This is a genomic window from Aeromonas sp. ASNIH5 (genome assembly GCF_002902865.1).
GTDB classification, from domain to species: Bacteria; Pseudomonadota; Gammaproteobacteria; order Enterobacterales; family Aeromonadaceae; genus Aeromonas; species Aeromonas caviae.
In genome coordinates this window covers 3,400,001-3,514,587 of record NZ_CP026122.1, presented here as the reverse complement: position 1 = coordinate 3,514,587, position 114,587 = coordinate 3,400,001, and the positions used below count along the sequence as shown (strand labels likewise).

Annotated in this window: 99 protein-coding genes, 1 tRNA gene, 2 rRNA genes and 3 pseudogenes (1 of these 105 cut by a window edge); 38 read left to right on the top strand and 67 right to left on the bottom strand. The window is 63.0% G+C overall.

Annotated elements, in window-relative coordinates:
* The first annotated feature begins 11 nt into the window (after window positions 1–11).
* On the top strand, window positions 12–680 hold the full coding sequence (locus tag C2U30_RS16485; protein WP_042864554.1) for a response regulator transcription factor: 669 nt from the start codon (window positions 12–14) through the stop codon (window positions 678–680).
* A complete protein-coding gene (locus C2U30_RS16480; RefSeq protein WP_103244128.1) occupies window positions 677–1,933 on the top strand; it encodes a sensor histidine kinase in 1,257 nt (418 codons plus the stop codon). Before C2U30_RS16485 ends, C2U30_RS16480 begins: the two co-directional genes overlap by 4 nt.
* 154 nt (window positions 1,934–2,087) lie before the next feature.
* Here the strand turns inward: C2U30_RS16480 and rimK are convergent, their stop codons facing one another.
* The 3 genes from rimK to metH all read right to left on the bottom strand — a co-directional run bounded on the left by rimK (window position 2,088) and on the right by metH (window position 8,018).
* Window positions 2,088–2,984, bottom strand: coding sequence for a 30S ribosomal protein S6--L-glutamate ligase (rimK, locus tag C2U30_RS16475; RefSeq protein ID WP_010672657.1), 897 nt, complete (start codon window positions 2,982–2,984; stop codon window positions 2,088–2,090).
* Between the two features lie 203 nt (window positions 2,985–3,187).
* Window positions 3,188–4,255, bottom strand: a complete 1,068-nt coding sequence (locus tag C2U30_RS16470) for a Gfo/Idh/MocA family oxidoreductase (RefSeq protein WP_103244127.1) — start codon at window positions 4,253–4,255, stop codon at window positions 3,188–3,190.
* A 67-nt stretch (window positions 4,256–4,322) separates the two neighbouring features.
* The gene (gene metH / locus C2U30_RS16465; protein ID WP_103244126.1) at window positions 4,323–8,018 is read right to left on the bottom strand and encodes a methionine synthase; all 3,696 of its coding nucleotides are present in this window, start codon (window positions 8,016–8,018) and stop codon (window positions 4,323–4,325) included.
* Window positions 8,019–8,222: 204 nt separating this feature from the next.
* Here metH and C2U30_RS16460 point away from each other — a divergent pair, with 204 nt between their 5' ends.
* Together C2U30_RS16460 and C2U30_RS16455 are read left to right on the top strand one after the other, a co-directional pair.
* Window positions 8,223–9,500, top strand: coding sequence for a cation:proton antiporter (locus C2U30_RS16460; protein ID WP_042880492.1), 1,278 nt, complete (start codon window positions 8,223–8,225; stop codon window positions 9,498–9,500).
* A 471-nt stretch (window positions 9,501–9,971) separates the two neighbouring features.
* A complete protein-coding gene (locus C2U30_RS16455) occupies window positions 9,972–10,148 on the top strand; it encodes a hypothetical protein (protein WP_010672653.1) in 177 nt (58 codons plus the stop codon).
* Between the two features lie 101 nt (window positions 10,149–10,249).
* Here C2U30_RS16455 and C2U30_RS16450 read toward each other — a convergent pair whose 3' ends face one another.
* Window positions 10,250–10,771, bottom strand: coding sequence for a GNAT family N-acetyltransferase (locus C2U30_RS16450; protein WP_010672652.1), 522 nt, complete (start codon window positions 10,769–10,771; stop codon window positions 10,250–10,252).
* 140 nt (window positions 10,772–10,911) lie between these two features.
* Between C2U30_RS16450 and C2U30_RS16445 the strand changes: the two genes are divergently transcribed.
* Window positions 10,912–11,175, top strand: coding sequence for a hypothetical protein (locus tag C2U30_RS16445; protein WP_039040440.1), 264 nt, complete (start codon window positions 10,912–10,914; stop codon window positions 11,173–11,175).
* A 74-nt stretch (window positions 11,176–11,249) separates the two neighbouring features.
* Window positions 11,250–12,104: a KPN_02809 family neutral zinc metallopeptidase gene (ypfJ, locus tag C2U30_RS16440; RefSeq protein ID WP_042015333.1), complete on the top strand. Its 855-nt coding sequence runs from the start codon at window positions 11,250–11,252 to the stop codon at window positions 12,102–12,104.
* Window positions 12,105–12,164: 60 nt separating this feature from the next.
* Here the strand turns inward: ypfJ and C2U30_RS16435 are convergent, their stop codons facing one another.
* Complete coding sequence (locus tag C2U30_RS16435) at window positions 12,165–12,644, bottom strand: HAD family acid phosphatase (RefSeq protein WP_199767286.1); 480 nt, start codon at window positions 12,642–12,644, stop codon at window positions 12,165–12,167.
* A 164-nt stretch (window positions 12,645–12,808) separates the two neighbouring features.
* On the opposite strand from C2U30_RS16435, the gene C2U30_RS16430 reads away from it, so the two are divergent.
* Genes C2U30_RS16430 through C2U30_RS16410 form a run of 5 tightly spaced genes read left to right on the top strand, consistent with a single transcriptional unit; the run spans window position 12,809 to window position 19,305 of the window.
* Window positions 12,809–14,029 carry a PAS domain-containing protein gene (locus C2U30_RS16430; protein ID WP_103244124.1) on the top strand — a complete coding sequence of 407 codons (1,221 nt, stop codon included), beginning with the start codon at window positions 12,809–12,811 and terminating at the stop codon, window positions 14,027–14,029.
* A 17-nt stretch (window positions 14,030–14,046) separates the two neighbouring features.
* Window positions 14,047–14,421: an anti-anti-sigma regulatory factor gene (locus tag C2U30_RS16425; RefSeq protein ID WP_043154645.1), complete on the top strand. Its 375-nt coding sequence runs from the start codon at window positions 14,047–14,049 to the stop codon at window positions 14,419–14,421.
* 6 nt (window positions 14,422–14,427) lie between these two features.
* Window positions 14,428–15,498: an ATP-binding SpoIIE family protein phosphatase gene (locus C2U30_RS16420; protein WP_103244123.1), complete on the top strand. Its 1,071-nt coding sequence runs from the start codon at window positions 14,428–14,430 to the stop codon at window positions 15,496–15,498.
* Window positions 15,499–18,165 (top strand): response regulator, encoded by a 2,667-nt coding sequence (locus C2U30_RS16415; protein WP_103244122.1) that lies wholly within the window; start codon window positions 15,499–15,501, stop codon window positions 18,163–18,165. It abuts the gene before it with no gap.
* 9 nt (window positions 18,166–18,174) lie between these two features.
* Window positions 18,175–19,305: an HD-GYP domain-containing protein gene (locus C2U30_RS16410; RefSeq protein ID WP_043154351.1), complete on the top strand. Its 1,131-nt coding sequence runs from the start codon at window positions 18,175–18,177 to the stop codon at window positions 19,303–19,305.
* On the opposite strand, the gene C2U30_RS16405 is transcribed toward C2U30_RS16410, so the two are convergent.
* Window positions 19,302–19,976, bottom strand: a complete 675-nt coding sequence (locus tag C2U30_RS16405) for an ATP-binding protein (RefSeq protein WP_103244121.1) — start codon at window positions 19,974–19,976, stop codon at window positions 19,302–19,304. The two genes, C2U30_RS16410 and C2U30_RS16405, sit on opposite strands and share 4 nt — an antisense overlap.
* 154 nt (window positions 19,977–20,130) lie before the next feature.
* Here C2U30_RS16405 and C2U30_RS16400 point away from each other — a divergent pair, with 154 nt between their 5' ends.
* From C2U30_RS16400 to C2U30_RS16370, 7 genes are all read left to right on the top strand, one after another.
* A complete protein-coding gene (locus C2U30_RS16400; RefSeq protein WP_039040437.1) occupies window positions 20,131–21,447 on the top strand; it encodes an MFS transporter in 1,317 nt (438 codons plus the stop codon).
* A gap of 120 nt (window positions 21,448–21,567) precedes the next feature.
* Window positions 21,568–22,290 (top strand): MarC family NAAT transporter, encoded by a 723-nt coding sequence (locus C2U30_RS16395; RefSeq protein WP_043154359.1) that lies wholly within the window; start codon window positions 21,568–21,570, stop codon window positions 22,288–22,290.
* Between the two features lie 159 nt (window positions 22,291–22,449).
* Complete coding sequence (locus tag C2U30_RS16390; RefSeq protein ID WP_041212219.1) at window positions 22,450–22,653, top strand: hypothetical protein; 204 nt, start codon at window positions 22,450–22,452, stop codon at window positions 22,651–22,653.
* A 266-nt stretch (window positions 22,654–22,919) separates the two neighbouring features.
* Window positions 22,920–23,816 carry an N-acetylmuramic acid 6-phosphate etherase gene (murQ, locus tag C2U30_RS16385; RefSeq protein WP_103244120.1) on the top strand — a complete coding sequence of 299 codons (897 nt, stop codon included), beginning with the start codon at window positions 22,920–22,922 and terminating at the stop codon, window positions 23,814–23,816.
* A gap of 98 nt (window positions 23,817–23,914) precedes the next feature.
* Window positions 23,915–25,369: a PTS N-acetylmuramic acid transporter subunit IIBC gene (murP, locus tag C2U30_RS16380; RefSeq protein ID WP_103244119.1), complete on the top strand. Its 1,455-nt coding sequence runs from the start codon at window positions 23,915–23,917 to the stop codon at window positions 25,367–25,369.
* Between the two features lie 102 nt (window positions 25,370–25,471).
* On the top strand, window positions 25,472–26,545 hold the full coding sequence (locus C2U30_RS16375) for a porin (protein WP_103244118.1): 1,074 nt from the start codon (window positions 25,472–25,474) through the stop codon (window positions 26,543–26,545).
* Window positions 26,546–26,594: 49 nt separating this feature from the next.
* A complete protein-coding gene (locus tag C2U30_RS16370) occupies window positions 26,595–27,200 on the top strand; it encodes a DUF2057 domain-containing protein (protein ID WP_103244117.1) in 606 nt (201 codons plus the stop codon).
* Between the two features lie 87 nt (window positions 27,201–27,287).
* On the opposite strand, the gene C2U30_RS16365 is transcribed toward C2U30_RS16370, so the two are convergent.
* The 27 genes from C2U30_RS16365 to C2U30_RS16235 form a co-directional block, all read right to left on the bottom strand.
* Window positions 27,288–28,148: an SIS domain-containing protein gene (locus tag C2U30_RS16365; protein ID WP_103244116.1), complete on the bottom strand. Its 861-nt coding sequence runs from the start codon at window positions 28,146–28,148 to the stop codon at window positions 27,288–27,290.
* 32 nt (window positions 28,149–28,180) lie between these two features.
* Complete coding sequence (gene tldD, locus C2U30_RS16360; RefSeq protein WP_041212218.1) at window positions 28,181–29,629, bottom strand: metalloprotease TldD; 1,449 nt, start codon at window positions 29,627–29,629, stop codon at window positions 28,181–28,183.
* Between the two features lie 57 nt (window positions 29,630–29,686).
* Window positions 29,687–30,493, bottom strand: coding sequence for a carbon-nitrogen hydrolase family protein (locus C2U30_RS16355; protein WP_043154366.1), 807 nt, complete (start codon window positions 30,491–30,493; stop codon window positions 29,687–29,689).
* A gap of 185 nt (window positions 30,494–30,678) precedes the next feature.
* Window positions 30,679–34,578, bottom strand: a complete 3,900-nt coding sequence (locus C2U30_RS16350) for a YhdP family protein (protein WP_199767285.1) — start codon at window positions 34,576–34,578, stop codon at window positions 30,679–30,681.
* The gene (gene rng / locus C2U30_RS16345; protein WP_039040432.1) at window positions 34,579–36,048 is read right to left on the bottom strand and encodes a ribonuclease G; all 1,470 of its coding nucleotides are present in this window, start codon (window positions 36,046–36,048) and stop codon (window positions 34,579–34,581) included.
* Between the two features lie 79 nt (window positions 36,049–36,127).
* On the bottom strand, window positions 36,128–36,715 hold the full coding sequence (locus C2U30_RS16340; protein WP_103244115.1) for a Maf family protein: 588 nt from the start codon (window positions 36,713–36,715) through the stop codon (window positions 36,128–36,130).
* Window positions 36,716–36,767: 52 nt separating this feature from the next.
* Window positions 36,768–37,253, bottom strand: coding sequence for a rod shape-determining protein MreD (mreD, locus tag C2U30_RS16335; protein WP_010672635.1), 486 nt, complete (start codon window positions 37,251–37,253; stop codon window positions 36,768–36,770).
* Complete coding sequence (gene mreC, locus C2U30_RS16330) at window positions 37,253–38,161, bottom strand: rod shape-determining protein MreC (protein ID WP_029313545.1); 909 nt, start codon at window positions 38,159–38,161, stop codon at window positions 37,253–37,255. Before mreC ends, mreD begins: the two co-directional genes overlap by 1 nt.
* A gap of 41 nt (window positions 38,162–38,202) precedes the next feature.
* Window positions 38,203–39,243: a rod shape-determining protein gene (locus C2U30_RS16325; RefSeq protein WP_005308111.1), complete on the bottom strand. Its 1,041-nt coding sequence runs from the start codon at window positions 39,241–39,243 to the stop codon at window positions 38,203–38,205.
* Between the two features lie 216 nt (window positions 39,244–39,459).
* Entirely contained in the window at window positions 39,460–43,032 is a 3,573-nt protein-coding gene (locus C2U30_RS16320; protein ID WP_103244114.1) for a DUF6701 domain-containing protein, read from the bottom strand.
* A gap of 25 nt (window positions 43,033–43,057) precedes the next feature.
* A complete protein-coding gene (locus C2U30_RS16315) occupies window positions 43,058–43,519 on the bottom strand; it encodes an MSHA biogenesis protein MshP (protein ID WP_233720945.1) in 462 nt (153 codons plus the stop codon).
* Entirely contained in the window at window positions 43,509–44,354 is an 846-nt protein-coding gene (locus tag C2U30_RS16310; RefSeq protein ID WP_103244113.1) for a PilW family protein, read from the bottom strand. The genes C2U30_RS16315 and C2U30_RS16310 overlap by 11 nt, the downstream gene beginning before the upstream one ends.
* Entirely contained in the window at window positions 44,354–44,926 is a 573-nt protein-coding gene (locus tag C2U30_RS16305; RefSeq protein ID WP_045522944.1) for a prepilin-type N-terminal cleavage/methylation domain-containing protein, read from the bottom strand. Before C2U30_RS16305 ends, C2U30_RS16310 begins: the two co-directional genes overlap by 1 nt.
* On the bottom strand, window positions 44,913–45,383 hold the full coding sequence (locus tag C2U30_RS16300) for a pilus assembly FimT family protein (protein ID WP_045522946.1): 471 nt from the start codon (window positions 45,381–45,383) through the stop codon (window positions 44,913–44,915). The genes C2U30_RS16305 and C2U30_RS16300 overlap by 14 nt, the downstream gene beginning before the upstream one ends.
* A gap of 60 nt (window positions 45,384–45,443) precedes the next feature.
* Window positions 45,444–45,911 carry a prepilin-type N-terminal cleavage/methylation domain-containing protein gene (locus C2U30_RS23105; RefSeq protein WP_045522947.1) on the bottom strand — a complete coding sequence of 156 codons (468 nt, stop codon included), beginning with the start codon at window positions 45,909–45,911 and terminating at the stop codon, window positions 45,444–45,446.
* A 19-nt stretch (window positions 45,912–45,930) separates the two neighbouring features.
* Window positions 45,931–46,590, bottom strand: a complete 660-nt coding sequence (locus tag C2U30_RS16290) for a type II secretion system protein (RefSeq protein WP_041214308.1) — start codon at window positions 46,588–46,590, stop codon at window positions 45,931–45,933.
* 76 nt (window positions 46,591–46,666) lie between these two features.
* Entirely contained in the window at window positions 46,667–47,125 is a 459-nt protein-coding gene (locus tag C2U30_RS16285) for a hypothetical protein (protein WP_103244112.1), read from the bottom strand.
* A gap of 128 nt (window positions 47,126–47,253) precedes the next feature.
* The gene (locus C2U30_RS16280) at window positions 47,254–48,474 is read right to left on the bottom strand and encodes a type II secretion system F family protein (protein ID WP_043154386.1); all 1,221 of its coding nucleotides are present in this window, start codon (window positions 48,472–48,474) and stop codon (window positions 47,254–47,256) included.
* A gap of 47 nt (window positions 48,475–48,521) precedes the next feature.
* Window positions 48,522–50,234: an MSHA fimbrial ATPase MshE gene (gene mshE, locus C2U30_RS16275; protein ID WP_103244111.1), complete on the bottom strand. Its 1,713-nt coding sequence runs from the start codon at window positions 50,232–50,234 to the stop codon at window positions 48,522–48,524.
* 74 nt (window positions 50,235–50,308) lie between these two features.
* On the bottom strand, window positions 50,309–51,445 hold the full coding sequence (locus C2U30_RS16270) for a tetratricopeptide repeat protein (protein ID WP_103244110.1): 1,137 nt from the start codon (window positions 51,443–51,445) through the stop codon (window positions 50,309–50,311).
* Complete coding sequence (locus tag C2U30_RS16265) at window positions 51,442–52,332, bottom strand: ExeA family protein (RefSeq protein WP_010672622.1); 891 nt, start codon at window positions 52,330–52,332, stop codon at window positions 51,442–51,444. Before C2U30_RS16265 ends, C2U30_RS16270 begins: the two co-directional genes overlap by 4 nt.
* 151 nt (window positions 52,333–52,483) lie before the next feature.
* The gene (gene mshL / locus C2U30_RS16260) at window positions 52,484–54,112 is read right to left on the bottom strand and encodes a pilus (MSHA type) biogenesis protein MshL (protein ID WP_103244109.1); all 1,629 of its coding nucleotides are present in this window, start codon (window positions 54,110–54,112) and stop codon (window positions 52,484–52,486) included.
* Between the two features lie 4 nt (window positions 54,113–54,116).
* Entirely contained in the window at window positions 54,117–55,538 is a 1,422-nt protein-coding gene (locus C2U30_RS16255; RefSeq protein ID WP_032495448.1) for an IS66-like element ISKpn15 family transposase, read from the bottom strand.
* A gap of 234 nt (window positions 55,539–55,772) precedes the next feature.
* The gene (locus C2U30_RS16250) at window positions 55,773–56,102 is read right to left on the bottom strand and encodes a SctD/MshK family protein (protein WP_199767382.1); all 330 of its coding nucleotides are present in this window, start codon (window positions 56,100–56,102) and stop codon (window positions 55,773–55,775) included.
* A gap of 28 nt (window positions 56,103–56,130) precedes the next feature.
* Window positions 56,131–56,778, bottom strand: a complete 648-nt coding sequence (locus C2U30_RS16245; protein WP_043154397.1) for an MSHA biogenesis protein MshJ — start codon at window positions 56,776–56,778, stop codon at window positions 56,131–56,133.
* Window positions 56,778–57,371 (bottom strand): PilN domain-containing protein, encoded by a 594-nt coding sequence (locus tag C2U30_RS16240; protein WP_043154401.1) that lies wholly within the window; start codon window positions 57,369–57,371, stop codon window positions 56,778–56,780. Before C2U30_RS16240 ends, C2U30_RS16245 begins: the two co-directional genes overlap by 1 nt.
* Entirely contained in the window at window positions 57,371–58,234 is an 864-nt protein-coding gene (locus C2U30_RS16235) for a hypothetical protein (protein WP_043154403.1), read from the bottom strand. Before C2U30_RS16235 ends, C2U30_RS16240 begins: the two co-directional genes overlap by 1 nt.
* A 120-nt stretch (window positions 58,235–58,354) precedes the next feature.
* Here C2U30_RS16235 and C2U30_RS16230 point away from each other — a divergent pair, with 120 nt between their 5' ends.
* On the top strand, window positions 58,355–59,269 hold the full coding sequence (locus tag C2U30_RS16230) for a 1-aminocyclopropane-1-carboxylate deaminase/D-cysteine desulfhydrase (protein WP_050485207.1): 915 nt from the start codon (window positions 58,355–58,357) through the stop codon (window positions 59,267–59,269).
* Here the strand turns inward: C2U30_RS16230 and C2U30_RS16225 are convergent.
* A complete protein-coding gene (locus C2U30_RS16225; protein ID WP_043154407.1) occupies window positions 59,266–61,185 on the bottom strand; it encodes an EAL domain-containing protein in 1,920 nt (639 codons plus the stop codon). The genes C2U30_RS16230 and C2U30_RS16225 overlap by 4 nt on opposite strands.
* 513 nt (window positions 61,186–61,698) lie before the next feature.
* Between C2U30_RS16225 and C2U30_RS16220 the strand changes: the two genes are divergently transcribed.
* The 3 genes and pseudogenes from C2U30_RS16220 (at window position 61,699) to C2U30_RS16215 (ending at window position 64,482) form a co-directional block, all read left to right on the top strand.
* A complete protein-coding gene (locus C2U30_RS16220; protein ID WP_103244108.1) occupies window positions 61,699–63,234 on the top strand; it encodes an EAL domain-containing protein in 1,536 nt (511 codons plus the stop codon).
* A gap of 151 nt (window positions 63,235–63,385) precedes the next feature.
* A pseudogene (locus C2U30_RS23100) lies at window positions 63,386–63,900 on the top strand (calcium:proton antiporter); the annotation flags it as partial.
* A complete protein-coding gene (locus C2U30_RS16215; protein WP_442752132.1) occupies window positions 63,898–64,482 on the top strand; it encodes a calcium:proton antiporter in 585 nt (194 codons plus the stop codon). The pseudogene C2U30_RS23100 and the gene C2U30_RS16215, both read left to right, overlap by 3 nt.
* 194 nt (window positions 64,483–64,676) lie before the next feature.
* Here the strand turns inward: C2U30_RS16215 and hutH are convergent, their stop codons facing one another.
* From hutH to hutI, 4 genes are read right to left on the bottom strand one after another with little or no spacing between them, the layout of a single operon-like run.
* Window positions 64,677–66,209 carry a histidine ammonia-lyase gene (gene hutH / locus C2U30_RS16210; RefSeq protein ID WP_103244107.1) on the bottom strand — a complete coding sequence of 511 codons (1,533 nt, stop codon included), beginning with the start codon at window positions 66,207–66,209 and terminating at the stop codon, window positions 64,677–64,679.
* 1 nt (window position 66,210) lies between these two features.
* Window positions 66,211–67,914 carry a urocanate hydratase gene (hutU, locus tag C2U30_RS16205; protein WP_103244106.1) on the bottom strand — a complete coding sequence of 568 codons (1,704 nt, stop codon included), beginning with the start codon at window positions 67,912–67,914 and terminating at the stop codon, window positions 66,211–66,213.
* A 45-nt stretch (window positions 67,915–67,959) separates the two neighbouring features.
* Window positions 67,960–68,898 (bottom strand): formimidoylglutamase, encoded by a 939-nt coding sequence (gene hutG / locus C2U30_RS16200; protein WP_103244105.1) that lies wholly within the window; start codon window positions 68,896–68,898, stop codon window positions 67,960–67,962.
* Entirely contained in the window at window positions 68,891–70,126 is a 1,236-nt protein-coding gene (gene hutI, locus C2U30_RS16195; protein ID WP_164882615.1) for an imidazolonepropionase, read from the bottom strand. Before hutI ends, hutG begins: the two co-directional genes overlap by 8 nt.
* Before the next feature lie 209 nt (window positions 70,127–70,335).
* Between hutI and C2U30_RS16190 the strand changes: the two genes are divergently transcribed.
* Complete coding sequence (locus C2U30_RS16190) at window positions 70,336–71,673, top strand: IS4-like element ISAeme15 family transposase (protein WP_041205253.1); 1,338 nt, start codon at window positions 70,336–70,338, stop codon at window positions 71,671–71,673.
* A gap of 51 nt (window positions 71,674–71,724) precedes the next feature.
* Here the strand turns inward: C2U30_RS16190 and hutC are convergent, their stop codons facing one another.
* From hutC to ftsY, 6 genes are all read right to left on the bottom strand, one after another.
* Window positions 71,725–72,429 (bottom strand): histidine utilization repressor, encoded by a 705-nt coding sequence (gene hutC, locus C2U30_RS16185; protein WP_041212197.1) that lies wholly within the window; start codon window positions 72,427–72,429, stop codon window positions 71,725–71,727.
* A 10-nt stretch (window positions 72,430–72,439) separates the two neighbouring features.
* Entirely contained in the window at window positions 72,440–73,099 is a 660-nt protein-coding gene (can, locus tag C2U30_RS16180) for a carbonate dehydratase (protein ID WP_010672606.1), read from the bottom strand.
* Window positions 73,100–73,226: 127 nt separating this feature from the next.
* Entirely contained in the window at window positions 73,227–74,081 is an 855-nt protein-coding gene (rpoH, locus tag C2U30_RS16175; protein ID WP_029313526.1) for an RNA polymerase sigma factor RpoH, read from the bottom strand.
* A 452-nt stretch (window positions 74,082–74,533) separates the two neighbouring features.
* Window positions 74,534–75,487 (bottom strand): permease-like cell division protein FtsX, encoded by a 954-nt coding sequence (ftsX, locus tag C2U30_RS16170; RefSeq protein ID WP_069785479.1) that lies wholly within the window; start codon window positions 75,485–75,487, stop codon window positions 74,534–74,536.
* Entirely contained in the window at window positions 75,487–76,155 is a 669-nt protein-coding gene (gene ftsE / locus C2U30_RS16165; protein WP_103244103.1) for a cell division ATP-binding protein FtsE, read from the bottom strand. Before ftsE ends, ftsX begins: the two co-directional genes overlap by 1 nt.
* A 222-nt stretch (window positions 76,156–76,377) precedes the next feature.
* Entirely contained in the window at window positions 76,378–78,156 is a 1,779-nt protein-coding gene (gene ftsY / locus C2U30_RS16160) for a signal recognition particle-docking protein FtsY (RefSeq protein WP_103244102.1), read from the bottom strand.
* 110 nt (window positions 78,157–78,266) lie between these two features.
* On the opposite strand from ftsY, the gene rsmD reads away from it, so the two are divergent.
* The gene (gene rsmD, locus C2U30_RS16155; protein ID WP_103244101.1) at window positions 78,267–78,896 is read left to right on the top strand and encodes a 16S rRNA (guanine(966)-N(2))-methyltransferase RsmD; all 630 of its coding nucleotides are present in this window, start codon (window positions 78,267–78,269) and stop codon (window positions 78,894–78,896) included.
* Window positions 78,897–79,004: 108 nt separating this feature from the next.
* The gene (locus tag C2U30_RS16150) at window positions 79,005–79,319 is read left to right on the top strand and encodes a DUF1145 domain-containing protein (RefSeq protein ID WP_103244100.1); all 315 of its coding nucleotides are present in this window, start codon (window positions 79,005–79,007) and stop codon (window positions 79,317–79,319) included.
* A gap of 33 nt (window positions 79,320–79,352) precedes the next feature.
* On the opposite strand, the gene C2U30_RS16145 is transcribed toward C2U30_RS16150, so the two are convergent.
* The gene (locus C2U30_RS16145; RefSeq protein ID WP_041212194.1) at window positions 79,353–79,718 is read right to left on the bottom strand and encodes a YijD family membrane protein; all 366 of its coding nucleotides are present in this window, start codon (window positions 79,716–79,718) and stop codon (window positions 79,353–79,355) included.
* A 19-nt stretch (window positions 79,719–79,737) separates the two neighbouring features.
* On the bottom strand, window positions 79,738–80,358 hold the full coding sequence (gene fabR, locus C2U30_RS16140) for an HTH-type transcriptional repressor FabR (RefSeq protein WP_010672598.1): 621 nt from the start codon (window positions 80,356–80,358) through the stop codon (window positions 79,738–79,740).
* A 149-nt stretch (window positions 80,359–80,507) separates the two neighbouring features.
* Here fabR and C2U30_RS16135 point away from each other — a divergent pair, with 149 nt between their 5' ends.
* Both C2U30_RS16135 and C2U30_RS16130 read left to right on the top strand, forming a co-directional pair.
* A complete protein-coding gene (locus C2U30_RS16135; RefSeq protein ID WP_103244099.1) occupies window positions 80,508–81,626 on the top strand; it encodes a fatty acid desaturase in 1,119 nt (372 codons plus the stop codon).
* Between the two features lie 174 nt (window positions 81,627–81,800).
* Window positions 81,801–83,003, top strand: coding sequence for an ISL3-like element ISAeme19 family transposase (locus tag C2U30_RS16130; RefSeq protein ID WP_076611394.1), 1,203 nt, complete (start codon window positions 81,801–81,803; stop codon window positions 83,001–83,003).
* Window positions 83,004–83,406: 403 nt separating this feature from the next.
* Here C2U30_RS16130 and C2U30_RS16125 read toward each other — a convergent pair whose 3' ends face one another.
* A complete protein-coding gene (locus C2U30_RS16125; RefSeq protein WP_103244098.1) occupies window positions 83,407–84,660 on the bottom strand; it encodes a phospholipase D-like domain-containing protein in 1,254 nt (417 codons plus the stop codon).
* Window positions 84,661–84,732: 72 nt separating this feature from the next.
* Here C2U30_RS16125 and C2U30_RS22805 point away from each other — a divergent pair, with 72 nt between their 5' ends.
* Window positions 84,733–84,897 carry a hypothetical protein gene (locus C2U30_RS22805; protein ID WP_158656233.1) on the top strand — a complete coding sequence of 55 codons (165 nt, stop codon included), beginning with the start codon at window positions 84,733–84,735 and terminating at the stop codon, window positions 84,895–84,897.
* A gap of 5 nt (window positions 84,898–84,902) precedes the next feature.
* On the opposite strand, the gene C2U30_RS16120 is transcribed toward C2U30_RS22805, so the two are convergent.
* The 3 genes from C2U30_RS16120 to tatA all read right to left on the bottom strand — a co-directional run bounded on the left by C2U30_RS16120 (window position 84,903) and on the right by tatA (window position 87,018).
* On the bottom strand, window positions 84,903–86,324 hold the full coding sequence (locus C2U30_RS16120) for a lytic transglycosylase F (protein ID WP_103244097.1): 1,422 nt from the start codon (window positions 86,322–86,324) through the stop codon (window positions 84,903–84,905).
* Window positions 86,325–86,540: 216 nt separating this feature from the next.
* Window positions 86,541–86,843, bottom strand: coding sequence for a YfcZ/YiiS family protein (locus C2U30_RS16115; protein WP_010672593.1), 303 nt, complete (start codon window positions 86,841–86,843; stop codon window positions 86,541–86,543).
* 10 nt (window positions 86,844–86,853) lie between these two features.
* Entirely contained in the window at window positions 86,854–87,018 is a 165-nt protein-coding gene (tatA, locus tag C2U30_RS16110) for a twin-arginine translocase TatA/TatE family subunit (protein WP_010672592.1), read from the bottom strand.
* Window positions 87,019–87,310: 292 nt separating this feature from the next.
* Between tatA and C2U30_RS16105 the strand changes: the two genes are divergently transcribed.
* Window positions 87,311–88,288, top strand: a complete 978-nt coding sequence (locus tag C2U30_RS16105) for a LysR substrate-binding domain-containing protein (protein ID WP_103244096.1) — start codon at window positions 87,311–87,313, stop codon at window positions 88,286–88,288.
* Between the two features lie 60 nt (window positions 88,289–88,348).
* On the opposite strand, the gene C2U30_RS16100 is transcribed toward C2U30_RS16105, so the two are convergent.
* Entirely contained in the window at window positions 88,349–88,948 is a 600-nt protein-coding gene (locus C2U30_RS16100) for a YhgN family NAAT transporter (RefSeq protein ID WP_010672590.1), read from the bottom strand.
* Window positions 88,949–89,049: 101 nt separating this feature from the next.
* A complete protein-coding gene (locus tag C2U30_RS16095; RefSeq protein ID WP_039040405.1) occupies window positions 89,050–89,295 on the bottom strand; it encodes a YecH family metal-binding protein in 246 nt (81 codons plus the stop codon).
* A gap of 208 nt (window positions 89,296–89,503) precedes the next feature.
* Here C2U30_RS16095 and C2U30_RS16090 point away from each other — a divergent pair, with 208 nt between their 5' ends.
* Complete coding sequence (locus tag C2U30_RS16090) at window positions 89,504–90,787, top strand: dicarboxylate/amino acid:cation symporter (protein ID WP_039040404.1); 1,284 nt, start codon at window positions 89,504–89,506, stop codon at window positions 90,785–90,787.
* A 15-nt stretch (window positions 90,788–90,802) separates the two neighbouring features.
* Here the strand turns inward: C2U30_RS16090 and C2U30_RS16085 are convergent, their stop codons facing one another.
* From C2U30_RS16085 to C2U30_RS16080, 3 genes are read right to left on the bottom strand one after another with little or no spacing between them, the layout of a single operon-like run.
* Window positions 90,803–91,117 (bottom strand): putative signal transducing protein, encoded by a 315-nt coding sequence (locus C2U30_RS16085; RefSeq protein ID WP_010672587.1) that lies wholly within the window; start codon window positions 91,115–91,117, stop codon window positions 90,803–90,805.
* Entirely contained in the window at window positions 91,101–91,667 is a 567-nt protein-coding gene (locus C2U30_RS22665; protein WP_158654919.1) for a hypothetical protein, read from the bottom strand. The genes C2U30_RS16085 and C2U30_RS22665 overlap by 17 nt, the downstream gene beginning before the upstream one ends.
* A gap of 26 nt (window positions 91,668–91,693) precedes the next feature.
* Window positions 91,694–92,596 carry a LysR family transcriptional regulator gene (locus C2U30_RS16080; RefSeq protein ID WP_010672586.1) on the bottom strand — a complete coding sequence of 301 codons (903 nt, stop codon included), beginning with the start codon at window positions 92,594–92,596 and terminating at the stop codon, window positions 91,694–91,696.
* Between the two features lie 97 nt (window positions 92,597–92,693).
* On the opposite strand from C2U30_RS16080, the gene C2U30_RS16075 reads away from it, so the two are divergent.
* Both C2U30_RS16075 and C2U30_RS16070 read left to right on the top strand, forming a co-directional pair.
* Window positions 92,694–93,746 (top strand): HlyD family secretion protein, encoded by a 1,053-nt coding sequence (locus tag C2U30_RS16075; RefSeq protein ID WP_010672585.1) that lies wholly within the window; start codon window positions 92,694–92,696, stop codon window positions 93,744–93,746.
* Window positions 93,746–95,299 (top strand): DHA2 family efflux MFS transporter permease subunit, encoded by a 1,554-nt coding sequence (locus C2U30_RS16070; protein WP_010672584.1) that lies wholly within the window; start codon window positions 93,746–93,748, stop codon window positions 95,297–95,299. The genes C2U30_RS16075 and C2U30_RS16070 overlap by 1 nt, the downstream gene beginning before the upstream one ends.
* Window positions 95,300–95,359: 60 nt before the next feature.
* Here C2U30_RS16070 and C2U30_RS16065 read toward each other — a convergent pair whose 3' ends face one another.
* Entirely contained in the window at window positions 95,360–95,986 is a 627-nt protein-coding gene (locus C2U30_RS16065; protein WP_039040401.1) for a lysoplasmalogenase, read from the bottom strand.
* 172 nt (window positions 95,987–96,158) lie between these two features.
* Between C2U30_RS16065 and C2U30_RS16060 the strand changes: the two genes are divergently transcribed.
* Complete coding sequence (locus C2U30_RS16060; protein WP_005332188.1) at window positions 96,159–96,317, top strand: hypothetical protein; 159 nt, start codon at window positions 96,159–96,161, stop codon at window positions 96,315–96,317.
* An 88-nt stretch (window positions 96,318–96,405) separates the two neighbouring features.
* On the opposite strand, the gene C2U30_RS16055 is transcribed toward C2U30_RS16060, so the two are convergent.
* From C2U30_RS16055 to C2U30_RS16030, 6 genes are all read right to left on the bottom strand, one after another.
* Window positions 96,406–98,970 (bottom strand): TRAP transporter permease, encoded by a 2,565-nt coding sequence (locus C2U30_RS16055; RefSeq protein WP_103244095.1) that lies wholly within the window; start codon window positions 98,968–98,970, stop codon window positions 96,406–96,408.
* An 87-nt stretch (window positions 98,971–99,057) separates the two neighbouring features.
* A complete protein-coding gene (locus C2U30_RS16050; RefSeq protein ID WP_029313514.1) occupies window positions 99,058–100,029 on the bottom strand; it encodes a TAXI family TRAP transporter solute-binding subunit in 972 nt (323 codons plus the stop codon).
* Window positions 100,030–100,576: 547 nt separating this feature from the next.
* On the bottom strand, window positions 100,577–102,742 hold the full coding sequence (locus C2U30_RS16045) for a S9 family peptidase (RefSeq protein WP_103244094.1): 2,166 nt from the start codon (window positions 102,740–102,742) through the stop codon (window positions 100,577–100,579).
* A gap of 288 nt (window positions 102,743–103,030) precedes the next feature.
* Entirely contained in the window at window positions 103,031–103,462 is a 432-nt protein-coding gene (locus C2U30_RS16040) for a DUF411 domain-containing protein (protein ID WP_010672577.1), read from the bottom strand.
* A 45-nt stretch (window positions 103,463–103,507) separates the two neighbouring features.
* Entirely contained in the window at window positions 103,508–103,831 is a 324-nt protein-coding gene (locus tag C2U30_RS16035) for a hypothetical protein (protein ID WP_103244093.1), read from the bottom strand.
* Between the two features lie 76 nt (window positions 103,832–103,907).
* The gene (locus tag C2U30_RS16030) at window positions 103,908–104,630 is read right to left on the bottom strand and encodes an SDR family oxidoreductase (RefSeq protein WP_103244092.1); all 723 of its coding nucleotides are present in this window, start codon (window positions 104,628–104,630) and stop codon (window positions 103,908–103,910) included.
* 140 nt (window positions 104,631–104,770) lie between these two features.
* Between C2U30_RS16030 and C2U30_RS16025 the strand changes: the two genes are divergently transcribed.
* The 5 genes from C2U30_RS16025 (at window position 104,771) to C2U30_RS16005 (ending at window position 109,854) form a co-directional block, all read left to right on the top strand.
* On the top strand, window positions 104,771–105,613 hold the full coding sequence (locus tag C2U30_RS16025; RefSeq protein WP_103244091.1) for a LysR family transcriptional regulator: 843 nt from the start codon (window positions 104,771–104,773) through the stop codon (window positions 105,611–105,613).
* Window positions 105,614–105,672: 59 nt separating this feature from the next.
* Complete coding sequence (locus tag C2U30_RS16020) at window positions 105,673–106,272, top strand: NAD(P)H-dependent oxidoreductase (RefSeq protein ID WP_103244090.1); 600 nt, start codon at window positions 105,673–105,675, stop codon at window positions 106,270–106,272.
* A 70-nt stretch (window positions 106,273–106,342) separates the two neighbouring features.
* Window positions 106,343–108,199: a monovalent cation:proton antiporter-2 (CPA2) family protein gene (locus C2U30_RS16015; protein WP_103244089.1), complete on the top strand. Its 1,857-nt coding sequence runs from the start codon at window positions 106,343–106,345 to the stop codon at window positions 108,197–108,199.
* On the top strand, window positions 108,196–108,582 hold the full coding sequence (locus C2U30_RS16010; protein WP_039040394.1) for a SirB2 family protein: 387 nt from the start codon (window positions 108,196–108,198) through the stop codon (window positions 108,580–108,582). The genes C2U30_RS16015 and C2U30_RS16010 overlap by 4 nt, the downstream gene beginning before the upstream one ends.
* Before the next feature lie 285 nt (window positions 108,583–108,867).
* Window positions 108,868–109,854 carry a helix-turn-helix transcriptional regulator gene (locus C2U30_RS16005; protein ID WP_029313511.1) on the top strand — a complete coding sequence of 329 codons (987 nt, stop codon included), beginning with the start codon at window positions 108,868–108,870 and terminating at the stop codon, window positions 109,852–109,854.
* Between the two features lie 1,155 nt (window positions 109,855–111,009).
* On the opposite strand, the pseudogene C2U30_RS15995 reads toward C2U30_RS16005, so the two are convergent.
* The 5 genes and pseudogenes from C2U30_RS15995 to C2U30_RS15975 all read right to left on the bottom strand — a co-directional run.
* Window positions 111,010–112,174 (bottom strand): annotated as a pseudogene (locus C2U30_RS15995) (IS3 family transposase).
* Between the two features lie 167 nt (window positions 112,175–112,341).
* Window positions 112,342–112,503, bottom strand: a pseudogene (locus C2U30_RS15990) (ThiF family adenylyltransferase); the annotation flags it as partial.
* 147 nt (window positions 112,504–112,650) lie between these two features.
* Window positions 112,651–112,727, bottom strand: a tRNA-Asp gene (locus C2U30_RS15985).
* A gap of 98 nt (window positions 112,728–112,825) precedes the next feature.
* Window positions 112,826–112,940, bottom strand: a 5S ribosomal RNA gene (gene rrf, locus C2U30_RS15980).
* Window positions 112,941–113,023: 83 nt separating this feature from the next.
* A 23S ribosomal RNA gene (locus tag C2U30_RS15975) occupies window positions 113,024–114,587 on the bottom strand (it continues 1,325 nt past the right edge of the window).

The window sequence follows — 114,587 nt, the reverse complement described above, 5'->3', positions numbered from 1 at the left end:
GAGATCAGAGCATGAAAATACTGGTGGTGGAAGACAGTCCCCAGGTGGCGGAGACCATCATGGACTATCTGGCGCTGGCCGGGCACAGGGTGGATTGCGCCTATCATGGCCAGGCCGCGCTGCAACTGCTGGCCCAGGAGCGCTTCGACGTCATCATCATGGACGTCATGATGCCGCGCCTCGACGGCCTGCGTACCGTGGAGCGGCTGCGTGCGGACGGCATCGCGACCCCGGTGCTCTTTCTCACCGCCCGTGACAGCCTGGAGGACAAGCTGGCAGGCTTTCGGGCGGGGGGCGACGACTATCTGGTCAAGCCGTTCGCCATGGAGGAGCTGGAGGTGCGCCTGGAGGCCCTCAGCCTGCGTGGCCCCAGAGGGGACATGGGCGTCCTCGGCTTTGGCGATCTGACGGTGGATCCCGCCAGCGGCCGCGCCACCCGCGCCGGGGTGGAGCTCAAGCTCGGCAAGATCCCGTTCCAAATCCTCACCCTGCTGGTGAAGCGCGCGCCCCAGCTGGTGACGCGCCAGGAGGTGCTCGACACCGTCTGGGGCGACGAGGAGCCCGACTCCGACGCACTGCGCAGCCACATCTATGCCCTGCGCAATGTCCTCGACAAGCCCTTCCCCACCCCCATGCTGGAGACCCTGCACGGCCAGGGCTACCGGCTGGTGACCCCATGACGAACCCGACGCCGCCCCTTGCCTCCGGCCTGCCGAGCCTGCGCCGGCGCCTGGTGCTGGCGCTGGGAGGGGCCGGTCTGCTGCTGCTGGTGATCCTGAGCCTGCTGATGGTGGTGGCCGAGAACAAGATGGAGGAGCTGAGCCTGCGCCACTGGCTGGAGGCGGAGGCAACCCGCTATGACGACGACTGGTTGCGCCTCGGGATGGCGGCCCCCGCCCCCAGCCCCCGCCAGTTCTCCAGCTACTGGACAGAGGCGGGCCGCCTGCCCGCCTGGCTCAAGGCCTACCAGAGCCCAGGCTTCTTCGAGCATCAGCTGGGCCGGGAGGACAAGCACTTCCTGGTACGCGCCCACCCCTCGGGTCAGGGGCTGCTCTATCTGGTGTTCAACGACGATGCGGACGACTACCTCGACCCTTACGAAGCCAAGCTGCATCTGGTGACCCGCCTCATCGGCCTGGCCCTGCTGCTGGGGAGCCTCGCCTTCGGCATCTGGCTGGTGCGTCACATCACCAGGCCGCTGGAGCGGCTGCGCCAGCGGGTCGCCCACCTCACCCCGGATCAGGGGGACTTCGTGCCCGATGCCCCCTGGCAGGAGCTGCGAGAGATAGAGCAGGCGCTGCTGGCGGGCAAGCACGAGGTAGCCGCCGTGTTTGCCCGTGAACAGGAGTTCAGCCGCTTTGCCAGCCACGAGCTGCGCACCCCCAACATGGTGATCCAGGGATCCGCGGCCCTGCTCGGCAAGGTGAATGACCTGCCCGCCCCGGCAGCCCGCGCCGTCAGCCGCATCCGCGCCGCCGCCGACGAGATGGCCCTGCTCACCGAAACCTTCCTGCTGCTGGGACGCAAGGAGGCCGTGGAGCGCCCGCCCCAGCAGGTGGCGCCGCTCATTCGCCGGGAACTGACCCGCCTCGCCCCCCTGCTGCAACGGGAGACGCTGGACATTCGCCTGCAACTGGACGAGGAGAGCGAGGTGAAGGCCCCCCTCTCCCTGCTCGCCATCGCCCTCGGCAACCTCTTGAAAAACGCCCTGAGCTACGCCGAGGGGCACATCGAGATCACCCTGCATGAGCAGCTGCTCACCATCAGCAACCCCACCGCCGCCGCGCCGGATCAGATCCTCGGCTACGGCTGCGGTCTCACCATCATCCAGCGCATCTGCGAGAAGCTGGGCTGGCAGATTGAGACCCACCTGGTGGATGGGGTCTTCAGCGCCCGGCTGGTGATGATCCCCGGCGCCCCCGGGGCGGTATAACCCCCTCATCCCCGGCCCTTCTCTCCGGCTGTTCAACACAGTGGGAGAAGGGAGACACTTCCCGGCAAGCCCGCAGCCTTCCAGCCCACCCTCCAGATAGCAACAAGGCGCCCGAGGGCGCCCTGTGTTTACCTGTCTGACACTCGTTTGGGGCTCATTCCGCCGGCTTGTGCTTGCGGCTCGCCTTGAGCTCGAGGAACTCGATGATCTTGCCCGCCACGTCCTTGCCGGAGGCAGCTTCCACCCCCTGCAGGCCGGGGGAGGAGTTCACCTCCAGCACCAGCGGGCCGCGGGCGCTACGCAGAATATCCACCCCGGCCACGTCCAGCCCCATGATCTTGGCGGCCTGCACGGCGGTGGCACGCTCTTCCGGCGTGATCTTGATGGCTTCGGCGGTGCCGCCCCGGTGCAGGTTGGAGCGAAACTCCCCCGGCTGGGCCTGGCGGCGCATGGCGGCCACCACCTTGCCGTTGACCACCAGGCAGCGGATATCGGCGCCGTTGGCCTCGCGGATGTACTCCTGCACCAGGATGTTGTTGTTGGTCTGGATAAAGGCCTCGATGACGCTCTCGGCGGCCTTCTGGGTCTCGCACAGCACCACGCCAATCCCCTGGGTGCCCTCCAACAGCTTCACCACCAGGGGGGCGCCCCCCACCATGGTGATGAGATCCGGTACGTCGTGGGTGCTGTGGGCATAGCCGGTCACCGGCAGGCCGATGCCATGGCGGGAGAGCAGCTGCATGGCACGCAGCTTGTCCCGGGAACGAGAGATGGCCACCGAGCTGTTGAGGGCCATGGTGCTCATCATCTCGAACTGGCGCAGCACGGCGGTGCCATAGAAGGTGATGCTGGCACCGATGCGCGGGATCACGGCGTCATAGCTCTCCAGCTCCCGTCCTTCGTAATGGATGGAGGGGCTGTGGGAGGCGATGTTCATGTAGCAGCGCAGGGTGTCGAGCACCTCGACCTGGTGCCCACGGGCCCGGGCCACCTCGACCAGACGGCGGGTGGAGTAGTTGTTGGGCTCACGGGATAAAATGGCAATATTCATGGAAATGGCAGACCTGATAATCGGACTGGAGAGTATAAGGTGCCATGAACGACTGGCAACGCCAATCCTTTCCCCTCACCATGCGCGGTTCTGCAAGAACGGGCAAAACCCGAGAGTGCCGCACTCAAGACGGACCAAAGCCAGAGAGCGTTCTGCAAGACAGCGCCAGCCACCAGCCCTCATGCCGGATGGCGCCAGCGACGTCAATGGGGGCCGCGCAGCCCTTGCTGCAACTCAAGCAGCAGGGCGACCTCCTGCAAACGGCGCGCCGTGGTGCCGGCCCAGCCTCCCAAAGGCACGGGGGCCAGCAGGGTCTGGGCGATGCAGTGGCGATAGAGGGGCCCCTCATGTTGCCAGCCCCGCATCCCGTCGACGTCGTGATGGTGCAGCCACTCCAGGTTGCCGCGGCGAAGCAGTTCGATGCGCCGCCCGCCCTTAAGGTGCAGGCAAAGCCCCTTCTTCTCCACCCCGGGACCTGCATACTTGTCGAGCCAGAGGGTCAGGGGCACCCCTGCCGCCTCGCCACGCAGGCAGGCTCGCCCCTCGGCGCTCTCCAGATCCCCGCGCCGGATGGGCTGCCCCAGCCGGTCGCAGACGCCCTCCGCGATCAGGTGCAGGCGGTCGTCCCCACCCAGGGCCACCAGCAGTTCCCGGATCATCGCCAGCAGATGGGTGCCGATGTCGAGGATGACACCGTCCGGGTGGCGCAACAGCCGCCGATCCGGCTCGCCGGTGGCGAAGTTGAGGGCATAGGGATGCCCCGCCTCGTCCAGGCCGCAGGGTTCCAGCAAAAAGCCCTCCACCGCGCTGATATCGGCGAGGGTGGCCAGTCCGACCCCGGCGCAGCCTGGTTCCCGAGGCTGCCAGCCTTCATCCAGTTTGCCGCTCAGCAGCAACTGCTGGACGGCATTGCGGGCCATCCAGTGATCCAGCGCCAGCACCCTGGCCGCGACCTCGGGGTCCGCCAGCAGGGCGTGCAGGCGATCGTGCTGGGCCAGGGTGGCCACCACGGGTTTCTCCACCAGGATGAGGGGAATGGCGCTGGCCAGTGCCTGTTCCAGCACGGGCAGATGCAGCAGGGAAGGCGTGGCGATCACCAGCCGATCCAGGGGTTCGGCCAGCAGGGCTTCCAGGGTCGGGGCAGACATGACGCCGGGCAGGGTGATGGCGGGATCAAAACCCCATATCTCGGTATTTTCCGCCAGGGCGGCAAGTGCAGGCAGATAGGCTGTCTGCACCACGGCCCCCAGACCGACAAATCCAATCTTCATGGCAACCTCGATATGGCGTGCGTACCCGGCGCCTGCCCCGCACCGCGTGAGGCGGGGCAGACGGGGATCAATGCAGGTTGGGCCCCAGCCAGCGTTCGGCCTCTGCCAGGGTCATCCCCTTGCGCATGGCATAGTCTTCCACCTGATCCTGCTGGATCTGGGCCACGGCGAAATACTTGCTCTCGGGGTGGGAGAAGTACCAGCCCGACACCGCTGCCCCCGGCCACATGGCGTAGGACTCGGTGAGCTGCATGCCGATGGCCTGCTCCACGTCCAGCAGCTCCCAGATGCTCCCCTTCTCGGTGTGCTCCGGGCAGGCCGGGTAGCCCGGCGCCGGACGTATCCCCTGGTAATTTTCGCGAATCAGTTCCTCGTTGCTGAGCGCCTCGTCCGGGGCATAGCCCCAGTGCACTTTGCGCACCTGCTCGTGGAGGTATTCGGCAAAGGCCTCGGCGAGGCGATCGCACACCGCCTGGATGAGAATGGCGTTGTAGTCGTCGTGGTCCGCCTTGTAGGCCTTGGCGATGGCCTCCTCGCCGATGCCGCCGGTCACCGCGAAGGCACCGATCCAGTCGGGCTTGCCGCTCTCTTTCGGCGCCACATAGTCCGCCAGACAGTAGTTGGGGAAGCCCTGCTTCTCGCTCTGCTGGCGCAGGTGGTGCAGCACCTTGCGCACCTGGGTGCGGGTCTCGTCGGTGTAGACCTCGATGCTGTCCCCCACGGCGTTGGCGGGGAACAGGCCGACGATGCCGGCGCAGCGCACGCTCTGATCCTTCTCCAGCTGGTCCAGCATGGCGTTGGCGTCGGCGTAGAGGCGCGTCGCCTCCTCCCCCACGACTTCATCCTCCAGAATGCGGGGGAACTTGCCCGCCAGCTCCCAGCTGAGGAAAAACGGCGTCCAGTCGATGTAGGGGCGCAGCACCGAGATGGGCACGTTTTCGAACTTCTGTACGCCGGGCTCCCGGGGCGCCGGGGGCTCATAGCCCACCCAGTCCAGCTGATGGCGGTTGGCCCGGGCATGGGCCAGGCTGACCGGCTTGGAGCGCGGCTGCTTGCGGGCATGCTGATCCCGGGCAATCTCGTACTCCTTGTCGATGCGGGCGACGAAGGCGGGCTTGAGCTCCGGGCTCAGCAGGCTCTGGGCCACCCCCACGGCGCGGGAGGCGTTGGAGACATAGACCACGGGCTCGGAGTAGTTCTGCTCTATCTTCACCGCGGTGTGGGCCTTGGAAGTGGTGGCACCGCCGATGAGCAGCGGCAGCTTGAACCCCTGACGCTCCATCTCCTTTGCTACGTGCACCATCTCGTCCAGGGACGGAGTGATGAGGCCCGACAGGCCGATGATGTCGGCGTTCACTTCCCGGGCCGTCTTGAGGATGGTCTCGCAGGAGACCATGACCCCGAGATCCACGATCTCGAAGTTGTTGCACTGGAGCACCACCCCGACGATGTTCTTGCCGATGTCGTGCACGTCGCCCTTGACGGTGGCCAGCACGATTTTGCCGTTGCTGGAGCCGCCGGACTTCTCCGCCTCGATGTAAGGCTGCAGGTAGGCCACCGCCCGCTTCATCACCCGGGCCGACTTCACCACCTGGGGCAGGAACATCTTGCCGGCGCCGAACAGATCGCCCACCACGTTCATGCCGTCCATCAGCGGCCCCTCGATGACGTGCAGCGGCTTCTCGGCCTGGGCGCGTGCCTCCTCGGTATCCTCCTCGATGAAATCAGTGATCCCCTTGACCAGGGCGTGTTCGAGCCGCTTGCCCACCGGCCAGCTGCGCCACTCCTGATCCCGCGGATCCTCCGCCTGGGCACCCGCGCCGCGATACTTCTCTGCGATGGCCAGCAGCGCCTCGGTGGCGTTGTCGTTGAGGTTCAGCACCACCGCCTCGACCTTCTCTTTGAGCTCGGCCGGGATGTCTTCGTAGATGGCAAGCTGGCCCGCGTTGACGATCCCCATGTCCATGCCGTTCCTGATGGCGTGGTAGAGGAAGACAGCGTGGATGGCTTCGCGCACCGGCTCGTTGCCCCTAAACGAGAAGGAGACGTTGGAGACGCCGCCGGAGATCATGGCGTGGGGCAGGTGCTCCTTGATGTCCTTCACCGCCTCGATGAAGTCCACCGCGTAGTTGTTGTGCTCGTCGATGCCGGTCGCCACCGCGAAGATGTTGGGGTCGAAGATGATGTCTTCCGGCGGGAAGCCGACGCGGTCCACCAGAATGCGGTAGGCGCGCTGGCAGATCTCGAACTTGCGGGCCCGGGTGTCGGCCTGGCCCACCTCGTCGAACGCCATGACGATGACGGCGGCGCCGTAGCGGCGCAGCAGTTTCGCCTGCTCGATGAATTTGTCCTCCCCCTCCTTCATGGAGATGGAGTTGACCACCGGCTTGCCCTGCACGCACTTGAGGCCCGCCTCCAGCACCTCCCACTTGGAGGAGTCGATCATCACCGGCACCCGGGCGATGTCCGGTTCCCCGGCGATGAGGTTCAGGAAGCGCACCATGGCCGCCTCGGCATCCAGCATCCCCTCATCCATGTTGATGTCGATGATCTGGGCGCCGCTCTCTACCTGCTGCTTGGCGACGTCGAGGGCCTCGTCGTAGAGCCCCTCCTTGATCAGCCGCTTGAATTTGGCCGAACCGGTGACATTGGTGCGCTCCCCCACGTTCACGAACATGGATTCGGGGGTGATGATGAGGGGCTCGAGGCCCGACAGGCGGCAGGCTACCGGCAGATCCGGCAGGACGCGCGGCTTGATGCCCGCCACGGCGTCCGCCATGGCGCGAATATGGGTCGGGGTGGTGCCGCAGCAGCCGCCGACCAGATTGAGAAAGCCGCTTTGGGCCCACTCGCGGATATGCTCGGCCATCTCGACAGCATCGAGGTCGTACTCGCCAAACGCGTTGGGCAGGCCCGCGTTGGGGTGGGCGCTGACATGGGTCTCGCTGATGCGCGACAGCTCCTCCACGTACTGGCGCAGCTCATCCGGCCCCAGCGCGCAGTTGAGACCGAAGGAGACCGGTTTGACGTGGCGCAGCGAATGGTAGAAGGCCTCGGTGGTCTGGCCCGAGAGAGTACGACCGGAGGCGTCCGTGATGGTGCCGGAGATCATCACCGGCAGGCTGTAACCCAGCTCCTCGAACACCAGGTCCACCGCGAAGGCGGCCGCCTTGGCGTTGAGGGTGTCGAAGATGGTCTCGATCAGGATGATGTCGGCACCGCCCTCGATCAGGGCGTGGGTCGATTCGGTGTAGGCGGCCACCAGCTCGTCATAGGTGACGTTGCGCTTGCCCGGATCGTTCACGTCCGGCGAGATGGAGGCGGTACGGTTGGTGGGGCCCAGAACCCCTGCCACAAAGCGCGGTTTCGCCGGGTCCTTGGCGGTCCACTCGTCCGCCACGGCGCGGGCCAGGCGGGCCGCCTCCCGGTTTATCTCGGCCGAGAGCGCTTCCATCTCGTAGTCCGCCATGGCGATGCGGGTGGCGTTGAAGGTGTTGGTCTCGAGGATGTCGGCCCCGGCGGCACAATACTGGTCGTGGATCTCGCGAATGACGGCGGGACGGCTCAACACCAGCAGGTCGTTGTTGCCCTTGATGTCGGTATGCCAGTCGGCAAACCGCTCCCCCCGATAGTCCGCCTCACCGAGTTTGTAACCCTGGATCATGGTGCCCATGGCCCCGTCGATGATCAGGATCCGCTCCTTGAGACAGGCTTCCAGCCTGGCTGTGACATCCGCTTTCTTGTTCGACTCTCTGCTCGACACCGCTCGTACCCCTTACATCCATGCAACTGCGTGATGCCCATCCTAGCAGCAATCAAATTAAATGGAAATCTAGCCGTCTATCTGTCCGTGATGACGATTAAATATAACCATAAATAGGTAATGAGCATGATCTAACCCGGGAGTACCCTATGCCCGTCCTCAAGAGGGATACGTGCTTGCTGTTTACCAAAGAGAAAAATAACTATGAGCGTCTACTACACACTCTGCTTCCTGGCAGCGTTGGCGATCTTCATCGCCTTTGCCAACCAGTATGTTGTGAAGATCCAGACCACCATCGCCATCACTGCGGGCTCCATGCTGATCTCCGCGCTGCTGGTGCTGTTTGGCAAACTGGGTTGGTTCAATCTGGAGCCTCTCGCCATCAAGACCATGGAGAGCATCGACTTCCAGAACTTCCTGTTGAAGGGGATCCTGGGCTTCCTGCTGTTCGCCGGCGGCCTTGGCATCAACCTCAAGGCGCTGCGTAGCCAGAAGTGGGAAATCACCATTCTGGCCATAGCCGCCACCCTGCTCTCCACCTTCCTCATCGGCTACGGCTTCTGGTTCATCGCCAAGCTGCTGGGTTGGGACCTGCCGCTGGTCTACTGCATGTTGTTCGGTGCCCTGATCTCCCCCACTGACCCGATTGCCGTACTGGCCATCGTCAAGAAGATGAAGGCGCCACCCCAGATCGCCATCCAGATCGAGGGGGAATCCCTGTTCAACGACGGTGTTGGCCTCGTCATCTTCGCCACCGTGTTTGCCGTGGCCTTTGGCGGCGTGGAGCCCACCTTCGGCAGCGTGGCCGGTCTGTTCCTGCATGAGGCTCTCGGCGGCATCCTGTTCGGGGCCGTGCTGGGTCTCATCGCCCACGTGATGATCAGCGCCACCGACGACGGCTCCCTGGAGCTGCTGCTGACCCTCTGCATCCCGACCGCGGGCTTCGCCTTCGCCAACATGATCGGCGTCTCCGGCGCCCTGGCCATGGTGGTGACCGGCATCATGATCGGCAACTGGACCCGTCATTCCGGCTTCTCCGAGCAGAGCCAGCACCACCTGGATCACTTCTGGGAGTTGATGGATCAGTTCCTCAACGCCCTGCTGTTCCTGCTGATCGGTCTGGCACTGGTGCTGCTGGATCTGGCCTGGCGCGACTGGATCCTGCTGGTCATCGCGGTACCGCTCTGCCTGGCCGCCCGCTTCATCAGCGTCTCCCTGCCCTATGTGGCGTTCCGCAAGTTCCGCAGCTACAACACCTTCTCGGTGCGCATCCTCACCTGGGGCGGCCTGCGTGGCGGCCTGGCCATGGCCATGGCCCTGGCACTGCCATCCGGTGTCATGATGATCCCGGAGCACAACGTCGATCTGCGCCAGGTGATCCTGGTGATGACCTACTCGGTGGTGATGTTCTCCATCGTGGTACAGGGTATGACCATTACCCCCATGATCACCGCCGCCAAGAAGGCCTGTGGCGACGCCTGAGCCCGTCCCTGACCGGCAATGAAAAGGGCTCCCTCGGGAGCCCTTTTGCCGTCCCCGTGGCAGTGAAAAACAGGGAATGACTGGGTGAACGCACAATTAGTGTTTGCTTTTTACACATTTCGAGGAGAGAATGCGCGCCGGCTAGTTAATCAGCCCTGATTATGTTCGCAATGCTTCACCTCACGATGAATCCTGCCAGTACCCGCATAACCTTCTTCTGATTTACTCGCCTTGAGAACCGTTCAGGCTGTCTGCCTGCGTTGCCCGGCTCTCACGGTGCAGACCCGATCTGCCCACTCCCAAGTAGCATCATGCATCCGCGTGGTCCTTGGCGCCTTCCTTGAAAGTGCAGACGCCCCTGAACCGGGCTGGGTATTCCTGCGCGCTCGTCCGCCATCGTGCTGACCGCGCCCATTGACCTGACATTTGCCAATACAAGGAGCAAACACTTAATTTATATAGAGAAATACCATGATGAAACACGTACAGATCCGCAAACCCCTGCGTCGCAGCAAACCCATCAACCTGCCCGTGCAAGAGCACGACGACGATGCGTTCCTGATCCAGTTCAGCACCCGCTTCAGCGGCGGCTTCGCCATCTCCTGTGATGGCATCGCCGGCGAGTTCTCCATCGAAGAGCTCAACTGATCCTGCCTGCCCAGGCAGCGCCCGATGCAGACAGGCCGCAACTCACGGCGGCCTCCTTGCCTGACGTCATAGTCTGCATGGCCCCACCACCCGAGCGATGACTAGACCCCGCAAGTCTCCTTGTCAGGCGCCTCCAGCAGCAGGCACTCCTCCTCGCCAGCTCCCAGCCTGACCCGTTTGCCCTGACTCAGCCCCAGCTTGGCGAGTAGCCGGACCGAGCGCTCATTGCCCGGGGTGACGATGGCGACCACCCGCTCGATGCCGAGCCGTTCACGGCCATCTGCCATGGCCGCCCGCGCGGCTTCGATGGCATAGCCCTGGCCGCGCCAGGCGGGCAGGAAGGCATAGCCGATGTCTTCACAGGGCAGGGTATCGCGCTTGATCAGACCGCAGATGCCGAGCCTGGCTCCGTCTTCCCGCCGCACCACCAGATAGAGTCCGTGACCGTGGCGGGCATAACTGACCGCAGGCCCCTGCTGGATGTAGTTTTCGGCATCCGCCAGGGTACGCACCCCGCGATCGCCGATGTAGCGGTGAAAATCACCATCGTTGAGCAGTTCGAGAATGAAGGGGGCATCGACTATGGTCAGTTCGCGCAGTTCCAGGCGCTCGGAGAGGATCATGACATGGGCTCGTTCGGCAGAGAGAGTGTCCAAGACTGCTCCCGCCCCGCTTCCTTGGCAAGACCCGGACGATATTTTCGCCCCCGGGAGCCGCGTCCCCGCTATACTGCCCACCCCATGGAACAGGCAGGAGAACGGCCATGACCGATACCCCCGAATTTTTTGATGAAGAGACACTGCTGGAGATGGTGGAGAATCAGCTCGCCGACGGCCATCCCCTCCAGGTGAAAGCCACCCTGATGCGCCTGGTGATGAAGGGCACCCCGCGGGAAGAGGCGCTGCAATACATCGCCTGCGCCCTGGGTGCCGAGCTCATGGCCATGGAAGCCGAACAGGGCCCCTTCAACCTCGTCCGTTACGGCGAGTTTCTCGACAGCCTGCCCGAGATGCCCTGGGCCGAATGACCCGGGCCGATTAGGCAAGCCCCGGCGCCAGCCATTATCATTACTGCCACCACCAATGACGGGAGTATGGGGATATGCGCTGGCAAGATCGCCGTGAGAGCAACAATGTGGAAGACCGACGCCAGCAAGGCGGCGGCAACGGGGGCGGCGGCCTGCCCATCGGTGGCAAGGGGCGCCTGATCCTGCTGGTGGTGGTCATGGTGGCGGGGTACTACGGCGTGGACCTCGGCCCCCTGCTGCAGGATCCGGCCCCGCAGAGCCAGCCCCAGCGTCAGAACTCGTCCCAGGCTGCAAACGATCCCCTCGCCCGCTTCACCTCGGTGATGCTCGCCTCCACGGAGGACGCCTGGGGCGAGATGTTCCAGCAAAGTGGCAACCACTATCAGGCCCCCAGACTGGTGCTCTATCGCGGTGCGACCCGCACCGGCTGCGGCCAGGGGCAGTCGGTGATGGGGCCCTTCTACTGTCCGGCCGACAGCACCGTCTACATCGATCTCTCCTTCTATCAGGACATGCGCGACAAGCTGGGGGCCGACGGCGACTTCGCCCAGGGCTATGTGATCGCCCACGAGGTGGGCCACCACGTGCAGAACCTGCTCGGTATCTCCACCAAGGTGCGCCAGCAGCAACAGGGGCTGAGCCAGGTTGCCCAGAACCGGTTGTCGGTCAAGCTCGAACTGCAGGCGGACTGCTTCGCCGGGGTCTGGGGCCACTACATGGAAAAAGAGCAGGTGCTGGAGCGTGGCGATCTGGAAGAGGCGCTCAATGCCGCCCAGGCCATCGGCGACGACAGGTTGCAGCAGCAAGGTCAGGGCCGGGTCGTTCCCGACAGCTTCACCCACGGCACCTCGGCCCAGCGCCTCGCCTGGTTCAAACGCGGTTTTGACAGCGGCAAGCCCGCCAGTTGCGACACCTTCGCCGCCCGCTAGACGCCCAAAAGAAGGGCCGGAACCTGACAGGATCCGGCCCTTTTGCCATGCATGGGAACCTCAGTACAGGGAGTTGACGATCACCTCCTCCTCCCATGCGCCAGCCAGCGGCAGGGGCAAGTAGGTGGAGTTGGCCGAACGGCCGGTGACGAAGTAGATGTGATCGCCGCGCGGGAAGTGCATGGCGATGAGCGCCTTGCCCACCTCTTTCGGCACGCTGAACGCGTCCCAGCCGTTGCTCATCTTCTCCCAGAAGGCCGGATTCTTCAGGCAGCTCTCACCATTGGGGGAGAACGCCTTCTTGCCGCGATAGCACCCCGGGCTGGAGAAGAACAGGGTGTCATCGATGTCGAAACCCACCGCCATCGGCGGCAGCCCATCCAGGCTCCTGGCAATCTGCATCACCGACACCCAGTGAAGGGGGGCCTGCTGGGCCAGACTCACCGCAATGACACCGGCGGGGCTGGTCGGGATTTCAACTGCCACGGCGGGCAGGGTCAGGCTGGCGGCAACCAGGGCAAAGCGGGGCGATAAGGACATTAGTCCCGATATAAGGTGTTCATGACGAACTCCCCAGGCCCAAGACCCATCCGCCAGCAGGCTCTTTCGGCACTTCTTGTCCCCCGCTCTCGCCCCGGTGGGCTATAACTGCTGTACGCCTTCTAATGGCATTCAAATCAATTGCACCATTTACCGGAGATGCCATGGACGTGCACACCGCAGCTGCCCATTCGAATACTGTCACTCCCGCTTCATCCCAGGCCAGACTGGAGGCCGTCGACCAGCTGATGGCCCGGCTCGAGATCGCGCCAGACGGATTGATTCTGGATGCCAACCCCCGCTTTCTCGCCATCATGGGATACCAGCTGGCCGAGCTCAAGGGTCAGCACTACAGCATGCTGTTCCCCGCGGAGGCAGCAGAATCCGCCGACGAGGCCGCCCGTTGGCAGGCGCTGCGAACGGGGCAGGCACAGGAGGGAGAGTTTCGCCGCCGGGATCGGCAGGGGCGGGACATATGGCTGCGAGGCAGTTGCAGCCCCCTGCTGGACGAACAGGGCGCGCTGGTTCAGGTCATCGAATACACCATGGACCTGACCGAACAGAAGCAGCTGAACGCCAACTTCGAGGGGCAGCTCAACGCCCTGAGCCGGGTCATGGGCAAGGTGGAGTTTTCACTGGATGGCATCATCCTCGATGCCAATGCCCGCTTCCTGGAGACAGTGGGCTATCAGCTGGAAGAGCTGAAGGGCCAGCACCACCGGCTGCTGGTCGATCCCGACTACGCCCAGTCGGCCGACTATCGCACCTTCTGGGAAACCCTGCGCCGCGGTGAATTCCTGGCGGGAGAGTTCTGCCGAATCGGCAAACAGGGTGAAGAGATCTGGATCCAGGGCTCCTACAACCCGGTGCTGGATCTCACCGGCAAGCCCAGCAAGATCGTCAAGTTTGCCACCGACATCACAGCCCAAGTAGAACAGCATCACCAGCTCAAGCGCGCCATGGAGGAGGCGGAAGAGGCCGCCAGGGTGCGCGAGGAGCTGCACAAGTCGCTGCAGGAGATGTCGACCCCGGTCACCCCCATCTGGGACGGGATCCTGCTGCTGCCGCTGGTGGGGATCATCGATTCCATGCGTACCGCCGACGTGATGAACAAATCGCTCACCAAGATTGCCGAGACCCGGGCCCGGGTCTTCGTACTGGACATCGCCGGAGTCGCCACCGTGGATACCGGCGTCGCCAACCAGCTGATCAAGATCACCAAGGCGACCCAGTTCATGGGGTGCGAGGCCATCATCTCCGGCGTCTCGCCGGCCATCGCCCGCACCATGGTGGAGCTGGGGGTCTCTGTCGGCGACATCCGCACCACGGCGACCCTGCGGGATGCCTTCGAGATCGCCCTCAAGCGGGTCGGATCCACCCTCTAGGCCTCCAGGAGAGATGCATGCTGCTCAACAATGATCTGGGCATCGCCGACGTGGCCGACTGCATCGTGGTCAGCATGCGCCCCGACCTCGGTGACGAGGGCATGCAGCAACTGATGCAGGCCCTCTCCCAGCGGCTGATGCTGGGCCGCCAGCACGCGGTACTGCTCGACTTCTCCGGGGTCATGCTGCTCGATCACCACGAATTCAGGCAGGTACGCAAACTGGCCGAGGTGTGCCGCCTGCTCGGTGCCGTCTGCCTGCTGGTTGGGCTCAATGCAGGGATCGCCGCCTTCCTGGCGCTGGCCGATGCCGAGCCCGGGCCGCTGCGCTGCTTTCTCGACATGGACGATGCCTTCGCCCATGTTCGCAGGACGCTCAAGGATGAGGAGTAGCGCATCATGCAGTTGGAACAGTGCCTTCAAGAAGCCAGCTACCCGCTGCGCCACGACATCGACCTGCACCTGACGGTGATGGCGGTACGCCGCCTCCCCTTCATCGCCAACCTGTCCGAGGTGGACCGTGCCATGCTCTCCACCGTGGTCTCCGAGCTTGGCAGCAACATCCTGAAATACGCCGAGCGGGGGGAGATCACCCTCACCCTCCACCATCCCAGCGGGCGTCCCTGCATCGACATCGTCGCCCGCGATCAGGGACCCGGCATTGGGGACGTGCATCAGGCCATGCAGGATCACTACAGCACCTCGGGCACCCTGGGACTAGGCCTGCCCGGCGTGCGCCGCATGATGTCTGAACTCACTATCAGTACCCCGCCGGAAGGGGGAACTCTGGTGCAGGCCCGCAAGTGGCTGGGCGCGGCGCCCCTGGTATCCAGACCAATCCCTCCTCTCGCCTGCACAGGCCAGCTGCACGCCGGCCTGCAGCTGACATGGGCCAGCGAGAACCGCCCCTGCTATCCGGAACGGGTCTCCGGTGATCTGGCCTTCATCCGACCGGGGCCGGAGGGGGTATCGCTGATCCTGATCGACGTGAGCGGCCACGGTGCCTCGGCCAACAAGCTGGTACAGGTGCTGGAGGCTGCGCTGCAGCAAACCCACGAGCAGGAACCGGCCCGCCTGTTGCAACTGCTGCACCAGCACTGCATCGGTACCCGGGGCGCCGCCGCCGGCGTGGCCCTGGTCAACGGCGAACGGGGTGAGCTGAGCTATGCCGGCATCGGCAATACCCGCATCTGCCTGCGCGGCCACGAACCCTGGCGCGGCATCTCCCGCGATGGGGTGCTGGGAGAGCGCTTCCCCACCCCCTTGCTGCAGCGCCAGCCACTCGTCGCGGGGGACGTGGTGATGCTCTATTCGGACGGTATCAGCGAATCCCTCAACCTGCGCGACGGAGCACTGGATCTGGCTGCCGAGCCCGCCCAGCTGGCACGCCAGGTGATCGCCCACAGTGGCCGCAGCACCGACGATGCCAGCTGCATCGTGCTGCGTGTGCTGGCAGGAAAGGAGGACTAGATGCGGCAACTGATCGGGGAAACCCTGCTGTCAGGCCCGGCGGCGGCACTCACCGCCCGGCGCAAGGTGATCCAGGTACTCACCTGCCTCGACGGAACTCCCACCTTCGTGGCACCGCTGGCGGGCGCCACCTCCGAGCTGGTACGCCAGCTGGTGGCGAACACGGAGCCGCTGCAACTGCAGTTGTGGCTGGAGCCTAGCACACAGGAGTTGTGGCTCTCGCTCTCGGCTGACGCCCCCATCCCCCCCGAGCCGGACGGCCGCCAATCATGTGGCATCCGATTGGTCGCGCACGCGGACAACGCCATCGCCCTGGTCTACCGCCTGCCCCGCGGGCCCGATGAACTGCTGCTGCAACAGATGCAGCAGCAGTTCGCAGAACCGACCCGGGACGAGCTGTTTGCGGTGATGCAGGCCAAGAACCAGGAGCTGGAAGTGGCCTATGAGCTGGCGGAGGGCGCAACCCGGGCCAAGAGCGATTTTCTCGCCAACATGAGCCACGAGATCCGCACCCCCATGAACGCCATCCTCGGCATGTCCCATCTCGCCCTGCAGACCCGGCTCGATCCGCAGCAGTTCGACTATGTCAGCAAGATCCAGCGTTCGGCCCAGCATCTGCTCGGCATCATCAACGACATCCTCGACTTCTCCAAGATCGAGGCCGGCAAGCTGGATCTGGAGCGGATCGAATTCGATCTCGACCATGTACTGGAGAATCTGGCCACCCTGGTGGGCGAAAAGGCGGAAGCCAAGGGCATAGAGTTGCTGTTCGAGGTCGATCACCAGCTCGACACCCTGCTCTATGGCGATCCCCTTCGCCTCGGCCAGATCCTGATCAACTACGCCAACAACGCGGTCAAGTTCACCGAGCAGGGGGAGATCCTGGTCAAGGTCAGCTGCCTGGAGAAACAACCCCAGGAGGTGTTGCTGCACTGCTCGGTACAGGACACCGGGATCGGCATGAGCCAGGAGCAGCAGCAGCGGCTGTTCCAGTCATTCCAGCAGGCGGACAGCTCCACCACCCGCAAGTACGGCGGCACCGGCCTCGGCCTCGCCATTTCCCGCAAACTGGCCGAGCTGATGGGCGGCGAGGTGGGGGTACAGAGCGAACCAGGCCAGGGCAGCACCTTCTGGTTTACCGCCCGACTCGGTAGGGGCAGGCGCAGATCCCGCTATCTGCCGAGCCTGGATCTGCGCGGGCGCCGCATGCTGGTGGCCGACGACAGTGCCAGCGCCCGCACCATCATGGCCGCCCTGCTGCGCAGCATGAGCTTTGTGGTGGACACCGCCGAGTCGGGCCAGCAGGCACTACAGATGATCGCCGGCGCCGAGCAGGAGGGACAGCCTTACGAAGTGGTATTGCTGGACTGGCACATGCCGGGGCTGGATGGCATCGAGACCGGTCGCCGCCTCATCGCCCGCAGCATGGGCCCGCGTCCCTATCGGGTCATGGTGACCGGCTACGGACGGGAAGAGGTCTTTCGCCAGGCCGATGCCGCCGGCTTTGATCGGGTGCTGGTCAAGCCCGTATGCGCCTCCGTGCTGTTCGATACCGTCATCGGCCTGTTTGGCCAGCAAACCAGTTCACTCACCTTCAAACCACCGCAGGTGGCCCATCGCTACCGCTTCGACGGACTCAGGATCCTGCTGGCGGAAGACAACGAGCTCAATCAGCAAGTCGCGCTGGAGCTGCTGCGGGCGGTCGGTGCCGATGTCAGCATCGCCGGCAATGGTGCCATCGCGCTGGAGATGGTGGCCCAGACCCACTACGACCTGATCCTGATGGACATGCAGATGCCGGTGATGGATGGCCTGGCCGCCACCCGGCTGTTGCGCGAGCGGGAAGACATCGGGCAACACACCCCGATCCTGGCGATGACGGCCAACGTCATGGCCGGTGACCGCGAACGCTGCCTCGCTGCCGGGATGGACGATCACATTGCCAAGCCCATCGACCCCGACAGGCTGTATGCGGCCCTGCAGCGCTGGGCAACCTCCTTCAGCCGCGAGGTCAACAGCACGCTCACGGCCTCACACGCATCACCCGCCACCGCCTTGCTGCCACAGTTGCAGGCGATCGGGCTCAACGCCGAGCCAGCCCTGCAACGATTGATGCACAACTGGGAGTGGTATCGGGATCTGCTGCAACGTTTCGCCCGCCAGGGGAGTCAGCCGATGGAAACCCTGCTGGCCGCCCTGCAGGCGAATGACCGGGAAGAAGCGCATCGACAGGCCCATACCCTCAAGGGCATAGCCGCAACGCTGGGGGCCGGGTCGCTGCAGGATGTCTCGGCCCGGCTGGAGAGCGCCCTCGCCCGGGGAGACGATGCCACCAGCCTGCTGCCGCTGGCCGAGCTGGGGCTGCAACAGCAGCAGCAACTGGCCGCCAGCCTGCTGACACTGCTGCCGGCCCCTGCCACCCCCGGCTTGCCGGAGGCTACCCCCGCCGAGCTGGCCCCCCTGCTGCACCAGCTGACCGGGCTGCTGCTGGAAGACGATGCGGAAGCCTTCATCCTGTTCCAGCGCAATCAGGCCAGGCTCGCTCCCCTGCTGGGCGAGGCAGCACCGGCCATGCACGATGCCATGACCCGTTTTCGCTTCGCCGATGCCCTGGCATATCTGCAACAAGTCCGGGCCCTCAGACCCGATCTGTTCAACCAAGAGTGAGGCGCCATCATGCTCAACTTGCTGGATCCCGATACCAAACCCACCCTGCTGGTGGTCGATGACACACCGGAGAACCTCTCCCTGCTCAGCGCCCTGCTCAGCCCCCACTACCGGGTCAAGGTCGCCATCAGCGGCCAGCGGGCGCTGGAGATCCTCTCGGCCGGCACCCGGGTGGATCTGATCCTGCTCGACGTGGTGATGCCCCAGATGGACGGCTATCAGGTGATGCAGGCGCTGCAGGAGATGCCGCAGGTGCGGGAGATCCCGGTGATCTTCCTGACCGCCAAGGTGGAGGAGAGTGCGGAGGCGCACGGCCTGGCGCTGGGGGCCGTCGACTACATCCACAAGCCGATCACCCCCGCCATCGTGCTGGCCCGGGTCAGAAACCACCTGGAGCTGAAAGCGGCGCGGGATCTGCTGCACGACCAGAACGCCTTTCTGGAGCAGGAGGTGGAGCGGCGCACCCGGGAGAACGAACTGATCCAGAACATCACCATCCACTCCCTCGCCTCTCTTGCCGAAACCCGCGACAACGAGACCGGCAACCATATCCTGCGCACCCAGCACTATGTGCGGCTGCTGGCGGAGACCCTCTGCGAGCATGCCCGCTTTCGTGCAGAGCTGACCCCCAAGACCATCGATCTGCTGTTCAAATCGGCCCCGCTGCACGACATCGGCAAGGTCGGCGTGCCAGACCGGATCCTGCTCAAGCCTGGCAAGCTGGATGCGGACGAGTTTGCCCAGATGAAGCACCACTCCATTCTCGGCAAGGAGGCCATCGTCCATGCCGAGGAGGCGCTGGGGGTAGAGGTGGAATTTCTGCGACTGGCCAAGGAGATCGCCTGCTACCACCACGAAAAGTGGGACGGCACCGGCTATCCCTATGGCCTGCACGGTGACGAGATCCCGCTCTCGGCCCGCTTGATGGCGCTGGCCGATGTGTACGACGCCCTCATCAGCAAGCGCTGCTACAAGGCTGCCATGTCCCACCAGGAGGTGGTGCCGATCATACTGGCGGGACGAGGCAATCACTTCGACCCCGACATCACGGACGCCTTTGCCCGCATCCACCAGCAGTTCCACGAGATCGCCCTGCGTTACAACGACGACAAGGGCGAGCGGGAGTCCAATCGCGACTAGGCGGTGGCGGGCAGCAGATCGGTGAAGACGAAGCCGTCCCGCAGCACCGTCTCCCCCACCCGGATGGGCAAGGGATGCAGGAACATGGGGCCGTCCCAGGCCAGGGTGTGAAATTCCCCGTTCTCGCCGCAGGGATCCACCCCGGCGGGCAGGGCAGCCAGCAAGGCCGGACCGAATTCATGACCACCTAACCCGGCGTCCAGCTTGCCCGGATCCAGGGTGCAGACCCTGGCCTTGAGCCCGGCGTCGATCATCGCCTGCGCCAGCTCGGTCGTGTCGCTGCCCCAGAGCGGGAAGAGCGGCGTGATGCCGGTCCCCGCCAGTTGCCGCTCCCGATAGGCGCGCACATCCTCAAGAAAGAGATCCCCGAACGCCATGTGGTGAATGCCCTTGGCCTGCACATCGGCGATGAAGCCCGTCATGATGCGCCCATACTCCTCATTGCTGCAGGGCCAGGGCAGGTCGATGGTGGTCAGCGGCAAGCCCACGCACTCAGCCTGTGCCAGCAGCAACTGCTTGCGCACCCCGTGCATGGCCACCCGCTCGAACGCCTGGTTGAGGGTGGTGAACAGCCCCACCACCTCGATGGCCGGATCCTGGCGCAGGCGATGCAAGGCCCAGGCGCTGTCTTTTCCGCTGCTCCAGGAGAGCAGTACCTTTTTCTTCGTCATGATCTCTCCAGCTACTTGCCGCACCGTGCTGCAAGACAGTGTTGCGAATTGTGCGATTTACATTGCGGGACACAAAAGCATACCCTCGTGGGTGAGCGTATCCCCGCAGCACACCGGGGAGAATAACTAAAAAAACGATGGGAAACATAAGGATATGAGTAAAGTCAGCACATCGCACGACCACGGTCGCCCCCTCAATCGACAGGATTACAAAACCCTGAGCCTGGCGGCGCTGGGCGGCGCCCTCGAATTCTACGACTTCATCATCTTCGTCTTCTTCGCCGTGGTCATCGGCGAGCTCTTCTTCCCGGCCGACATTCCCGAGTGGCTGCGCCAGTTCCAGACCTTCGGCATCTTCGCCGCCGGCTACCTGGCTCGTCCCCTGGGGGGCATCATCATGGCCCACTTTGGCGATCTCATCGGCCGCAAGCGGATGTTCACCCTCAGCATCATCCTGATGGCCTTGCCGACCTTGCTGATCGGCCTGCTGCCCACCTACGCCGTGCTCGGCATCGCCGCCCCCCTGCTGTTGCTGCTGCTGCGGATCCTGCAAGGGGCCGCCATCGGCGGGGAGGTCCCCGGTGCCTGGGTCTTCGTGGCCGAACACGTGCCCGCCCGCCGGGTCGGTGTCGCCTGCGGCACCCTCACCGCGGGGCTGACCGCCGGCATCCTGCTCGGCTCCCTGGTGGCGACCGCCATCAACCGTGGCATGAGCCCGGGGGATGTGAGCGACTGGGGCTGGCGTCTGGCCTTCGTGCTCGGCGGCGTGTTCGGCATCGTCGCCATGTACCTGCGCCGCTGGCTGCACGAGACCCCGGTCTTCGCCGAGATGCAGGCCAACAAGTCCCTGGCCGAGGAGCTGCCCCTCAAGACGGTGCTGCGTGAACACAAGGGCAGCGTCGTCGTTTCCATGCTGCTGACCTGGCTGCTCTCCGCCGGCATAGTAGTGGTGATCCTGATGACCCCGACCTATCTGCAGAAGGTGCACGGCATCAGCCCGGCCGATGCCCTGACCGCCAACTCCCTGGCCATCGTCGCCCTCACCCTGGGCTGCATCGTCTATGGTCGCCTGATCGATGCCATCGGCAGCGGTCCTACCTTCATCCTGGGCTCCCTGCTGCTGGCCGGCGCCACTTATACCTTCTACCACAGCCTGGCGGCCGGCACGGATCAGCTGGTGCCCCTCTACATGCTGGCGGGCTTTGCGGTGGGGATCGTCGGCGCCGTGCCCTACGTCATGGTCAATGCCTTCCCGCCGGTGGTGCGCTTCTCCGGGCTGTCGTTCTCCTACAACGTGGCCTACGCCATCTTCGGCGGCCTCACCCCCATGCTGGTCACCCTCTGGATGAAGGAGGACGTGCTGGCCCCCTCCCACTATGTGGTCAGCCTGGCCGCCCTCGGTTTCGTGCTCGGCATCTGGCTCTGGCTGCGCCAGCGCGGCCAACGCCAGGCCACCCCGCAGGCCGCCTGATCCTTCCCAAGCAAGCCCCGCACTGTCGGGGCTTGTTCTTTGCGGATATCATCGACCGGGTGGCGGTCCGCTGCGGACCTGCCAGCTCACCCCAATCCGTCCACCTGCCCGAGGTCCACTATGTTCTTCCAGGTCATCTTTCTCGCCTTGCTGGCCCTGCTGCCCATGGTCAACCCGCCCACCACGGCCACCCTGCTGCTGGGGCTGAGCAAGGGCATGTCCCGCGAGCACATTCGCCGCCAGATCAACATGGCCGCCCTCTATCTGTTCGCCACCCTGTGCGTCAGCTTCTTCATCGGATCCTCCATCCTGGATCTGTTCGGGATCTCCATTCCCGGCCTGCGCCTGGCCGGTGGCCTCATCATCGCCTTCATCGGCTTTCGCATGCTGTTCCCCTCGCCAAACCAGTCTGCCGGGGTCGAGGCCAACCAGAATATCGCCTTCGTGCCCCTGACCATGCCCAGCATGTGCGGACCCGGCACCATGGCGCTGGTGATCAGCGGCGCGGCCCAGATCGCCGAGCTGCCGGCCGAGGCCGATCGCGTCGTCATCTATGCCGCCATGGTCACCGCCTTCGCCCTGATGAGCCTGATCAGCTGGGGTGTGCTCAAGCTGGCAGATCCCGTGTGCAAGATCCTGGGTGCCACCGGCATCGACGCCATGACACGCATCATGGGTTTCCTGCTGGTGTGCATGGGTATGCAGTTCTGCATCAACGGTGTCAAGGAGGTGGCGCAGGATCCCGTCTTCCATGGTCAGGTGATGGAACAACCCGCTGCCGCCTTGCCGTCCCATGCCGGATCCACCGCCCTCGATCATCTCGCCGTGCCGCGCCAGCCCTGATTGAAAACGGTGTCATTTTTCGTGCAAATCCCTCCTGATCTTGCGCCTGATCATATTGCCTTCATCTTGATGGGGTAGTCTGGTTTTTGTACAGGCAGGGTTCAGGAGGTTGCCGCTAGCGTGGCATGTGCTGACCCCATCACTTGAGGAGATATGCAAATGGAAAAGATGCTGACCGAGATTGGAAGCTACAGCCTGTTTCATGAGTATCTGAACGTGGTCGGTGCCGCCAGCCCCGCGCTGACCCGGATCAAGACAGGATGGGAGTTCAAGCGAAAGGATCGCCTGCTCGCCCAGATAAGGGTGGATGACCACGGCCACGCCCGCTTCTTCATCGACGCCCGCGCCATTTCGGTCAACTGACCCGAGCCCTTTCCCAGCCCCGGCGCCTGCCGGGGCTTTTTATTGGCTCTCCTTCAGCCTCTCCCCCCTCTAGTGCCATCGGCATCACCCCGGTCCCACCCAACCCTCTCCGTGCAGGAATTTTCACAGCTAATAATTAGAAATTAATGGAATAATTAATTATGCGACATTGATCTCATCATCGAAATCAAAAATCGATGATCATGTTCATCATCGAGAGGGATGTTTTACGCCGGGAGTGGCGATGACCTTAAGCAGAGGAAACGATGACCATTGACCTATCAAGCATGATTACCGAGACCCGCAACCCGGCCAGCGTCGAAATCGACCAGCTGTCGACCCTGGAGATGCTGCGCGTCATCAATCAGGAGGATCAGCAGGTGGCGCTGGCGGTGGGCCAACTGCTGCCCGAAATCGCCCGGGCGGTCGATGCCATCGCGGCAGCCTTTGGCAAGGGTGGGCGCCTGGTCTATATCGGCGCCGGCACCTCGGGCCGGCTCGGCATCCTGGATGCCAGTGAATGCCCGCCCACCTATGGCGTCTCTGCCGAGCAGGTGATAGGCCTGATTGCTGGCGGCCACAAGGCCATCTTGCAGGCGGTCGAGAACGCCGAGGATGACGCAGAGCTGGGTGCCCGGGATCTGAAGAACATCCAGTTCTGCGCCAACGATGTGCTGGTGGGCATCGCCGCCAGCGGCAGAACCCCCTACGTACTGGGCGCCATGGCCCACGCCAGCGCGGTGGGTGCCACGGTCTGCAGCATCAGCTGCAACCCCGGCAGCCCGCTGGCCCGGGCCGCCGACATCAGCATGGTGGCGGTGGTCGGCCCCGAGATCGTCACCGGCTCCTCCCGCATGAAGGCGGGCACGGCGCAGAAGCTCATCCTCAACATGCTCTCTACCGGCGCCATGATCCGCACCGGCAAGGTCTACGGCAACCTGATGGTGGACGTGGAAGCCACCAACGCCAAGCTGGTAGAGCGGCAAAAACGCATCGTGATGGAGGCCACCGACTGCGAGCGCGCCGTGGCGGAGCGGGCGCTGGCGCAGGCGGACAACCACTGCAAGACCGCCATCGTGATGATCCTGGCTGGACTCACGGCCGACGAAGCCCGCACCCGTCTGCAGAGCAGCAACGGCTTCATCAGCCAATGCACCCACTGATCGGCCAACCGCACATTGGCCAGGCCAGGGATGACCATCACATAACGAGAACGGGGTGCCAGGCACCCTGCTGACACCACAGACTGACTGGGTTCTTTATGGCAAAAATAACTGACACCATGATCGGCCAGATCATCCAGGCCATCGGCGGCCGGGACAACATCACCCACTGCGGCCACTGCATGACCCGATTGAGACTGAGCCTGGCGGACAGCCTGCATGCGGATCGCGATACCATCAAGGGCATCGCCGGCGTCATGGGGGTGATTGAGAGCGACAACCAGTTCCAGATCGTGCTGGGGCCGGGCAAGGCTCAGACCGCCTGCGAGCTGATGAACGGCATGCTGAGCGCAGGACTGGGGGCGCTGGAGGCTCCGGCTGCGGCCCCCACCGAGCTTGGCGACATCGCCTCGGCCAACAAGCAGGCACTCAAGCAGAAACAGAGCAGTGCGGCCCACCGCTTTCTGGCCAAGTTTGCCACCATTTTTACACCACTGATCCCCGGCTTTATCGCCGCGGGGCTGCTGCTCGGCTTTGCCACCCTGATCGAACAGACCCTGCTGCAGGACGGCGCAGCTACCGGCGGCATGCTGGTGGAGCTGGTCGGTTACATGAAACTGTTCAGCAAGGGATTGTTCAGCTTCCTCAGCATTCTCATCGGCTACAACGCCCAGAAAGCGTTCGGCGGCTCCGGGGTCAACGGTGCCATTCTGGCCTCCCTGTTTGTGATGGGCTATGACCCCCAAGCCACCAGCGGCATCTACTCAGGCATCACCGATTTCTTCGGCCACCACATTGATCCCCGTGGCAACATCATCGGGGTGCTGATCGCCTGCATCATCGGCGCCTCGGTGGAACGCCAGGTGCGTCGCTTCATGCCGGACAGCCTCGACATGATACTCACCTCCTGCATCACCCTGCTGATCATGGGGGCCGTCACCTTCGTCCTGATCATGCCCCTGGGGGTGCAGCTCTACAACGGCATGTCCTGGCTCTTCATCCACCTCAACGGCAACCCGTTCGGTACCGCCATCCTGGCCGGTCTGTTCCTCATCTCGGTGATGTTCGGCATTCACCAGGGGTTCGTGCCCGTTTACTTCGCACTGATGGATGCCCAGGGCTTCAACTCCCTGTTCCCCATCCTCGCGCTGGCAGGGGCCGGCCAGGTCGGCGCCGCCCTGGCGCTTTACAGTCGCGCAGCCAAGGACTCCCTGCTGCGCACCCAGGTCAAGGGCACCATCATCCCCGGCCTGCTCGGGGTCGGTGAGCCGCTCATCTACGGCGTCACCTTGCCGCGGGTCAAACCCTTCATCACCGCCTGCTGCGGCGGATCGCTGGGGGGGTTCGTGGTCGGTCTCATCTCCTGGATGGGCCTGCCGGTCGGCCTCAACACCGTGTTCGGCCCCTCCGGCATCGTCGCGCTGCCGCTGATGACCTCGGCCCAGGGGATCTTCCCCGGCATGATGGTCTATGGCCTCGGTCTGGCGGTTGCCTACTTCGGCGGTTACCTCTTCACCCTGCTCTTCGGCTGCAAGAACGTCGATCTGAGCTAACCCTCTCCCCTCTATCCAGCTGGCTATCTGGCCCCGAGCAATCGGGGTCACGGCTTCACTCACCCCGGCTCTGGCACAAGAGCCCACACAGGAAAGACAACAATGAAACAGTCCATGCTTGCCCTGGCCATTCCTGCCCTGTTTGCCGCCGGTACGGCGCAGGCCGCCGTCATCTACCAGGCCGATGACGGCTCCAACGTCGATCTCTACGGTCGCATCGGCTTCAACGTCTCGGACAAGAAAAACGGCAACAGCCAGGGGGACTTCGACGGTCGCATCGGCTTTACCGCCCGCCAGACCGTCAACGAGCAGGTGGCCGTGATCGGCATGGCCCAGTATCAGGTCAATGCCGCCGAATACGCCAACAACGTGCAGAAGAACAGCAGCGACCTCACCGCCCGTTACGTCTGGGCCGGGCTCGATGGCGGCCTGTGGGGCAAGGTGACCGGTGGCCGGGTCTCCTCCGGACTCATCATGTTCACCGACATCGGCGACGTGTTTGCCGCCTCCGACGTCGCCATGGCGCGCCAGGCCAGCAAAGTGGACTCCACCGCGGTACAGGTGTTCCGTCAGGACGGCACCCTGCAATACCAGAACACCCTCGGTAATCTGGACTTGTCGCTGGCCTACATCCTCGGCAACGGCACCTCGGATCTCGACTACGGCTACAACGGCGCCCTGCGCTACACCTTCGATCTCGGTGCGGCGGGCAAGCTGGCACCAGTCATCGCCTACCAGCAGAGCAAGGCGGCCCAGACCGGTGCCAGCAAGGTGGATCCCGACGCCGACCAGTACCGCTTCAGCGGCATCGGCGCCCGCTACACCCTGGGTTCGCTGATGCTGGGCGCCCTCTACGCGAAGGATCAGGTGAGCTATCGCAACGGCCGGGCAGAAAGTGAAGACAAGGTATGGGAACTGACCGCCGTCTACGACATCAGCCAGAAGTGGGCAACCCGCGCCGGCTACCGCCACCTCGACAACGACGGGGGGGACGGCATGAGCCTGCGCGACACCACCCTGGAGCTGCAGTACAAGCTCACTCCGCGCTCTTCCCTCTACAGCGCCTACGTGTTCCGTGATGGCGAGGATGGTCTGGCTGACAACACCATCACCAGCTTTGGCGGCAGCAGCAACAGCGAGAGCTTCTATCACCTCGGCCTGCGCTACGAGTTCTGATCCCCTGCCGGCCAGTCGGCCGGCTTTTTGCTTTCTGCTGGAGCACCCCATGATCCGCTTCCCACTGCTCACCACCCTGCTGCTGTTGCTGGCCTTGCCGACCCAGGCCGCCCGGCTGGAGCTGGCAGACACCCTCGTCCTGCTGGCCTCATCCCGGGGCAAGACCTCTCCCTTCGAGCGCGCCCTCACGCTGCCCGCCGGTGAAACCCGGCTGCTGGTACGCTTCGACAGCCCGCTCGATCCCGGCTCCACCAACGAGAGCCAGGGGCGCGTCCGCTCCGCCCCGCAGCTGCTGACCCTGACCCTGCCCGCCAGCGGCACCCTGAAACTGACCACTCCGCCGCTGGCCGACTCCCGGGCCATTCGCCACTTTGCCACCCACCCCAACCTGCGGCTTGAGACCCCCGAGGGTAGCCACCCCCTGTCGGCAACCACCCTCCCCCGCAGCCAGGACAGTCTGCTGACCGACTATCAGGCGCTGCTGGCCCGTTACGACGGGTCAGCCAGCGCAGCCACCGCCCTGCCAGCCGTCACGCCCGTGCTGCCCGCAGCCACCCCGGGCGCCGTGCCCGTCGACCCCGAACTGCAACGGCGCTACCTCGCCGCCGACGAGGCCCAGCGCAAGGCCTTCCTGCGCTGGGCCCTTGCCCTCTGAGCCGGCACTGGCCCATAAAAAAACCACCCGCAGGCGGGTGGTTTTTCTCTCTCGGCAGGTCTCGGCGTCTGTTGCAGCCGGGCCGCTTCACTCCTTGTTGAGTCGGTCGATAGCGCCACGGGTGCCGTCGATCAGCGCCCAGGCCTCGTCACGGCGCTGCACCAGGCCGAGGAACAGGATGTCGGTGATGGTGTTCTGGGCGGTACGCGACGAGATGGAGGAGATGCGCAGCTCGTTCTCGTCGGCCACTGTGTCCAGCACCATGTCGGCCATCTGCCGCAGAGGGGTGTTGCGAAACGAGGTGACCGCGATCAGGGTGGCGCCGTTGCGCTTGGCCAGCTCGGCAGCCGCCAGCACATCCCGGCTGGCGCCGGAATAGGAAACCACCAGCTGGACATCCCCCGGCCCCAGAGTCTGGGCGATGGAGATCTGTACGTGGCTGTCCTGGGCGAACAGGGTGGTGACCCCGATCTTGAGCAGCTTGTACCAGAGATCCTTGGCGGTCAGCGCCGAGCCGCCGATCCCCACCAGCTGGACCCGGCCAGCCTGGTTGATGGCATCCAGCACCTGCGCCAGGGTGGCATTGTCGAGCGCCTGGGTGGTCTCCACGATGGAGTTGATCTTCTCCTGGGCCAGCTTCTTGGCCATGGTCTCCAGATCGTCGTCCCGGCCGATGCCGTTGTAGAGATCCCCCACGTTGTCGGTCTTGATGGCGTGCTTGCGCCCCAGATCCTCGCTCACCGCCAGCTTGAAGGCGGTGAAGCCCTTGAACCCGATCTTCTGGGTGAACTTCACTATGCTCGACTGGCTGACGTCAGCCTGCTGGGCCAACTCCTGGGAGGAGAAGTGGGTCACCTGCTCCGGGCAAGCCAGGATGTAATCGGCGATCTTGAGCTCGCTGGGGGAGAGCTGACTGCGGATATTGGAAATTTTCGACAGGGTAAGCATGGGTTCTCTCTGCTGCTTGTTCTGCGGCGCCCTTACTGGGTGCCGCCCACGGTGAGCTGATCCAGCTTGAGGGTGGGCTGGCCGACGCCGACCGGCACGCTCTGCCCCTCCTTGCCGCAGACCCCGACCCCGCGATCCAGCGCGAGATCACGGCCCACCATGGAAACCTGGCTCATCGCCTCGGGGCCGTTGCCGATCAGAGTCGCCCCCTTGATGGGCGCGGTGATCCTGCCATCCTCGATGAGGTAGGCCTCGGAGGCGGAGAAGACGAACTTGCCGGAGGTGATGTCCACCTGGCCGCCACCGAAGTTGGGGGCGTAAATGCCCTTCTTCACCGAGGCGATGATCTCCGCCGGATCATACTGACCCGCCAGCATGTAGGTGTTGGTCATGCGCGGCATCGGCAGGGCGGCGTAGGATTCACGGCGGCCATTGCCGGTGAGCGGCACGCCCATCAGACGGGCGTTCTGCTTGTCCTGCAGGTAACCCTTGAGAATGCCGTTCTCGATCAGCACGTTGTAGCCCCCCGGCGTCCCCTCGTCGTCGATGGAGACGGAGCCGCGCCGACCCGGCAGGGTGCCGTCATCGACGATGGTGCAGTGTTTGGAAGCCACCTGCTCGCCGATGCGCCCGGCAAAGGCGGAGGAGCCCTTGCGGTTGAAGTCCCCTTCCAGACCGTGACCCACCGCCTCGTGCAGCAGCACACCGGGCCAGCCGGCACCGAGCACCACCGGCATGGTGCCGGCCGGGGCGTCGATGGCCTCCAGGTTGACCAGGGCCTGGCGCACCGCTTCGCGCACATAGCCAAACGCCCGGCTCTCGAGCCCGTCCAGCTCGAGGAAATGGTCGTAACCGAAGCGGCCACCGCCCCCCGCGCTGCCGCGCTCACGGCGATCCCCCTTCTCGGCGATGACGGTCACAGACAGCCGCACCAGGGGGCGCACGTCAGCGGCCAGGGTGCCATCGGTGGCGGCCACCAGGATCTCTTCATAGACCCCGCTGATGGAGGCCATCACCTGATTGATGGCGGGATCCAGACTTCTGGCGAACTTGTCCATCTGCTCCAGCAGGGCAATTTTCTGCTGCTTGTCGAGGGTCTGCAGGGGATCCAGCGCCGGGTAGAGCAGGTTTGCTTCGGTGCGAGCCCATGCTTTTACCTTGCCCTGCGCACCGGCGGCGGCGATGCCGCGAGCGGCAGTCACCGACTGTTGCAGCGCCAGCAGGCTCAGCTCGTCCGAGTAGGCGAAACCGGTCTTCTCGCCGCTGACGGCGCGCACCCCCACCCCCTGATCGATGTTGTAGCTGCCATCCTTGACGATGCCGTCCTCCAGCATCCAGGACTCGTGCCAGCTGCGCTGGAAATAGAGGTCGCCGAACTCCACCTGATGGCTCATCAGGCTGCCGAGCAGCTGTTGCAGCCGCCCTTCGTCGAGATCGTTCGGGGCCAACAGGGAGGCACTAACCTGGCTCAATAGACTCAAATCTTTCTCTCCACTCTCATGCGAGATGTCGTAACGGTTAAATCCACGGCCGCGGGCTCACAGCAGGCGGGCGTGTTGCAGCACCGGCATGGTGCGTTTCAATTCATCGACCAGGGCCCCATCCAGCGGCGCCAGCACAGTGCCCTGCCCCGACGCCCGACAGGCCAGCACCCGGCCCCAGGGGTCGATCACCATGCTGTGGCCCCAGGTCTGACGCCCTGTCTCGTGGGTGCCCCCCTGGTTGGCGGCCACCACGTAGCACTGGTTCTCGATGGCACGGGCCCGCAGCAGGGGCTCCCAGTGCGCCTCGCCGGTGACGGCGGTAAAGGCGGCAGGCACCAGCAGCACCCGGGCACCGGCCCGGGCCAACTGGCGGTACAGCTCGGGAAAGCGCAGATCATAACAGATAGAAAGGCCGAGGGGACCAAAGGGGGAGTCCACCAACACAGGCTGATCACCCGGGCTGAAGGTCTCCGACTCCCGGTAGCGGCCGTGATTGTCCGCCACGTCCACGTCGAACAGGTGGATCTTGTGGTAGTGCCCCTTGAGCTCGCCGTCGGGATCGAACACCAGGGTACTGGTGTGGATGTGGTCGGCACCGGCGATGGCGGTGGGCATGGCCCCGGCCACCAGCCAGATGCCGTGGGATTTGGCCCAATCAGAGAGTTGCTGCTGGATTGGGCCATTTCCCAACGGCTCTGCCCCGTCCAGATACCCCTGCCGCTCGCCAAAGAGGGCGAAGTTTTCCGGCAGCAGCACCAGCAAGGGGCGCTCCCCGGGCAGACTCGCCAGCTCGGCGGCGATCCGCTCCCGGTTATCCTGCCAGGTACGACCCGAAATCAACTGCATGGCGGCTAGCCACATGACGCGCTCCTTCTGTTGGGCGAGCCGGTGGCAGAAGGCCTCCTCGGCTCGCAGGGCAATATCCGCACTCATCTGTTGGGCGAGCCGATGACCGGTGACAGAAGGCCTTCTCGGCTCGCGGGGCAATATCCGCACTATGAGGGGTTTGGCGGCCGGGGGAAAGTCCCCCAGCCCGGTGCATGCCCTCAGCGCTGACCCGAGCCCTGATGCTTGGGAGCGAGCAGGAAGGGGGTGACCTCCTTGGCGGGCAGGCCGGGCGCCACCGCATCCACCACATCCTTCTGGTGCTGGTTGAGCTTGATGCGGGCGCGATCCCGCCCCGCCTCCACCAGCCTGGGGGCGTCCAGCGGGCCGGAGACCCGAAAATCGATGCGGGTCACCACGTCCACCACGGGCTCCAGCAGCTTGGAGAGGGCCAGCACATAGAGCCCGGTGATGGGGGTCAGGGAGAAGGCCGCCACCACGGGCAGGGTGCCCCCCAGGTTGGGGGAGAAGCTCAGATCAAAGTCGAGCCGCCAGCGCACCAGATCCGCGATGCCCTTGCCCCGCAGGTTGCCCGCGGCGCCCTTCATGTAGAAGTCGTTGTTCTCCACCACCCCCTGATTGACCTTGGCGGAGGCGGACATGGACTCGAAATAGAAGCCCTTGTCGAAGACGTCGCGAAAATCGAGGCGCAGCTTGCGCATCAGGGAGTCGAGGCTCAGCAGGGAGAGCAGCCGGGCCCCCTTGTCGTTGACCTCCCGCAGGGTGCCTCCCTCCAGCTGGTAGTCGGCACTGCCCGCCAGAGTCGGCAGGCTCAGGCGGTAGGGCACGTCACGCCAGTTCAGATCCAGCGCCAGCTTGCCCGGGGCATCCCCGATGGGCGAGGTGTAGCCGAGCCGCTTGAGCAGGAGCTCGCTGTTGCGGGTCTCGAGGTTCACCCTGGCACGGGTCTGCATCTGGCTGCCACGGGCCAGCCACTCGGCGCTGCCGCGCAGGGTGCTGCCCGCCAGGCGCATCTCCAGTCCCTTGAGATCCAGCCGGTTGGCCCCGGGCAGCAGCTCCCCCTTCACCTCACCCAGGGGCAGCTCGCCGAAGCGGCAATCCACGCAACTGAAGGTGAGCCAGGGAATGGCATTCATGATGGCCCTGTCCTGGCGCTCATCGGGATCCGGGCTGAGATCGGTCCCCTTGCCGGACCAGTAGATGCGGGCAAACTTGGCATCGATGGGGCGCCCATCGGCCACCGGCACCCGCACCACCCCCATCACGTCGGGGCTGTCGATCATCACCTCGGTGGCCTGGTTCACCGGCCCCAGGGTGAAGTGCACCGCCTTGAGGCTGGCACTGCCGATGTCGGCACGGGCCAGCTGGCCATCTACCCACCACTCCTGGGGCAAGAAAGAGGGGCCCACCACCGCATTGTCACTCGGCGCCGAACCGGCCGGCAGCCACTGCTTGAGACGAGCCAGCCAGCCGGCCACGTCCGCCTGCTGCTGGTTGATGGCGAGCAGCATGGGCTTGTCCTGCATCACCCGCGCCCCGGGCTGGCCGATGTTGACCCGCACCCGGCTGAGGTAGGGGACGCCGTCGCCGTACACCAGGCGGCTCTGCATGTCGATGTCCGCCCCCAGCACGGCGCGGATGTCGGCGCTGCCATCACGCCCACGGGCCGTCACCTTGAGGGGCAGCCGGGTACCCGCCGCCTTGGTCAGGGGCACAGGCAGATCCAGCCCCATGCCCTGCAGGTTGGAGTCCAGCGCCAGCTGGAAGCTGAACGCCTTGTTCTCGGGCAGGGTCAGCCCCAGAGTACCGGACCAGTTGCTGCGCCCCTGGAGCATCTCGAGGGCCGGTATGTCCCGGCGCTGGCGGCGGCTGTCCCACTGCCCCTGGAACTTGAGATCGGCCTGATAGCCGTGGGGCAGTTGCCGCCCCTGATAATCCAGGGTCAGCGGCTGGTTCCACAGGCTGGCCTTGAGGTTGTGAATGCGCGTCTGCTCGTTGTCATACTCGAGCGTCCCTGCGACCCCGTCGAGGGGCAGATCCAGGGAGGCGATCCTCACCTTGTTGTCCTTGAAGCTGGCTTCCCCGCTGGCCTTGACCTCCCCCTCGCCATCCAGCGGTATGTCAAGCTTCACCGTACCCTTCATGGGGCCGCGGATCTCCACCTCCCGCAGCGCCTGACCGACGGATCCCCCCAGCGGCGAGTCCTGCAAATAGTCGCTGATGGCCTTGCCCTCGCCCTCAACCCTGGCATCCACGTAGAGGTGAGCCCCCGGATAGAGGTCCGGGATCCAGGCGTGCACCGAGTCGGAGCTGGCCTTGCCGAGCTGGGTGGCGCGGCTGTTCATGTCGAGGCTGGCGTTCTGGAACAGCAGATCGATCTGCAGGTCGGTCAGCGGCTGCCAGCCCGGGAAAAACTCGTAGGTGGCCTGTTGCAGCGGCACCGCCACCTGGAAGACGCCCTTGCCGTTGTCGTAGGGGAAGTCACGGAATTCGCCGTACCAGAGCAGGTCGGCCCCCTTGGCCTTGCCCCCCTTGATGGCGCCGCTCAGGTAGCTCACCAGCCCCTCATCCATCACCGCCAGGGGGTAGTAGCGATCCGCATGGGCCGCGTTCTTGACGTCGATCCGCCCGGTCAGGGCGAGGAAGGGGTGCTCGAACAGCTCGAGGCGAAACCGGCTGGCGAGGCGCAGATCCGGGTTCTCCAGGGCAATGTCCTGACCATAGAGCACCCAGCCTTGCGGCGCCCGCCACCAGTCGAGGGCCGCACTCAGGCTGTCCACCGGGATGGGTTCCTTGAAGTGGCGGGCCGGATCCACCTTGCCTTTGCCCAGGGTCAGGCGGGCGCGTCCCCCGTTCGGGGTCAGCCAGAAGTCGCCGTCCAGCTTTTGCAGACCGGGCACATCGTGCCAGGCCCGGGTCCCGAAGCCGCGCAGTTGCCCCTGCAAAGAGAGCCCCTGCCAGTCCCCGTCGGCCTGCAGGACCAGCTCCTGCAACTGGCCCCTTGGCCGGGTGCGCTTGAGGGTCTCGGTCAGCTCGGGATAGAGGCCGGAGACCAGCTGGCTCAGGTTGGCAATCTGGTCGAGATCGATGGCGGGCACATAGCCCTGGATGCGCGAGCCGATGCGCTCGAGCTGCAGGCGGCTGTGCAGCCAGGTGGCGCCATCGAGCTTGAAGATGACGTCGTGGCTCGCGAGCTGCCACGCCTCGCCGTCCCGACGCAGCTGGATCTTGCCCCCCTGCAGGTCGAGGCGGTGCGGCTCTCCCTTGATCTCGTCTTTCCAGATCAGGTGGTTGTTGCCAAAGGCCAGCAGGGAGTTGCCGAGCCTGCCCTTCTCGAACTCGCTCCAGAGCTGGAAGTCGAGCTGGCCGCTCACCGGCGGCGCGCCGGCGTGGATCCGGGCCAGCATGGGGCTGATGTCCAGCTCGCTGGCCCCCAGATAGAGCTGGCCCTTGAGGCGGTCGAGCCGCACCTCGGGGGCATCCACATCGATGATGAGGTCCAGGGTGCTCTCTCCCACCCCGTTGATGAGATAGGCCTTGCCGACCCCCTGATGCCGCTTGCCGCGGTTCTGCCAGCGCAACTGGGCGATGTCGAGGGCGCGCACCTCCCCCAGTGCCGTGGTGAGGCTCAGGCGTGTGTCGTGAATGTCGAAGGTGGAGAGCTGGGTCAGCAGGAAGCGCAGCAGGGCCTCCTGCTGGTTCGCGCTCTTCCCGCTGACGGGGGTGGCGGGCTGGGTCATGTCCAGCGCGATGTTGCCGTCGCTCAGGATCAACTGGCCAAACACCGGTCTGAGTTCGTTGAGGGAGCGCCAGAAGTCGAGGTGGGCCCACACCTTGCCAAGGCGCAGGGAGAAACGCCCCGAATCGGGGGCGATGGCCAGTCCTTCCAGCCCGATGGCCGGGCCGCGGGGAGTCCACTCCAGCCCGACATGATCCACGCTCACCTCGAGCTGACTCTCCCCGAGCAGAGTCCCTATCACGGCCGCCCGGTGCTGGTTGAGCAAGGGGCCGCCCAGTCGTACGACGCTGACCAGAACGGCCAGCAGCACGAAGAAGACTCCGAGGGCCAACCAGCCCCGACTCAGCCAGCGGTAGACCAATTACATCATCACCACATCGAACTGTTCCTGCCCACAGAGCGGCTCGGAGACCACCCTGACCTGCTTGCCGATGAAGACTTCCAGCTCCGCCAGACTGTGGGACTCCTCCCCCCGCAGGTAATCGGCCACCGAAGGAGCCGCATAGACGGTGAACTGATCCGCGTCGTAGGCGCGGTTGACCCGGATGATCTCCCGCAGGATCTCGAAGCAGACCGACTCCACCGTCTTGACCCGGCCGCGCCCCTTGCACTCGGGGCACTCGGCGCAGAGCACGTGCTCCAGGCTCTCCCGGGTGCGCTTGCGGGTCATCTCCACCAGCCCGAGCTGGGAGAAACCGTTGACGTTGGTCTTGGCCCTGTCCTTGGCAAGCGCCAGCTCCAGGCTGTGCAGCACCCGGCGGCGGTGATCCTCGGACTGCATGTCGATGAAGTCGATGATGATGATGCCGCCGAGGTTGCGCAGGCGCAGGTGACGGGCGATGGCGGCGGTGGCCTCGACGTTGGTGTTGAAGATGGTCTCTTCCAGATTGCGATGGCCGACGAAGGCGCCGGTGTTGATGTCCACCGTGGTCATGGCTTCGGTCTGATCGATGATGAGGTAGCCGCCGGATTTCAGCTCCACCTTGCGCTCCAGGGCGCGCTGGATCTCGTTCTCCACGTCGTAGAGATCGAAGATGGGCGACTCGCCGGAGTAGTACTCCAGCTTGTTGGCGAGCTCGGGCACGTACTCCTCGGTGAAGCGCTTGAGCTGATCGAAGCTCTGGCGGGAGTCGACCCGGATCTTGTCGAGCTCGGCCCCGACGAAGTCGCGCACCACCCGGAACGCCAGGCTGGGATCCTCGTAGAGGATCTTGCAGGGGGGGTACTTCTGCTTGCGCTCGAGGATCTTGCGCCACAGGCGCTTCAAGAAGGCGGCGTCCTGCTCCAGCTCCTGCTCCCCCACCCCTTCGGCGGCGGTGCGGATGATGTAGCCGCCCAGTTCGTCCACATAGCCGGCCACGGTGCGCTTGAGGCGCTCGCGCTCCGCCTCGGATTCGATGCGCTGGGAGACCCCCACGTGGGCACTGCCCGGCATGAAGACCAGATAACGGGATGGCAGGGTGATGTCGGTGGTGAGGCGGGCGCCCTTGGTGCCCAGGGGATCTTTCACCACCTGCACCATGATGTCCTGCCCCTGGCGCACCAGTTCGGCGATGTTGCCGGCCTGGAACTGCTCCTTCTCCTTGATCGCCACGCACTCGGTGTGGGGCACTATGTCGGAGGCGTGCAGGAAGGCGGCCTTGTCCATGCCGATGTCGACGAAGGCGGCCTGCATGCCGGGCAGCACCCGGCTGATCTTGCCCTTGTAGATGTTGCCGACGATGCCGCGCTTGGCCTGACGCTCCACGTGCACTTCCTGCAGCAGACCGTTCTCGACCAGGGCGACCCGGGTTTCGGAGGGGGTGACGTTCACCAGCAGTTCGACTGACATAAGTTACCTTGCCTTTCTAGTTTTAAATTCTGGCACGACGAACAATGGGTAACTCAGCAGCACGCTGCTGACGGGAGGATTACCGGGTCTGCTCGAGGTGCTGCTTGATCAACAGATCCGTCTCCAGCAGGGGCAGGCCGACCACGGCGCTGTAGCTCCCCTCGAGCCGGCTGACAAACTTGCCGGCGATGCCCTGGATGGCGTAGGCGCCGGCCTTGTCGCACGGCTCGCCGGTGCGCCAGTAGGCCTCGATCTCGGACTCGTCCAGCTTGCGGAACGCCACGTTGGTGGTGACCAGCCGCACGTCGCAGCGCTCCGGGGTGGCCAGCGCCACCGCGGTCATCACCTGATGCACCTTGCCGGAGAGCGCCTCCAGCATGTCCTTCGCATCGAGCAGATCGGACGGCTTCTCCAGCACCCGCTCCCCCAGCACCACTATGGTGTCGGCCCCCAGCACAGGCAGCGCCGTCGGCGCCGCGGCCACACCGGCCATCGCCTTGTCGCGGGCCAGCCGGCAGACGTAATCCTGGGGCTTCTCACCGTCGTTGCGCAGCTCCGGCACATCCAGCTTGAGGACCTCGAAACGATAGCCCAGGCGGGTCAGAAGCTCATGCCGGCGGGGGGAACCCGAGGCGAGATAGAGTTGCAGTTCGTTGTGCTTGTTCATACTTCACTCAATGAGACGATGCGCAGTTACAATGCGTTGTTTTTATTCACATTCACTTGATATTGAAGCGACGCCGCACCTTGCGCAAGACCATAAAAATCCAGGGCCATATTAACATCGTCGTCAACGTCGACCAAAAGTAGGCGAAGTTGAGGCTGGCCCGGCTGAACAGATGCTCCGCCCAGAACACGGTGATCTTCCCCACCAGGGAGAGCAGACCGATGATCAGCGCCTGCTGCCAGAGGGAGAAGTTGCGGATCTTCTGGAACTGGAAGGCCGCCAGGTAGGTGGTGATGGCCATGGCCATGGCCCGCACGCCGAGGGTGCTGCCGAGCAGCACGTCCAGCAGCAGGCCCGCCACCCAGGCGGTGCCGACGTTGGTCCGGTGCGGCAGCGCCAGCGCCCAGTAGATGAGCACCATGGCGAGCCAGTCCGGACGGAAGGGTTCGAATTGAAAGGGAAGCGGCAGGATGGAGAGGCACAGGGCCAGCAGGATCGAACACCAGATCCAGATCCTGCCGCTGGCGGGTTGCAGCATCAGCGCGTCGCCCCCGCCGCCGAGGTTGCCGTGGCCGCCGAGGCGCTCGCCGCAGGCTCAAGGGCATCCTTGTCGTGTACTTCCGGTTTCTTGTCGGTCCACAGCAGCAGCAGGTAGCGCAGACGGTCCAGCGCCACCAGCGGCTTGGCCTCGATCTGGGCGAAGGGCTTGCCCTCCACGTAGTCGGAGCGGGTCACGGTCGCCACCGGATAACCTTCCGGGAAGCGGCCGCCCAGGCCCGAGGTGACCAGCAGATCGCCGACCTGGACGTCGGTGTTGCGGGGCAGGTTGCGCAGCTCCAGCTTGTCCAGCTCGCCGCTGCCGGAGGCGATGGCGCGCAAGTCGTTGCGCAGCACCCGCACCGGGATACCGTGGCTGGAGTCGGTGATGAGCAGGACGCGACTGGTGGTGGAGCCCACGTGGAGCACCTGACCGACCACCCCCTGATCGTTGATCACCGGCTGGCCGTTGTAGACGCCATCCAGCGCCCCCTTGTTGATCAGCACCTGATGGCTGAAGGGGTCGGAATCCACCGACAGCAGCTCGGCCACCATCTTGCGGGACTCCTTGTGTACCGGCGACCCCAGCAGCTCGCGCAGACGCTGGTTCTCGTGCTCCAGCTGATCCATCTTGAGCAGACGCGAGCGCAGGGTGAACAGTTGCTGCTCCTGCTGCTTGGTCTGCTCGATGAGATCGGCGCGGGTCTGCACCTGGGTCGACATGGTGTCGAGCAGGGTGCCGGGGGCGTTGGCGATGTATTGCAGCGGGCTCACCAGGGAGCTCAGATAAACGCGGACATGGCTGAACACACCGAAGCGGGAATCCGCGACGATGGCAGCGACGGAGATGATGACGGCGAGAAACAACCGTAACTGAAGCGAAGGGCCTCTACCGAAGATGGGTTTCATGAGTCGTCAAAAAAGAGCCGGCGCTCGGCCGGCTTTGGGTCTTATTCGTAGTGGAACAGATCGCCACCGTGCATATCGATCAGCTCCAGCGCCTTGCCACCGCCACGGGCGACACAGGTGAGGGGATCTTCAGCCACGACGACCGGGATGCCGGTCTCTTCCATCAGCAGACGGTCGATGTCTTTGAGCAGAGCACCACCACCGGTCAGCACCATGCCGCGCTCGGAGATATCGGACGCCAGCTCGGGCGGGGATTGCTCCAGGGCCACCATGACGGCGGAGACGATGCCGGAGAGCGGCTCTTGCAGCGCTTCCAGGATCTCGTTGGAGTTCAGGGTGAAGCTGCGGGGCACACCCTCGGCCAGGTTGCGACCGCGCACTTCGATCTCGCGCACCTCTTCGCCCGGATAGGCGGAGCCGATCTCGTGCTTGATGCGCTCGGCGGTGGCTTCCCCGATCAGGCTGCCGTAGTTGCGACGGACGTAGCTGATGATGGCTTCGTCGAACTTGTCGCCACCGATACGGACGGACTGGGAGTAGACCACGCCGTTCAGGGAGATGATGGCCACTTCGGTGGTACCGCCACCGATGTCCACCACCATGGAACCGGTCGCTTCGGAGACCGGCAGGCCGGCACCGATGGCGGCAGCCATGGGTTCATCGATCAGGTAAACCTCGCGGGCGCCGGCGCCCAGAGCGGATTCCTTGATGGCGCGACGTTCCACCTGGGTGGAGCCGCAGGGCACGCACACCAGCACGCGCGGGCTGGGGCGGAAATAGTTGTTGTCGTGAACCTGTTTGATGAAGTGCTGCAGCATCTTCTCGGTCACGTAGAAATCGGCGATCACGCCGTCTTTCATCGGGCGAATGGCGGAGATGTTACCCGGGGTACGACCCAGCATCTGCTTGGCGGCATGACCGACAGCAGCGACCGATTTGGCGTTCCCGCGCTCTTGGCGAATGGCGACAACTGAGGGTTCGTTAAGGACGATCCCTTGATCTTTTACATAGATCAGGGTGTTGGCAGTTCCCAAGTCGATCGACAGATCGTTGGAAAAGACGCCTCTGAGCTTTTTGAACATGGCTACGGGAAATCCTAAGAATTTGGAGGTGCAGAAAACCGGCTAACTTTACCAATGCCCACCCCAATGGGCAAGCGCTCAAACTGTCGCCAATCAATCAGGCGCGACAAAAATGCGAGTCATCACTCACCCGCTCAGGCCGACAAACACTACGAAACAAGGAGATAAGACGCCACTGTACAGCAATGCGTCTATCTCCCCGTGTCAGCCCGGGTGTCAGGGCATCACTTCGCGGCGATAAATAATTCTGTCATTACCCCGATCCCGGCCAAAAATGGCCTCTCCCAGCAGGTGATCCGCCGTGGCCGGATCCGCCAGCCAGAGGGGAGAGAGGGGCTGTTTGTCCAGCCGGATCTCGTAGGGAATGCGCACACTCTGGTTCGGCGCGGCGAAATGGAACCGGGTCTCGCCTGCGTCGAAACCGACCTGAGTACCGCCCGGAGCCACATTGCCGAGACCAAGGCGAATGCGGGTACCGTCTTTGAGGATCAGATCCCCCGTCGCGGAGTCATAGCGTTGCTCCGCATCGGTAAAGACGATACCACCTCCCGCCAGGGAGATCTGGGTACAGATATCTTGCGAATTGGCTCGCCTATCTTGCGAATTGGCTCGCCACTGCCCCCCTTCGAAATATTGCACCTGAAGCGGCAGCGCCAGCGGGGCGCTGGCCGCCCCCTGACGAGTGCTGGCCAGCAGGCGGCCGTAATAGGCGATCATGGTGTCGTTCTCCCCTTGCAAAATAGAGAGCTGCCTGGCGGTGCAGTTCACCCCGCTCTGGCAAGTGCCGCTGACGGCTGGATTCATGTTCCGACCGCTGAGGAAGCTGGTCTCAGGAGTCTCACCGTCCGTCACTCTGAGCCCTAATCGCAGGAGCGGCAAGGGCTCTTCCGGTGCGGTCAGGCTAGGGGTCAGTTCGCGCAGCCGCATAAAGCGGGTTTGACCTGACTGCTTGCCTGTTCCTTCGGTCCAGCTGGCGGCCAGAGGTGCCAGCCGATTGGATCTGTCCACCCCGTCCTGATTGTTGGCGGCCACCAGGGTGAGGGTCCCTCTGGCAAAGGCATCACGGTAGTTCCTCGTGACACTCCCTTCCTTGTTGCGCGCCTCCACCACGGTCTGTACCCCGAATGGCTGGCTCATATAACTGAAACCACCGCAGGCCGGGGTGACGGTACCGCTCGTCATGTTGAAGTCCCAGGGTACGAAGCGCCCCAACGGTACGCTGGTGGCGGGAGGGATGGTGTAACCGAAATAGCCCGTTGATACTGTGCTTCCCTCTGGCAACGTAGCCGCTGGTGGCGTCGCCTTGATCCTGAAGACCCCGACCTCGTTGAGGCTGAGGGCGGGTGTATTGAGGCTGGCACTGGCTGCAACGTGGCTGTACCTGGTCGGGGTGACCTGGGCGACCACGCCCCCCTGAGGGGCCACCAGCTCGCTGGTCAGGGCGATGTCGGACAACACGAAGTTGGGGGTGGTGCCATTGCCGGTGCAGATATCCCCATCGCTGTCGCTCTGCCACGCCATGGCCTGGATATTGAGCGAGAAGCTGTCTCCCGTCCTCTTGAACACAGGGCAGGTGATATCCCCTGCCGCGCAGGTCCCCTGGGTGGGCGTGATGCAGAGCCCCACCGGGCGGGAGACAAACTGATCCGCCCCCGTCATCACCAACCCGGCGCTGTCGCCGCTGCCCTCGTGGCGGGCGTTGAGCTGCATCTTGCCCGCATCCGGGTAGTTGACCGTCAGGGTCACCTCCCCCTGGGCATCGAAGGCCAGTTCCGTGCTGGCGGCCGCCGCCTGGCTAGTGGCGACGGCACTGCCATTGACCGTCACCTTGCTGCCAAATGCATTGCCAGTCGGATCTATGTAGTCGCTCCAGAAGCTGACGGGCTTGCTCACATCGGCAAAGCCCGGCACGCACTGCTGGCTGGCGTCATCTTTCTTGACCGCCTTCATCAGCACCTGCTGCGGCTTGTTGGCATAGGTATCTTGCACCTCGAACAGGAAGCCGCTGTCGGCAAAGTCCAGGGTGCAGTCCTCGGCACTCGGCTCGCCACCCGCGGCCCGACACAGGGTGGCAGACCCGGCCTGAGGGGTAGCGCTTGCCACACCGATCGTCAGCACTCCGGGCTTGTTGCCCCGCAAGGAGACGGACGCGGCACCGCCGGAAAGGGAGATATTGCCCCCACCGACCCAGAGCCCGTTGCTCTCAGGGGTAACCGAGAGCTGAACCTCCACAGGGTCCGTCACCAGGGCCGTACACGCCAGGTCGGCACAGGCTCTGACCGTGACCGATTCTGGGTTGCAGGTGAGGCCTGATCCCGTATGGTCGAGTTCGAAGTGGTGCAGGGTGACGCCTTCCGGTTGGCATACGTCGGGCCAGTCGCCGGTAAAGGGCTCATGGATGATCTTGCTGCCCCAGCCTGACATGGTCACGTTGACGGCGGACACTGCCCCGGTCAGCACAGCCTGGTCACTCATGGTCAGATTGCCTGCTTTCACATAGAGAATGGCGTTGAGCTTGGCATTACCGCTCAGGGTGGCCTTGCCAAACCCGTAGAACAGGAAGTTGTTTGCCGAGCCCTCTGCGTTGACATTCATCTGACCACGCAGGGAAATGTCGCCATTCACATAGAGCCGAGCCGTGCTGTCATCATCCACCACCACATCCAGATTGGTGTTGCTGATGCTGAGCTTGTCGATCCAATGTTCCCCGCCGGAGAGATAGAACACGACCTCGTGGGTGCCGCTGAGGCTGAGCTGGTCGAGATAGTGAGCATGCACATAGCCCTTCACGGCAGACCCATCCTGCATGCTCAGGCTCTGATAGAGCTTGATCAGTAAGTTGTCTGGAGGGGAGCCTGTCCCGCTTGAGTAGATCTTGGACTCGCTCATCATGGCCAGGGTGTAGATGTCCATGTGGGCCTTGGTCGTACTACCGCTATCAACGAAGTTGATCCGGCTGTTGTTTTTCATCGTCAGCGTACGGATCGCCCACTGCCCATTCGCCAGGGTGATGACGCTCTGCGCCCCCAGAGTCAGGCTGTTCAATGAGTGAGGCTGAAAGCGGGCGGCCGCGACCTGGTCTGCCTGGTTGACCGCCACCGCCAGGGTGTCATGGACCCTGATGGCAAGACCGGAGAGGGTCGCACCTTCATTGAGGGTGACACTGTTCGCGTTCAGCGTGCCCGTCCCCTGCAGCTTGCTCGAGTCTTGCATGGTCAGGGTCTTGACGAACACATTGGCGCCATTGACATTCAGTGCCGCCCCTCCGGAGAGGGAGAGGCTCTGGAAGTAGTAATTCTTGCCGCTCTCCAGCGTGGCCTGACAATTCCAGCCAGACCAGTTTCCTGCCCCATAGTTGCCAGGGCTCAGGTTTATCGCGCCGTTACAAGACACATTGCTGCCGCCGCTATAACTGGGGAAATCCTGGGTGGCGGCGGGGAAATCCTTGGGGTCGGCCTTGAAGGTCTGGTCCGCAAGTGGTGTGGCCAACGCTCCCGTGATCCCGCAATAGGATTGCCAGGCACTGCCCACATACTGACCCCCGGCGTTCCCCGTACTGGTCGAACAGCCGGACTGGCCGCCGAGAGAGGCACTCAGAAACGGATAGTTGGCCGGCTGGCTGGCCCCCACGATCGAGGAACCATCTGTCATGGAGAGCTTTCCCGGAGAGGCATGGCTCTGGACCGGGTAATCAAACACCCCCATGCACTGATCGGCCGCCTGTACCGAGGCCGCACCCAGCAGCATGGTGAACAGCATGGGACCCCAAAGAGGCTGTTTTGACGTCATGAATGCGGGCTCCTTGCAAGGGGTCTCACGGCGTGGTGCCATCGAAGGCCTCCGCCATCACGCTGCGGCTGACCGCAAAATCGGGGGAGGCGCCGCCGCTGTCATCCCCGCACTGACCGATACCCGTCAGTCGCCACCCCTTGGTGGTACGAGCGTTATGGTCGACGATCACCTCTGTACAACCCAGGCTGGCTCGGCAACCCGCCAATCCCAGCGCATCGGCGGGGAGGTCCAGGCTGAGATCGCTGCAGCTCTGCCCCTGCCAGTGGCCGTTGGGGTAGAGGCGATAGAGCCCGATTTCGACGGCGCTCTGGGCCGCCATCAGGGCACGCACACCGCGCACCTCCACCGTGTGCTTCTCGCTGCTGTCCACCAGGAAACGCCCCATGGCCGCCGCCAGCAGGGCCATGATGACGATGACGAAGAGGGCGATCAGGATGGCGCTGCCCCGCTGAGACCTCACCATGGAGGGAGTGTCAGGGCGCATTGAGGGTCTCCAGCTTGTGGTGGAAGACGACGCGCTCGTCGCGCTGCTCGAACTCCAGCCGCAGCCCCACCTCGCTCTGGTTGAAGGCGGCGGGTTCCCGATAGAAGTAATAGGCGGCGGGACGAATATGCTCCGCCATCAACTGGGTGGTCTCGCTGCTGCTCAGGGTGTCGTCCAGGGGCATGGCCATGCGCCAGAGGCTGCCCCCTCTCACGCAATAGAGCACCTGCTGGTTCGCAAAATAGATGCGCTGCCCCGGCGAGTCCTTGACGAAACCGTTACTGAGAGTCAAGGGCAGTGCGCCCGATACGTCGCTGCCCACATCGGTGACGCGGGCGGTACAGCTTCCCTGCAGGCAGCCCTGATTCAGGAGGCCCGTGCTCGCGAGGGGATACACGATGGCAAGATCCTCATTTTTCTTGGGGAGCACGGATGGCGTGACTATGCTGAGCCCAGTGCTGGCCACAGAGCCCAGATAGCGACTGGCGGTAGCGATGGGCCAGAACCGCAGACAGGCCCCCTGCTCCTGGGCACCGCCCCCTTCGTCCTCGACCCGCACCGAACCGGGGACCGCGTCGCGCACCTCGCGATTGAGCCGCTCCAGGGCGAAACGGGCATCGCTCATCAGTTGCTCGCGGCGGCTGGCATCTCCGTAGATCTGGGTACCGATGCCGATAAACTGGCTGGAAAATGTCGCCATCACCCCGAGCAGCAGGATCACCATCACCAGCTCCACCAGGGTGAAGCCCCCCTCACGCCCGGGTCGAACGCGGTCACGGGCGAGTCTGGCACATGGCTGTTCCCACGCGGCATCACGGGAATGTGGCTTGCCCATCAGTAGTTCCCCCGATAGAGGCCGAAGACCAGCTCGCTCCCGTCCGGCAGGCGCACGGTCAGGGTGATGCGCTTGCCGATGGACTCGGCTCCCTCCCCCGCGCTGCCAAAGAGGGTATCCGGCACTACCGCGATCTTCACCTGGTAGCGCCGATACTCCTCTTCGCTGCTCGCGGCCGAGGCCTGGGTAAAGTAGCTGGCGTCCACCCAGCGGCCTGCCGTGTCGAAATCGTCCACGTCGTTGAACGTGTAGGGGCGGGTCTCGCCACCATCGGGGCCATAGTCGGCGCTCGCCGTGCAGGGGGGATAGGTGAAGACGGGCACACCAGCCGTCTCGCCACAGCGAAAACGGCCGCCGTTGTGATCGGAATGCTCGTCGAAAGACTTCTCCAGCATCTCGCCGAGGATGCGCTGGGCGAGCTGAGCGGCGCGTACCTGCTGCACCGGATCCACCGCCTGGGGAGCCTGATTGATAAGCAGCCCCAGGATGCCGGTCAGGGCGACGGCCAGCAGCACGATGCCGACCACGAACTCGACCAGGGTGAAGCCGCGGCGGATCTTAGGGGATCGCATGGATATAGCCTTCCGGCTCGATGCGCAGCCGGGCACTCTCCTGGCCGCTGCTGACCGCCAGTTCGCAGCCGTTGATGCAGCCAGGCCACAGGGGCCTGCCGCTGCGCTTGTCGAAATGGAATGTCCCCTGGGGGGAGAATTGCAGGTTGCCGGACGCCTGCACCAGGCGCCCGCGACTCTGCTCATTCCCACGCCAGCCCGAAATGGGGGCAGGCGCACAGCTCGCCCCGGTCAGATGGCCAAAACGCCCCGCCTCCAGCACTAGCTGGGTGCAGCGCGCGTCCCCTTCCTGCATGTTCATGGTCTGCACCAGCCGCAGCCGGGCCACCAGCTCATCGCGCAGGGTATGGGTTTCAAAGCCGCCTTTGCCCAGCCACTTGGGCACGGCAAAGGCGGCCAGAATCCCGAGCAACAGGATCACGATCACCAGTTCAATCAGGGTGAAACCCTTCTGCATAAAGACCCTATTAAATGAAAAATGAACGGGGCAACTTAAGATGCCCCGTTCATCTAGACGTTATTTACAGGTTGCCAAAGAACCTGACACAGCGGCAGTCGCTGTAGAGGTGGAGGTGGCTGCGGTATAGACAACATAGCAACCATCACCCTTGGTATTTGTCGGATAGAACTTTGCGATACCACCAGCGTCGGTAGAACCCGCGCCACTGATCGCCCAACCGTCCAGGCTGACCGCTTTCACAATACCGTCAGCATTTGCAGTCGGGTAACCAAACAGAGTGGTGACAGTACCGCCAGCAACAGAGACATTCTTCACGGTAGAGGATGCCTCAACACCTTCCAAGGCAGCCTTGCTGTACACCAGACCAGAAGCACTTTGCAGTGCAGCTTGTACACCCTGTGCCGCAGCGGCCTTGGCATCATCCTGCAGATTCAGGAACTTGGGTGCGGCGGTGACCGCCAGAATGCCCAGAATGATGATCACGATAACCAGTTCGATCAGGGTAAAGCCCGATTGCTTTTTCATTACGTCTTTCCTCGGTTTATCAATTGATATTGGTGGTCACCTGGCCGGAGGCCGGGCGATAACTGAAACTCATGAACGCATCCGTGCTCCCTTGCGGGTCCTGATAACGTCCATCACTTCCCTTGCTCAGGCTGTTGACCAGATAGTAACGGCAGACCGAATCCAGTCCATTGTTGCTCACCGTGGCATAGAACTTCAGGTCATTGCCGCTACCGCGCACCTCGTCAAAGCGGGCAGTAGCCTTGGGAGGATTCTGCAACAACCCCTCCCAAATATTGAGGCAGCGGGCCGCCGTCAGGCTGGCCGGATCCACATCGGGCGTGCCACTTGCTGCCGTGTCCATGGGATACCCGGGAGAGAGCTCGCCATTGCTGACCTGGCTGTCGGTCGGCGTGGTCAGATAGAAACGCGAGCCGTCATAGAGCACGGTGTTGAGCCCATCCTGCCTGGCACGCCCTTCGGCCTCCCACTGGGCCCGCACCAGGGACACTCCGGTGGCGAAACCGCCGGACACCCCTTCCACGCTCGCCTTCTTCGCCTCGTCGGTCACATCGAGAAAACGGGGCAAGGCGGTGACGGCCAGGATCCCAAGGATCACGATGACGATCACCAGCTCAATCAGGGAAAAACCGGCCATCCGGCCAAGCGCCCTAACGGGTCTCACTCTCTTTGCTGCCATGCTGCCTCCGTAATGGTCCGCATTATTTCATGCGGATAGAAAAAAATCATGTCAATGAAATACTTGAAGCACCCAATCAGGGGCGGGCCACCACCCGGCCATCGGTGAAGCTGTAGTGCAGCCAGTGTCCTTCCTGGCCGAATTCACACCCGTCGCCTCCTTCGCTGACAAGGGCCTGCCAGGATGAAAGCCCCTCATCGTGCCCCAGCAGGGCGAGCCAGAGCTGACGGCAATCGGCCGATGGCGACTGGCGCGGCAGCACCGCCAGAGGCCAGCCCCGCTCATCGAACTGCCAGGCTGTGCCCTCGGCATGGAGCACCGACGGACGCCGCTCGTCGAGCCAGCGTCCGTGCAGGCGCTGGGCCCGCTGTGCGAACTGCTCACCGAGCAGGCTGGCGCTGATGGCCAGCGCCTCTTCCCTGTGATTGCGATAGCTCATGACCAGGGCCGTGACGATGACCGCCAGCAGGATAAAGACGACGACCCGCCGATACCCCCCCAGCCAGTGCTCATCCCGCTCGGACTCTCTGCTCATGCTCTTTCATACCCTGTTCTCTGTGCCCGGCACGGGCGGCATCCGGATAACCGTGAAGATACTGCCTACTGCCCGCGCACCGCTCTCATCATCTCCCACCATCAGAGGAGTGAAGATGCTGAACCCTGTCACTGACCGCGCACCGCTCTCATCATGTCCCACATGGGAGTGAAGATACCCAGCGCCAGCACCAGCACCATGACCGCCACTATGCCGATGAGGATGGGTTCGATGCGGGCGGTGAGGCTCTTGAGGTCATAATCCACCTCACGCTCGTAATACTCGGCCGCTTCGTGCAGCAGCTCGTCCACCTGGCCGGTCTCTTCCCCCACCGCGATCATCTGCATCACCAGAGGGGTGAAGAGGCCGCTGGCCCCGGCGGTGCGCAGCAGGCTCTCCCCCCGTTCGATACCGCCCCGCATGTCGCGGATCTGCCCCGCCATCCAGGCGTTGTCCACCGCATCGGCCACCAGGGTCAGCGCTGTGTTGAGCGGCACGCCGGCCTTGAGCATCATGGAGAAGCTGCGGGCAAAACGGGCAAGCAGGGAGCGCTCTATGATGGAGCCGACGATGGGCAGCCGCAGCTGCCATCTGTGCCAGGTCAGCCTGCCTTTGGTGGTGGCGACCCAGCGTCGCCAGCCGACGACGGCGCCCACCAGGATGGCGAGCAGCAGCCACCAGTAGTGAACGAAGAAGTGGGAGGTGGCCAGCAGGATACGGGTCGCCAGCGGCAGCTCCACCCCGAACTTGGCAAACATCCCGGCAAAGACGGGGATCACCATGATGTTGAGGATCACCATGGCGACGGCGATGGCAATCAGCACGAAGGTGGGGTAGCGCATGGCGGTCTTGATCCGCTTGCGGGTCTCCAGCTCCAGATCGAAATAGTTGGCGAGCTGCAGGAAGGCCTCCTCCAGCTGACCCGTGTTCTCCCCCACGTGGATGATGGCCACGAAGAGGCTGCTGAACACCTTCGGGTGCGACTGCATCGCGCTCGACAGCGGCCGGCCGTTGGCCAGATCCTCCCCCAGGGCGTGAAGCGCCCGCTTGAGGGGCTTGCTGTGGGCGCTCTCCTCCAGCCCCGCGATGGCGCGCAGGATGGGGATGCCTGCCCGGGTCAGGGCATACATCTGGCGGCTGAAGACCACCAGCTCCTCCAGCTTGACGCTCCCTTCCAGCAGCAGCGACCAGTCGATGCTGGCAGACCTGGCCTTGCCGGCCTTCAGCTCGGTGGGCATCACCCCGCGGCGCATCAGCTGCTCGGCGGCGGCCAGTTCGCTCACCGCTTCCACCACACCGCTGACGGCCTGGCCCTGGCTGTCACGCCCCTTGTAGGCAAAACGGTTCATGGGCGACCCCGGCAGAGTGATTCAGTACGATCCAGATGCCTCATGCGTTACCCCAGGTCCTCGGCCAGCCGAAGCACCTCGTCCACCGAGGTGATCCCCTCGCGGGCATAGTCGAGCGCCGTCAGGGCCAGGGGGCGGTAGTGCTCATGCGCCCGTGCCGCCCGGGCAAACCCCTCGGCATCGTTGCGGCGCAGGGCATCCATCATGGATTGATCCAGCTCCAGCAGCTCGTAGACCCCGATCCGGCCCGCATAGCCGGTAAAGTTGCAGCTCTGGCAGCCCCGCCCCTTGCGATAGCGATGCTGCCCCGGCGCTTCACCGGAGAGCACCGAGAGCCAGGTGGCCTGCCCCTCGTCCGGCGCCGTCTCGCAGGCGCAGTGTTCACACACCCGCCGAACTAGGCGCTGGGCCACCACGGCCCGCAGGGCGCTCGCCACCAGATAGCCGGGCGCCCCCATGTCGATGAGACGCAGAGCGCTGGTCACGGCGTCGTTGGTGTGCAAGGTGGTCAGCACCAGGTGACCCGTGATGGCGCCGCGCAGGCCGATCTCCACCGTCTCGTTGTCCCGCATCTCCCCCACCAGCAGGATGTCCGGATCCTGGCGCAGGGTGGAGCGCAGTACCTGGGAGAACGTGAGCCCTATCTTGGGGTTGACCTGCACCTGGCTGATGCGGGGCAGGCGGTACTCCACCGGGTCTTCCACCGTGATGATCTTGTGGCTGGCCTGGTTGAGCTCGGAGAGGGCACCGTAGAGCGTCGTGGTCTTGCCGCTGCCGGTCGGGCCCGTCACCAGGATCATGCCGTGAGGACGTTTGAGCTGACGACGGAAGCGGGTCAGGATGGCGGGCGGCATCCCGGTCTCGGCGAGCGACAAGATGCCGGAGGATTGATCCAGCAGCCGCATCACCACGGACTCGCCATACTGCACCGGCATGGTGGACATCCGCACATCCACGTCGCGGCCGCGCACCTTCATGTTGAAACGGCCATCCTGGGGCAGACGCTTCTCGGAGATGTCGAGCCCGGCCACCAGCTTGAGGCGCAGCACCAGCGCCTGGGCGATGCGCACCTCGTTGAGGATGTTCTCATGCAGCACGCCGTCGATACGCTGGCGAATGCGCAGCACCTTCTCGTCCGGTTCGATATGGATGTCGGAGGCACCCACCTGTACCGCGTCCTCGAACAGGGAGCGCAGCAGCTTGGCCACCGTCGCCTCCCCCTCGTCGGTTGCGGCATTGAAGCTGCCGGCCCCCAGCTCGAAGCCGGTCTCCTGGTGCTCTTCGTGCAGTTGCACCGCGAAGTTCTCTATCTCCCGGGTGCGGCGATAGAGGCGGTCGAAATACTCCAGCAGCTGGCCTTCACGGGCCACGGCCAGCACCAGCTCCCGCGGGCTGAGCAGGGCAGCGATGGCGTCGAGGGCGCTCAGATCCGCCGGATCCGACATCACCACGGTGACCTTGTCGTCGCTCAGGTTGACGGCCAGCGCCCGGTAGCGGCGCGCCTGCACCTCGGGCAACAGCGCCACGGCCGAGACGTCGATGGTGAGGTTGTTGAGATCGAAGAAGGGCACATCCAGCTGACGGGCGAGGAAGGTCAGCAGTTGCACCTCGCTGATGAAGCCGAGATCGATGAGGGTGGTCCCCAGCTTGCGGCCGATCTGGCGCTGCTGCTGCAGGGCCAGCTGCAGCTGATCATCCGAGATGATCTGTTCCTGTACCAGCAGGTCGCCTAGGCGCATTTTCAGTCTGGGTTGTGCCATTATTGCTCCGATCTCTGTTGCTTCACGCCCGCTGCCTTGTCCGATGGCATGGGCTCATCGAACTGCCGCTTTAATCAATGGGTCAGTTGGCCAATTCGTTGTTCGAGCCATTGGGTGGAGGCCTCCCCCAGATTGCCGTGCAACTGGGCATTGCGATAGGCATCCAGTGCCCGTTGACGGTGTCCCTGACCATCCTCCGCCACCCCCAGTCCCAGCCACCAGCGCCCCTGATCCGGCTGCTGGCGCAGCAGCCTGACGTACATCTCGGACGCCTGGACAGGCTGCCCCAGCTCCTGGGCAAGACCGGCCCAGGTGGCGTAATAATCCAGATTGCTGGCAATATCGGGCTGATAGCCGGTGAGCCAGTCCAGCGCCTTCTGCCGATCCCCGCCGCTGATGGCCACACGGGCCAGCAGCAGACGCAGGTCCGCCTGCGCGGGATCCAGCCTCAGCCCCTCTTCCAGCACCTGGGCGGCCTCGGTCAGCCGTCCGGCGCCATAGAGCAGGCCCGCCAGCTGTTCCCGCGCCCCCTGGTTGTGGGGATCGTGGGCCAGCACTTCGTAGTAGCCATCCTGCGCCTCCTCCATCCGTCCCTTGGCCATGGCCGTGGTCGCCTTGCGCTCGGCCAGGGTGGCCAGCTCGGCGTCGGAGAGTTCCACCGTCTCGATCTTCAGGATCCCGGGTTTGCGCGGCGCGGCGGGTGCAGGCGCCTCTTCGGCGCTCTGCTCCGCGGCCAGCTCGGCATAGAGGTCCGGCTGCAGCTCCTCGTCGCTCGGGATCGTCTCGTCCCCCAGCGCTTCCTCCGGATTGCCCTCATCGGCGAGCACGGCCTCATCGGCCGGAGCCTGCTCGGCTGCGGAGGGGGCCACTCTCGCGGCGGTCGACTCGGCACTGGCGGCGGGCACCTTTGCCACTGGCGCGGCAGAGGAGACCGCCTGCGTGGTGGCCACCACCGCCAGGGGCGCGGATGGCGCCACCGCAGGGGCGGTACGGGGGGCCTCGACCTGCGCCGCTGGCAGGGAGGCTCGCTGGCTCTGCTGCCAGAAGATCCAGGTGCGCCAGCCGAGGATCCCCAGGGCCAGGGTACACAGCAGGGTCAGCACCAGCATCCACCAGCCTTGCTGGCGCACCGGCGCCACATAGACGGCGGCTCCCTCGGCCTCTTGCTGACGCCTATCCAGATCTTTCAGCATCTGATTGATCACGCTCATGACCAGACTCCATACGCCAGGGCGGTGCCCAGCAACAACAACAGGGGCCACCAGAGGGTGAGACGGCCACGGCGGGCATCATCGGTATCCCGGATGGCGAGCCGGACCAGGGCGCTGTCGATCCGCCGTACACCGCGGCCATAGGCCAGCATCAGGCACTTCTGCGCCAGTATGTTGATGAGGCGGGGAATGCCGCGGGATGCGCGCCACAGCCTGCGCAGGGCGCGGCCATCGAACAGGGCGGCCCCGCGATAGCCGGACACCTGCAGCCGGTACTCCAGATAGGCCCGGGTCTCGTCGAGCCGCAGCGGCCGCAGGCGGTAGGAAAAACCGATGCGCTGGCGCAACTGGCGAAGACGGGGCTGCCCGAGCCTGGCATCCAGCTCGGGCTGGCCGAACAACACGATTTGCAGCAGCTTGCTGGATTCGGTTTCCAGGTTGCCAAACAGCCGGATCGCCTCCAGGGTCTCGTCCGGCAGGGCTTGCGCCTCGTCGATCAGCACCACCACCCGACTCCCCTGCCGATGCAGGGAGATCAGATGGCGGTGAATGCGATCCGTGAGATCCAGTTCGCTCTCCCCCGCCAGCGTCAACCCCAGCTCCAGGGCCAGGGCCGTGCGCAGCTCCCCCGGAGTGAGATGGGGGTTGGGCAGCCAGGCCAGGCGCACCGGGCAGGCCTCGGAGCCGAGCTCGCTCAGCAGTTTGCGACAGAGCAGGGTCTTGCCGGTGCCGACCTCGCCGGTCACCTTGATGAACCCCTCCCCCTGGGAAAGCGCCCAGTTGAGTACCTGCATGGCCTCCTCGTGGGGGGGCAGGCCGTAATAGAAACCGGTGTTCGGGGTCAGGCCGAAGGGGGCCTCCCGCAGTCCGAAGTGGCTCAGATACATGCACCCTCCCGGCCAGAGCCCCGGGTGCGCAGCCGCAGACAGCCCCGGATCAGCGACATGGCGCCTCCGCCGTCGGGCAGGGCAGACTGGCGGCAGCCGGGAGGCGCCGCCACATGGGAGAAGGAGTGCTCAACAGGCGTGTCATCCCGGATCAGCCCTTGGGGGGATACCATTTGTCGAGCAGCTCGGAGGAGCGTTGCAGCTCTTTCTGCCAGGTATCCTTTTCCACCACGGTGGGCTTGAGCAGGATCACCAGCTCCACCTTGCGGTTGCTCTCCCGGCGGTTGGTGAAGGCCTCACCGACCCAGGGGATGTCACCCAGCAGGGGCACCTTGCTGACAATCTCCTGCCTGTCGGTCTTCATCAGACCACCGATGACGATGATGTCCCCATTGTTGGCCTGCACCACGGTATCGGACTCGCGGATGGAGCTCTTGGCCAGCGGCAACACCAGGGGATCGGCGGTGCCGACGCTGATGGTCTTGCTCTGCTCCTCGGTGTCGATGACGGAGGGGTGGATATGCAGCAATACCTTGCCCTGCTCGTCGATCTGGGGCGTCACGTCCAGGGCTATCCCCGAGAAGAAGGGGGTCAGCTCCACGTTCGGGGTGACGATGGGGGCCGAAGTCCCCGAGGTGGTGGTGGTGGTCGAGGCGTTGGTGACGAAGTATTCGTCCGTCCCCACCTTGATCACCGCTTTCTGGTTGTTGGTGGCCGTCACGCGCGGGCTGGAGAGGGTGTTCACGTCCCCCTGGGTCTTGAGCAGGCTGACCGCGACGTTGAAGTTGCCATCGGAGATGGTGAAACCGGCGCCGCCCCCCAGAGCCCGGAAGATCTGGTTGGGAGTCGAAGCGATGGGGCTGTCCATGAGGGAGCCGCCCCCCGTGATGCCCTTGCCGCCGTCCCAGCTTGCGGAGAGGCCGCTCCAGTCCACCCCCTGCTCGTAACCCTCGTTGAGGGACACTTCCAGGATCCGCGCTTCCAGCACCACCTGGCGCTTGAGGTGTTCGCCGGACTGGTCCAGGAACTCGCGCACCGCCTTGAGCTCCTTGGGATAGGCACGCACCGTGACCAGGCCCGCCTGGGGACTGGTGATGACGGCCCGCCCTTCCCCTGTGCCGATCAGGGTCTGCAGGGCATCCCGCAGATCGGTCCAGTAGTCGTTGTTGCTGTCCGTCTCGATGCGGGTGCCGTTGCTGTTGGTGTTGTTGTCACCGCTGGCGGTGTTGCCCTGGCTGTTGTTGTTGCCGCTGTTGTTCAGGCCGTTGTCGAAGTTGTTGTTATTGCCATTGTTGTTGTCGTTGGCCGTCACCCCGCCTGTGCTCACCGAGGTACGGGAGAGACCGCGCCGGGCCATCATCAGGTAGTTGACCGGAATGGTCTCGGTGCGCAGACCGGCGGGATAGACGTGGAACACGTTGCCCTTGCGCTGTACGTCGAAGCCGTACATGTCGCCGACGGTCGCCAGCGCCTCCTGCAGGGTCACGTCCTTGAGCTCTACCGAAATGACGCCCGCCACACCGGGATGGACCGCCACGCTGTAGCGGGAGCCCTTGAACAGGGATCCGAAGAACTCCACCGCGTCCACGTCATGGGCCGCGATGCGCATCCGCTTCTCGGGAATGGTCATCGGCTGCTGGGGACGATTGAGCTGCAACAGCTCGCTCTGCACCGAGGGCGGCAGGGAAGTCAGGGGGGCGGTCGGGCTCTGCTCGCTCATCGCCTGCTTGAGTGCATCTTTGGCCTGTACCGGCTCGGGGTGACGATAGGTAGTGCGTATCTATTCACCAGGACGGGGTTGACGGCATCAGTTCTGCCGGGATGGGATAATCTGTCTTCTCGATGCACGCCCTGACCACGGCCCTCAACCACTCCTGTGGGCAGCGGCCCAATCGCTTGCCGGTCTCCACCAACGACAGGATGCGCTGGCGAAACAGCTCGCCCCGGTGAGACCACACGCCGTAGCTACCCTTGCGCCAGAGCACATAGCCACGCAGCGCCCGCTCCGCCTCGTTGTTGGTCAGCGCTATTTCGTCGTCAGTCATAAACCGCCACAGCATCTCGTCATCCCGCAGCAGCAACTGGCATCGTCCACGGTAGCGTTTGCTGCACAACAGGGCGCCGCGCTCCAACTGGCTTCGCCAGCTTTGCCGGTAACGCGCGAGCCTGCGCAGGTATTTCTGCTTGCTCAACGCACCGCTTTCCCAACGGTGCCGGGTACGAAACACCGCATCCGCCAGCAAGACCAACCGGGCACCGATGGGCTGGTTGCACTGCTCGCTACTCTCGGCGATGGCCACGAGATTGCGGGCCACGTGGGCCCAGCACAGTTGCCGCTGGTCGGCGTCGATAAACCGGTAGCCGGCGTACTGGTCGGTCACCAGCACCCCGTCAAACTCGGCGCCCAGCAGCCGCTTGGCCGCCTCCTGACCACGGCCATAGGCCGTCATGAAGCAGACGGCTATCTTGCTCAGCGCCAGCCACATCCAGCGGCGCTCTCCACCCCGCTGATGCCGGGTCTCATCGGCATGAACGTGGGTGGCCGTCTGCACCTGCTGCTTGATGGCCTGGTAGGTCGGGGTGAGCATGGCACTCACCCGCCCCTGCGCCTCACTGATGGCGCCCCGGCTAAAACTCAGGCCGAAATGCTGTTTGAGCTGCTGCTGTATCTGGCTGACGCTCTGGTGAAACTGGCCGCTTTGCAGCGCGATGTAGCTGAGCAGATTGGCCCCCATCTGGCTGCTGCTGACGTTGTCTGGCAGTGCGGCCTGGGTCGTGCCGATACACCGTGAGCAGGTCGCACGATACAGTTGGTGTTCGGTGACGAGATAGCTCACCTCGGGCAGCTCGAACACCTGATGAACCTGATAGGGTTTGGCATGGGCCACCATGTCCCCGCCACAGCAAGCGCAATCGGCGGCAGGGTAATGCGGGACCAGGGTCAGGCGGGCATCAAGCGGATGCCGCTCGCGGCGATGTCCCTTGTGACCGGGCTGCGCCCCCCGTTGCTTGCCGGACGCCGGACGCTTGCGGGCCGGCGGCGGTGCACCGGGGCCGTCGCTGGAAGGCGGCTTGGAGGAGTTGCCGCTGTGCTGATTGAGGCGGTCCTCCAGCTCGGCGATGCGGTCGAGGAGCTTATAAATCAGCTCGTTGGCCTGCTCCAGAGTGGTGGGCATTCCCGCGGAATGCATGGTGTTTTTGCTCATGGGGGGAGCGTATCTAAGGAGCAGGATCAAGCAAGCAGGAAAGTGGGATCAAGAGACGATCGTCTCATTTTTCCTGTGTCAATACTGTTCCGGTGAATACTTACGGTAGTGCAACCCGCCACCGCCAGCGCGAGGGGAAGCAGACAAAAAGGGGGTTTTTTCATGTTATTCGTGCACCTGACTCGCTATGAAACTCGACAAACCTGGCCCGCACCATCCCGTGCGACACCCACTTCACATCCGGATCTTGCTGCCAAACAGGGACAGTGTCTGGCGTTTGCCCGCTTTTTCCAGCACCACGCTGTCGGCGCTGATCCCCACCAGCCGGAATCCGTTGACCTGCTGGCCGACCCGGTAGCTTTGACCGTCGAGCACCGCCAGGGCGGGCCCGCTCCCCAGGATGACGCTCTGCAACCTGGGCAGACCGGCCTCCTTGGCGACACTCGCCGCCGAGCCGGATCCCGCCAGGGGCAAGGTGGGATCCTGCAGCACCTCGGCCTGGGCCTGCAGCGCGAGCAGGCTCCCCCACAGGGCCAGCCAGCGCCAGGATGGGAAGGCAAAAATGCGGGATCCCGTCCCGCCGACATGCCGCTTAACCACGGATGAACTCCTTGCTGGTGCTGAGGGTGTAGATCTCCATCGCTACCGCCGCCTTGGGATGCTCGACCACCCGGTAGTCAAAGCCCTTCCAGTAGAAGTGGCGAGGCAGGGCTTCGAGCGCTTTCAGGTACTGGTAGACATCGAAATAGCCGCCCTCCAGCTGAAGCCGGATGCCGTGCCTGAACAGGTTCACCTTCTGCTCCCCGGCCATCAGCGGCTCGGGCTTGAGGGAGGTGAGCGCCAGCATATGCAGGTTGGCGGAGCGGGACAACAGGGCCTCCAGCACCGCGGGCATTTCGTGGGCGGGGATCAGATCCACCGTCTGAGCCAGCAGCTCAGCATCCATCTTGCGCAGAGACGTCTCGACACCGGCGAGCTGATCGCGTACCTGGGCATCGGGATCCCGCCCCAGCCTGGCCTGCTTGCCCTGGTTTTCCAGGGTCAGGATCTCCAGATCCCGCTGCGCCGCAGCCAGGGCCTGCCGATCCTGGCCCAGCCGGGTGTCGGCGTCATCCAGCCAGCCGTAGATGCCCATGGCCCCGAGCAGCACGACCCCGGTCAACAGAATGAGGATCCGCTCGCGCAGGCTGAGGGCTGCGATCTGCTGCGCCCATCCCTGCCATTGTGCCTTCATGTCCATCAGGGAGTCTCCCGCGCTATGCCACTGAGCTGGAAGGCAAGCTGGCCCTCCTTGTCCCGACTCAGGGTGAGCTCGCCAAACTGCTTGCCCGCCAGGGAGGGGGTCTGCTTGAAGCGGTTCACCCAGGCGGGCACGTCCTGACTGCGTTCGGCCACACCCGCGAGGTTGATGCGCCCGTCGCTTATCTCGATCCGTTGCAGGGAGAGACGGGGATCCCGCAGGTGGGCCAGGTCCGCCATCACCCCCGCATAGCCCTGGGATTTTTGCAGGGAGAGGTGGCCAAGCTGCTGCATCAGCGCCTGTTTGGCCCCCAGCTCGTCCCGCTTGTCGGCCAGTTGCCGCTGCAAGTCTGCATTCGCCAGATGGCGCGCCAGCTCCGCATCGAGACGCCTGGCCTCGCCGCGCTGCACGTCGAGCTGTGCCCGTACGCCAGCCAATTCACGATCGAGGCCCTGCTGTTGCCAGCCATAGAAGAGGGTGGCCCCCAGCAGCAGCACCAGGACGCCGCCCCAGACCAACGCCATCTGGGGCAGGCTGGCCCACAGGCGTCTTGGCCGGAATTCGGCGCCATAGAGGTTGATTTGGTGTTTCATCAGTCGCTCCTGCCCAGGGCGGCGCTATAGGCACTGAGGTATTCGACTCCTGCCAGTACCGCCTTGTTTGCCATGGCCGACACCGGGAAACCGAACGTCTGTTCCAGATGACGCACCAGTACCCCCATGGCGGAGGAGGCGATGGCCAGTTGCAACTGGCCGGGCTCGGGCAGCTTGAGATGGCCAGCCAGATAATCGATGGATCGCTGGATCTCCAGCGCCAGCGCGTCGAGCTGGTCGGCATCTGGCTCATGGCTGCCGGTGAGGCTCGCAAATCCGCGCAACTGGCGGGAGAAACAGAGTCCGCCCCGATGGAAGACCAGCAGTTGCAGCTCCTGCCCCCGGGGTTGCCAGAGCAGCATGCGCACCATCTGGTCCGCCTCGTAGAGGGCCGTCATGGCCAGCTCGTCACTGACGATGGCCTCCAGGGTCGCCGCGCCGTTGACCGCATCCGCCACCTGCTGCACCCGGCTCTTGGGCATGCAGACAACGTTGATGCGCGGACGCCCGGCAGGGGGCGTCGGCAGGTCCACATAATCCATGGCGAGCTGCAACACCGGCTCGTTGACGAAATCCTTGATGGCCCAAGGCAGGGCCCCCGCCATCTCGGCATCGGGGACGGCGGGCTTGTCGATCTGGATCTGCTGATAAAGGCTGGCCGCGAGGGCCACCCGCACCTTAGACTTGGCCAGACCGTGCCGGGAAAACAGCTCGGCCAGGGCCTTGGACCAGTCGTGGGGGCCGTTGACAGGCTGGCTGGCAAACACGGGAACGGGGTCCACGCAGGCCAGCAGAATGCGATCGCTGGCCAGCAGGATCCCGACCTGATGGCTGGAGGGAGAACGCCTGAACAGTGACTTCATCTGGATCTTCACCTGGCCGCGTAAAACGGACTAAACCTTAACATAAACAGGCTATTAGCCTCCAACTTTATGACAAACGACGCATCGACGACCACGCTGGCACCCACGGGAGACGATCCCATGGCCCCCCTTCAGCTCCCCTCCCCCCTGCACCGGATCCGGCATCCTCTGCTGGCAGCCCATGACGTCACGCTCTGGTGCAAGCGGGACGATCTAATCCACCCGACCCTCTCCGGCAACAAGTGGCGAAAGCTCAAATACCATCTGCAACAGGCACAGATGCTGGGCAAGGGCCACATCCTCTCCTTTGGCGGCGCCTACTCCAATAACATCCACGCCCTGGCCGCAGCAGGACTCAGACTGGGACTGCGCACCACGGGCATCATACGCGGTGAAGGGGATACCGTCAGCAATCCCACCCTGAAAGCGGCCAAAGGCTGGGGCATGGATCTCGTTTTTGTCGACCGCCAGGACTATCGCCGGCGCCAGGATCCCGAATGGCTTGCCCGGTTCGAGGATGACGACACCCTGCTGGTACCGGAAGGAGGCAGCAGCCCGCTGGCCATCCCCGGGGTGGCCGAGCTGGTCGACGAGGTGCCCTTCTCGCCGGATCTCTGGGTGCTGCCCTGCGCCAGCGGCGGTACCCTGGCGGGACTCATCGCGGGCAAGCGGGCGCAGGAGCAGATCCTGGCCATCGCGGTGCTCAAGGGGGCCGACTTCATCACCGGCGAGGTATGCCGGTTGCATCCGGCGGCGGCCACCACCCCGGGCTGGCGCATCGCGCTGGATCACCACGACGGCGGCTATGCCAGGTTCAGTCCGGCACTCTGGCAATGGGTGCAGGCATTCAGTGCCGAAACCGGCTTGCCGCTGGAACCCATCTACAGTGGCAAGGCGATGTGGGGGCTGTTTCGCGAACTGGCGGCAGGCCGCATTGCGCGCGGCAGCAAGATCATCTTCATCCACACCGGTGGCTTGCAGGGGCTGGCGGGCCTGCAGGAGCAGGGCCGCCTGTCACCCCGGCCGGGGCGCTAGTCAGGCAGGTTGAGGGGCTCGGGGTCGGCAAACCAGGGACCTTGACCGGCATGCACGCCCAGGTGTCGCAACATCTTCCACTCGTCGCCACTCTCCACCCCCACCGCGATGACCCGGGTCTGGGTATTGGCACAGCCCCCCACCAGACTGCGTACCGCCATCTGGTTGACCTGGCGCAGGTGGATCTCCCGCACCAGGCTGGGGTGCAGCTTGAGGAAGTGGATCTCGAACTCCTTGATGTACTGGGTGCTCACCACGTCCTGGCCCGCATGATCGATGGCCAGCCTGCACCCCAGCATGCGCATCGCCCGAAGCGGCCGCTTGAGGGCTTCGTAGTGGCGGGTCACCTGGGACTCCGACAACTGCAGGATCAACCCCTCGTTGGTACTGCGCGGCAACTGGAACAGCTCGAAGAAGAGCTCGCGCTGGAACTCGCGGGTGAGCAGGTTCTGGGCGCACAGAGAGAGGCTGATGGGGCAGCTCGATGCCGGTCGCTGGCGCAGCAGTCGCAAGGCTCGGGCCACCACCAGCCTGTCCAGCGGCAGCAGCAGACCGGCCTTCTCCGCCATGGGCATGAAGACCCCCGCCTGCAGCTCCCGGCCCTGCTCGTCGTGAAGGCGGATGAGCAGCTCCTGCTGCAACACCACCTGATCCCGCTCCTGCTGCACAGGCTGGACGTAGAAGTCGATGCCCTGCTCCTCGATGCGACGGCTGATCAGGGTGCGCCAGCGCACCGTTCCCTTGCTGCTCGCCTCCTCGTTGAGGGATTTCTCGAACAGGAACCAGCCGCTGTGTCCTTGCAGGCGCGCGCTCTTGAGCGCCAGCTCCGCCTCTTCCTGCACCTTGAGCAGGGAATCCTGTGCCTGATAGCAGACCGCACCGAGATAGACGGCGGTGTCGGCATTGACCGCTTCGGGCCAGTGCAGTCGTTGCAGACTCTTGAGCAACTGGCTGGCGCCGTCGACCATCTCGCTCTCAGACATGTTCGGCAGCAGCACGGCAAAGACCTGACCGGCATAGCGCGCCTGCAGGGCTCCGCTGTGCTTGCGCACGAAGGCGCCGATGGTGGCGCTCGCCTCCATCAGGAGTTCCTGGCTCGGGCGCCCGCTCAGCTCGGGATCCAGCTCCTCCAGACCGGCCAGCTCGATCAGCAGCACACCGCCGCTGATCACGCTTGCTTCCATGATGGCGCTCTCCAGCCGGTTGTCGAAGAAGAGGCGGTTGCCGATGCCCGTTGTCTTGTCAACGAAGGCGTTGCTGCGGATGAAGTTGTCAAAGCGGCTGCGCTCCTTGCGGGCGTCGGCCAGCTCGGTCAGCAGATGGGTGAGGGCCTGACTGGCCGAAACAGGCCACTCTTCGGCAGGGTCATGGGCCAGCTTGGTCAGCTTGCCATCCAGGATCAGCTGGGCACGCTCCGCCAGCAGCTCGGCACCGCGCAACTGCAGACGCAGCCAGCGGATGGAGTACCAGAGCCCGAACACCACGATGAAGATACCCAGAGAGATGCCGAACATCGCCTTCATGGAGTACTCGAACTCCTTGAACGGCCTGTCCAGCTTGAAGTCGGCCCGCATCCCGGCCTGATTGGGGATCGCCTCGCTGTAGGCGATCAGCAGGCTCTCGTCCGTCTGCTGCTGCACATCGCGAAACCAGTAGACCCGCTGCTTGTCCTGACGGATCTCCAGCTCCACCACATGGGAGGCCCGCAACAGGGAGGGCAGCCAGCGGGCAAGGGCTTGCTGGTCATCGGTCACCCCCAGTTGCTTGTCGATGATCTCCACCAGGGAGTCGACACGGTTCTGCTGCAGCTCCATTCCCATCTGGCGAAAACTGAAGACCCCGCCGAGCATCACCATGGCCATGGCCGAGATCACGCACAGCGTAATAAAAGAGACGAGTTGAGTGGTCAGTTTCATGTGCCTTTCCGTAGCCGACAGCATCCATAGGGCATCATGGTATCAGCCCAGACCAAACGCCGCCTATGGATGAAGATCCCGCTTCTGCAAATAAGCGGGCGGATGCGTCATGCGGCGCCGTTGTGCGGGCCGCAAAAGAGGCATCAAGGGAGAGAACGAGGGGACACAGGCTGAGGAGCGGACAGAAAAATGGTCCCACAGCGGGGACCAAAAGAAACACTCATATCAAAACTAACACTCTGTGCTACTGACAAAAATAGATACAGGAGTATTGAACACACGGTGAGTCAAACCGCACCGCTACTTTAGCCACTTCAGATAAGCTGGACAATTGTCATTTATGACAGGTCAGCGATTGAATCTTGTTCAGGTGTGTAGCCATATCCTTTATTTATCAATTAATTATCGTTTTTGTTCCAAGTGTGACCAACTCGGCTCAAATCGATGCAGCTAATGCTATGATGCTTGAGTCTCAATCGGGTTGTTTCATTTCAGGGAAGAAGGGGGCCCACCATGTCTGCACGATCTCCGTTATGGATTCCTCTGGGCCTCTTCTGTTTGCCCCCGCTGCTGATGCTGTTGCTCACCCCCCTGTTGAGCGACAAGCTGGCTCACCACCTGTTGCAGACAAAGGAAAGGGCTCTGCTCGACTACCAGCAGGAGCGCAACCAGCTCCTGGATCACGATGTCCCCGCTCAACTCGCCCACTTTGCCTTCGATTGCGGCCCCACAGACATGGCGCTGCTGCGCTCACCCCAGTATTACAACCGCCATATTCGCCTGGCCGGCCTGCAGCTTGCCAACGGGAGCGGCTGCTCCACCCTGGGCCCCGCCCTGCCCCAGCTTGCCGACGCCGGCATACCGGTCTCCCCCGACTTTCATATTTCCAGCACGGCCCCCATGTTCGATACCGAACGCGAAACCCTGGTCTATGCGAGACGCAACGGCAATCTGGCCTATTGGGTGCTCGACAGCAGCTGGAGCCATGAGCTGCTGCGCACCCCCTGCAACGACTGTTTCTACCTGGAGTTCAACCACAAGCACCCGACCCAGTCCGGGCTCTTTTTCCCCCGTGGCAACAAGCACATTCGAGAAGAGGCACACCCGATGCGGCTGCTCAGTTTCGACCCCCAGCATCAGGTGGAGCAGACCCTCTGGGCTGGCGAGGCACTGAAACGCTACGCCCGCTCACAGATACACCGCGATGGCCTCTGGTCGGCCGGGGCGCTGGGGGCGCTGCTGGCGGCCCTCTACTGGGGCCTTAGAAACTACCGGCGCTCCCTCAAAGGATTGCTGCAAAGAGGGCTGGCTCGGCGGGAGTTCATCCCCTTCTATCAGCCCATAGTGGACAGCAGAAACCGAAGGGTGGTGGGATTCGAGGCCTTGCTGCGCTGGCAGCGAGGACGGGATCTGGTGTCGCCAGGCACCTTCATCGCCTATGCGGAGGAGCAGGGGCTGATCCTGCCGATGACGGATCAACTGCTGGAGCGCATCCTGGCGGATCTCCCCGTCCTGGCCCCGCACCAGTGGGTCAGCGTCAATCTGGTGGCGGCCCATATCGAGCAGCCTCGTCTGCGCACCCAGTTGCAACGCCATGGCTGGCCCTCGCCGGCCCGCCTCACCTTCGAACTCACCGAGCGGGATCCCATCAAGCACATCCAGGGGGCCATGGCGGAGATCGCAGCTCTGCAGGAGAGGGGCTATCACTTCAAGCTGGATGACTTCGGCACCGGCTATGGCGGCTTTGCCTACCTGCAACGGCTCGGCATTCGCCAGATCAAGATCGACAAGATGTTCGTGGATACCATAGGCACGGACGACCTCAAGCGCAGCGTGCTGGATGCCACCATCGCCTTCGGCCTCAAATCGGGCATGGAGATGATCGCCGAAGGGGTCGAAACCCAGGAGCAGGTGGATTATCTGCATCGCCACGGAGTCCACCTGATCCAGGGCTACGTCTATGCCAAGCCCATGCCCCTGAGCAAACTGAAGATCTGGCTGATGGCATGGCAAGAGGGCGAGACAACCAGCCCCTCCGACCCGCACTGAGGCGGTATCTGCCCCGCCTCTCACCCTCTGCAACAAAATGATGCTCCGCATGAGGAGCATCTCCCCTTATCATGGGTCTGTGCACCTTGGGTGCACCAAGTCGCTCCATACCCCGTCGGCCGAGGCCGCCCCGAGATGAGAACCACTGCCTATGAAGTCTTTTATCCGACAAGAGATTGCTCTGCCTGCCGGTCTGTTGACCCTGCTCTTCTTCAAAACCCTGGGGAGCGACCTGCTGGCAGAGACAACCCCCCTTGCGGTCTACCTGCCGGTGTCGCTGGCCCTGCTTGCCATCGTGACCTGGGCCATCTTCTCCGTCGTGCGTCACTCTGACGCCCTCGCCATCAAGCTCGGGGAACCCTTCGGTACCCTGATCCTGACCCTCTCGGTCATCTCCCTGGAAGTGGTGATGATCTCCTCCGTCATGCTGACCGGCGATCCCAATCCCACCATGGCCCGTGACACCATGTTCGCGGTGGTGATGCTGGTCACCACGGTCTGGTGGGCTTCACCCTGCTGTTTGGCGGCTGGCGCTATCACACCCAGAACTTCAATCTGGACGGGGTCAAATCCTATCTGGTGGCCATCATTCCCCTGGCTCTGCTCTGTCTGGTCCTGCCGAACTTCACCCAGGGCGGCACTCTGGGCAGCCTCTCCAAGGCCATGTCATGGATGCTGATCATCATCTCCATCCTGCTCTATGGTGTCTTCCTGCTGATCCAGACCCGCAGCCACAGCCACTTCTTCGTCGACAGCGATCACGAGGATCTCGAGGATCACCACGGCCCGCTGCAGAGCAACGTCTATCACACCCTCTTGCTGCTCGCCTACCTGGTGGTGGTGATCCTGCTGGCCAAGACCCTGGCCATCCCCATCAACTACGGGGTGCACGTGATGGAAGCCCCGATGGCGCTGGGTGGCTTCATCGTCGCCTGTATCGTACTGGCCCCCGAAGCGGTCGGCGCCATCAAGGCGGCCTTCAACAACCAGTTGCAGCGGGCCATGAATCTCTACTTCGGCTCCGTGCTGGCCACCATCGCCCTCACGGTACCTTCCGTGCTCTTCATCGGCTCCCTGATGGGGCAGGAAGTGCGCCTGGGCCTCTCCCCTGCCGACATGGTGCTGCTCATCACCACCCTCATGGTCTGTAAAGTGACCTTCAGCAGCGGCCGCACCCACGCCCTGCACGGCGCCACCCATCTTGTGCTGTTTGTCGTTTACCTGTTCCTGATGTTTGAACACGGATAAGGCTGCCAGCACTCACCCCAGTGCTGTTCGTGGTTTATCTGTTCCGGATGTTTGAACACGGATAAGGCCGCCACCACCTGCCTGCTGCCGCTCTGCGCAGCGCGCTTCCGATGGCCCCGACGCGAGGCGCGGGAGACGGAAATGAAAAGACCGCCCCATGGGCGGTCTTATTTACGGTTTGCTCAGACTCGGGGTCAGAGGCTGGGCAGAGTCCCGGCCGGGATCAGGTCGTTGTAGCTGGCACGGCCCAGCAGGGCGGCCGCCGCCTCGATGTCCGGTGCAAAGTACCTGTCCTTGTCATAGAAGCTGACCTCTTCCCGCAGACGGCCCTTGGCCAGCTCGATGAGCGCGGTGGAGCGCAGGGGAGCGCGGAAGTCGAGCCCCTGGGCCGCTGCCAGCAGTTCCACCGCCAGGATGCCACGGGTGTTCTCGGCCATGTCCGCCAGCCGGCGACCGGCGAAGGTGGCCATGGAGACGTGGTCCTCCTGGTTGGCCGAGGTGGGCAGGCTGTCCACCGAGGCCGGGTGGGCCAGGGTTTTGTTCTCGGAGGCCAAGGCCGCCGAGGTGACCTGGGCGATCATGAAGCCGGAGTTCACGCCGCCGTTGTTCACTAGGAAGGCCGGCAGGCCGGACATGCGCGAGTCGATGAGCAGCGCCATGCGCCGCTCGGACAGCGACCCGATCTCGGCGATGGCCAGGGCCAGGTTGTCGGCGGCAAAGGCCACGGGTTCTGCGTGGAAGTTGCCGCCGGAGATGATCTCCTCATCCTCGGCAAACACCAGCGGATTGTCGGAGACCGCGTTCGCCTCGCACACCAGCACCTCGGCCGCCTGACGGATCTGGGTCAGGCAGGCCCCCATCACCTGGGGCTGACAGCGCAGGGAGTAAGGATCCTGCACCTTCTCGCAGTTGTGGTGGGACATGCCGATCTCGCTGCCGTCCACCAGCAGGTGGCGGTAGCAGGCGGCCGCATCGATCTGGCCGCGCTGACCGCGCACCTCATGGATGCGGGCATCGAACGGCCGGCGGCTGCCGAGGGCCGCTTCAACGCTCATGGCACCGATGGTGATGGCGCCGGCGTAGAGATCCTCGGCATGGAACAGCCCTTCCAGCGCGAAGGCGGTGCTCGCCTGGGTGCCGTTGAGCAGGGCCAGCCCCTCTTTCGGCGCCAGGGCGATGGGCTCCAGCCCGGCAATCTTCAGGGCAGTGGCGGCGTCGATCAGCTCGCCCTTGTGACGGGCCTTGCCTTCACCGATCAGCAGGCAGCTCATGTGGGCCAGGGGCGCCAGATCGCCGGAAGCGCCGACGGAGCCCTTCTTCGGCACCACGGGGTAGACCTCGGCGTTGATAAGGGTCATCAGGGCCTCGAGCACCGTCAGCCGGATGCCGGAGAAGCCACGAGCGAGCGAGTTGACCTTGAGCACCATCATCAACCGTACGGTGGCGTCCTCCATGTACTCGCCAATCCCTGCCGCATGGGAGAGCACGATGGAACGCTGCAGCTCGTCCAGCTGCTCCACCGGAATGCGGGTGTTGGCCAGCAGGCCAAAGCCGGTGTTGATGCCGTAGACCACCCGGTTTTGCTCGATCACCTTGGTGACCACGGCGGCGGAGGCGTGGATCCCCGCCAGGGCAGCCGGATCCAGGCTGACGTGTACCGGCTCGCGGCTGACACGGCGCAGGGTGGCGAGGCAGAGTTTGCCCGGTTGCAGATTGAGTTCGAACATCTTATTTCACCCCTTTGCCGGTGGCGTCGATCATCGGCAGATCCAGTTTCGCCTCAACGGCACAGTTGATGGCAATCTCGTAGCCGGCGTCGGCGTGACGCATCACCCCGGTGGCCGGGTCGTTGCGCAGCACGCGGCCGACCCGCTTGGCGGCATCGTCGGTGCCGTCACAGACGATCACCACGCCGGAGTGCTGGGAGAAGCCCATGCCGACCCCGCCACCGTGGTGCAGGGAGACCCAGGTCGCACCGCCGGCGGTGTTGAGCAGGGCGTTGAGCAGCGGCCAGTCGGAAACGGCGTCGGAACCATCCATCATCGACTCGGTCTCGCGGTTCGGGCTCGCCACCGAGCCGGAGTCCAGATGGTCACGGCCGATGACGACCGGTGCCTTCAGCTCGCCATTCTTCACCATCTCGTTGAAGGCCAGGCCCAGGCGCACCCGATCCTTGACACCGACCCAGCAGATCCGCGCCGGCAGGCCCTGGAAGGCGATGCGCTCGCGGGCCATGTCGAGCCAGTTGTGCAGGTGGGGATCGTCCGGGATCAGCTCTTTCACTTTCTGATCTGTCTTGTAGATGTCTTCCGGGTCACCGGAGAGCGCCACCCAGCGGAACGGGCCAATGCCCTCGCAGAACAGCGGGCGGATGTAGGCCGGCACGAAGCCCGGGAAGTCGAAGGCATTCTTGACCCCCTCTTCCAGCGCCATCTGGCGGATGTTGTTGCCGTAATCGAGCGTGGCGGCGCCGCGGGATTGCAGGGTCAGCATGGCTTCGACCTGACGGGCCATGGAGCGGCGAGCCGCCACGTTGACCTCATCCGGTGCGCTCTTTTGCAGATCGCGCCATTGGGCCACGCTCCAGCCCTGGGGCAGGTAGCCGTGTACCGGGTCATGGGCGGAGGTCTGGTCGGTCACCACGTCCGGCGTGATGCCGCGAGCCACCAGCTCGGCGAAGACGTCGGCGGCGTTGCCGAGCAGGCCGACGGAGACGGCGGTGCCGCTGCGTTTGGCCTCCTCGATCATGGCCAGCGCCTCATCCAGGCTGTGGGCCTTCTTGTCGACGTAGCGGGTACGCAGACGGAAATCGATACGGGTCTCGTCGCACTCCACGGCGATCATGGAGAAACCGGCCATGGTGGCGGCAAGGGGCTGGGCACCGCCCATGCCACCCAGGCCCCCGGTCAGGATCCAGCGGCCTTTGGGCTCGCCGTTGAAGTGCTGGTTCGCCACCGCGAAGAAGGTCTCGTAGGTGCCCTGCACGATGCCCTGGGTGCCGATGTAGATCCAGGAGCCGGCGGTCATCTGGCCGTACATCATCAAACCCTTCTTGTCGAGCTCGTTGAAGTGCTCCCAGTTGGCCCAGTGGGGCACCAGGTTGGAGTTGGCGATGAGCACCCGCGGCGCATCCTTGTGGGTCTGGAACACCCCGACCGGCTTGCCGGATTGCACCAGCAGGGTCTGATCGTCCTCGAGCCGGGTCAGTACCTCGACGATCTTGTCATAGCAGGCCCAGTTGCGGGCGGCGCGGCCGATGCCGCCGTACACCACCAGGGACTGGGGATGCTCGGCAACATCCGGATCCAGGTTGTTCATCAGCATCCGCAGTGGCGCTTCGGTGAGCCAGCTCTTGGCTGTCAGCTGGGTGCCGTGGGGAGCACGGATCACGCGGCTCGGATCGTGGCGGGGATCCTGGTGTTGTACAGACATAGACACTCCTTGTTTAGCGATGCAGTCAGGCGGCGCGGTGCGCCACTACTTGGTCAACTGGTGAACCAGGCGCGCGGCCACGCGGGCACTGCGGTTGTCCTGATCCAGGTTCGGGTTGTACTCGGCCAGATCGGCGAGCCTGAGCTTGCCGCTGGCCCGGATATGGGCGATAAGCGGTTCGATGACCGCCAGCTCCACGCCGCGAGCGGCGGGAGCGCTCACTCCCGGCATCACCGCCGCCGGCAGCACGTCGAGATCGATGGTGAGATAGAGGTGGTCGCAACGGGCGATGAAGGCATCCAGCCCGCCTAGCAAGGCTGGCAGCTCGGTCTGCGTCATCGCTTCGTCCAGCACGTGCCAGACTCCCAGCGCCTCGGCGCGGGCAAAGAGCGCCGCGGTATTGGCGGTTTCGGCCACCCCGAGACAGGCATAGTGAAAGGGGGTGCCCTGGGCAGCACACTGCTCGGCAATCTGGAAGAAGGGGGTGCCCGAGCTCGCCTGCTCCTGTTTCATGCGCAGATCGAAGTGGGCGTCGAAATTGATGATCCCGACCCGCCCTTCGCCGCCAAGATGACGGTTCAGGCCGCTCCAGCTGCCAAACGCCACCTCGTGGCCGCCTCCCAGCACCAGGGGGAAGTGTCCCTGATCCAGCGCACTCGCCACCCGTTCGGCCAAGCGCCCGTGAGCGGCATCGAGATCGCCGTCCTCACAGGCCAGATCCCCGCCGTCATAGACGGGGGCACCCAGATGCCAGGCCGTGTTGGCCAGCAGCTTGCGCAGCGCCAGCGGTGCACCGGCCGCGCCGACCCGCCCCTTGTTGCGGCGGACCCCTTCGTCACAGGCAAAGCCGAGCAGCACCACGCCGGGTTCGCGATTCCCCTGCCAGGGTTGCACCCTGTCGTGCCAGCGCAGGGCCAGCTCGCCGTCTTCGGGATCCTGACGCCCCTGCCAGACCGACATGTCGATCCCGTTGAACTTATCCATGAAGGGTCTCCTCCCCGTTGACCACACGGCTCACCAGCTGATCGACGCCGATGAGGTAGCTGAGCTCGGCCGGATGGCCGCAGTTCCAGACAAGGAAATCCGCCAGCATGCCGACCTTGAGCTGCCCCAGCCGTTCCTGCTCGCCAAGCGCCCTGGCGGCGTGGCGGGTCACCCCGGCCATGGCCTCCACCGGGGTCAGGCCAAACAGGGTGCAAGCCATGTTCATGGCCATGCGCAGGGAGACGATGGGGGCCGTGCCCGGGTTGATGTCGGAGGAGACAGCCATGGGTACCCCCGCCTTGCGCAAGGCGGCGATCGGGGGCAGCTTGGTCTCCTTGAGGAAATAGAAAGCAGTGGGCAGCAGGGTGGCGACCACGCCACGGTGGGCCAGCGCCTGGATCCCGTCCTGATCCAGATATTCCAGATGATCCACCGAGAGGGCGCCGAAGTGGGCGGCGAGCGTGCTGCCCCCCAGGTTGGAGAGCTGATCCATGTGCCCTTTCACCGCGAGGTTGTACTGATCCGCCGCCAGATAGACCTGCTCGGTCTGGGCAAGGGAGAAGCCGATGTGCTCGCAGAAGACATCCACCGCATCCGCGAGACCTGCCTCGGCCGCCGCCGGGATGATCTCCTGGCAGATGGTCTCGACCCAGGAGTCGGGATCGTCGCGATACTCCGGCGGCACCGCATGGGCTGCCAGCAGCGTGGTCTTGACCCGGATGGGTTGCGCCTCTCCCAGACGACGGGCCACCCGCAACATCTTGAGCTCGTCTTCCAGGGTGAGGCCGTAGCCGGACTTGATTTCGACTGTGGTGACCCCTTCCCGGATCAGGGACTTGATCCGCGGCAACGCCAGCTCATAGAGCCGCTCCTCGCTGGCTGCCCGGGTGGCGCGCACCGTGCTGATGATACCGCCCCCCTTGCGGGCGATCTCCGCATAGGGGACTCCCTTCTGGCGCAGCTCGAACTCTTCGGCGCGGCTGCCGGCGAAGATGAGGTGGGTGTGGCAATCGATGAGACCGGGGGTGACCAGCTTCCCCTTCATGTCCTGCCAGGAGGCGGCATAGGGGCCCTTGAGATCCTGCATGGGGACCAGAGCGTGGATCTTGCCATCCCGCACGCCAAGGGCATGGGGCTCCAGCAGGCCGTAGTCCGCCAGATCGGGGCGCAGGGTGGCGGGTGTCACGTTGAGCCAGACCCGCTCGCAGTTCAACAGTTCCTTGTTCATACCGACCTCTAAATGTATATACAATAATTTATAGCCGATCTCTGAAAAGAAAGGAAGGATCAAGTTCACATCTTGATAACAGCGGCTTTATTAGAGTGTAAGCACAAAAAAGCCCACCGAGAGGTGCAATGCTGATCAGTTAAGGATCCATTGACCGATCCTTCTGCTGTAGGACAATCCGGAACCAATCACTGGTTCCGGATTTTTTTATGTCTATTGCAAACGATCTGAACGATGTTGTTGAGGCATCTGGCGACATGCTGGCTCGGCTGGCCATTTTTGCCGACCATATTCCCGACGAATGGATTACTGCCGCTGCCGCCTTGTCTGAAAAGGCCACTATCCGCCGACGCCGCTTACCTTCTGATATGGTCTTGTGGCTCGTCGTGGGGATGGCCTTTTTCCGCAATGAGCCCATCTCCGAGGTCGCTCGGCGCCTCAACATCTGTGCAGAAGGGTTGGCCAATGATGCCTTGCTCGCGGACAGTGCCCTGTCTCAGGCCCGTCAGCGACTCGGCAAACAGCCGCTCGAGTGGCTGTTCAAACAGTGCGCCGATGTGTGGGGGCGGGAACGTTATCCTGAAGACCATTGGCACGGTTTACAGGTCTTTGCCATCGATGGGGCCCTGTTCCGAACCCAGGATATGCCTGAACTCAGAGCACATTTCGGCTCGGGTAACACCTCAACCAACCGGCAGACACCCTACCCGATGCTGCGGTTGGTCACGCTCATGAATGTCCGCTCGCATGTCATTGCCAACGCGGCCATCAGCCCGTACCGCAAAGGGGAAATCCCCCTGGCCAGCGAGTTCATTCACTCATTGCCGGACAAGTCAGTGACCCTGCTGGATAAAGGCTTCTTCGGTGCCGACCTGTTGCTGCGTATTCAGGCCGAAGACACCGACCGTCACTGGCTCATCCCGGAACGCAAGGGGCTGGTATACACGGAACTTGAGCGCTATGGCGACGGTGACCGTCTGTTGCAAATGACGGTCTCGCCTCAGGCTCGCAAGAAAAACCCGGCGTTGCCGACACACTGGCAAGTTCGCGCAGTGACCTATGAGGTGGCAGGCAAGGAGAAAACGGTCTTTACCTCCCTGCCCGTGGCGCGATTCAGTGCAGCTCAGGTGGCGACCCTGTACCACGAGCGCTGGGAAATCGAGCTGGGATACCGGGATATCAAAAGCGCGATGCAGCACAACGCCATCACGCTGAGAAGCAAGAAAGTGGACTTGGTCTATCAGGAGCTGTGGGGATTGCTGCTTGGATACAATCTGGTCAGGCGGGAGGCCAGCCAGGCCGCCGTAGCCCATCAGCGAGCGCCCAATGAGGTGAGCTTTAAGTTTGCCTGTCAGTTCATCGCGAACCAGATGGCAGTGATGGCGGGCGCGTTATCGCCAGCCCATACGCCACGGAGGTTGGCGGAGTTGCGGGGCTGCATAGGCGTCATGTTCATAGAAAAACGCCCCAGGCCATCGAGACCCAGGGCGGTGAAGATATCAAAGACCCGTTTTCCGGTAAATCGCAATGCGGCTCCGCTTAAGTGAACAGCATTGCACCGAGAGGTGGGCTTTTAAATGCTTAATTTGTATATACAATTATGCGAGACGCGTCTTGGAGCTCAGCTTGTAGCGGGAACCCGGCGACAACAATCTGGCATAGGAGACCAGACAGCCGTCTGACCAGGTGCGCCGGTGCAGCAGCAGGCAGGGGGTGTCGACCCTCACTTGCAGCAGTCCGGCTTCACCAGCACTCGGCAACACGGCTTCTACCACGTGCTCCATCTCGGAGAGGGGGCAGATCTCCATCAGATAGCTGTTTGGCGTCTGCTGGGTGAAATCCTGCTCGCCATAGCCGGGCAGTCGCTCGGCATCGACGAAGCGCTCCTCCAGTTGCAGCGGCTCCCCATCGGCCTGATGGACGATGAGGCTGTGAAAGGTGGGCGCCCCGACCCGCAGGCCCAGACGCACCGCCACTTTCTCGTCGGCGGCCTGACGTTGCAGCCGGATCACCCGCGCGCTGTACTCGCTGCCCCGCTCGGCGATCTCGTCTGCAATATTGCGAATCGCCAGGAGCGGCGACTCGGTACGCCTATCGGCCACGAAACTGCCGGATCCGGCGGTGCGCACCAGCCAGCCTTCGGCCACCAGCTCACGCAGCGCCTTGTTCACCGTCATGCGGCTCACAGCAAACTGCTCGCACAGGGCGGCCTCGGTCGGGATCCGGTCGCCCGCCTGATAGTGGCGTTCGCGGATCCCGTCCAGGATGTGCTGCTTTATCTGAAGGTAGAGCGCAGGAGCCACCGGATGGTCCTCAGCGACGACGGTGGGGTGGACGCATGTCCGGCCAGGCGCGATAGACGTCCGGGATCTGGTCAGGGCCGCTGATGCAAAGATCGAGATCGTGCAGCAGGCCATCCTTGATGCCGTAGATCCAGCCGTGCACCGCCAGCTCCTGCCCCTTGCGCCAGGCATTCTGGATGATGGTGGTGTGGCAGACGTTGGCGACCTGCTCGGCCACGTTCAGTTCGCACAGGTAGTCGAAGCGCTCGTGCTCATCCTCGATGGCTTCGAGCTGTTCGCCGTATTTGAAGTAGACGTCCTTGATGTTGCGCAGCCAGTTGTCGATGAGACCCAGCTCCTGGTTCTGCATCGCAGCCTTGACCCCACCGCAGCCATAGTGGCCGCAGACGATGATGTGCTTCACCTTGAGCACCTCCACCGCGTATTGCAGCACCGAGAGGCAGTTGAAGTCGGTGTGCACCACCAGGTTGGCGACGTTGCGGTGGACAAAGACGTCCCCCGGCAAGAGCCCCATCAGCTGGTTGGCGGGAACCCGGCTGTCGGAACAGCCGATCCAGAGGTACTCGGGTGCCTGCTGGGCGGACAGGGTAGCGAAGAAATTGGGATCCTCGGCCTTGATCCGTTCCGCCCACTCGCGGTTGTTGGTAAACAAGTCGTTCAACAGTTTCACTTCTGCTCTCCCTACTGTGGCAGTGGCGGCAACATACCATACACAAGGGTAACCAAGGCAAGGCCGACCAGATCCCCGCAAAACAAAAACAGGGCCATCAGGCCCTGCTTCTTACCGGAGGAGGCCGTCAGGCATCCATGGCATCTTTCAGCTTCTTGAGCGCGTTTTTCTCAAGCTGGCGCACCCGCTCGGCCGAGACGCCGTAAGTATCGGCCAGCTCCTGCAGGGTGGTCTTGCTCTCGTCATCGAGCCAGCGGGCACGGATGATGTGCTGGCTGCGCTCGTCCAGGGTCGCCATGGCCGCACTCAGGCGACGGGTGGCATGGCTGTCCCAGTTGTCGTTCTCGATGTTCGCGGCGAGATCGGAAGATTTGTCTTCCAGATAGTGCACCGGCGCGAAGCCACCCTCGTCTTCATCGTCACCGACCAGGTCGAAGGCCTGATCGTAATTGCTCATGCGCGCTTCCATCTCGGTGACGTCGGCAGCGGATACCCCGAGGTCGGCAGCCACGGCCTGCACTTCTTCGTGGTTCAGCCAGCCCAGACGCTTCTTGGACTTGCGCAGGTTGAAGAACAGCTTGCGCTGGGCCTTGGTGGTCGCCACCTTGACCATGCGCCAGTTGCGCAACACATATTCGTGGATTTCGGCCTTGATCCAGTGCACGGCGAAGGAGACCAGACGCACGCCCACGCTCGGGTCGAAGCGTTTGACGGCTTTCATCAGGCCGATGTTGCCTTCCTGCACCAGATCGGCCTGAGGCAGGCCATAGCCGGAGTAGCTCTTGGCCACGTGAACGACAAAACGCAGGTGCGACATAACGAGCTGGCGTGCAGCTTCGAGATCGCCATCCTGCTGCAGACGCATCGCCAGTTCGCGCTCTTCCTCTGCGCTCAGCACAGGGATCGAGTTGACGGCCTGGATATAGCCTTCCAGACTACCTTGCGGAATCAGAGCCATAGTGCGTTGCAATGAAGTTCCCATGTTCTACCTCTTACTTTTCAATCGAATCAGTCTAACACCCTGAGAAGACGTGTCTACCGACCAGGTATCATTCTGCGTGCTGCATCATACATCACCCCAGCATGAACCCGGCCTATCTTAGGCTGACGGCATGAATCATAAATGAACAGTCAAAAAAAAGGGGTCACAGTAAAGGACCCCTGAAAAGTAGCATGCTAAGTCCATTGTTGCGGAGCTCGCAACCTTCACATGCTTGCCAAGTCAGACGAGCAAGGCATAGGGGCCATACCCGTATTCATTCTGTTGCAGTCAATAGACCATTGATAAATCAAAAGGTTCAGAGGATCCACATATGATCCTCGGCGCAGACACCATTCAGATTACTCTGAGAAAGTGGCCCGTGCCAGAAACGGGCCACTCTTTTACTTGATCCAGTTCGCAAAATCCAGCGCTTTAAAATGCTGATAAATCAATCAGGACGGTTCTATGTCGCGAATGTGCCTGTGCACCGAGAACCAGGAGGCGATCAGCCCCAGCAGGGCGCCCAGCAGTATGAGATTGAAGCCGTCGAACGCCCCCATCCCCACCAGACGGAAGTTGCTGTTGTAGAGCCCCGCCAGCTCCTTCACCACCCCCTCGCTCCAGATCACCATCACCTCGGTCAGCCACCAGGCCAACATGCCGCCGATGACCCCGAACCAGATGCCCGTATAGAGGAAGGGACGGTGGATGAAGGCATCGGTCGCTCCCACCAGCTTGAGCACTTCAATCTCGGAGCGCTGGTTCAGGATATTCAGGCGCAGGGTGTTGCCCACGATCAGCAACACGGCGGAGAGCAGCAACACCGCGATACCTGTAATGGTGTGGCGCAGCAGGTTCATGATCCCCTGCAACCGGGTCAACCACTGCAGATCCAGCTTGCCCTGCTCGATACCGGGCTCGTTCTCCAGCTTGACGAGCAGCTCGGCGGCCCCTTCCGGATTCTGCCACCGAGGATCCGGGATCACGCTCAGCACCGGCGGCAGCGGGTTGCTGTCCAGATAATCCAGGGCATCACCGAAACCGGAGATCTCCCGAAATTCCCTGAGCGCCTCGTCACGGTTCATATAAGTGACGGACTCCACCTCCGGATAGAGCAGGATCCGCTGCTTCATGTCGAGGATGCTCTGCTCCGGCAGATCCTTGCGCAGATAGAGGGAGATCTGGGAGCTGGTCTGCCAGCTCCCCTCTACCACTTCGGCATTCTTCAGCAATACGTGGAAACAGGAAGGCAGCGCCAGACTCACGCCAAGCACCGCCAGGGTCATCAGGGAGGCGAGCGGGTTGCGCCACAGCTCACCCAGGCTGGCAAAGGCCTGACGCACATGATCCACACCATACATCATCAAACGACGCAACGGCGGCTGTTTATGACGAACAATAGCCATCAGCGATCCTCCTCGGACGAATACATGCGACCCGCCTTGAGGGTCAGGGTGCGGTAGCGCATCCGGGCGATCAGCCCCAGATCGTGAGTGGCAATCAGCACGGAGACGCCGAAGCGGTTGAACTCCTCGAACAGGCGCATGATGTCCATGGAAAGCTGGGGATCCAGGTTGCCGGTCGGTTCGTCCGCCAGCAGCAGGGGCGGCTTGTTGACGATGGCGCGGGCGATGCCGACCCGTTGCTGCTCACCACCGGAGAGCATGCGCGGCTGGTAGCGCTCCTTGCCGAGCAGCCCGACCTTGTCCAGCGCCGCCGCCACCCGCTTGTTGATGTCCCCATGGCTGTAGCCATCGATCACCAGGGGCAGGGCGACGTTGTCGAACACGGTACGATCCATCAACAGGCGGTGATCCTGGAAGATCATGCCGATCTGGCGGCGCACGTAGGGGATCTGACTGCGCTGGATGTGGCTGACGTCATCGCCGTGGAAGAAGACGCGGCCGTCGGTCGGTCGTTCCATCACGCTGATGAGCTTGAGGAGGGTACTCTTGCCCGCCCCCGAATGGCCGGTCAGGAAGGCCATCTCCCCCTTGCGCAGGTGAAAACTGACCTTTTGCAGCGCTTGATGACCGCCACTGTAGACCTTGCTGACCTTGTCAAAACGAATCATAACGGTTCCCTGAGATTGACAAACCCCGACCGGGATAAAGCATGGGGCGCTCACTCCCCCGTACCGGCACAACACCTGGATGACAACACCGGTCACAAGCATGCCACATGTCATCCTTGCCTGGATGAGCCATGCCTGCGCCCTCATAGTGACATACCCCGACCGGAGTCGGGGTATGGAACACGTGCTTGTCACGGCCGGGCCGACTCATGTCAGCCGGATTTATTCTTCGCGGCTGAAGAGCGCCTCGATAAAGTCGTTGGCGACGAACGGGCGCAGATCGTCGATCCCCTCGCCCACCCCGATGTAGCGGATCGGGATCTGGAACTTGTCGGCCACCGCGAAGATGACGCCACCCTTGGCGGTCCCGTCCAGCTTGGTGAGGGTGATGCCGGTCAGGCCCACCGCCTCGCTGAACAGCTTGGCCTGGCTCAATGCGTTCTGGCCGGTGCCTGCGTCCAGGGTAAGCATGATCTCGTGGGGCGCCGCATCGTCCAGCTTCTTCATCACCCGCACCACCTTCTTGAGCTCCTCCATCAGGTTGCTCTTGTTCTGCAGGCGGCCAGCGGTATCGGCGATCAGCACGTCAGCCCCGCGGGAGCGGGCAGCCTCGATGGCGTCATAAATGACGGAAGCGGAGTCGGCACCGGTGTGCTGGGCAATCACCGGAATGTTGTTGCGCTGACCCCACACCTGCAGCTGCTCGACGGCGGCAGCACGGAAGGTATCGCCAGCGGCCAGCATCACGCTCTTGCCCTCGGCCTGGAACTGCTTGGCCAGCTTGCCGATGGTGGTGGTCTTGCCGACGCCGTTCACGCCGACCATCAGGATGACGTAAGGCTTCTTGCTGGTGTCGATCACCAGGGGCTGCTCGACCTTGGCCAGCATCTCGCCCATATCCTGTTTGAGCAGACCGTAGAGCGCCTCGGCGTCCTTGAGCTGCTTGCGGTCCGCGTGCTGTACCAGCCCCTCGATGATGCGGGTGGTGGTGTCGACGCCAAGATCGGCGGTCAGCAGCTGGGTCTCCAGCTCTTCGAACAGATCGTCATCGATCTTCTTGCCGCTGAACAGGCCGAAGAAACCGGAACCGATATTCTCCCTGGTACGCACCAGGCTGCGCTTGAGGCGGGCAAAGAAGCCCTCCCGCTGCGGCTTCTCCTGAGTGTCGTCGTCCACCTTGTCGGCCAGCGGCAGAGCGGCCAGAGCGGCGGCCTCAGCCTCCATCGCGGCGACCAGACGCAAATCTTCCGCTCTCTGGGCCTCTTTGGCGACACGGGCTTCCTCGGCAGCCTGAGCTTCGGCGGCAATACGGGCTTCTTCTGCGGCGCGAGCCTCGGCGGCAATACGGGCTTCTTCCGCGGCAAGGGCTTCGGCAGCGATGCGAGCCTCTTCCGCAGCGCGAGCTTCGGCGGCAACACGGGCTTCTTCTGCGGCGCGGGCTTCGGCAGCGATGCGAGCCTCTTCCGCCGCACGGGCTTCAGCAGCAATACGCGCCTCTTCTGCCGCACGGGCTTCAGCAGCAATACGCGCCTCTTCCGCCGCACGGGCTTCGGCGGCAATGCGAACCTCTTCCGCAGCGCGAGCTTCGGCGGCAACACGGACCTCTTCTGCGGCACGAGCCTCGGCGGCAATACGGGCTTCTTCTGCGGCACGGGCTTCGGCAGCGATGCGAGCCTCTTCCGCAGCGCGAGCCTCGGCGGCAAAAATGGCGTCGTCTGCGACCTGAGCTTCGGTGGCGATCAAGGCCTCATTGACGATGACGGGCTCAAGCTCGCCCTCCGGCTCTTCCACAACCAGGGGGCCTTCGTCAGGGCCGCTCAGCGGCGCTTCGGGCTTGGCGGCGGGGGCATCAGCCGGGGCAACATCGGCGACAGGCGCGGGAACAGCGGCGGCCTGCGACTCGACTACCGCCGGGGTAGCGTCGGGCGCCTGCGATGGAACGGCCTCAGCCTCTTCTTTCTTGCGGCCGAAACCCAGCCAGGAAAACAAACCTTTTGCCATCTAAAAATACTCACATCAAAGGCTGACTGCTAAGATAGCCGTCCCTCGGCGGGTCGGCATAAAAATGAACCGCCTTATACTATCACTTTATTTTCTGACGACGAAACGCGATGCCCAGAGTGAAATCCAGCCGTAACAGCCCGAGCAAGAGCCCGGCCCCTCAGGGGCGAGCGGGCGTGGTACGAATCATCAGCGGCCAATGGAAGGGGCGCAAACTCCCCGTCAGGGATGTGGAAGGGCTCAGACCCACCACGGATCGCGTCAAGGAGACCATCTTCAACTGGCTGGCTCCCCACGTGCGCGGTACCCGCTGCCTGGATCTGTTCGCCGGCAGCGGCGGGCTGGGGCTGGAAGCCTTGTCCCGCTATGCCGAACAGGTCACCCTGATCGAGATGGACAGAGGCGCCGCCGACCAGCTCAAGAAGAACCTGACGACCCTGGGCAGCAGCCAGGGGCAGGTGATCCAGGCTGATGCCGTGAGCTGGCTGCAAGGCACGGCTACCCCCTTCGATCTGGTCTTTCTGGACCCACCGTTTCGTCGCGAGCTGCTGCCCCAGGTGTGCGAGCTTCTGGAGCAACGCGGCTGGCTGGCATCCGATGCCCTCATCTATCTGGAGCGGGAAAAAGAGATGGCCGATCTGACGCTGCCCGCCAACTGGAAACTACTCAAGGACAAGCAGGCTGGTCAGGTCTGCTATCAGCTCTATCTGCGGGACACCAAGCATGACGCAGCTGTTTAAAGGGGAGATGGGCACAGTCCCCTTCTCCGTCAATTTGGACAACGGCTCAAGGACAAGCAGGTCGATCACATCAGGCCTGCTATCAACTCTATGTACGGGAGGTAAACGATGAAGCGGGTGTTTAATCTGTTGGCGATGGGGGTGCTGCTGTTCTTCTGGTTCGGTGTGGCACTCGCCCTGCTGGGCACCCTGCCGGGCAAACTGAACGGCTTTCTGCCGGTGTGCGGCGTCATCGTGATATTGATGCACTGGGTACAGGCCAGCATGATCAAGGCGGCATGCAAACCCTACTTCGCGGTCACTCGTCTCGAATTCACCCAGGTGCTGATCTTCGGGGTGTGCGGCATGATGGATATCCGCACCAAGCTGCAGGCCATCATAGACGCCAGGAAGAAGGGAGAGACTCCCCCCAGGGCCGACTAGGCCACCCCCGGCCCGACCAGAAGGAGTGATTCGTCACTCCTTCTGCGTTTTTCCGAGGCTGATTCCCAGCTTGATGGAGAGGGCGGCGAGCAGCAGCAGCATGGCAATGAGGGAGAAGAAGTTGCTGCCAAGCTCGGGGTACTGCACCTTGACCAGGGCAGAATGGCCGAACACGCCGATAAAGAAGCAGAGCAGGATGCAGCTGGGTGTGTTGCCCACCATGGGCTCATGGCGATAGTGCTGATAGAGCTGGCTGGCCGCCAGCAACAGGGCGATGAGGGGGTAGAAGGAGAAGGGGACGACCGACTCCATCAAGGCCGACAGGAAGGCATCGCCACAGATACCGATCAGCAGGGCCAGCACCAGGGGCTTCTTCGGAATCGCGTTCGGTTCATGCATGAGGCTGTCCATCCTTGCGTTATGTGAGAGATTCGTGGCGCTTGCGGTTCTGCACCTCGGCGCCCATGGCGATCATCCGCAACTGGCTGATGGTGCGCTCCGACAGTGCCTTGCACTCTTCCGGAGTCATGTCGAGGGCGTCTGCACCGGCGCTGAAGACGATGGTCACCATGGCCTCGGCCTGGATATAGGCCTCTTCCCGTGGCGCCTGCGTGGTGGCTTCCAGATAATCGGTCAGCTCGGCGATGAAGTGCTGGATCTCCCGGGCCACCGCCTGACGGAATGCAGCCGAGGTGCCGGAGCGCTCGCGCAGCAGCAGCCGGAAGATGTTCGGGTTGTTTTCGACGAATTCCATGAAGGTCTGCACCGAGGTGCTGATGACGCTGCCACCACCGGCAATGCGCTGGCGCGCCTGACGCATCAGTTGGCGCAGGGTCAGCCCTCCCTCGTCCACCAGCGTCAGCCCCAGCTCTTCCATGTCCCGAAAGTGGCGATAGAAGGAGGTCGGCGCTATGCCCGCCTCTCTGGCCACTTCCCGCAGGCTGAGGTTGGAGAAACTGCGGTTGGCGCAGAGTTGACTGAACGCCGCCTCGATCAGCGTACGCCGGGTTTTTTCTTTTTGTTGCGCGCGAATACCCACGAAAACAGTCACCTTGAGATTAGCGAGGCCAGATGATAACCCGAAGGCGGGGCCGGGATCAGGTTTGTCTCCGACTTTTTTACCATTGACCCGCATTCCGGCTCAATGGAGAATAGTGAACAGCTGTTCGCTGAAAGGAGCCGAGTGAAATGGACCGCCCCCCGATCATCATGACCAACACCCTGCTGTTCGCCCTCTCCGGGCTGATGGCACTGATAGCGGTCCCCTGGTATGGACTGAGCCAGGGCTACGACCTCTGGCAGTGGCTCTGCTTCCTGCTGCTGTTCTGCTATTGCGGCATCTCCATCACCGCCGGCTACCACAGGCTCTGGTCCCACAAGGCCTACAAGGCGCACCCGGCCCTGCAATGGATCTTCGCCATCGGAGGCGCGCTCGCCCTGCAAAACTCGGCGCTGCACTGGTCCTCGGATCATCGCCGCCACCACCGCCACGTGGATGACAACCAGAAGGATCCCTACAGTGCGGGTCGCGGCTTCTGGTACTCCCACATCGGCTGGATGCTGCGGGAATACCAGCGCGATACCTACCACGACTACAGCAATGTGCGCGACCTGCAAAACAACCCCGTGGTCGCCTTCCAGCACAGGCACTATCTCGCCCTGGCTCTGGTCACCAACATCGGCATTCCGCTGCTGCTCGGCCTCCTGCACGGGGATTTGCTCGGCATGATGCTGCTGGCCGGGGTGCTGCGCATGGTGATGACCCATCACACCACCTTCTTCATCAACTCCCTGGCCCACATCTGGGGCAGCCAGCCGTTCACGGATCGCAACAGCGCCCGGGACAACGGCATCCTGGCCTTCTTCACCTTTGGCGAGGGCTATCACAACTTCCATCACCTGTTCGAGAACGACTACCGCAACGGCATTCAGTGGTGGCAGTTCGATCCCACCAAGTGGCTGATCCGCACCGCCGCCTGGTGCGGGCTCGCCAAAGACCTGAGATCCTGCCCGGAGGAACGCATCGAGCAGGCCAGGCTGGAGATGCAACTCAAGCGCGCCCAGGCCAGAGTGCACCAGCAGGACGACAGGGAACGCTGGCAGGCACTGCTGCAGGAGGAGTACGACAAGCTGAGCCTGCAGATCCAGCACTACTATGCCAGCCGCAAGTCACTGCTGGAGCAGCGCAAGCGCACAGCCCTCGCACGCTACGACAGGCTCAGGCTGCAACTGGAGTACCGCACATTGCGAGACGGTTTCCTCGTTGCCAAGCGCAACTGGAGTCGTCTGCTGGCGGGCCTCGCCTGATCGCCGAGACATCACGCAAAAGACCGCCAGCAGGCGGTCTTTTTGATTGGGCAAGCAGACGGCGGGCATAAAAAATGGTTCTTCGCGGGATCTTGGGGAAGTGGAAGTTGACAGACAGGGTGCTGGTAAACTGGCTGTCTCCAAACACACCACCACCATCACCCTGCTGTCGCCGTGCATCATATTGATATTGCCTCCTTCTGGCCAGGTTATACCGTCATCGCCCAAGCGCTTTCTGCCAACCATCACACCCTGTTTACCCTTGAGCCTCGCGCCGACCTGTTGCCCCGTTGTCGCCGATGCCTGCAACCCACGCCATTGATCCACGACCAACGTATCCGCCGGGTGCGTGAGCGAGACCTATTTGACCGACAAGTCTGGTTACAACTGCCTGTTCGCCGCGTCGACTGTCTGCGCTGTGGTCGCGTCAGTGAACATATCGACTGGCTCCCCTCTGGCTCCCGCCTCACCCGGCGCATGCAGTGCTGGATTGAAGCGCTCGTTCAGTACCTCCCCATCCGCCATGTCAGCCAGCTCACCGGGGTCGGTTGGCACACCATCAAGGAGATCGACAAGCGCCGTTTGCAGACCAGTGTGGGCACCATCGAACTTGGGGAGGTGCGGCGGCTGGTGATGGATGAGTTTGCCCTGCACAAGGGACACCGCTATGCCACCGTGATCATGGATGCCGAGCGAACCCGCGTCCTGTGGGTGGGGCACGGCAACAGCCGGGCCGCTATCCGTCCCTTCTTCGAGCAGCTCGGCGAGCGATGCCAGCAGATTGAAGCGGTGGCGATGGACATGAACACGGCGTTCGACCTGGAGGTGAAGCAACACTGCCCGCAGGCGGAGGTGGTCTACGACCTGTTCCACGTGGTGGCTCGCTATGGCCGAGAGGTGGTGGACCGGGTGCGAGTGGAGCAGGCGAATGCACTGAAAAGCGATAAACCGGCGCGAAAAGTGGTCAAAAGTGCGCGTTGGTTGCTGCTACGTAATCGGGCGAAGTTGAGTGAAAAACAGGATGTGAAGTTGCAGGAGCTGTTGGCGGCGAATCAACCGCTGGCGATGGTGTACGTGCTGAAAGAGGGGTTGAAGGGCATCTGGTATGCGCCGAGCGTGTGGGAAGGATGGCGACGATGGCGGAGCTGGATGCGGCAGGTGAAGGAAAGCGGGCTAGCGCCGCTGCAACGATTTGGTCGAAATTTATCGAAATATATGCGGGGGATCCTGGCGAGTGCAAACTACCCGATGCACACGAGTGTGCTGGAAGGGGTGAACAACAAGATCAAAGTGATAAAGCGTATGGCATATGGATTTAGGGACTCAGAATACTTTTTTCTGAAAATCAAGGCGGCCTTCCCCGGAAAGCCGCGATGAACCTAAAAAATGGGGCAACATTCGCATGTCACCCCCTCGCAAATAGCATGTTCCATATTGGGCTCCCGCAACCACGGGGGTCTGTCTGGAATCACGGGTTTCCGCTCCCGATCCGCCTCGCCTGCCGGAGCAATCCGGTTGGCCCATTTCCCCTGTTGCCGTCACCCACACGGCAGACCAGCCGCCGTGTTTGTCCTTGCACTCGAGATACTACGCAGTTAAATAAAATAAAAAACCGTTCTACACGCACCTCTATGCAGTCGAGGAGCCTGGATTGTTACGGCGCCCTTAATATAAATCGATTAAAAACAATACGATGCAATCCAGTCCCGTTTTTGGATGGCAAACGTTATCCTCGAAGGCGCACAAGGCTTTGCGAGATCTCGCACAAGGCGGATCCCACTCACAACCAACGATGCAAAGGTAACCAATCGCTCAATTGCGCCAGCAGGCGCCGCCATGCAGAGGGGGACGCCGCCACCGGGTGCACGGCCTGCTGCAACCAGCCATCAATGAGTTGCTGCAACTCGTCGCACAACCTCGGGCTATGGAGGTGCAGCATCAACTCGGTGTTGAGCATCAGGGAGCGGGGATCCAGGTTGAAACTGCCGAGCAGCGCCTCCTCCTTCCCCATCAGGATCAGCTTGGCATGCAGACTGAACGCCTCCGTCGTCAGCTCGAACAGGGTGACCCCCTGACGCTCGAGCCAGGGGCGGTGACGTCGATAGGCGCCATAGACCAGGGGCACGTCCGTGCTGGCCAGGGAGTTGGTCAGGATCTCGATGTCGACCCCCTGCCGTCGCTGCCCCTTGAGCCGGCGACGCAGCCCCCGTGTCAGGATCAGGTAAGGGCTCACCAACCTCAGGGCCCCCTGATTGCTCGCCAGCATGCGTCCCAGCAGGGGCGCCGTGGTCGGCCGGGCGACCAGCCCCTTGCCGGGGCGATCGAACCAGCACTGCCCTCGCCCGGGATGCCAGCAAAGGGGAACGGGGCACTCATCAAACAGAGTGGCCGGCAGATCATAGGCGGCCGCCATGGCGGGGTCGGTCAGGGTCAGCAGGAAATCGTTCAGGGCCCGGGTTTCGGCTGGCAGCAAGGGGCGTCTCAACAGGCGACGGACCGGGTGGCTCCAGCGACTGTGCCAGAACAGCGCGAACCCCTGCTCGGCCTGCTGACAGAGGGGGCCGCGGCAGAGCAGATCCAGGTCGATGAAGTGAGGCGGCATCCCCAGCCCGAAGTAACGATCACCGATGTTGCGCCCGCCGATCACCGCCTGGCTGCCATCCACCAGCAGCAGCTTGTTGTGCATCCGGTGGTTGATGCGGCGAAAGCTCAGCACCCCTTCCAGCAGCAGGGTCAGAGGACGCCAGCCCCGCAGCCAGAAGGGGTTGAACAGGCGCACCTCGATGCCCGGTTCCGCCGCCATCGCCTCCAGAAAGCGGTTTTCCCCGCCGTAGAGATCGTCGATGAGCAGTTGCACCACCACTCCGCGCCGCGCCGCCCGCACCAGCTCCGCCAGCAGCAGCTTGCCGCTGCCGTCCTCTTCCCAGCTGTAATACTGGGCGAGGATCCGGTGGCGGGCCTGGCGGATCAACTGGCATCGGGCCTTGAGGGCTGCACCGGGATCGGCGAGCAAGGCAAACTCGGCGGGGATCAAGGGTCATCTCCCTGTCATCTGGTGGTGGCATAACCCAGACAACCGCCCCGATAGCCCAGTGTCAAGGAGCCGATGATGGAACTGCGCGACCACCCCTCCCTCAGTCAGAGACCTCATGCCAGCCAACCGGATCCCACCCCGGCCAGGCTGTTGATGCCCTGGTACCAGCAGCACCGGGATCTGGGCTGGGAACCCCTTGCGCAGCATCACGAGGATCCCCTCCCCGGCCAGCATTGACAGGCTCAGGGCTGCACCGCCTCGATGGCCTCTGACTTGCCCTCCAGCTGGGGCAGGCTGAAACGGTAGGCCACGTAGTATTTGTAGATGGTGCCAACGTAGTTGATGGGCCCCTGGCCCACGTCGTTGGCCACCAGCTGCTCCACATTGCCGAACCAGACGTTCGGATCCAGCCCCTTGTCGGCCGCCTTGGCCTGCAATGCCTGGACCCGGTTCGGACCCGCATTGTAGGCGGCCAGGGCGAACAGATGGCGATTGAGCCTGTCCATCCCGGGATCATTGAAGTAGGTGTCCAGGATGAGCCGCATGTAGCGACAGGCCGCCTCCACATTGCCCTCCAGACTGGTGAGTCTGGCGCCTCGGATCCCCACCTCCTTGCCGGTACTCGGCAGCAGTTGCATGATGCCGACGGCCCCCCGGTGAGAGCCGACATTGGGATTGAGCCCCGACTCCTTGTAAGCCAGCGCGGCCAGCATCAGCCAGTCCAGCTGATACTTGTCCGCCTGGGCCTCCAGTACCTTGCGAATGGTCGACAGTCGCCCCAGCGGGTCCGGCGCCAGTATGTTGCTCATGCGGTCGCTCTGCGCCAGCAGGCGGCGCAATGTCATGTCACTGTAGAGGGTCCGCTTGCTCGACTCCGAGATGTAGGCGTTCACCGCCTTGAGCAGCTCCGGGCTGTTGTTGCGCAGGGCCCAGGCGCTGCGCCCCTTGTCCCGCAGCGGAATCAGCCTGTGGGCCTTGAGGCCGCCAATCATGTCGAGCCAGATCCGCCCCTTGAAGCTGTCGGTGACCGTCAGCGGGATGATCCCGGCTGACACCATCTCCAGCAGGTCCCCATCCTGCAGGTATTCGGGAACCGTCTCGATGTAGACCGGGGGCAACCCCAGCTCCCGAAACAGCCAGTTGAGCTGGTGCAGGCTCTCGAAATAACTGGAGCTGGCTCGCACCCAGATCCGCCGGCCGGACAGCTGGGTGATGCGATTGAAGGCAGGGAGCTCCCGCTGGCTCACCACCCACTCCTCGATGGGGGTGATCAGCGGCTGGGAGAAGGTCACCTGCTCGCGCCGGGTGGGGGTGACCGTCAGGTTGGCGGCCACCAGATCCCCGCGCCCCTCGGCGAGGTAGTCCAGCAGCTTGTCCTGGCGCACCGGGATATAAATGATCTTGAGCTTGAGCTTCTCCTTGGCCAGGTAGGTCTGGTTCAACCAGCGCTCGAATCCCTGAAGCTGATTGACCAGGATGCCGTACTGGGCTCCCTTGTCGAAAAAGAAAAACCCCCGCTCATAGACCACCAGGGCCCTGAGCTCTTTTTTTTGCAGGATGTGTTCGAGATCACCGGCCTGGGGCAGCAACTGCGGCTTGAGATCCGCCGCCAGCAGAGGGAGAGAGCAGAGAGCCAGCAGGGCCCAGATCCATCGCCGCATCATGATTTAACCACCTCGCTGTGGGCCGGTGCGCACCGTCGGGTCTGTCAGAGAAGGCGCCTGCGCCAAGTCATGGGGCGTCGCGGGATCTTCTGCCGATCGGCACATGCCGGACGGAAAACGGATCGTCCGTGGGATAACTCACTATACAACGCAAAGGGAGGGAAAAAGCGAGGGGCAGAGCAAGACGGCAGGCAAGCCTGCCGTGTCATCACGATCTCAGAGGGAGCGGGCGCGCATCTCGAAGATCAGCTTCTCGGCGGTGCAGGTGAATTGCAGGCGGGCCTTCAGGATCACGCCATCCGGGCCCCGGCTCAGCTCGCTGCTGCTTTTGGCTTCGGCAGTGACCTGCTTGGCCAGCGCCTCGTAAGCTGCAAATTTCTCGCGGGCGTCGGCTTCTGCAGCGGCCTCGATCACCAGCTCCATAACGTCGTCACCTTCGCCGATGATGGTGCCAATTTCGGCGAAACAGCCGCAACTGTCACAGGTCTCGTTCAGTTCCACTTTCTCGTCTACAGACATACGTTCACTCCTACTTATTCCGGATATTGTCATCGTCGCGCAAGGCGTTGCGAAAATCCCTGATGGCAGTGCCCAGATCCTCACCGGCGCCAGCCAGGCGTTTGCTGCCAAACACCACGACGACGACCACGAGCAGGATCAGCAGATGCCAGATATGAATGCCACCCAGTCCCATAGGGAGACTCCTGACTGTTAGATACCTGGAGGTTGTATCAAAAGAAAGCGTATCGATTGTTGGGCAAAATCAAGGCAGGTGCAAGTTGGCGAAAAAATCGCGCAAAAACGGCGACGAGGCGCAAAAAAATACGGCGACCATGGGCCGCCGTATGAGTCGGTGCTACTTGTCCCCTCAACCGCTACATCCTGTACCAGCCGCCACCAGGGCGAGAGACCCGTCGAGCATAGGATCGCCAAGATATGAAAACAAATGGTATATATTCATCTAGGAATTGAAGAGGATTCATATCATGTTGCTGGAACAGCTTGCACGCATAGACCTTAATTTGTTGATAATCCTGCAAGTCTTGCTGGAAGAGCGCAACGGCAGCCGGGCTGCACGCCGTTTGCACCTGAGCCAGTCCGCCGTCAGCAAGGCCCTCGGGCGGTTGCGGGAGACCTTTGACGATCCCCTGTTCGTGCGCTCGGCCTACGGGATGGATCCCACTCCCCGCGCCCTGGATCTCCAGCAGCAACTGCAGCCCATACTGCTCTCCCTGGACAACCTGATCCAGCCGCCGGACTTCGATCCCGCCAGCACGGAGCGGGAGTTCGTCATCGCCAGCATGGACAGCGCCTTCACCCTGTTTGCCCCCCTCTACCTGAGCGAACTGAAGCGTCAGGCCCCCGGCATCCGCCTGCGCTACGAGGAGTGGACCGAGCACAGCCTGACCGAGATGAGCCAGGGCCAGGTGGATATCGCCTTCACGGTGCGGGAGAACTGCATCAATTCGGATTTTCGCCTCGACACCCTGCCCAACGCCATCTGCCAGCGGTTGCTCACCATCGACGATCTCACCTGCCTGGTGCAACGGGATCACCCTGCCTTGCAGGAGCCCGAGTGGGATCTCGCCCGCTACCTCGCCTACCCCCATGTGCAGACCTACTGCGAGGGGCGGGATCGCTGGATGCTGGATCACAAGCTGGCGGAGCAGGATCTCTATCGCCGGATCGAGGCGACCGTGCCCTCCTTCGAGGCGGCCCTGCGCATGGGCATGCACTCGGACATGATAGTGACCCTCTCCAGGCTCTATGCCCGCCACGCCACCCAGGTCTATCCCCTGGTGCCGCTGCCGCTGCCCATCGCCCTGGACAGCATCTCCCACCTGCTCATCTGGCATCAGCGCCACGAGGAGGATCCGGGCCATCGCTGGCTGCGGGAGACCCTGCTCACCCTCATCATGGGCAAGCTGGAAACCTCGGCGGATGGCCCGGCCGCTGCCGCCTGACGCGCAAAAAAAGCGGGGCTCAAGAAGCCCCGTTTCACATTGACGTCAGCATTCGCCCCGTCAGTTCTGACCCGTCACCGCCAGATAGTGGTGTACCCCGTCCAGCAGCATCTGCACCGAGATCATCACCAGCAGCATGCCCATCAGCCGCTCCACCGCGGTGAGTCCTCGCTCACCCAGCAGCTTGTTGAACAGCTCGTAGAACATCAGTATCACGGCGCTGGCCCCCCAGGCCATCAGCAGGGCCAATGACCAGTCCACCATCCGGGTCGGCTCCTGGTTGGCCAGAAGCAGCAGGGAAGCCAGGATGGAGGGGCCCGCAATCATGGGGATGGCCATGGGCACCAGGAAGGGCTCCTCCCCCGCCGCCAGCCCGGTCACGCCACCGGGGCTCGGGAAGATCATCTTGATGGCGATGAGGAAGAGGATGATGCCCCCCGCGATGCTGACCGCCTCCTGACGCAGGTTGAGGAAGCTCAGGATCTGCTGACCGGCGAACAGGAAGCCCATCATGATCACCAGTGAAAACAACAGCTCCCGCAGCATTACCTTGCGTCGACGCTTGGGGTCGACATGGCGCAGGATGGAGAGGAAGACCGGCAGGTTGCCCAGCGGATCCATGATCAGAAACAGCATGACGGCAGCGGAGAATGTGTCCATAGAGCGCCCGGGCAGAACCTTTCAACAAGAGGGGAAGGAGGGCGAAATATAACAAAGGTGGCGGGATTCGGCGAGCGCCCCACCGCGCTCGCCGCTGGCGATCATCCGTGGTTGCAGATCTTGTCGGCGCGGGTCTGGAACCCTGACTCCGAGTCGATGAACTTGCCGCGCCTGGCCAGGAAGTCGATCAGGGCGTCAGCATCCATCTCGCTGGCGCTGCAGGTGTGGAACCGGGCCTCGGCACCGAAGCGCGAGGCGATCGCCGCCCTGAGGCTGGCCCGGGTAAACGGACTCTCCTGCTCCAGCATCATCTCCATCACTTCGTGACCGTGTATCGATTGGGACATCTCGAACCTCTTTAATCATCATGTCAGATGACAATTAAAGCCCGAAGCCCGGAGAGGGTTCTTGATATAGGCCAACAAAACGCCTTTTTTAACGCCAGCGGGCTGGTCGTGAGCGCCGCTTTGTCGATAATGTGGCAACCTGACGGGGGGATGGCTACACTGTCGCCCCTTTTTGCCACCGCAGACAGAAAATAAGGACATTGGCGTCATGCTGTTCCATGGATTGGTCTTCAAACCCTGGCGGATCTGGACCCGTCGCCCGCTCTGGTTGAAGACTCTGCTCGGCATGCTGACCGGGATAGGTCTGGGGCTCTGCTTCAGCGAGCAGGCCCTGCTGCTCAAGCCCATCGGCGTCCTGTTCGTCAACACCATCCAGATGCTGATGGTGCCCCTCATCTTCTGTTCCGTCCTGGCAGGCCTCACCGCCCTGCTCAAGGGCAAGCGGCTCGACCGCATCGCCGGCAAGGCCATCGGCTTCTATCTCTGCTCCACCGCCGTCGCCATCTGTATCGGCCTGATGATGGGCTGGCTGCTGGAACCGGGCATGGGCGCCAACATGGGTCCTTATGAACGGGGCGCCATGGCGCAGCAACCTACCCTGGCCAGCGTGCTGAGCCACCTGGTGCCGCGCAACCCGGTGCAGGCCATGGGCGATGGCAAGATATTGCAGGTGATCGTGTTCGCCGTGGCCCTCGCTCTCGCCCTCAACGCCACCGGACGACGTGGCCGCCCCGCCATCCTGTTCTTTACCTCCCTGGCGGAGGGAATGTTCAAGCTGACCCAGATGGTGATGGCCCTGGCCCCCTATGGCGTCTGCGCCCTGATGGCCTGGATGACCGGCAAGTACGGCGTCAGCCTGCTGTTGCCGCTGCTCAAGGTGATCGGCGCCGTCTACCTCGGCTGCCTGCTCCACGTGCTCGGCGTCTACAGCAGCCTGCTGCTCCTGATGGCGCGCCTCAACCCGTTGCACTACTTCAAGAGCATCGTCGATGCCCAGGCGGTGGCCTTCACCAGCAGTTCAAGCAGCAGCACCCTGCCCATTAGCCTGGCCTGCGCCGAACGCAGGCTCGGGGTCTCCCCCGCCATCACCGCCAAGGTGCTGCCCATCGGCGCCACCATCAACATGGATGGCACCGCCCTCTATCAGGGAGTCACCGCCCTGTTCGTGGCCCAGGCCTTCGGGGTGGATCTGCATCTGGTGGACTACCTGACCCTCATCAGCATCGTCACGCTGGCCAGCATCGGCACGGCGGGCACACCCGGTACCGGGCTGATGCTGCTGACCCTGACCCTCACTGCCGTGGGACTGCCGCTGGAAGGGGTGGCGCTCATCGCCGGCATAGACCGGATCCTCGACATGGCGCGCACCACGGTCAACGTCTCCGGCGACATCCTGGTCTCCGTGCTCATCGCCCGCAGCGAGAAGGAGCTGGATCTCGCCACCTACCACGATGCCCATGCGGGGGATGACATCGACTTCACCCTGCGCTGAGGGCGCGAGGGGCGCTCAATGATCCTGGGGATCGTGATGGCAGCGCCAGCAGATATCGAAGTTGGCGCCGTTCTCCTCCCCGCACTGGCCGCACAGCCAGCCGTTGCCCTGGCGCTGCTGGTAGCGCTCGATGATCCGGCCCGCCCGCTGACGATCCCGCTCGTTCACCATCAGGGTCACTTGCAGCAGATCCACCGGCAGCTCCCCGAGCGCGCCGGAGAGTCCTTCGCCGCTGAGGCGCACCCTGACTCCCTCTACCTCCAAGGCCCCTTTCAGGGCATGCGCCTCCAGGGAGTGAGAGGCGCGATACAAGTTAATCCACTGATCCATACGTTGTCCTCGAAACCCTTGCCAGTGCCGTCATCACCAGCACTACCATCATTCCAGGGCGAGCATCTTCCGGGAGTGAGATGCCCGATACAGATTCATCCCCTGATCCATACGTTGTCCTCGAAACCCTTGCCAGTGCCGTCATCACCAGCACTACCATCATTCCAGGGCGAGCATCTTCCGGGAGTGAGATGCCCGATACAGATTCATCCACTGATCCATACGTTGTCCTCGAAACCCTTGCCAGTGCCGTCATCACCAGCACTACCATCATTCCAGGGCGAGCATCTTCCGGGAGTGAGATGCCCGATACAGATTCATCCACTGATCCATACGTTGTCCTCGAAACCCTTGCCAGTGCCGTCATCACCAGCACTACCATCATTCCAGGGCGAGCATCTTCCGGGAGCGAGATGCCCGATACAGATTCATCCACCGCTCCATACGTTGTCCTCGAAACCCTTGCCAGTGCCGTCATCACCAGCACTACCATCATTATTTCAGGGCGAGCATCTTCCGGGAGCGAGATGCCCGATACAGATTCATCCACCGCTCCATACGTTGTCCTCGAAACCCTTACAGCAGCTTGTCGATACCGTAAGCCGGGCCGTTGGCCACCAGAAAATCGATGAATGCCCTCAGCTTGCGCGGCATCAGGCGCCGCTCGGGAAACAGCAGGTAGATGGGTACCCTGGGTTGCTGCCACTCCGGCAGCAAGGAGACCAGCGTCCCGTTCGCCAGCTCATCATGGCACAGCATGGCGGGCAGGGAAGCCAGCCCCAGCCCCGCCTTCGCCGCCTCCCTGGCACAGGTGATGTTGTTGACCTGGAAGCGGGACGGGGGATCCACCAGCACTTCGCGATCATCCAGCTCGAAACACCAGTGCGAGGCGAGGAACCCCGTGCTGACCGCGATCCTCTCGTGATGCACCAGATCGGCGGGCCTCTGGATCACCGGGTGGCGCGCCAGATAGTCCGGGCTGGCGCACAGCAGCCGCTCGGTGCTCCAGAGACGCCGCGCCGCCAGGTTGGAGTCGCTCATGTCGCCGACCCGCACGATGGCATCCAGCCCCTCGCTGATGGGATCCACGATGCGGTTGGTCAGCTCCAGCTCCACCTTCATGCCTGGATAGGCTTGCAGGAAGTTCGCCACCAGCCTGCCCACCACCAGTTGTCCCGTCTCGATGGGCACCGCCAGCTTGAGGGTCCCTGTCACCTCCTGCTGGCTGGCACTGAGCATCAGCTCGGCCTGGGCCAGCTCCTCCACCGCCTTGCTGCAGCGTAGATAATATTGTTCACCGGCTTCCGTCAGGGTGAGCTGCCGGGTGGAGCGATAGAGCAGCCGCGCGCCGAGACGCTGCTCCAGCTCGGCGATGCGGCGGCTCACCGTCGCCTTGGTCATGCCCAGCTCCTGGGCAGCGGCGGTAAAGGAGCCCTTGTCGACGATACGAACGAGGATTAAGGCAGCATTCAGGTCCATTGTTTCACCAGTGAAACTGTATATCTCATGAATGGATACTAATCGAAACAGTTGCACGATGTTAGCCTGCCCGCCACAGTTCAGGAAAACCAATATCATGAGTCAACACAAGAAGATCCCCCTGCTGGCCGCCCTGGTGCTGGCCCTGCTCGGCCTGCTGTTTGCCGGTTACTGGTATCTGCATGGCCGCTACTTCGAGAGCACCGACAACGCCTACCTGCAAAGCGAGGTGACCGGCATCGGTTCCAAGCTCTCCGGCTACATCAGCGAAGTACTGGTGACCGACAACCAGGCGGTGAAGGCCGGCCAGCTCATCGCCCGGCTCGACGACCGCGAATACAGGACCAAGGTGGCGGAGGCCGAGGCCGATCTGCACCTCAACCAGGCGACGGCGGATAACCTCGCCGCCACCCGTATCCAGCAGTTGAGCCTCATCCGCCAGGCCGAGGCAAAAGTCAGCTCGGCCAATGCCGAGCAGGTCCGGGCCCAGCAGCAGGTGCGCCGGGTCAGCCAGCTCAATGAGCGCCACTACAGCTCCCAGGACAGCCTGGACGAGGTCCGCGCCGGCTTGCAGGTCAACCAGGCCCAGGCACTGGAGGCCAAGGCAGCCCTGCAGGCCGCCCGCGAGCGGCTGTTGGTGCTGGATGCCGAAGCCAAGCAGAACCAGGCCAGGCTGGCATTGAGCGAGGCCCAGCTTGAACAAGCCAGGCTGGAACTCGGCTACACCGAGCTGCGAGCCCCGGCTGACGGCATCATCGGCAAGCGCAGCCTGCGGGCGGGGCTCTACGTCCAGTCCGGTATGCAGGTGGCCAGCCTGGTGCCCCTGAGCCAGGTGTGGGTCGAGGCCAACTTCAAAGAGACCCAGTTGCAGCACATGCAGCCGGGCCAGAAGGTGGAGGTGATCCTGGATGCCTATCCGGATCAACCGGTCGAGGGGATCATCGACAGCCTCTCTCCGGCCACCGGCGCCAAGTTCGCCCTGCTGCCGCCGGAGAACGCCACCGGCAACTTCACCAAAATCGTGCAGCGGGTGCCGGTCAAGATCCGTATCCCGGATCCGGGCGCCCTGGCGGGCAAGCTGCTGCCCGGCCTCTCCACCGAGGTGATCGTCGACACCCGCACCCCTGATCCCGTGGTGGCCGCCCACTGATGGACGCCATACCACGCCGCAACTGGATCGCGGTCATGGGGGGCCTCATCGGCGCCTTCATGGCCATCCTCGACATCCAGATCACCAACGCCTCCCTGAAAGACATTCAGGGGGCACTCTCGGCCACCCTGAGCGAGAGCTCCTGGATCTCCACCTCCTATCTGGTGGCGGAGATGATCGCCATTCCGCTGAGCGGCTGGCTGAGCCGGGGACTGAGCGTGCGGCGCTACCTGCTGTGGACCACGGGCGCCTTCATCGTCGCCTCCGTGCTCTGCTCGTTCAGCTGGAACCTCACCAGCATGATCGTCTTTCGGGCGCTGCAGGGCTTTACCGGCGGGGCCCTGATCCCCATGGCCTTCTCCCTCATCGTCAGCCTGCTGCCGCTGCACAAGCGAGCCACCGGCATGGCGCTGTTCGGCCTGTGCGCCACCTTCGCCCCCGCCATCGGCCCGACCCTGGGGGGCTGGCTGACGGAGCAGATGTCCTGGCACTACATCTTCTATCTGAACGTGCCGCCCGGCCTGCTGGTGATGGCCATGCTGGCCCACGGGCTGGACAGGAAGCCGGTGGACTGGGAGGTGATCAAGCGGGTGGATCTCATCGGTATCCTCACCATGGCTGTGGGTCTCGGCCTCCTGGAGGTGGTGCTGGAGGAGGGCAACCGGGAGGACTGGTTCGGCTCGAGCTTCATCGTGCGGCTCACCGTCATCTCGGTGGTGGCCCTGGTGTTCTTCGTCATCAGCCAGTTGCTGCGCCGCCACCCCCTGGTCAACCTGCGGCTGCTGCACAACCCGCGCTTCGCCCTGGCCTGCTTCGCCTACCTGGTGCTCGGCATGGGGTTGATGGGCTCCATCTATGTGCTGCCCCTCTACATGACCCAGATCCACAATTACAACGCCCTGGAAATCGGTGAAGTGCTGATGTGGATGGGGTTGCCCCAGTTGCTGGTGCTCCCCCTGGTGCCCAAGCTGACCCACAAGATAGATCCGCGCTATCTGGTGAGCTTCGGTTTTCTGGTCTTCGCCATCAGTTGCTTCATGAACGTGAACATGAACGCCGACTACGCCGGGCCCCAGCTGATCCAGTCCCTCATCGTGCGGGCCCTGGGGCAGCCCTTCATCATGGTGCCCCTCTCCCTGGTGGCGACCGCCAGCCTGACGCCGGACGAGATCCCCTCCTCCTCGACCCTGCTCAACGTGCTGCGCAACCTGGGGGGCGCCTTCGGCATCGCCATCATCGCCACCCTGATCGACAACGACACCCGGACTCATGTCAGCCAGATCGGCAGCACCCTGGCCGCCACCAGCATCGAGGGGCAGGCCTATCTGATGCAGCTGGCCCAGAACATGATGGCCCAGGGAGCCGGGCCGGAGCAGGCCCAGTTGCAGGCCCGGGCCATGCTGTCGAACACCATCAGCCGCGAGGCGGCCATCATGGCCTACAACCAGGTGTTCTACGTGATGGGTATCTTCCTGCTGATCGCCAGCGCCCTGATGCTGCTGCTCAAGCAGCCGGCCCCGAGGGCCCCTGACGCAGAACCGGTCGAGGCGTGAAAGGTGGGGATCACATAGCAAAACGGGCCAGAAGGCCCGTTTTTCATGGCTGTCCGCCGGTCAGCCCGCCAGGGAGGCTGCGATCAGGAACTGTGCCGCGAAGTAGCTGCTCATGATCCAGGCCGTGGCATGGGGGAAGGGGCGGCGGAATCTGTCCAGTGCCAGCATGCTGTCGGAGAAGAGGAACATCAGCGCCCCCACCAGGGCGGCGGCGCTGCCGGCAGTGAGAGAGGCATGCCAGGCACCGGCAGCCACCCAGGCCATGGCGATGATCACCAGCATGTAGCAGAAGACGGGGATCCTCATCTCACCGAGCTGGCCCCACAGGAGCCCGAACACCATACCAGCCACCAGCAGCAGCAGCAGGCCGTCCACCAGCTTGAGCACCAGGGGCCCCTGGGCGAAACCGACGATGTAGCAGAGGTGAGCGACAAAAAATGCCGCCAGCCCCTGGATGAAGCGATCCCGTGGCAGCATCAGCAGCACGTCCCCCGCCAGCGACAGGCAGAGACCGAGCAGGATCCAGGCGTGGGAGCCGTTGTGATCGTCGCCCTGGTAGCCAAACGCCAGGGCGATGATGAACAGCATGGTCAGGGGCTTGCTGATGTAGAACTGACGGGAGTCTGAGCCGTAAGCCGCGCGGATGTGCCACCAGCCCGATGCGATGATCAAGAAACTCAATAACATGCCCTGCTCCTCACCGGCTGCTCACCCTGGGGCGGCAACCTCTTTAGTGCCCGCAAGAGTAGCAAATTCCCCCGGCCAGTGGCAGAGGCTGAAGCAGATGGCTCCCTACACCTAAAGTCTAATTGCCCCCATCTCCGCCCTCGGGCATAAGAGACAGCTCTGGAGGATCACCATGGAAGACGCTATGACCAACTACCTGCCCGCTATCGACATCATGATGTGCCATCTTGGCATCAGCTTTGAACAGGCCTGCGAGCAGCTTGGCCTCAGCCCGCAGGAGCAGCAGACCCTCGACCAACTGCAAAAACAGAAGCAGACCCAGTCCAACTGATGCCCTGGACTGATGGCCCGAAGCGGCCGGCATCACAGTCCAGCATAAAAAACGGCGCCCGAAGGCGCCGTTTTTTATTGGGTGATGATCAGGGTCGAGCGACCCGGCGGCGTTGCAGCCAGACCACGGCCCCGAACAGCAGGAAGCCCGGCAGCCACATCAGCTCCTTGGGCCAGCGCTCGGTGGGCGCCTTGACGCTCAGGATCTGCTGATCCATCTCCAGCCCCAGATCGGCCGCCTGGCTACCGAAGGTGACGGTGTCGATCAGGATCTTGCCGTCCTGCTCATAGGTCTGGATCCCCAGCTTGGTCAGACGATCCTCACCGCTCGCACCATCCGGCACCGGCAGCAACACGGTGAAGCGGCGCAACTTGCCCACCGCATCTTCCCCTTCCATCCGCAGGCGCAGGGTGCTCTCGGCCTCCACCTGACCCATGGTCTGGGCCAGCTCGGCCGGCGCGGTGTCGCGATACGGGTCGTGCAGCAGATCCATCCAGAAGCCAGGACGGAACAGGGTGAAGGCCACCAGCAGCAGCAGCACGCTCTCGTACCAGCGGCTCTTCACCAGGAAGAAGCCCTGGGTGGCGGCAGCGAAGATCAGCATGGCGATGGTGGCCACGAAGAAGATCAGTACGCCGTGGGCGAAGTCCACGTTGATGAGCAGCAGATCGGTGTTGAAGATGAACAGGAACGGCAGCGCCGCGGTACGCAGGCTGTAGTAGAACGCCGTGATCCCTGTCTTGATGGGGTCGCCCTTGGAGACGGCGGCCGCGGCGAACGAGGCCAGCCCCACCGGCGGGGTCACGTCCGCCATGATGCCGAAGTAGAAGACGAACAGGTGCACCGCGATGAGCGGCACGATGAGGCCGTTCTGCTGACCCAGGGTGACGATCACCGGCGCCAGCAGGCTCGATACCACGATGTAGTTGGCAGTGGTCGGCAGCCCCATGCCGAGGATGAGGCTCAGCAGCGCGGTGAGGATCAGCATGAGCAGCAGGTTGCCCATGGAGAGGAACTCCACCAGATCCGCCAGTACCAGACCGACGCCGGTCTGGGAGACAGCCCCGACGATGATGCCGGCAGTGGCGGTGGCAATGCCGATGCCGATCATGTTGCGGGCACCGGCAATCAGCCCCTCGCGCAGGTCCACCACGCCATCGGTGAAGGAGCCGTAGTCATGCTTGCCGTCGGTGCGCAGCCAGTTCAGCAGCGGTCGCTGGGTCAGCAGGATGATGATGAGCATCACCGAACCCCAGAAGGCCGACAGGCCGGGGGAGAGGCGCTCCACCATCAGACACCACACCAGCACCACCACGGGCAGCAGGAAGTGCAGGCCGGAGAGCAGCACGGCGCGGGTCTCGGGCAGCTCGTCCAGTGGCTTGTCCGGGTCTTCCGCCGGCAGCGGCGCGTTGCTCGCGGCGATCTTCAGCAGTCCCAGGTAGGCGACGGCCAGCAGCACGCTGATCCCCGGCAGGGCATAGTCACCCAGTACCGGCTTGAGCCAGCCCAGACCGTAGTAGACCGCCATGGAGAGGCCGCTGATGAGGGCGGCACCGAAGGCGAAGCCGGTCAGGCGACGCAGCCAGGGGCGCGGCTGACGGTTGCCGATGGGTTGCATCCCGAGCTTGAGCGCCTCGAGGTGCACGATGTAGAGCAGGGCGATGTAGGAGATGGCCGCCGGCAGGAAGGCGTGCTTGATGATCTCCACATAGGGGATGCCCACGTACTCCACCATCAGGAAGGCAGCAGCCCCCATGACCGGCGGCATGATCTGGCCGTTGACCGAAGAGGCCACTTCCACCGCGCCGGCCTTCTCCTTGGAGAAACCGACCCGTTTCATCATGGGGATGGTGAAGGTGCCCGTGGTCACCACGTTGGCGATGGAGGAGCCGGAGATGACGCCGGTCAGTGCCGAGGCGACCACGGCCGCCTTGGCCGGGCCGCCGCGCAGGTGACCCAGCAGGCTGAAGGCGAGCTGGATGAAGTAGTGGCCCGCACCGGCACGCTCGAGCAGGGCGCCAAACAGCACGAACAGGAAGACGAAGCTGGTGGAGACCCCAAGGGCGATGCCGAACACCCCTTCGGTGGTGATCCACTGGTGGTTGGCCAGCGCATGCAGGCTCACCCCGCGGTGGGCCAGCAGGGAAGGCATCCAGGGACCGGCCAGGCTGTAGGCCAGGAAGACGATGGCGATGACCGCCAGGGCCGGGCCCAGGGCGCGGCGGGCCGCTTCCAGCAGGAGCGGGATGCCGACGCAGGCCACCGCGAAGTCCATGGTGGTCAGGTTGCCGGGACGCTGGGCAAGCTCCTGGTACATCACGAACAGATAGCTGGCGACGGCGGCACCGACGAGGCCGAGGGCGATGTCGGCAAGGGGAACCCTATCTCGCGGTGAGCTGCGCATGGCGGGGAACACCAGGTAGGCGAGCAGGATGGCGAAGGCCAGGTGAATCGAGCGTGTTTCAGTGTCGTTGAGGACGCCGATGCCGAGGGAGAAGGGCAGCGGCGAGGCAATCCAGAGCTGGAACAGGGACCAGATCAGCGCAAGACCCGCGATGATCCAGCTCATGGGGCCGACGGGCAGCCTGGCGCCGACGTCCTGGGCGATCAGCTCCTCGGCCGAGAACGCCTCTTGTTGTTGTGTTTGCTGCATAGTGTGACTCTGTAGGTACTGCAATAAATGAGACTCGCTCCCCCGAAGGAGGAGCGAGTCCGGGGCACATCCGAAGACGCAGCCGGATTACATCCAGCCACGTTCCTTGTAGTAACGCACAGCGCCTTCATGCAGCGGAGCGGAGAGACCCACCTTGATCATGTCGGCTTCCTTCAGATCCGCGAAGGCCGGGTGCAGGCGCTTGAAGCGGTCCAGGTTGTCGAACACGGACTTGACCAGCTGGTAGACCACTTCCGGGTCAGCCTTGGCGCTGGTGGAGAGCACCGCCTTGCCACCGATGGACGGGGTCGGGTTCGGGCTGCCCTTGTAGAGACCACCCGGGATCTCGGCCTTGCTGTAGTAGCTCTTCTCGGCCAGCAGCTTGTCGATCTCGGGGCCGGTGACCGGTACCAGCACGGTGTCCGTGGTGGTGGAGGCTTCCTGGATGGCGCCATTCGGGTGGCCGACGAAGTAGCTCATGGCGTCGATGTTGTTGTCACCCAGGGCAGAGGCCTGCTCGGCGGGTTTCAGTTCGGAGACCAGGCTGAACGCGGATTTGTCCCAGCCCTTCACGGTCATGATCTCTTCAAAGGTGTCACGCTGACCGGAACCCGGGTTGCCGATGTTGACGCGCTTGCCCTTCAGGTCGTCGAAGCTGGCTACCTTGGCGTCCTTGCGGGCCAGGATGGTGAACACTTCGCTCTGCAGGGAGAAGACGGCGCGGATGTCATCCATCGGACCTTCGGCCTTGAACGGCTCGACGCCCTTCATCGCCTTGTACTGGTGGTCGGACTGCATGATGCCGAAGTTGAATTCGCCGGAGCGGATGCCGTTGACGTTGGCAACACCACCGCCACTGGCCGGGGCGTTGCACTTGATCTGGTGATCGGCGGCGCCGCGGTTGAGGAAGCGGCAGATGGACTGGCCCGCCACGTAGTAGACGCCGGTCTGACCGCCGGTGCCTATGGTCACGAAGCGCTCCTGCGCTTGCACCGGACCACCAAACGACACACCGACCAGAGCCGCCGACAAGGCGCACGCCAAGGATAATCCTTTCATGTTCTTCATCCTTTTCATTGATTTATTTCACCCGTTTCCCGGGAGAATATGAGACAGACCCGCACCAAGACTGGGTTCGCCTATACGACCTCGTACGAGGAAATGGTCGAGCGGCACGCGCCCTTCCAGAAGCCACCATCATCCTGCAGTGAGATAATCAGCGTCATGCCGATCGGAGGTGATCTGACCAGAAACGGGTCAGTTCAAAAGCATTAACGCCCCGATTAAGCACATAACACCAACATAAATCAAACAAAACAGCAAAATGGCGGATTTAAATAGCGAGAAGTTTGAAGCGGATCATTAATTTCTCAAGGGCAGATTAATTACATGAACTATCAAAGGGAAGCAATAAAAAGCACGCCCAGATTCTTTCGCAACCCTTGACTGGCAAGGATTAGAAACCTGGTCCGTTATATTGCGAAGTGCTTACTGAACAGCATAAACACGACGTTAATGACGCTTTTGTCGCCAAGATGCAAAAACCCCGATCCGGGGCTGCCGGAACGGGGTTTGGTAACAAGCTGATTTCATTTGGGCCCGGCCATCACGCCTTGCTGCCAGCCAGCTCCAGAATGAAGGCGAACTCCAGGGCGATGTCCTCATAGGCCTTGAAACGGCCCGACTTGCCGCCGTGACCGGCCTCCATGTCGGTGCTGAGCAGCAACTGGTTGTCGTCCGTCTTCAGCTCACGCAGCTTGGCCACCCACTTGGCCGGCTCCCAGTATTGCACCTGGGAGTCGTGCAGCCCCGTGGTCACCAGCAGATTCGGGTAGGCCTGGGCCTTGACCTGATCGTAGGGGCTGTAGGCCTTCATGTAGTCGTAGTAGCGCTTCTGGTTCGGGTTGCCCCACTCGTCATACTCCCCTGTGGTGAGGGGAATGGACTCGTCCAGCATGGTGGTGACCACGTCGACGAAGGGCACCTGGGCCACCACGCCGCGATAGAGCTGGGGCGCCTGGTTGATGACGGCCCCCATCAGCAGGCCGCCGGCGCTGCCTCCCATGGCATAGACCTGATCCCTGGCGCCGTAGCCTTGCGCCACCAACGCCTCGGTCACGTCGATGAAGTCGTTGAAGGTGTTCTGCTTCTTGAGCAGCTTGCCCTCTTCATACCAGGTGCGGCCCAGCTCCTCGCCACCCCGGATATGGGCGATGGCGTAGACGAAGCCCCGGTCCAGCAGGCTCAGGCGTGAGCTGCTGAAGTCCGGGTCCATGCTGGCGCCGTAGGAGCCATAGCCGTAGACCAGCAGGGGATTGGTGCCTGCCCCCCCCCCTGCCTTCTTGAACTTGTCCTTGCGATAGACCAGCGACACCGGCACGGCCACGCCGTCACGGGCGGTGATCCAGAGCCGCTCGCTGGCATATTGCGCAGGCACGAAGCCCGCCACCGGCTGCTGCTTGAGCAGAGTCCGCTTGCCGCTGTCCATGTCCAGCTCGTAGGTGGAGGACGGCGTGGTCATGGAGGAGTAGCCATAGCGCAGGGCGCTGGTGTCCGGCTCCGGGTTGTAGGCAAGCCAGGTGACATAAGCGGGATCGTCGAAGGCGATCTCCTTCTGTTCGCCGCTCTGCCAGTTGACCTGACGCAACCGGGTCAACCCCTGGCTGCGCTCCTCCAGCACCAGCCAGTCCCTGAACAGGGCATAGCTCTCCAGCAGCACGTCCGGATTGGGGGCGATCACCGCCTTCCAGCGATCCACCGGGCTCTCCTTGGTCTCATAGAGGCCGAAGTTCTTGCCGTCCTTGTTGGAGCGCACATAGAAGCGACCACGGTAGTGATCCAGGCTGTATTCGTGATCCACCTGACGGGGCAGGAACAGGCGTGGCGTCTGGCCCGGCACATTGGCATCAATGAGGCGCGCCTCGCTGGTGGTGGTGCTGGAGAGGGAGATGACGATGAAATCTTCCGAGGTGGTGGCGTAGAGGCTCACATAGAAGGAGTCGTCCTTCTCCTCGTAGACCAGGATATCCTTCGCGGGGTCCGTGCCCAGCTCGTGGCGATAGACCTGGTAGGGCAGCAGGGTCTTGGGGTGCTTGCGCACGTAGAAGACCGTCTTGCTGTCGTTGGCCCACACCAGGTTGCCGGAGGTGTTCTCGAGGGTGTCGGCGGCCCAGGCGCCGCTCTCCAGATCGAGGAACTGGATCCTGTATTGACGGCGGGAGAGATAATCTTCCGCCACCGCCAGCCAGCGGTTGTTGCGGCTCACCTCGAGCGCCCCCAGGGCATAGAACTCGTGGCCTTCGGCGCGCTGGTTGCCATCCAGCAGCAGGGCGGGCGCCCCGTCCCCTTCCACCTTGCTGCGGGAGTAGATGGCGTACTCCTTGCCCGGCTCGTAACGGGTCTGATAGCGGTAGCCGTTCTTCACATAGGGGACAGACTCGTCCTGCTGGGGAATACGGGCCACCATCTCCTTGTAGAGCTGCTCGCGCAGCGGCTTGATCGGTGCAAGCATGGCCTCGGTGTAGGCATTCTCTGCCTTGAGATAGTCCAGCACCTCGGGCTTCTGCCGCTCGTCGTCACGCAGCCAGTAGTAGTTGTCGACGCGCGTGTCCCCGTGTTTTTTCAGGGTATGGGGGTGCTTGGCGGCCACCGGGGGGACAATGACAGGCTGGGTGGAAGTATCGCTTGTAGGCATGGCGGACTCTTCGTTGGCATGGGAACAGGGCACAGCAAGCAGGCAAGCCAGCAGCAACCCCCGGGAAAAGGTGAACATGTCGCATCCTTTGCGCTGTCACAGGGCCGCCCCTCCCGCTGGTGCTGCACGCATCCAGACGGCACACCGGCAGGCAGCGGGAAAAGCGTCCCTGAGAAAATAAAAATTGGCGATCAATCTGCCCCTTGTCGCCCGGGGTTGCAAGGGCTCCCCGGACATTCCCCCCCAAATCGACGAAAAAGGGCCGCCATCTCGCAATGGCGGCCCTCCTCCCTGACCGTGAGCGACACGGGTTCGCTCAGGTGTGCCTCACATGATGGAAGTGTGTCTGCTCACGGTCAGCATCCATCAGCCGGGGTAGCTCGACCAGACTTTGGTCGCGCCCTCGTCACTGATGCTCAGCACCTGATAGGGCTGACCCGGAATATCCATGCCCGGCGCACTCTGGGGCATCCCCGGAATGGTCAGACCGCGGATCGCCGGTTTTTCCTTGAGCAGCTTCTGCACGTCGGCAGCGGGCACATGCCCCTCCACCACATAGCCGTTCACCACCCCGGTGTGGCAGGAGGCCAGCTGCGGGGTGATGCCATGCTGCTGCTTGATCGGGTCAAGCTGCTCGGTTTCCACGACCTTGACCTCAAAGCCGTTCTCTTCCATGTGCTTGATCCAGGTCTTGCAGCAACCGCAATACTGGGACTTGTAGACGGTCATCTGCCCGGTTGCCAGAGCAGAAAAACTGACGGTACCGGCCAGCACGGCCAGTAACAGGGACTTGTACATATCTCACCTCGGTTAAGAAGAAATGCCCGGAAAGGGAAACTCGACTCAGCCGTGGTGACGGGGCGGACGCTCGAGACGCTTCAGGGGCGCCTCCGGCATGAACAGAGAGGGAGAGAGGTATGTCGGCCTGTCGGGCTCAAGCCGGGCAACCGTCAGGCTGTCGCTGGTGAGCACCGTCATGGCGAGCGCCGAGGTGAAGCTGCCGCAGGGCATGGCTTTTTCCAGGGTACGCTCGCTCTGGCTGCAATGGGGCGTCAGGGTACAGAGATCGGCGGCCGCACGGCTGCCAAACGACATCAGCACCAGCACCAGACTCCACAGGGGGAGCCAGCGGCGGGCGCGAGCGAGTTGGCGACGGGTCAGGACCATGAGACGACTCATTGACGAAAGAGGGCCTATGGTAACCCTTGGCCCAGGGGGAGGGTCAACCCCTCCCCCGTCTGCATCAGGGTTGCTGACGGGTGGCCGCCAGCACGATCTCCCGCACGCAGACGTTGGCCGGCTGGTGCCAGGCGTAGAGCATGGCGTCGGCGATCACCTCGGGGGCAATGACGCCTCCCATCTGATCCTTCCAGTCGTGATAGCCCGCCTTGATGCGCTCGTCCGTGGTGTGGCTGAGCAGCTCGGTCTCCACCGCGCCCGGAGCGATGGTCACCATCCGCACGCCCACATCGGCCACCTCTTCCCGGATATTTTCGGTCAGGGCGTGAACGGCGAACTTGGTGGCGCAGTAAGCGGCATGGTTCGGGAAGGTCTTGCGACCGGCGATGGAGCTGATGTTGATGATGGTGCCGCTGCGGCGGGCCTTCATGCCGGCCAGTACCGCATGCACGCCATTCAAAACCCCCATCACGTTGATGTTGAGCATCTGCTGCCACTCGGCGGGATCCTGCACGTCGGCCTGTCCCAGCAGCATGACGCCGGCATTGTTGACCAGACATCCCACCGGGCCGAATTGCGCCTCCGCCTGCGCCACGGCGGCCTTCATGGCGGCGGTGTCGGTGACATCGACCCCGATGCAGAGGGTATCGGGCAGGTTCAGCGCCTGCATGGGCTCGACCCGGCGGGCCAGCAACAGCAGCGGATGGCCGGCGGCGGAGAAGGCGCGGGCAATGGCGGCACCGATCCCGGCGGACGCGCCGGTGATCACCACGAGGGACTTGGACATGGAGTTTTCCTTCTGATGCGTTGAAATGGGCGTCAAACAAGGGCTGGCCAGCACGGGACCCAGTCACTATAGTCGCTACATCCATCGGCGATAAATATAGTTTTCCGCTGGTTATCATCTGAATTAACTATGGTATCCCCATGCTGGACCTGAGATTGCTGCGCTTCTTCATCGCCATCTATGAAGAGAAGAACATCACGGCGGCGGCAGCCCGCTGCCACGTGAGCCAACCCTCCCTCTCCGCCGGCCTTCGCCAGCTCGAAGAGAGCCTGGGGGACAGCCTCTTCATCCGGGGCAAGAAGGGGGTGGAAGCGAAGGATCCGGCCCACTATCTCTATCCCCACGCCGTCAAGCTGGTGGAAGAGGCGCGTCGCCTGCCGACCCTGTTTCGCCAGAAGGCGACGCGTGCGAGACTCAACATGGCCATCATGCCCGACCTCAGCCGCCGTCGGCTGGCGGGATTGCTTCGGCGGGTGCAGGGGGTGCTGCCCGAGCTGGATCTCACCCTCTCCGATTACGGCACCCCGGCCGACTGCCGGCTGACCCTGGATGCCCTGCGCCGGGAGGACGAGATCTTCCTGCCGCTCTGGGAAGAGGAGTACGTGCTGTGCGTTCCCAGGGGACACCCTCTTGCGGGCAGGGCGCGTATCGAGCTGGCTGAGTTGCAACACCATGATTTCATTGAGTGTCCCCCCTGCGAAGCCCATCAGCAAACCATAGGCCTGCTGGCCTGTGACCGGCTCACCCTCAATCTGGTGGCCAAGGCCGAGAGCAAGGGGCTGGTGATGGCGCTGGTGCTGGCCGGAGTGGGCATCAGCTTCCTGCCCGACGGGCTGGTGGAGGACGAAGCGGGCCTGTGCACCCTGCCCGTGAGCAGCCCCCGGATGTTCCGCCGCATCGGCCTCTGCTACCCCGCCCACCAGACCCTGAATCCGGCGCTGCGCGCACTGATCCCGGAACTGGCGGGCCAGGGAGCTTCTTGATAACGTTTCAGCTCACAGTCTGTCGCATGTGCCGGCAGCAGACCCTCTTCAGGAATCCCATGAAACGCATTCTGGTCATCTTTTCACACCCGGCGCTGCAGAGTTCCCGGGCCAACAAACAACTGCTGCACGCCATCGAGGGGCTGAAGGGGATCACCCTGCACGATCTCTGCCAACGCTATCCGGACATGTTCATCAACGTGAAACGGGAACAGGCTCTGCTGGCGGAGCACGACATCATCGTCTTCCAGCACCCCTTCTATTGGTACTCCTGCCCGGCCATCATGAAAGAGTGGATGGACCTGGTGCTGGAGTACGGCTATGCCTACGGCCCCGAGGCCCATGCCCTCAACGGCAAGCAGTGGCTCAGCGCCATCACCACGGGGGGCGGCCCCGAATCCTACTGCCGCGCCGGCTACAACCAGCGCCCGCTGCTCGACTTCCTGCTCCCCTTCCAGCAGACCGCACAGCTGTGCGGCATGCGCTGGCTGCCCCCTTTCGTGCTGCACTCCTTCCACAAGCTCGAGGATCCCGAGGCGCTGCGCCGCTGCGGCCAGGACTATCGCCAACTGCTGTGCGCCCTGCGTGACGAGCAGCTGACCCCGGCCCAGCTGGCCGAGAGCCCCTATCTGCGCGATCTGCTGGGAGTACTCCCATGACACACACTCGATCCGGGCGCAGGCCCGGCCAGCCCTCACCGGCATTCATCATGTTAAGGAGGAGCCGCTGATGGGACATGGATTGCTGTTTGATGCCCTGATCTACCTCTCGGCGGCGGTGATCGCCGTCCCGCTGGCCAAGCAGTGGGGGCTGGGCTCTGTCCTTGGCTACCTGCTGGCGGGGATCATCATAGGTCCCTTCCTGCTTGGTCTGGTGGGCGAGCAGAAAGACGTGATGCACTTCGCCGAGTTCGGGGTGGTGCTGATGCTGTTTCTGGTCGGTCTGGAGCTGCGCCCGGCCCTGTTGTGGCAACTGAAAGGGCCCATCCTCGGCACCGGTGGCCTGCAGGTGCTGCTCACCAGTGTCGCCCTGACCGGGGTGGGTTATCTTTTGGGTCTGCCCTGGCAGCAGGGGCTCGCCATCGGTCTCATTCTTGCGCTCTCCTCCACCGCCATCGTGCTGCAGAGCCTGCAGGAGCGCAAACTGATGCAGAGCGAGAGCGGCCGCTCCGCTTTCGCCGTGCTGCTGTTCCAGGACATCGCCGTCATCCCCATTCTGGCGATCCTGCCGCTGCTGGCCATCGCACCGGTCGCCAGCAGCGGCAGCTCAGAGCTGGCAGGCTGGCAGCACGGCCTGCTGGTGGTGGCCGCCATCGCCGGCATCGTGCTGGGTGGTCATTACCTGATGCGGCCGGTGTTTCGCGCCATCGCCCAGTCCCACATGCGGGAGATCTTCGTCGCTGCCGCCCTGCTGCTGGTGATCGCCATCGCCGTGCTGATGGAATCCGTCGGCCTCTCCCCCGCCCTCGGCTCCTTCCTCGCCGGCGTGGTGCTGGCGGACAGCGAATACCGCCACGAGCTGGAAGCAGACATAGAGCCGTTCAAGGGGCTGCTGCTCGGCCTCTTCTTCATGTCGGTGGGTGCCGGCATCGACTTCAGCCTCTTTGCCGCCCATCCCCTGTTGATCCCGGCACTGGTGATCGGTCTGATGGTGCTCAAGTGGCTGGTGCTGATGGGGCTCGGCTTTGTCATTCGCCTCTCCCCGAACCAGCGCTGGACCTTCGCCCTGGCCCTGGCCCAGGGCGGGGAGTTCGCCTTCGTGCTATTCTCGTTCGCCGCCCAGAACAAGGTACTGCCGGGCAGCACCATCTCACTGCTGACTCTGGTCGTCGCCCTCTCCATGGCGCTGACACCGTTGCTGCTTATCCTCAACGATCGGGTGATCCAGCCCTGGTTCGACTACCGCAACCAGAGCGACACCCCCGAACACGAACAGCCCGAGCTGGTGGAACACCCGGTCATCATCGCCGGCTTCGGTCGCTTCGGTCAGATAGTGGGGCGTCTGCTCCACGGCCATGGTATTGGCACCACCATCCTGGAGCAGGATGCCAGCCAGATAGAGATGCTGAGAAAGTACGGCTACCAGGTGTTTTATGGGGATGCCAGCCGACTCGACCTGCTGCACGCGGCCGGCGCCCACAAGGCCAAACTGCTGGTGCTATCCCTCAATGACCCGGCCACCTCCCTCGAAGTGATCGAGATGGTGAAAAAGCACTTCCCGCACCTCAGAATACTGGCCCGTGCCCAGGACAGACCCCATGCCCACGAGATCCTGCGCCACGGGATAGACAGCGTGCACCGCGAAACCTTGGGGTCGGCCGTGGATCTTGGGGTAGAAGCACTCACCCTCTTGGGATTCAGGGCCAATCAGGCCTGGCGTGCGGGGCAGATGTTCAAGCAGTATGACAACCGGCTGCTGCGGGAACAGGTCAACTACCTGGACGACGAGCACACCTATATCAACAAGAGCCTGCAATACCGCGACATCCTCTCCGACCTGCTGCAAGACGATCAGGAAGGACAGGAGCGTACCCACGCCCATCAATGGAACAGCGGTCTGCCCGACAACGACAAGGAAGCAACATGATTGCCTATTACCCCATGCTCAAACACCTTCACATGACCCTGGCCCTGGTCAGCCTGCTGCTCTTCCTCTACCGCTGGAGCCTGGCGCTGGCGGGCAGCGGGCGGCTGCAACAGAAATGGTTGAAGGTGCTGCCCCACATCAACGACACCTTCCTGCTGCTGTTTGGCGTGCTGTTGGCGGTGACCCTGCAGATGAGCCCTGGCCAGCAGCCCTGGTTGATGGCCAAGCTGATTGCCCTGGTGATCTACATCGGCCTGGGCGTCATGGCGCTCAAGCGCCCTGCCCGCGGTCAGAAGCTGGTGGCCGGAGTGGCCGCTCTCGCAGTATTCGGCTACATGGTGGGCGCAGCCATCACCAAATCAGCCTGGTCCTGGCTGGCATAACGACGTGTCGAGGTGGGGCCCGTCCCCCACCTCCTTCCCACCTCCCCCTCCTTACTGCTTCCATTTCCTTCCTGTCACCCTGGTCGCGAGCATCCTCGCAAGGCTTGTTTTCAATAAAAAAAGGGCTCAAACAACCCCTTTTCCTTGTTGTTTTGTTTTATTTATCAATGACTTGATTCTTCATGTATGAAAATGGCGACAGTTGTCGCAGCAAAACTTGCGACATAGACTGTCGCAGGCCATGGCTAGGATACACTCAACGCTAAACCAGTGAAGGCATGCACCATGAGTAAGAAGCTGTTACGACAACTGACCTTGGCGCGTTGCATCCCGCACCGCCCTTACAAGCTGACCGCCAGCCAACTCCAGGTAAAACTGGAAGAGGAAGGCATTCACGTCAGTCTCCGTACCGTGCAACGGGACCTGGAAGAGATGTCCGGCATGGGACTGTTCGACCTCACCTCCGATGAGCGCAGCAAGCCTCATGGCTGGTGCTTCGAGCGCCATGGTCTCAATGACTTTGCCAACATCATGCCGCTCTCGCTGGCAGTGGCCCTGAAAACCTGGAGCGACCAGGCGAGCCAACTGTTGCCGGCAAGCGTGCTGACCGAATTGAACCCGCTGATCGACAAGGCTGGTCAGGTGATCCGCGACAGCCAGAGCGAACTGGCCGAGCGCTGGCTGGAGAGCGTGCACCAGTCACCTCGCCCCTTCGCCGGCAATCCGGAGATCCGCCGCAGCACCCTGATCCGCGACGCCCTCTGGCGTGGCCGCAAATTCAGCGCCGAGATCCAGCGTGTCATCAAGGAGCGTACTGTCTGGCTCTGCTATGACCGCATCAATCCCCTCGGCATCCTGAACCAACCCGATGGCCCCATCCTGCTCTGTACGCTCTCCGAGCTGGATCCCAAGGTCTACGGCATCCCGTTCGATCACATCAAGAACGTGGAGTTGACCAACTTCAGCGCGACCCAGCCGAAGGACTTCAATATCCAGAAGCTGATCCGCGACCAGGGTTATCAGGACGTCAGCGGTCCGATCCGCTTCGTCGGGCGCATCGATGCCAACTGCCCGACCCTGATCGATGGACAAATCCCGGGGCATAACCCGCGTATGACCCGTTACGACAAGCGCAGCGTGGTGGTGGAGACCGAAGTGCAGGATACGCCCGAGTTCCGCTCCTGGCTGAACAATATGAGCGGCAACCTGGAGGTCCTTGCACCCGAATCACTCCGCAAGGCCTACCCGACTCCTGGGACAAGGGTCAGCTAAAGAAACCAGCAGACAATACAAAGCCGAGATTTATCTCGGCTTTTGTCTACTTTTAAAGCATAAGTATTCAATTAATTTTGAACTCTTACACCCCTGATTGAAGCGGCTGTACCATCGTTTTCCTACCGATTTCTGCTTGTAAGAGATCTGCCATTCCCCCTGTAAGACCCCTCAGTGTTGAACCGTACGTGAAGCCATCCCGCACTGGGTATGCTTTCCACGGAAACCATCTAAATAACTGATAAACATAGATAATATCCAACATCAGCCCATTTCTGTACCACATGTCACGGAGCTCAATCCGATTGCACACCTTGTTCGAGCCTGCAATTGCCTTAGTATAGGTCTCACAAGGACGAGCTGATTCGGCAGGATGCAGAAACAGCGCATAAACAAGGAATAGCCTGCAGGATGTGGGCAAGGAACACCTCGGGATGGGGTTGATAGCCAGGATGGTTATCACAAGGATCGACAGGACAACCGCAGGATGCGGTAGTTGGATACCTCGGGATGAGGTTGAGTGGTACGGATTGTCGCTCATCAAGGATGAAAGGACACCGCAAGACGCGGTCAGGAAGAGCTTCAAGATGAAGCGTGATAGCCAGGATGGTTATCAGTCAGGATGACGCAGGAACACCACGGGATGTGGTAATGGACACCTCCAGGAAGGAGAGGGTGAAGCAATCAGGACAGATTGCCAGGCTAGGAAGGCCACAGGACACCCCAACGGATTGGGAAGGGGAATTTCCAAAGGAAAGGATAGCGTCAAGGATTGCAGGGAGCATGGCAGTTCAGGGAATGGACGAAATGACTTGAGGGGACAGCATCTGCTGTCCCCTTTTCTTTGTGCACCCCATGCTCGCCACACAACAGAAAATGGGCTCAGCCTGAGCGGTCCTACAACATCACGCTTTTACCAGATATCGTCTGCATCCTGGATAACCTCATCAGATTCAGCCACAGTAGCGCACCTTACCTTTCCTGCGCCCTCCCTCGTCTATGCTCAGCGACATCCACTGGGCCCTCAGAACACAGCAGAACAGCCGCAACCAGCCAGGATATTTCCTGGTGACTAACTCCAGGTAACGATGGCCACTGACTTCTGCTCAGCCAAGCAGATTGTTGAGTCATCCCTGAACTGTCTATATGTAGTGGTCAACTAAATCCGGACACACAGTTAAGCCGATTTTCGGCCTCTGCTGGCGGTATCCCATCATTGTGTTGATGCGGGCGCCGCCAGTTGTAGTAATTCATCAAGTAATAGCTGATATCCCGCTTGGCTTCCCGCAGGCTCATGTACCCCGTGGTCGGAAGCCATTCCGTCTTGAGGCTCCTGAACAGCCGCTCCATCGGCGCGTTATCCCAGCAGTTGCCATGCCGACTCATGCTCTGGGTCATGCGATAGCGCCACAGCCGTTGCCGAAATACCCGGCTGCCGTATTGGCTGCCCTGGTCGGAGTGAAACAGCACGCCAGACGGGCAGCCCCGTTGCTGATACGCCATGTCGAGCGCTTTCACGGCCAAGTCAGCATCAGGCCTGCCGGACATCGCCCAGCCCACGACCCGTCGGGTGTGGAGGTCGAGCACCGCCGCCAGGTAATGCCAACGACCACCTGCCCATACGTAAGTGATGTCGCCGCACCACACCTGATTGGGTTGCGGGGCAGCAAATTCACGCGCCAGATGATTGGGAATATCCGGTCGTTCAGACCGCGCGACCTGATAACGATGAGCTCCCGGTTGTTTGGAGACCAGCCCGGCCTCCTTCATCAGAAGATGCACCTTGAACCGGCCAATCTGATGCCCCAGTGCCCGCATCATTGACATCAAGGCCCGGCTGCCAGCTGAGCCTCTGCTCTCTTTGAACAGACACCGTAACTCACTTCTCTGCTGCACCCGTTCACTGTTAATTGTGCGCCTGCGAGCCAGATAGTCGTAAAAACAGGCGGTTGGTATACCGAAAGCGCAACAGACCAGGGTGGTGGGGGCTTGCTCCCTTAATCGGTCTATCAGCGCGTACGTTCGAGTTCGTCCGCCATCAAGAGAGCAGTAGCCTTTTTTAGAATGGCCTTTTCGCGTTCAAGCCGGTTGATGCGGGCTTCCAACTCCTGAATTTTTTGCTGCTCAGGGGTCACAGCGCCCGGTTAGCAGGTGTAGCGCCACTTCGTTCTGATTGAAGTTGCTGAACCCATCGACGCAGCACGGTTTCGCCGACATCCAGTGAACGGCTGGCTTCGGGGACTGAATAGCCTTGGTCGAGCACCAGGGATGCGGCTTCCAGCTTGAACTCGGCAGTAAATGAGCGACGTAATCTTGTCATTGAACACCTCAAATAATGGTGGCGACTGTACCACCTAAAACGGTGTCCGGGATGATTAGACCACTACAATATGTGTGACCACGAATGAAGCATGAATGCCATTCTATAGGGCGGAGATTATCGTAGGAGGGGTGATAACCCAACCAAGCGGCCTGCTACTGAGGAGGAGTGATCTGGTTGATGCCGGCCCGAGCCAGCGCCTCGGCCGCCCAGGAGCCGACGCCACCGATCCCGACCACGCAGACTTTCGCCTGGCTGAAGGAGCCAAGGGCACGCTGGCCATAAAGACGGGCTATGCCCCCGAATCGCTGTAGATACTCTGCTTTCATACCACCACCTTGCTTGAGGGCGGCCATTATAGCGGCAACCTCTCTCAGGGGCGATGATCGGATGATGGTGGTGTTGATGTGAGAGAAAAGGAGTGCGGTATCGAAAACGAAAAAAAGCCCAGTCGTTAGACTGGGCTTCTTAAGTAGTGGCGGAGCGGACGGGACTCGAACCCGCGACCCCCGGCGTGACAGGCCGGTATTCTAACCGACTGAACTACCGCTCCGCATTCGGTTAGCTTTCGCTAAATCTTTTGCTGCTTGTTTGTGAGGTGTCATCCTCGCAGCCGGTCATGTGATTCTTCACATCACCGTTTAATTGAGTGCCTGGCAGTGTCCTACTCTCGCATGGCGAATGCCACACTACCATCGGCGCTACAGCGTTTCACTTCTGAGTTCGGCATGGGGTCAGGTGGTTCCACTGCGCTATTGCCGCCAGGCAAAATCTTCAATCTGAAAAAGCTGATTTAGTTATTCGTTCTCGGTATCTGCTACAAGTCTCTGAACACTTCTTGGGTGTTGTATGGTTAAGCCTCACGGGTAATTAGTATGGGTTAGCTCAACGTATCGCTACGCTTACACACCCCACCTATCAACGTTGTGGTCTCCAACGGCCCTTTAGGACCCTCAAGGGGTCAGGGATGACTCATCTCAGGGCTCGCTTCCCGCTTAGATGCTTTCAGCGGTTATCGATTCCGAACTTAGCTACCGGGCAGTGCCACTGGCGTGACAACCCGAACACCAGAGGTTCGTTCACTCCGGTCCTCTCGTACTAGGAGCAACTCCCTTCAATCATCCAACGCCCACGGCAGATAGGGACCGAACTGTCTCACGACGTTCTGAACCCAGCTCGCGTACCACTTTAAATGGCGAACAGCCATACCCTTGGGACCGACTTCAGCCCCAGGATGTGATGAGCCGACATCGAGGTGCCAAACACCGCCGTCGATATGAACTCTTGGGCGGTATCAGCCTGTTATCCCCGGAGTACCTTTTATCCGTTGAGCGATGGCCCTTCCATTCAGAACCACCGGATCACTATGACCTACTTTCGTACCTGCTCGACCTGTCCGTCTCGCAGTTAAGCTGGCTTATGCCATTGCACTAACCTCCTGATGTCCGACCAGGATTAGCCAACCTTCGTGCTCCTCCGTTACTCTTTGGGAGGAGACCGCCCCAGTCAAACTACCCACCAGGCACTGTCCGCGAGCCCGATTCAGGGCCCTGCGTTAGAACATCAAACATACAAGGGTGGTATTTCAAGGACGGCTCCAGCGCAACTGGCGTCACGCCTTCAAAGCCTCCCACCTATCCTACACATGTAGGTTCAATGTTCAGTGCCAAGCTGTAGTAAAGGTTCACGGGGTCTTTCCGTCTAGCCGCGGGTACACCGCATCTTCACGGCGAATTCGATTTCACTGAGTCTCGGGTGGAGACAGCATGGCCATGGTTACACCATTCGTGCAGGTCGGAACTTACCCGACAAGGAATTTCGCTACCTTAGGACCGTTATAGTTACGGCCGCCGTTTACCGGGGCTTCGATCAAGAGCTTCGCTTGCGCTAACCCCATCAATTAACCTTCCGGCACCGGGCAGGTGTCACACCCTATACGTCCACTTTCGTGTTTGCAGAGTGCTGTGTTTTTGATAAACAGTCCCAGCCATCTGGTCACTGCGACTCCCGACAGCTCCATCCGCAAGGGACTTCACCATCAAGAGCGAACCTTCTCCCGAAGTTACGGTTCTATTTTGCCTAGTTCCTTCACCCGAGTTCTCTCAAGCGCCTTGGTATTCTCTACCCGACCACCTGTGTCGGTTTGGGGTACGATGACTTGTAATCTGAAGCTTAGAGGCTTTTCCTGGAAGCAGGGCATCAATGGCTTCCGCACCGTGGTGCGTTCGTCTCGTGTCTCAGTGTTGTGTCTCCGGATTTGCCTAGAAACACCACCTACGCACTTTCACCAGGACAACCGTCGCCTGGCCCACCTAGCCTTCTCCGTCCCCCCATCGCAATTACAAGTCGTGCAGGAATATTAACCTGCTTCCCATCGACTACGCCTTTCGGCCTCGCCTTAGGGGTCGACTCA

Excerpts from the sequence above, each read along its gene's own strand:
- C2U30_RS16435 (WP_199767286.1), bottom strand. The coding sequence starts at position 12,644 with ATGTCCTTATCGCCCCGCTTTGCCCTGGTTGCCGCCAGCCTGACCCTG.
- C2U30_RS16215 (WP_442752132.1), top strand. The coding sequence starts at position 63,898 with ATGTCATGGATGCTGATCATCATCTCCATCCTGCTCTATGGTGTCTTC.
- C2U30_RS16485 (WP_042864554.1), top strand. The coding sequence starts at position 12 with ATGAAAATACTGGTGGTGGAAGACAGTCCCCAGGTGGCGGAGACCATC.
- C2U30_RS16430 (WP_103244124.1), top strand. The coding sequence starts at position 12,809 with ATGGACGTGCACACCGCAGCTGCCCATTCGAATACTGTCACTCCCGCT.
- C2U30_RS16410 (WP_043154351.1), top strand. The coding sequence starts at position 18,175 with ATGCTCAACTTGCTGGATCCCGATACCAAACCCACCCTGCTGGTGGTC.
- C2U30_RS16235 (WP_043154403.1), bottom strand. The coding sequence starts at position 58,234 with ATGAAGTCACTGTTCAGGCGTTCTCCCTCCAGCCATCAGGTCGGGATC.
- C2U30_RS16375 (WP_103244118.1), top strand. The coding sequence starts at position 25,472 with ATGAAACAGTCCATGCTTGCCCTGGCCATTCCTGCCCTGTTTGCCGCC.
- C2U30_RS16310 (WP_103244113.1), bottom strand. The coding sequence starts at position 44,354 with ATGGGCAAGCCACATTCCCGTGATGCCGCGTGGGAACAGCCATGTGCC.
- murP (WP_103244119.1), top strand. The coding sequence starts at position 23,915 with ATGGCAAAAATAACTGACACCATGATCGGCCAGATCATCCAGGCCATC.
- C2U30_RS16445 (WP_039040440.1), top strand. The coding sequence starts at position 10,912 with ATGACCGATACCCCCGAATTTTTTGATGAAGAGACACTGCTGGAGATG.
- C2U30_RS16425 (WP_043154645.1), top strand. The coding sequence starts at position 14,047 with ATGCTGCTCAACAATGATCTGGGCATCGCCGACGTGGCCGACTGCATC.
- rsmD (WP_103244101.1), top strand. The coding sequence starts at position 78,267 with ATGCCCAGAGTGAAATCCAGCCGTAACAGCCCGAGCAAGAGCCCGGCC.
- C2U30_RS16070 (WP_010672584.1), top strand. The coding sequence starts at position 93,746 with ATGGACGCCATACCACGCCGCAACTGGATCGCGGTCATGGGGGGCCTC.
- C2U30_RS16290 (WP_041214308.1), bottom strand. The coding sequence starts at position 46,590 with ATGGCAGCAAAGAGAGTGAGACCCGTTAGGGCGCTTGGCCGGATGGCC.
- hutI (WP_164882615.1), bottom strand. The coding sequence starts at position 70,126 with ATGAACAAGGAACTGTTGAACTGCGAGCGGGTCTGGCTCAACGTGACA.
- murQ (WP_103244120.1), top strand. The coding sequence starts at position 22,920 with ATGACCATTGACCTATCAAGCATGATTACCGAGACCCGCAACCCGGCC.
- C2U30_RS16460 (WP_042880492.1), top strand. The coding sequence starts at position 8,223 with ATGAGCGTCTACTACACACTCTGCTTCCTGGCAGCGTTGGCGATCTTC.
- C2U30_RS16355 (WP_043154366.1), bottom strand. The coding sequence starts at position 30,493 with ATGTGGCTAGCCGCCATGCAGTTGATTTCGGGTCGTACCTGGCAGGAT.
- C2U30_RS16065 (WP_039040401.1), bottom strand. The coding sequence starts at position 95,986 with ATGTTATTGAGTTTCTTGATCATCGCATCGGGCTGGTGGCACATCCGC.
- C2U30_RS16045 (WP_103244094.1), bottom strand. The coding sequence starts at position 102,742 with ATGTTCACCTTTTCCCGGGGGTTGCTGCTGGCTTGCCTGCTTGCTGTG.
- C2U30_RS16030 (WP_103244092.1), bottom strand. The coding sequence starts at position 104,630 with ATGTCCAAGTCCCTCGTGGTGATCACCGGCGCGTCCGCCGGGATCGGT.
- C2U30_RS16340 (WP_103244115.1), bottom strand. The coding sequence starts at position 36,715 with ATGAACAAGCACAACGAACTGCAACTCTATCTCGCCTCGGGTTCCCCC.
- C2U30_RS16325 (WP_005308111.1), bottom strand. The coding sequence starts at position 39,243 with ATGTTCAAAAAGCTCAGAGGCGTCTTTTCCAACGATCTGTCGATCGAC.
- C2U30_RS22805 (WP_158656233.1), top strand. The coding sequence starts at position 84,733 with ATGATGGAACTGCGCGACCACCCCTCCCTCAGTCAGAGACCTCATGCC.
- ftsY (WP_103244102.1), bottom strand. The coding sequence starts at position 78,156 with ATGGCAAAAGGTTTGTTTTCCTGGCTGGGTTTCGGCCGCAAGAAAGAA.
- C2U30_RS16095 (WP_039040405.1), bottom strand. The coding sequence starts at position 89,295 with ATGTCCCAATCGATACACGGTCACGAAGTGATGGAGATGATGCTGGAG.
- C2U30_RS16100 (WP_010672590.1), bottom strand. The coding sequence starts at position 88,948 with ATGGACACATTCTCCGCTGCCGTCATGCTGTTTCTGATCATGGATCCG.
- C2U30_RS16085 (WP_010672587.1), bottom strand. The coding sequence starts at position 91,117 with ATGGATCAGTGGATTAACTTGTATCGCGCCTCTCACTCCCTGGAGGCG.
- C2U30_RS16265 (WP_010672622.1), bottom strand. The coding sequence starts at position 52,332 with ATGTATCTGAGCCACTTCGGACTGCGGGAGGCCCCCTTCGGCCTGACC.
- C2U30_RS16120 (WP_103244097.1), bottom strand. The coding sequence starts at position 86,324 with ATGATGCGGCGATGGATCTGGGCCCTGCTGGCTCTCTGCTCTCTCCCT.
- C2U30_RS16150 (WP_103244100.1), top strand. The coding sequence starts at position 79,005 with ATGAAGCGGGTGTTTAATCTGTTGGCGATGGGGGTGCTGCTGTTCTTC.
- C2U30_RS16035 (WP_103244093.1), bottom strand. The coding sequence starts at position 103,831 with ATGGTCCTGACCCGTCGCCAACTCGCTCGCGCCCGCCGCTGGCTCCCC.
- C2U30_RS16050 (WP_029313514.1), bottom strand. The coding sequence starts at position 100,029 with ATGAAAGGATTATCCTTGGCGTGCGCCTTGTCGGCGGCTCTGGTCGGT.
- C2U30_RS16245 (WP_043154397.1), bottom strand. The coding sequence starts at position 56,778 with ATGGACATGAAGGCACAATGGCAGGGATGGGCGCAGCAGATCGCAGCC.
- C2U30_RS16450 (WP_010672652.1), bottom strand. The coding sequence starts at position 10,771 with ATGATCCTCTCCGAGCGCCTGGAACTGCGCGAACTGACCATAGTCGAT.
- C2U30_RS16285 (WP_103244112.1), bottom strand. The coding sequence starts at position 47,125 with ATGAGCAGAGAGTCCGAGCGGGATGAGCACTGGCTGGGGGGGTATCGG.
- C2U30_RS16480 (WP_103244128.1), top strand. The coding sequence starts at position 677 with ATGACGAACCCGACGCCGCCCCTTGCCTCCGGCCTGCCGAGCCTGCGC.
- mreD (WP_010672635.1), bottom strand. The coding sequence starts at position 37,253 with ATGCTGCAACCCGCCAGCGGCAGGATCTGGATCTGGTGTTCGATCCTG.
- C2U30_RS16270 (WP_103244110.1), bottom strand. The coding sequence starts at position 51,445 with ATGAGCGTGATCAATCAGATGCTGAAAGATCTGGATAGGCGTCAGCAA.
- C2U30_RS16220 (WP_103244108.1), top strand. The coding sequence starts at position 61,699 with ATGTCTGCACGATCTCCGTTATGGATTCCTCTGGGCCTCTTCTGTTTG.
- C2U30_RS16040 (WP_010672577.1), bottom strand. The coding sequence starts at position 103,462 with ATGTACAAGTCCCTGTTACTGGCCGTGCTGGCCGGTACCGTCAGTTTT.
- C2U30_RS16395 (WP_043154359.1), top strand. The coding sequence starts at position 21,568 with ATGTTCTTCCAGGTCATCTTTCTCGCCTTGCTGGCCCTGCTGCCCATG.
- C2U30_RS16405 (WP_103244121.1), bottom strand. The coding sequence starts at position 19,976 with ATGACGAAGAAAAAGGTACTGCTCTCCTGGAGCAGCGGAAAAGACAGC.
- C2U30_RS16105 (WP_103244096.1), top strand. The coding sequence starts at position 87,311 with ATGTTGCTGGAACAGCTTGCACGCATAGACCTTAATTTGTTGATAATC.
- C2U30_RS23105 (WP_045522947.1), bottom strand. The coding sequence starts at position 45,911 with ATGAAAAAGCAATCGGGCTTTACCCTGATCGAACTGGTTATCGTGATC.
- C2U30_RS16455 (WP_010672653.1), top strand. The coding sequence starts at position 9,972 with ATGATGAAACACGTACAGATCCGCAAACCCCTGCGTCGCAGCAAACCC.
- mreC (WP_029313545.1), bottom strand. The coding sequence starts at position 38,161 with ATGAAACCCATCTTCGGTAGAGGCCCTTCGCTTCAGTTACGGTTGTTT.
- C2U30_RS16390 (WP_041212219.1), top strand. The coding sequence starts at position 22,450 with ATGGAAAAGATGCTGACCGAGATTGGAAGCTACAGCCTGTTTCATGAG.
- C2U30_RS16400 (WP_039040437.1), top strand. The coding sequence starts at position 20,131 with ATGAGTAAAGTCAGCACATCGCACGACCACGGTCGCCCCCTCAATCGA.
- C2U30_RS16080 (WP_010672586.1), bottom strand. The coding sequence starts at position 92,596 with ATGGACCTGAATGCTGCCTTAATCCTCGTTCGTATCGTCGACAAGGGC.
- mshE (WP_103244111.1), bottom strand. The coding sequence starts at position 50,234 with ATGGCACAACCCAGACTGAAAATGCGCCTAGGCGACCTGCTGGTACAG.
- ftsX (WP_069785479.1), bottom strand. The coding sequence starts at position 75,487 with ATGGCTATTGTTCGTCATAAACAGCCGCCGTTGCGTCGTTTGATGATG.
- C2U30_RS16135 (WP_103244099.1), top strand. The coding sequence starts at position 80,508 with ATGGACCGCCCCCCGATCATCATGACCAACACCCTGCTGTTCGCCCTC.
- C2U30_RS16190 (WP_041205253.1), top strand. The coding sequence starts at position 70,336 with ATGTCTATTGCAAACGATCTGAACGATGTTGTTGAGGCATCTGGCGAC.
- hutH (WP_103244107.1), bottom strand. The coding sequence starts at position 66,209 with ATGTTCGAACTCAATCTGCAACCGGGCAAACTCTGCCTCGCCACCCTG.
- C2U30_RS16025 (WP_103244091.1), top strand. The coding sequence starts at position 104,771 with ATGCTGGACCTGAGATTGCTGCGCTTCTTCATCGCCATCTATGAAGAG.
- C2U30_RS16230 (WP_050485207.1), top strand. The coding sequence starts at position 58,355 with ATGGCCCCCCTTCAGCTCCCCTCCCCCCTGCACCGGATCCGGCATCCT.
- C2U30_RS16225 (WP_043154407.1), bottom strand. The coding sequence starts at position 61,185 with ATGAAACTGACCACTCAACTCGTCTCTTTTATTACGCTGTGCGTGATC.
- C2U30_RS16320 (WP_103244114.1), bottom strand. The coding sequence starts at position 43,032 with ATGACGTCAAAACAGCCTCTTTGGGGTCCCATGCTGTTCACCATGCTG.
- rimK (WP_010672657.1), bottom strand. The coding sequence starts at position 2,984 with ATGAATATTGCCATTTTATCCCGTGAGCCCAACAACTACTCCACCCGC.
- C2U30_RS16470 (WP_103244127.1), bottom strand. The coding sequence starts at position 4,255 with ATGAAGATTGGATTTGTCGGTCTGGGGGCCGTGGTGCAGACAGCCTAT.
- C2U30_RS16415 (WP_103244122.1), top strand. The coding sequence starts at position 15,499 with ATGCGGCAACTGATCGGGGAAACCCTGCTGTCAGGCCCGGCGGCGGCA.
- C2U30_RS16055 (WP_103244095.1), bottom strand. The coding sequence starts at position 98,970 with ATGCAGCAAACACAACAACAAGAGGCGTTCTCGGCCGAGGAGCTGATC.
- C2U30_RS16075 (WP_010672585.1), top strand. The coding sequence starts at position 92,694 with ATGAGTCAACACAAGAAGATCCCCCTGCTGGCCGCCCTGGTGCTGGCC.
- ftsE (WP_103244103.1), bottom strand. The coding sequence starts at position 76,155 with ATGATTCGTTTTGACAAGGTCAGCAAGGTCTACAGTGGCGGTCATCAA.
- C2U30_RS16255 (WP_032495448.1), bottom strand. The coding sequence starts at position 55,538 with ATGAGCAAAAACACCATGCATTCCGCGGGAATGCCCACCACTCTGGAG.
- C2U30_RS16420 (WP_103244123.1), top strand. The coding sequence starts at position 14,428 with ATGCAGTTGGAACAGTGCCTTCAAGAAGCCAGCTACCCGCTGCGCCAC.
- C2U30_RS16015 (WP_103244089.1), top strand. The coding sequence starts at position 106,343 with ATGGGACATGGATTGCTGTTTGATGCCCTGATCTACCTCTCGGCGGCG.
- C2U30_RS16280 (WP_043154386.1), bottom strand. The coding sequence starts at position 48,474 with ATGAACCGTTTTGCCTACAAGGGGCGTGACAGCCAGGGCCAGGCCGTC.
- C2U30_RS16300 (WP_045522946.1), bottom strand. The coding sequence starts at position 45,383 with ATGCAGAAGGGTTTCACCCTGATTGAACTGGTGATCGTGATCCTGTTG.
- rng (WP_039040432.1), bottom strand. The coding sequence starts at position 36,048 with ATGTCAGTCGAACTGCTGGTGAACGTCACCCCCTCCGAAACCCGGGTC.
- C2U30_RS16240 (WP_043154401.1), bottom strand. The coding sequence starts at position 57,371 with ATGAAACACCAAATCAACCTCTATGGCGCCGAATTCCGGCCAAGACGC.
- C2U30_RS16115 (WP_010672593.1), bottom strand. The coding sequence starts at position 86,843 with ATGTCTGTAGACGAGAAAGTGGAACTGAACGAGACCTGTGACAGTTGC.
- C2U30_RS16305 (WP_045522944.1), bottom strand. The coding sequence starts at position 44,926 with ATGCGATCCCCTAAGATCCGCCGCGGCTTCACCCTGGTCGAGTTCGTG.
- C2U30_RS16090 (WP_039040404.1), top strand. The coding sequence starts at position 89,504 with ATGCTGTTCCATGGATTGGTCTTCAAACCCTGGCGGATCTGGACCCGT.
- hutU (WP_103244106.1), bottom strand. The coding sequence starts at position 67,914 with ATGTCTGTACAACACCAGGATCCCCGCCACGATCCGAGCCGCGTGATC.
- rpoH (WP_029313526.1), bottom strand. The coding sequence starts at position 74,081 with ATGGGAACTTCATTGCAACGCACTATGGCTCTGATTCCGCAAGGTAGT.
- C2U30_RS16315 (WP_233720945.1), bottom strand. The coding sequence starts at position 43,519 with ATGCGCCCTGACACTCCCTCCATGGTGAGGTCTCAGCGGGGCAGCGCC.
- C2U30_RS16010 (WP_039040394.1), top strand. The coding sequence starts at position 108,196 with ATGATTGCCTATTACCCCATGCTCAAACACCTTCACATGACCCTGGCC.
- C2U30_RS16020 (WP_103244090.1), top strand. The coding sequence starts at position 105,673 with ATGAAACGCATTCTGGTCATCTTTTCACACCCGGCGCTGCAGAGTTCC.
- C2U30_RS16005 (WP_029313511.1), top strand. The coding sequence starts at position 108,868 with ATGAGTAAGAAGCTGTTACGACAACTGACCTTGGCGCGTTGCATCCCG.
- C2U30_RS16060 (WP_005332188.1), top strand. The coding sequence starts at position 96,159 with ATGGAAGACGCTATGACCAACTACCTGCCCGCTATCGACATCATGATG.
- C2U30_RS16370 (WP_103244117.1), top strand. The coding sequence starts at position 26,595 with ATGATCCGCTTCCCACTGCTCACCACCCTGCTGCTGTTGCTGGCCTTG.
- C2U30_RS16145 (WP_041212194.1), bottom strand. The coding sequence starts at position 79,718 with ATGCATGAACCGAACGCGATTCCGAAGAAGCCCCTGGTGCTGGCCCTG.
- hutG (WP_103244105.1), bottom strand. The coding sequence starts at position 68,898 with ATGGATAAGTTCAACGGGATCGACATGTCGGTCTGGCAGGGGCGTCAG.
- tatA (WP_010672592.1), bottom strand. The coding sequence starts at position 87,018 with ATGGGACTGGGTGGCATTCATATCTGGCATCTGCTGATCCTGCTCGTG.
- ypfJ (WP_042015333.1), top strand. The coding sequence starts at position 11,250 with ATGCGCTGGCAAGATCGCCGTGAGAGCAACAATGTGGAAGACCGACGC.
- C2U30_RS16365 (WP_103244116.1), bottom strand. The coding sequence starts at position 28,148 with ATGCTTACCCTGTCGAAAATTTCCAATATCCGCAGTCAGCTCTCCCCC.